The organism is Arthrobacter sp. UCD-GKA, assembly GCF_001863355.1.
Classification (GTDB): domain Bacteria; phylum Actinomycetota; class Actinomycetes; order Actinomycetales; family Micrococcaceae; genus Paeniglutamicibacter.
Genome location: NZ_MOLR01000009.1, coordinates 1 through 110,984, shown reverse-complemented (window position 1 = coordinate 110,984; position 110,984 = coordinate 1). Strand labels below are relative to the sequence as shown.

Annotated in this window: 112 protein-coding genes, 1 rRNA gene and 1 pseudogene (1 of these 114 running past the window's edge); 81 read left to right on the top strand and 33 right to left on the bottom strand. The window is 67.2% G+C overall.

Features of this window, described 5'->3' with window-relative positions; genetic code table 11:
- From moaA to BLJ79_RS16510, 5 genes are all read right to left on the bottom strand, one after another.
- Positions 1 to 41: the beginning of a GTP 3',8-cyclase MoaA gene (gene moaA, locus BLJ79_RS16530; RefSeq protein ID WP_071215868.1), read on the bottom strand. It extends 1,018 nt beyond the left edge of the window; 41 of the gene's 1,059 nt are visible here — the first part of the coding sequence; its start codon is at positions 39 to 41; the stop codon falls past the left edge of the window.
- Positions 42 to 208: 167 nt separating this feature from the next.
- The gene (locus tag BLJ79_RS16525) at positions 209 to 2,761 is read right to left on the bottom strand and encodes a hypothetical protein (RefSeq protein WP_071215867.1); all 2,553 of its coding nucleotides are present in this window, start codon (positions 2,759 to 2,761) and stop codon (positions 209 to 211) included.
- Positions 2,762 to 3,144: 383 nt separating this feature from the next.
- Complete coding sequence (locus BLJ79_RS16520; protein ID WP_071215866.1) at positions 3,145 to 3,375, bottom strand: biotin/lipoyl-containing protein; 231 nt, start codon at positions 3,373 to 3,375, stop codon at positions 3,145 to 3,147.
- On the bottom strand, positions 3,372 to 4,427 hold the full coding sequence (locus BLJ79_RS16515; protein WP_071215865.1) for an alpha-ketoacid dehydrogenase subunit beta: 1,056 nt from the start codon (positions 4,425 to 4,427) through the stop codon (positions 3,372 to 3,374). Before BLJ79_RS16515 ends, BLJ79_RS16520 begins: the two co-directional genes overlap by 4 nt.
- Positions 4,424 to 5,431 carry a thiamine pyrophosphate-dependent dehydrogenase E1 component subunit alpha gene (locus tag BLJ79_RS16510; RefSeq protein ID WP_071215864.1) on the bottom strand — a complete coding sequence of 336 codons (1,008 nt, stop codon included), beginning with the start codon at positions 5,429 to 5,431 and terminating at the stop codon, positions 4,424 to 4,426. Before BLJ79_RS16510 ends, BLJ79_RS16515 begins: the two co-directional genes overlap by 4 nt.
- Positions 5,432 to 5,848: 417 nt before the next feature.
- On the opposite strand from BLJ79_RS16510, the gene BLJ79_RS16500 reads away from it, so the two are divergent.
- From BLJ79_RS16500 to BLJ79_RS22535, 5 genes and pseudogenes are all read left to right on the top strand, one after another.
- Entirely contained in the window at positions 5,849 to 6,322 is a 474-nt protein-coding gene (locus tag BLJ79_RS16500) for a hypothetical protein (RefSeq protein WP_071215862.1), read from the top strand.
- Positions 6,323 to 6,324: 2 nt separating this feature from the next.
- A complete protein-coding gene (locus BLJ79_RS16495) occupies positions 6,325 to 6,537 on the top strand; it encodes a helix-turn-helix transcriptional regulator (RefSeq protein WP_071215861.1) in 213 nt (70 codons plus the stop codon).
- Positions 6,538 to 6,963: 426 nt separating this feature from the next.
- Positions 6,964 to 7,431, top strand: a complete 468-nt coding sequence (locus BLJ79_RS16490) for a hypothetical protein (RefSeq protein WP_071215860.1) — start codon at positions 6,964 to 6,966, stop codon at positions 7,429 to 7,431.
- Between the two features lie 107 nt (positions 7,432 to 7,538).
- Positions 7,539 to 7,844: a transcriptional regulator gene (locus BLJ79_RS16485; RefSeq protein WP_217641927.1), complete on the top strand. Its 306-nt coding sequence runs from the start codon at positions 7,539 to 7,541 to the stop codon at positions 7,842 to 7,844.
- A gap of 80 nt (positions 7,845 to 7,924) precedes the next feature.
- A pseudogene (locus BLJ79_RS22535) lies at positions 7,925 to 8,188 on the top strand (type II toxin-antitoxin system RelE/ParE family toxin); the annotation flags it as partial.
- Positions 8,189 to 8,361: 173 nt separating this feature from the next.
- On the opposite strand, the gene BLJ79_RS16480 reads toward BLJ79_RS22535, so the two are convergent.
- Positions 8,362 to 8,904: a dihydrofolate reductase family protein gene (locus BLJ79_RS16480; RefSeq protein WP_071215858.1), complete on the bottom strand. Its 543-nt coding sequence runs from the start codon at positions 8,902 to 8,904 to the stop codon at positions 8,362 to 8,364.
- Positions 8,905 to 9,009: 105 nt separating this feature from the next.
- On the opposite strand from BLJ79_RS16480, the gene BLJ79_RS16475 reads away from it, so the two are divergent.
- The 15 genes from BLJ79_RS16475 to BLJ79_RS16405 all read left to right on the top strand — a co-directional run bounded on the left by BLJ79_RS16475 (position 9,010) and on the right by BLJ79_RS16405 (position 20,283).
- Positions 9,010 to 9,633 (top strand): TetR/AcrR family transcriptional regulator, encoded by a 624-nt coding sequence (locus BLJ79_RS16475; protein ID WP_071215857.1) that lies wholly within the window; start codon positions 9,010 to 9,012, stop codon positions 9,631 to 9,633.
- Positions 9,634 to 9,762: 129 nt separating this feature from the next.
- Entirely contained in the window at positions 9,763 to 10,356 is a 594-nt protein-coding gene (locus BLJ79_RS16470; protein ID WP_071215856.1) for a dihydrofolate reductase family protein, read from the top strand.
- Between the two features lie 69 nt (positions 10,357 to 10,425).
- Positions 10,426 to 11,682: a molybdopterin molybdotransferase MoeA gene (locus BLJ79_RS16465; RefSeq protein WP_071215855.1), complete on the top strand. Its 1,257-nt coding sequence runs from the start codon at positions 10,426 to 10,428 to the stop codon at positions 11,680 to 11,682.
- The gene (gene moaC / locus BLJ79_RS16460) at positions 11,679 to 12,227 is read left to right on the top strand and encodes a cyclic pyranopterin monophosphate synthase MoaC (protein WP_071215854.1); all 549 of its coding nucleotides are present in this window, start codon (positions 11,679 to 11,681) and stop codon (positions 12,225 to 12,227) included. Before BLJ79_RS16465 ends, moaC begins: the two co-directional genes overlap by 4 nt.
- A complete protein-coding gene (locus BLJ79_RS16455) occupies positions 12,224 to 12,727 on the top strand; it encodes a MogA/MoaB family molybdenum cofactor biosynthesis protein (RefSeq protein WP_071215853.1) in 504 nt (167 codons plus the stop codon). Before moaC ends, BLJ79_RS16455 begins: the two co-directional genes overlap by 4 nt.
- Complete coding sequence (locus BLJ79_RS16450) at positions 12,714 to 13,163, top strand: molybdenum cofactor biosynthesis protein MoaE (RefSeq protein WP_071215852.1); 450 nt, start codon at positions 12,714 to 12,716, stop codon at positions 13,161 to 13,163. The genes BLJ79_RS16455 and BLJ79_RS16450 overlap by 14 nt, the downstream gene beginning before the upstream one ends.
- Positions 13,164 to 13,349: 186 nt before the next feature.
- Entirely contained in the window at positions 13,350 to 13,592 is a 243-nt protein-coding gene (locus BLJ79_RS16445; protein ID WP_071215851.1) for a DUF6953 family protein, read from the top strand.
- 194 nt (positions 13,593 to 13,786) lie between these two features.
- Complete coding sequence (locus BLJ79_RS16440; protein ID WP_071215850.1) at positions 13,787 to 14,383, top strand: helix-turn-helix domain-containing protein; 597 nt, start codon at positions 13,787 to 13,789, stop codon at positions 14,381 to 14,383.
- Positions 14,380 to 14,934 carry a DUF6036 family nucleotidyltransferase gene (locus BLJ79_RS23815; RefSeq protein ID WP_286135467.1) on the top strand — a complete coding sequence of 185 codons (555 nt, stop codon included), beginning with the start codon at positions 14,380 to 14,382 and terminating at the stop codon, positions 14,932 to 14,934. The genes BLJ79_RS16440 and BLJ79_RS23815 overlap by 4 nt, the downstream gene beginning before the upstream one ends.
- 406 nt (positions 14,935 to 15,340) lie before the next feature.
- Positions 15,341 to 16,099 (top strand): 4-hydroxy-tetrahydrodipicolinate reductase, encoded by a 759-nt coding sequence (dapB, locus tag BLJ79_RS16430; protein WP_071215849.1) that lies wholly within the window; start codon positions 15,341 to 15,343, stop codon positions 16,097 to 16,099.
- A gap of 6 nt (positions 16,100 to 16,105) precedes the next feature.
- Complete coding sequence (locus tag BLJ79_RS16425; protein WP_071215848.1) at positions 16,106 to 16,555, top strand: tetratricopeptide repeat protein; 450 nt, start codon at positions 16,106 to 16,108, stop codon at positions 16,553 to 16,555.
- Between the two features lie 516 nt (positions 16,556 to 17,071).
- On the top strand, positions 17,072 to 18,853 hold the full coding sequence (locus tag BLJ79_RS16420) for an ExeM/NucH family extracellular endonuclease (protein WP_286135466.1): 1,782 nt from the start codon (positions 17,072 to 17,074) through the stop codon (positions 18,851 to 18,853).
- Between the two features lie 208 nt (positions 18,854 to 19,061).
- Positions 19,062 to 19,442 carry a DUF952 domain-containing protein gene (locus tag BLJ79_RS16415; RefSeq protein WP_071215846.1) on the top strand — a complete coding sequence of 127 codons (381 nt, stop codon included), beginning with the start codon at positions 19,062 to 19,064 and terminating at the stop codon, positions 19,440 to 19,442.
- Positions 19,439 to 19,720, top strand: coding sequence for a hypothetical protein (locus BLJ79_RS16410; RefSeq protein WP_071215845.1), 282 nt, complete (start codon positions 19,439 to 19,441; stop codon positions 19,718 to 19,720). Before BLJ79_RS16415 ends, BLJ79_RS16410 begins: the two co-directional genes overlap by 4 nt.
- An 89-nt stretch (positions 19,721 to 19,809) precedes the next feature.
- The gene (locus BLJ79_RS16405; RefSeq protein ID WP_286135465.1) at positions 19,810 to 20,283 is read left to right on the top strand and encodes a GNAT family N-acetyltransferase; all 474 of its coding nucleotides are present in this window, start codon (positions 19,810 to 19,812) and stop codon (positions 20,281 to 20,283) included.
- A gap of 132 nt (positions 20,284 to 20,415) precedes the next feature.
- Here BLJ79_RS16405 and BLJ79_RS16400 read toward each other — a convergent pair whose 3' ends face one another.
- Together BLJ79_RS16400 and BLJ79_RS16395 are read right to left on the bottom strand one after the other, a co-directional pair.
- The gene (locus tag BLJ79_RS16400) at positions 20,416 to 21,936 is read right to left on the bottom strand and encodes a GntT/GntP/DsdX family permease (protein WP_083411383.1); all 1,521 of its coding nucleotides are present in this window, start codon (positions 21,934 to 21,936) and stop codon (positions 20,416 to 20,418) included.
- Positions 21,933 to 22,490 (bottom strand): gluconokinase, encoded by a 558-nt coding sequence (locus BLJ79_RS16395; RefSeq protein WP_071215844.1) that lies wholly within the window; start codon positions 22,488 to 22,490, stop codon positions 21,933 to 21,935. Before BLJ79_RS16395 ends, BLJ79_RS16400 begins: the two co-directional genes overlap by 4 nt.
- A 162-nt stretch (positions 22,491 to 22,652) precedes the next feature.
- On the opposite strand from BLJ79_RS16395, the gene BLJ79_RS16390 reads away from it, so the two are divergent.
- On the top strand, positions 22,653 to 23,138 hold the full coding sequence (locus BLJ79_RS16390; RefSeq protein ID WP_139194916.1) for a hypothetical protein: 486 nt from the start codon (positions 22,653 to 22,655) through the stop codon (positions 23,136 to 23,138).
- A gap of 250 nt (positions 23,139 to 23,388) precedes the next feature.
- Here BLJ79_RS16390 and BLJ79_RS16385 read toward each other — a convergent pair whose 3' ends face one another.
- Complete coding sequence (locus tag BLJ79_RS16385) at positions 23,389 to 23,961, bottom strand: GNAT family N-acetyltransferase (protein WP_071215842.1); 573 nt, start codon at positions 23,959 to 23,961, stop codon at positions 23,389 to 23,391.
- A 119-nt stretch (positions 23,962 to 24,080) separates the two neighbouring features.
- Here BLJ79_RS16385 and BLJ79_RS16380 point away from each other — a divergent pair, with 119 nt between their 5' ends.
- A complete protein-coding gene (locus BLJ79_RS16380) occupies positions 24,081 to 24,806 on the top strand; it encodes a tyrosine-protein phosphatase (RefSeq protein ID WP_071215841.1) in 726 nt (241 codons plus the stop codon).
- Positions 24,807 to 24,815: 9 nt separating this feature from the next.
- Here BLJ79_RS16380 and BLJ79_RS16375 read toward each other — a convergent pair whose 3' ends face one another.
- Together BLJ79_RS16375 and BLJ79_RS16370 are read right to left on the bottom strand one after the other, a co-directional pair.
- Positions 24,816 to 25,202 (bottom strand): hypothetical protein, encoded by a 387-nt coding sequence (locus tag BLJ79_RS16375; protein ID WP_139194915.1) that lies wholly within the window; start codon positions 25,200 to 25,202, stop codon positions 24,816 to 24,818.
- A 99-nt stretch (positions 25,203 to 25,301) separates the two neighbouring features.
- The gene (locus BLJ79_RS16370; RefSeq protein WP_071215839.1) at positions 25,302 to 26,546 is read right to left on the bottom strand and encodes a heparan-alpha-glucosaminide N-acetyltransferase domain-containing protein; all 1,245 of its coding nucleotides are present in this window, start codon (positions 26,544 to 26,546) and stop codon (positions 25,302 to 25,304) included.
- 64 nt (positions 26,547 to 26,610) lie between these two features.
- Here BLJ79_RS16370 and dapA point away from each other — a divergent pair, with 64 nt between their 5' ends.
- Both dapA and BLJ79_RS16360 read left to right on the top strand, forming a co-directional pair.
- Positions 26,611 to 27,528 (top strand): 4-hydroxy-tetrahydrodipicolinate synthase, encoded by a 918-nt coding sequence (dapA, locus tag BLJ79_RS16365; RefSeq protein ID WP_071215838.1) that lies wholly within the window; start codon positions 26,611 to 26,613, stop codon positions 27,526 to 27,528.
- Between the two features lie 15 nt (positions 27,529 to 27,543).
- Positions 27,544 to 29,250 carry a ribonuclease J gene (locus BLJ79_RS16360; RefSeq protein WP_071215837.1) on the top strand — a complete coding sequence of 569 codons (1,707 nt, stop codon included), beginning with the start codon at positions 27,544 to 27,546 and terminating at the stop codon, positions 29,248 to 29,250.
- Between the two features lie 224 nt (positions 29,251 to 29,474).
- Here the strand turns inward: BLJ79_RS16360 and BLJ79_RS16355 are convergent, their stop codons facing one another.
- On the bottom strand, positions 29,475 to 30,791 hold the full coding sequence (locus BLJ79_RS16355) for an MFS transporter (RefSeq protein WP_071215836.1): 1,317 nt from the start codon (positions 30,789 to 30,791) through the stop codon (positions 29,475 to 29,477).
- A 42-nt stretch (positions 30,792 to 30,833) separates the two neighbouring features.
- Entirely contained in the window at positions 30,834 to 32,057 is a 1,224-nt protein-coding gene (locus tag BLJ79_RS16350; RefSeq protein ID WP_071215835.1) for an FAD-dependent monooxygenase, read from the bottom strand.
- 161 nt (positions 32,058 to 32,218) lie between these two features.
- Here BLJ79_RS16350 and BLJ79_RS16345 point away from each other — a divergent pair, with 161 nt between their 5' ends.
- From BLJ79_RS16345 to dapF, 13 genes are all read left to right on the top strand, one after another.
- A complete protein-coding gene (locus BLJ79_RS16345) occupies positions 32,219 to 33,397 on the top strand; it encodes a PucR family transcriptional regulator (RefSeq protein WP_071215834.1) in 1,179 nt (392 codons plus the stop codon).
- Between the two features lie 980 nt (positions 33,398 to 34,377).
- Positions 34,378 to 35,601: a YycP family beta-propeller protein gene (locus tag BLJ79_RS16340; protein ID WP_071215833.1), complete on the top strand. Its 1,224-nt coding sequence runs from the start codon at positions 34,378 to 34,380 to the stop codon at positions 35,599 to 35,601.
- 89 nt (positions 35,602 to 35,690) lie between these two features.
- A complete protein-coding gene (locus BLJ79_RS16335) occupies positions 35,691 to 35,927 on the top strand; it encodes a hypothetical protein (protein WP_071215832.1) in 237 nt (78 codons plus the stop codon).
- Between the two features lie 93 nt (positions 35,928 to 36,020).
- On the top strand, positions 36,021 to 38,891 hold the full coding sequence (locus BLJ79_RS16330; RefSeq protein ID WP_071215831.1) for an FtsK/SpoIIIE family DNA translocase: 2,871 nt from the start codon (positions 36,021 to 36,023) through the stop codon (positions 38,889 to 38,891).
- 9 nt (positions 38,892 to 38,900) lie between these two features.
- Complete coding sequence (gene pgsA / locus BLJ79_RS16325; RefSeq protein WP_071215830.1) at positions 38,901 to 39,509, top strand: CDP-diacylglycerol--glycerol-3-phosphate 3-phosphatidyltransferase; 609 nt, start codon at positions 38,901 to 38,903, stop codon at positions 39,507 to 39,509.
- 58 nt (positions 39,510 to 39,567) lie between these two features.
- A complete protein-coding gene (locus BLJ79_RS16320; protein ID WP_071215829.1) occupies positions 39,568 to 40,080 on the top strand; it encodes a CinA family protein in 513 nt (170 codons plus the stop codon).
- Between the two features lie 207 nt (positions 40,081 to 40,287).
- Entirely contained in the window at positions 40,288 to 40,713 is a 426-nt protein-coding gene (locus tag BLJ79_RS16315; RefSeq protein WP_071215828.1) for a helix-turn-helix domain-containing protein, read from the top strand.
- Positions 40,714 to 40,854: 141 nt separating this feature from the next.
- Positions 40,855 to 41,079: a DUF3046 domain-containing protein gene (locus BLJ79_RS16310; protein ID WP_071215827.1), complete on the top strand. Its 225-nt coding sequence runs from the start codon at positions 40,855 to 40,857 to the stop codon at positions 41,077 to 41,079.
- A gap of 200 nt (positions 41,080 to 41,279) precedes the next feature.
- Positions 41,280 to 42,326, top strand: a complete 1,047-nt coding sequence (recA, locus tag BLJ79_RS16305) for a recombinase RecA (RefSeq protein ID WP_071215826.1) — start codon at positions 41,280 to 41,282, stop codon at positions 42,324 to 42,326.
- Positions 42,327 to 42,330: 4 nt separating this feature from the next.
- The gene (locus BLJ79_RS23950; RefSeq protein ID WP_353615487.1) at positions 42,331 to 43,203 is read left to right on the top strand and encodes a regulatory protein RecX; all 873 of its coding nucleotides are present in this window, start codon (positions 42,331 to 42,333) and stop codon (positions 43,201 to 43,203) included.
- A gap of 55 nt (positions 43,204 to 43,258) precedes the next feature.
- Positions 43,259 to 44,785, top strand: coding sequence for a tRNA (N6-isopentenyl adenosine(37)-C2)-methylthiotransferase MiaB (gene miaB / locus BLJ79_RS16295; RefSeq protein WP_071215825.1), 1,527 nt, complete (start codon positions 43,259 to 43,261; stop codon positions 44,783 to 44,785).
- 10 nt (positions 44,786 to 44,795) lie between these two features.
- Positions 44,796 to 45,695: a tRNA (adenosine(37)-N6)-dimethylallyltransferase MiaA gene (miaA, locus tag BLJ79_RS16290; RefSeq protein WP_071215824.1), complete on the top strand. Its 900-nt coding sequence runs from the start codon at positions 44,796 to 44,798 to the stop codon at positions 45,693 to 45,695.
- A gap of 67 nt (positions 45,696 to 45,762) precedes the next feature.
- A complete protein-coding gene (gene dapF, locus BLJ79_RS16285) occupies positions 45,763 to 46,719 on the top strand; it encodes a diaminopimelate epimerase (protein WP_071215823.1) in 957 nt (318 codons plus the stop codon).
- Positions 46,720 to 46,740: 21 nt separating this feature from the next.
- On the opposite strand, the gene BLJ79_RS16280 is transcribed toward dapF, so the two are convergent.
- Positions 46,741 to 47,358 (bottom strand): class I SAM-dependent methyltransferase, encoded by a 618-nt coding sequence (locus BLJ79_RS16280; protein WP_071215822.1) that lies wholly within the window; start codon positions 47,356 to 47,358, stop codon positions 46,741 to 46,743.
- A 559-nt stretch (positions 47,359 to 47,917) separates the two neighbouring features.
- Here BLJ79_RS16280 and hflX point away from each other — a divergent pair.
- On the top strand, positions 47,918 to 49,489 hold the full coding sequence (hflX, locus tag BLJ79_RS16275) for a GTPase HflX (protein ID WP_071215821.1): 1,572 nt from the start codon (positions 47,918 to 47,920) through the stop codon (positions 49,487 to 49,489).
- Positions 49,482 to 51,488, top strand: a complete 2,007-nt coding sequence (locus BLJ79_RS16270; protein WP_071215820.1) for an ATP-dependent DNA helicase — start codon at positions 49,482 to 49,484, stop codon at positions 51,486 to 51,488. The genes hflX and BLJ79_RS16270 overlap by 8 nt, the downstream gene beginning before the upstream one ends.
- A 92-nt stretch (positions 51,489 to 51,580) precedes the next feature.
- On the opposite strand, the gene lexA is transcribed toward BLJ79_RS16270, so the two are convergent.
- Positions 51,581 to 52,300, bottom strand: coding sequence for a transcriptional repressor LexA (gene lexA, locus BLJ79_RS16265; RefSeq protein WP_071215819.1), 720 nt, complete (start codon positions 52,298 to 52,300; stop codon positions 51,581 to 51,583).
- Between the two features lie 284 nt (positions 52,301 to 52,584).
- Between lexA and BLJ79_RS16260 the strand changes: the two genes are divergently transcribed.
- The 9 genes from BLJ79_RS16260 to BLJ79_RS16225 all read left to right on the top strand — a co-directional run bounded on the left by BLJ79_RS16260 (position 52,585) and on the right by BLJ79_RS16225 (position 59,950).
- A complete protein-coding gene (locus tag BLJ79_RS16260) occupies positions 52,585 to 52,986 on the top strand; it encodes a LysM peptidoglycan-binding domain-containing protein (protein WP_083411380.1) in 402 nt (133 codons plus the stop codon).
- 117 nt (positions 52,987 to 53,103) lie between these two features.
- Complete coding sequence (locus BLJ79_RS16255) at positions 53,104 to 54,225, top strand: histidinol-phosphate transaminase (RefSeq protein WP_071215818.1); 1,122 nt, start codon at positions 53,104 to 53,106, stop codon at positions 54,223 to 54,225.
- Positions 54,226 to 54,340: 115 nt separating this feature from the next.
- A complete protein-coding gene (hisB, locus tag BLJ79_RS16250; RefSeq protein ID WP_071215817.1) occupies positions 54,341 to 54,961 on the top strand; it encodes an imidazoleglycerol-phosphate dehydratase HisB in 621 nt (206 codons plus the stop codon).
- Positions 54,962 to 55,597, top strand: a complete 636-nt coding sequence (gene hisH, locus BLJ79_RS16245; RefSeq protein WP_071215816.1) for an imidazole glycerol phosphate synthase subunit HisH — start codon at positions 54,962 to 54,964, stop codon at positions 55,595 to 55,597. It abuts the gene before it with no gap.
- Between the two features lie 3 nt (positions 55,598 to 55,600).
- Positions 55,601 to 55,759 carry a CG2302 family histidine operon protein gene (locus BLJ79_RS23410; protein WP_175475508.1) on the top strand — a complete coding sequence of 53 codons (159 nt, stop codon included), beginning with the start codon at positions 55,601 to 55,603 and terminating at the stop codon, positions 55,757 to 55,759.
- A 69-nt stretch (positions 55,760 to 55,828) separates the two neighbouring features.
- Positions 55,829 to 56,572, top strand: coding sequence for a bifunctional 1-(5-phosphoribosyl)-5-((5-phosphoribosylamino)methylideneamino)imidazole-4-carboxamide isomerase/phosphoribosylanthranilate isomerase PriA (priA, locus tag BLJ79_RS16240; RefSeq protein WP_071215815.1), 744 nt, complete (start codon positions 55,829 to 55,831; stop codon positions 56,570 to 56,572).
- A 147-nt stretch (positions 56,573 to 56,719) separates the two neighbouring features.
- Entirely contained in the window at positions 56,720 to 57,535 is an 816-nt protein-coding gene (locus BLJ79_RS16235) for an aminoglycoside 3'-phosphotransferase (protein WP_071215814.1), read from the top strand.
- A gap of 160 nt (positions 57,536 to 57,695) precedes the next feature.
- Positions 57,696 to 58,610: an SseB family protein gene (locus tag BLJ79_RS16230; protein WP_071215813.1), complete on the top strand. Its 915-nt coding sequence runs from the start codon at positions 57,696 to 57,698 to the stop codon at positions 58,608 to 58,610.
- Positions 58,607 to 59,950 (top strand): MFS transporter, encoded by a 1,344-nt coding sequence (locus BLJ79_RS16225; RefSeq protein WP_071215812.1) that lies wholly within the window; start codon positions 58,607 to 58,609, stop codon positions 59,948 to 59,950. Before BLJ79_RS16230 ends, BLJ79_RS16225 begins: the two co-directional genes overlap by 4 nt.
- Positions 59,951 to 60,119: 169 nt before the next feature.
- Here the strand turns inward: BLJ79_RS16225 and BLJ79_RS16220 are convergent, their stop codons facing one another.
- On the bottom strand, positions 60,120 to 60,485 hold the full coding sequence (locus BLJ79_RS16220; RefSeq protein WP_071215811.1) for a DUF1844 domain-containing protein: 366 nt from the start codon (positions 60,483 to 60,485) through the stop codon (positions 60,120 to 60,122).
- Between the two features lie 328 nt (positions 60,486 to 60,813).
- Between BLJ79_RS16220 and infC the strand changes: the two genes are divergently transcribed.
- The 7 genes from infC to BLJ79_RS16185 all read left to right on the top strand — a co-directional run bounded on the left by infC (position 60,814) and on the right by BLJ79_RS16185 (position 66,023).
- Positions 60,814 to 61,800 carry a translation initiation factor IF-3 gene (gene infC / locus BLJ79_RS16215; RefSeq protein WP_071215810.1) on the top strand — a complete coding sequence of 329 codons (987 nt, stop codon included), beginning with the start codon at positions 60,814 to 60,816 and terminating at the stop codon, positions 61,798 to 61,800.
- 123 nt (positions 61,801 to 61,923) lie between these two features.
- Positions 61,924 to 62,118, top strand: a complete 195-nt coding sequence (gene rpmI / locus BLJ79_RS16210) for a 50S ribosomal protein L35 (RefSeq protein WP_007272446.1) — start codon at positions 61,924 to 61,926, stop codon at positions 62,116 to 62,118.
- Between the two features lie 106 nt (positions 62,119 to 62,224).
- Positions 62,225 to 62,860, top strand: a complete 636-nt coding sequence (rplT, locus tag BLJ79_RS16205; RefSeq protein WP_071215809.1) for a 50S ribosomal protein L20, sunset domain variant — start codon at positions 62,225 to 62,227, stop codon at positions 62,858 to 62,860.
- 85 nt (positions 62,861 to 62,945) lie between these two features.
- Entirely contained in the window at positions 62,946 to 63,854 is a 909-nt protein-coding gene (locus BLJ79_RS16200) for a TrmH family RNA methyltransferase (protein ID WP_071215808.1), read from the top strand.
- 152 nt (positions 63,855 to 64,006) lie between these two features.
- Positions 64,007 to 64,954, top strand: a complete 948-nt coding sequence (locus tag BLJ79_RS16195) for a cation diffusion facilitator family transporter (protein WP_071215807.1) — start codon at positions 64,007 to 64,009, stop codon at positions 64,952 to 64,954.
- Between the two features lie 5 nt (positions 64,955 to 64,959).
- Positions 64,960 to 65,394, top strand: coding sequence for a (deoxy)nucleoside triphosphate pyrophosphohydrolase (locus BLJ79_RS16190; protein WP_071215806.1), 435 nt, complete (start codon positions 64,960 to 64,962; stop codon positions 65,392 to 65,394).
- Positions 65,391 to 66,023, top strand: a complete 633-nt coding sequence (locus BLJ79_RS16185) for a pyroglutamyl-peptidase I (RefSeq protein ID WP_071215805.1) — start codon at positions 65,391 to 65,393, stop codon at positions 66,021 to 66,023. Before BLJ79_RS16190 ends, BLJ79_RS16185 begins: the two co-directional genes overlap by 4 nt.
- Here BLJ79_RS16185 and BLJ79_RS16180 read toward each other — a convergent pair.
- Positions 66,020 to 66,673 carry an SIMPL domain-containing protein gene (locus tag BLJ79_RS16180; protein ID WP_071215804.1) on the bottom strand — a complete coding sequence of 218 codons (654 nt, stop codon included), beginning with the start codon at positions 66,671 to 66,673 and terminating at the stop codon, positions 66,020 to 66,022. The genes BLJ79_RS16185 and BLJ79_RS16180 overlap by 4 nt on opposite strands.
- Positions 66,670 to 67,173 carry an eCIS core domain-containing protein gene (locus tag BLJ79_RS16175; RefSeq protein WP_071215803.1) on the bottom strand — a complete coding sequence of 168 codons (504 nt, stop codon included), beginning with the start codon at positions 67,171 to 67,173 and terminating at the stop codon, positions 66,670 to 66,672. The genes BLJ79_RS16180 and BLJ79_RS16175 overlap by 4 nt, the downstream gene beginning before the upstream one ends.
- A 144-nt stretch (positions 67,174 to 67,317) precedes the next feature.
- On the opposite strand from BLJ79_RS16175, the gene BLJ79_RS16170 reads away from it, so the two are divergent.
- A complete protein-coding gene (locus BLJ79_RS16170) occupies positions 67,318 to 67,974 on the top strand; it encodes an LppM family (lipo)protein (protein WP_071215802.1) in 657 nt (218 codons plus the stop codon).
- 130 nt (positions 67,975 to 68,104) lie between these two features.
- Here the strand turns inward: BLJ79_RS16170 and BLJ79_RS16165 are convergent, their stop codons facing one another.
- Positions 68,105 to 70,003: a penicillin-binding transpeptidase domain-containing protein gene (locus tag BLJ79_RS16165; RefSeq protein ID WP_071215801.1), complete on the bottom strand. Its 1,899-nt coding sequence runs from the start codon at positions 70,001 to 70,003 to the stop codon at positions 68,105 to 68,107.
- A 152-nt stretch (positions 70,004 to 70,155) separates the two neighbouring features.
- Here BLJ79_RS16165 and pheS point away from each other — a divergent pair, with 152 nt between their 5' ends.
- From pheS to BLJ79_RS16150, 4 genes are all read left to right on the top strand, one after another.
- Positions 70,156 to 71,244: a phenylalanine--tRNA ligase subunit alpha gene (gene pheS, locus BLJ79_RS16160; protein WP_071215800.1), complete on the top strand. Its 1,089-nt coding sequence runs from the start codon at positions 70,156 to 70,158 to the stop codon at positions 71,242 to 71,244.
- 3 nt (positions 71,245 to 71,247) lie between these two features.
- Positions 71,248 to 73,788 carry a phenylalanine--tRNA ligase subunit beta gene (gene pheT / locus BLJ79_RS16155; RefSeq protein WP_071215799.1) on the top strand — a complete coding sequence of 847 codons (2,541 nt, stop codon included), beginning with the start codon at positions 71,248 to 71,250 and terminating at the stop codon, positions 73,786 to 73,788.
- A gap of 269 nt (positions 73,789 to 74,057) precedes the next feature.
- Positions 74,058 to 74,378 carry a type II toxin-antitoxin system RelE/ParE family toxin gene (locus BLJ79_RS22525; protein ID WP_083411378.1) on the top strand — a complete coding sequence of 107 codons (321 nt, stop codon included), beginning with the start codon at positions 74,058 to 74,060 and terminating at the stop codon, positions 74,376 to 74,378.
- The gene (locus tag BLJ79_RS16150; RefSeq protein WP_071215798.1) at positions 74,353 to 74,652 is read left to right on the top strand and encodes an addiction module antidote protein; all 300 of its coding nucleotides are present in this window, start codon (positions 74,353 to 74,355) and stop codon (positions 74,650 to 74,652) included. Before BLJ79_RS22525 ends, BLJ79_RS16150 begins: the two co-directional genes overlap by 26 nt.
- A gap of 155 nt (positions 74,653 to 74,807) precedes the next feature.
- On the opposite strand, the gene BLJ79_RS16145 is transcribed toward BLJ79_RS16150, so the two are convergent.
- Both BLJ79_RS16145 and BLJ79_RS16140 read right to left on the bottom strand, forming a co-directional pair.
- On the bottom strand, positions 74,808 to 75,956 hold the full coding sequence (locus BLJ79_RS16145) for a hypothetical protein (protein ID WP_071215797.1): 1,149 nt from the start codon (positions 75,954 to 75,956) through the stop codon (positions 74,808 to 74,810).
- Positions 75,957 to 76,127: 171 nt separating this feature from the next.
- Positions 76,128 to 76,544, bottom strand: coding sequence for a hypothetical protein (locus BLJ79_RS16140; RefSeq protein ID WP_071215796.1), 417 nt, complete (start codon positions 76,542 to 76,544; stop codon positions 76,128 to 76,130).
- Between the two features lie 82 nt (positions 76,545 to 76,626).
- Between BLJ79_RS16140 and BLJ79_RS16135 the strand changes: the two genes are divergently transcribed.
- Positions 76,627 to 77,256, top strand: coding sequence for a MerR family transcriptional regulator (locus BLJ79_RS16135; RefSeq protein ID WP_071215795.1), 630 nt, complete (start codon positions 76,627 to 76,629; stop codon positions 77,254 to 77,256).
- On the opposite strand, the gene BLJ79_RS16130 is transcribed toward BLJ79_RS16135, so the two are convergent.
- Complete coding sequence (locus tag BLJ79_RS16130) at positions 77,253 to 77,771, bottom strand: OsmC family protein (protein WP_071215794.1); 519 nt, start codon at positions 77,769 to 77,771, stop codon at positions 77,253 to 77,255. The two genes, BLJ79_RS16135 and BLJ79_RS16130, sit on opposite strands and share 4 nt — an antisense overlap.
- A 176-nt stretch (positions 77,772 to 77,947) precedes the next feature.
- Positions 77,948 to 78,361 (bottom strand): VOC family protein, encoded by a 414-nt coding sequence (locus tag BLJ79_RS16125; protein ID WP_071215793.1) that lies wholly within the window; start codon positions 78,359 to 78,361, stop codon positions 77,948 to 77,950.
- A 322-nt stretch (positions 78,362 to 78,683) separates the two neighbouring features.
- Here BLJ79_RS16125 and BLJ79_RS16120 point away from each other — a divergent pair, with 322 nt between their 5' ends.
- Positions 78,684 to 78,875 (top strand): hypothetical protein, encoded by a 192-nt coding sequence (locus tag BLJ79_RS16120; RefSeq protein WP_071215792.1) that lies wholly within the window; start codon positions 78,684 to 78,686, stop codon positions 78,873 to 78,875.
- 182 nt (positions 78,876 to 79,057) lie between these two features.
- Positions 79,058 to 80,185 carry a DNA alkylation repair protein gene (locus BLJ79_RS16115; RefSeq protein WP_071215791.1) on the top strand — a complete coding sequence of 376 codons (1,128 nt, stop codon included), beginning with the start codon at positions 79,058 to 79,060 and terminating at the stop codon, positions 80,183 to 80,185.
- 80 nt (positions 80,186 to 80,265) lie between these two features.
- Here BLJ79_RS16115 and ppk2 read toward each other — a convergent pair whose 3' ends face one another.
- The 3 genes from ppk2 to BLJ79_RS16100 all read right to left on the bottom strand — a co-directional run bounded on the left by ppk2 (position 80,266) and on the right by BLJ79_RS16100 (position 86,439).
- Positions 80,266 to 81,150, bottom strand: coding sequence for a polyphosphate kinase 2 (gene ppk2, locus BLJ79_RS16110; RefSeq protein WP_175475510.1), 885 nt, complete (start codon positions 81,148 to 81,150; stop codon positions 80,266 to 80,268).
- Positions 81,151 to 81,241: 91 nt separating this feature from the next.
- Entirely contained in the window at positions 81,242 to 82,639 is a 1,398-nt protein-coding gene (locus BLJ79_RS16105) for a M1 family metallopeptidase (RefSeq protein WP_083411377.1), read from the bottom strand.
- Positions 82,636 to 86,439: a Pls/PosA family non-ribosomal peptide synthetase gene (locus BLJ79_RS16100; protein ID WP_071215892.1), complete on the bottom strand. Its 3,804-nt coding sequence runs from the start codon at positions 86,437 to 86,439 to the stop codon at positions 82,636 to 82,638. The genes BLJ79_RS16105 and BLJ79_RS16100 overlap by 4 nt, the downstream gene beginning before the upstream one ends.
- A 416-nt stretch (positions 86,440 to 86,855) precedes the next feature.
- Between BLJ79_RS16100 and BLJ79_RS16095 the strand changes: the two genes are divergently transcribed.
- Positions 86,856 to 87,605, top strand: coding sequence for a 4'-phosphopantetheinyl transferase family protein (locus BLJ79_RS16095; RefSeq protein ID WP_071215790.1), 750 nt, complete (start codon positions 86,856 to 86,858; stop codon positions 87,603 to 87,605).
- 83 nt (positions 87,606 to 87,688) lie between these two features.
- On the opposite strand, the gene BLJ79_RS16090 is transcribed toward BLJ79_RS16095, so the two are convergent.
- From BLJ79_RS16090 to BLJ79_RS16075, 4 genes are all read right to left on the bottom strand, one after another.
- A complete protein-coding gene (locus tag BLJ79_RS16090) occupies positions 87,689 to 88,576 on the bottom strand; it encodes a carbohydrate ABC transporter permease (RefSeq protein WP_071215789.1) in 888 nt (295 codons plus the stop codon).
- Entirely contained in the window at positions 88,576 to 89,481 is a 906-nt protein-coding gene (locus tag BLJ79_RS16085) for a carbohydrate ABC transporter permease (RefSeq protein WP_071215788.1), read from the bottom strand. Before BLJ79_RS16085 ends, BLJ79_RS16090 begins: the two co-directional genes overlap by 1 nt.
- Before the next feature lie 92 nt (positions 89,482 to 89,573).
- Complete coding sequence (locus BLJ79_RS16080) at positions 89,574 to 90,866, bottom strand: ABC transporter substrate-binding protein (protein ID WP_071215787.1); 1,293 nt, start codon at positions 90,864 to 90,866, stop codon at positions 89,574 to 89,576.
- Between the two features lie 109 nt (positions 90,867 to 90,975).
- The gene (locus BLJ79_RS16075) at positions 90,976 to 92,193 is read right to left on the bottom strand and encodes an ROK family transcriptional regulator (RefSeq protein WP_071215786.1); all 1,218 of its coding nucleotides are present in this window, start codon (positions 92,191 to 92,193) and stop codon (positions 90,976 to 90,978) included.
- Between the two features lie 271 nt (positions 92,194 to 92,464).
- Between BLJ79_RS16075 and BLJ79_RS16070 the strand changes: the two genes are divergently transcribed.
- Positions 92,465 to 92,938 (top strand): DUF1990 domain-containing protein, encoded by a 474-nt coding sequence (locus BLJ79_RS16070; RefSeq protein ID WP_071215785.1) that lies wholly within the window; start codon positions 92,465 to 92,467, stop codon positions 92,936 to 92,938.
- Between the two features lie 245 nt (positions 92,939 to 93,183).
- On the opposite strand, the gene BLJ79_RS16065 is transcribed toward BLJ79_RS16070, so the two are convergent.
- On the bottom strand, positions 93,184 to 94,194 hold the full coding sequence (locus tag BLJ79_RS16065) for a quinone oxidoreductase family protein (RefSeq protein WP_071215784.1): 1,011 nt from the start codon (positions 94,192 to 94,194) through the stop codon (positions 93,184 to 93,186).
- A 111-nt stretch (positions 94,195 to 94,305) separates the two neighbouring features.
- Between BLJ79_RS16065 and argC the strand changes: the two genes are divergently transcribed.
- The 9 genes from argC to BLJ79_RS16025 all read left to right on the top strand — a co-directional run bounded on the left by argC (position 94,306) and on the right by BLJ79_RS16025 (position 101,304).
- Entirely contained in the window at positions 94,306 to 95,337 is a 1,032-nt protein-coding gene (argC, locus tag BLJ79_RS16060) for an N-acetyl-gamma-glutamyl-phosphate reductase (protein ID WP_071215783.1), read from the top strand.
- Between the two features lie 11 nt (positions 95,338 to 95,348).
- Entirely contained in the window at positions 95,349 to 96,512 is a 1,164-nt protein-coding gene (argJ, locus tag BLJ79_RS16055; protein WP_071215891.1) for a bifunctional glutamate N-acetyltransferase/amino-acid acetyltransferase ArgJ, read from the top strand.
- A gap of 103 nt (positions 96,513 to 96,615) precedes the next feature.
- The gene (gene argB, locus BLJ79_RS16050; protein ID WP_071215782.1) at positions 96,616 to 97,536 is read left to right on the top strand and encodes an acetylglutamate kinase; all 921 of its coding nucleotides are present in this window, start codon (positions 96,616 to 96,618) and stop codon (positions 97,534 to 97,536) included.
- Positions 97,533 to 98,777, top strand: a complete 1,245-nt coding sequence (locus BLJ79_RS16045) for an acetylornithine transaminase (RefSeq protein WP_071215781.1) — start codon at positions 97,533 to 97,535, stop codon at positions 98,775 to 98,777. Before argB ends, BLJ79_RS16045 begins: the two co-directional genes overlap by 4 nt.
- Before the next feature lie 11 nt (positions 98,778 to 98,788).
- Complete coding sequence (gene argF / locus BLJ79_RS16040) at positions 98,789 to 99,757, top strand: ornithine carbamoyltransferase (RefSeq protein WP_071215780.1); 969 nt, start codon at positions 98,789 to 98,791, stop codon at positions 99,755 to 99,757.
- Positions 99,754 to 100,269, top strand: a complete 516-nt coding sequence (locus BLJ79_RS16035; RefSeq protein ID WP_071215779.1) for an arginine repressor — start codon at positions 99,754 to 99,756, stop codon at positions 100,267 to 100,269. Before argF ends, BLJ79_RS16035 begins: the two co-directional genes overlap by 4 nt.
- A gap of 35 nt (positions 100,270 to 100,304) precedes the next feature.
- Positions 100,305 to 100,481 (top strand): hypothetical protein, encoded by a 177-nt coding sequence (locus BLJ79_RS23405; protein WP_175475509.1) that lies wholly within the window; start codon positions 100,305 to 100,307, stop codon positions 100,479 to 100,481.
- 71 nt (positions 100,482 to 100,552) lie between these two features.
- Entirely contained in the window at positions 100,553 to 100,993 is a 441-nt protein-coding gene (locus BLJ79_RS16030; RefSeq protein ID WP_071215778.1) for an SRPBCC family protein, read from the top strand.
- The gene (locus BLJ79_RS16025; RefSeq protein ID WP_071215777.1) at positions 100,990 to 101,304 is read left to right on the top strand and encodes an ArsR/SmtB family transcription factor; all 315 of its coding nucleotides are present in this window, start codon (positions 100,990 to 100,992) and stop codon (positions 101,302 to 101,304) included. The genes BLJ79_RS16030 and BLJ79_RS16025 overlap by 4 nt, the downstream gene beginning before the upstream one ends.
- A 137-nt stretch (positions 101,305 to 101,441) precedes the next feature.
- Here BLJ79_RS16025 and BLJ79_RS16020 read toward each other — a convergent pair whose 3' ends face one another.
- Both BLJ79_RS16020 and BLJ79_RS16015 read right to left on the bottom strand, forming a co-directional pair.
- Positions 101,442 to 102,002, bottom strand: a complete 561-nt coding sequence (locus BLJ79_RS16020; protein ID WP_071215776.1) for an O-acetyl-ADP-ribose deacetylase — start codon at positions 102,000 to 102,002, stop codon at positions 101,442 to 101,444.
- Positions 102,003 to 102,272: 270 nt separating this feature from the next.
- Positions 102,273 to 102,683 (bottom strand): ankyrin repeat domain-containing protein, encoded by a 411-nt coding sequence (locus BLJ79_RS16015; RefSeq protein WP_071215775.1) that lies wholly within the window; start codon positions 102,681 to 102,683, stop codon positions 102,273 to 102,275.
- Between the two features lie 193 nt (positions 102,684 to 102,876).
- Here BLJ79_RS16015 and argH point away from each other — a divergent pair, with 193 nt between their 5' ends.
- The 7 genes from argH to BLJ79_RS15980 all read left to right on the top strand — a co-directional run.
- Entirely contained in the window at positions 102,877 to 104,292 is a 1,416-nt protein-coding gene (gene argH, locus BLJ79_RS16010) for an argininosuccinate lyase (protein ID WP_071215774.1), read from the top strand.
- 93 nt (positions 104,293 to 104,385) lie between these two features.
- Positions 104,386 to 105,123, top strand: a complete 738-nt coding sequence (locus BLJ79_RS16005) for a maleylpyruvate isomerase family mycothiol-dependent enzyme (protein ID WP_071215773.1) — start codon at positions 104,386 to 104,388, stop codon at positions 105,121 to 105,123.
- 35 nt (positions 105,124 to 105,158) lie between these two features.
- On the top strand, positions 105,159 to 105,812 hold the full coding sequence (locus BLJ79_RS16000; RefSeq protein ID WP_286135464.1) for a DNA-3-methyladenine glycosylase: 654 nt from the start codon (positions 105,159 to 105,161) through the stop codon (positions 105,810 to 105,812).
- A gap of 9 nt (positions 105,813 to 105,821) precedes the next feature.
- Complete coding sequence (locus BLJ79_RS15995) at positions 105,822 to 106,358, top strand: adenine phosphoribosyltransferase (RefSeq protein ID WP_071215772.1); 537 nt, start codon at positions 105,822 to 105,824, stop codon at positions 106,356 to 106,358.
- A gap of 89 nt (positions 106,359 to 106,447) precedes the next feature.
- Entirely contained in the window at positions 106,448 to 108,736 is a 2,289-nt protein-coding gene (locus tag BLJ79_RS15990) for a HelD family protein (RefSeq protein WP_071215771.1), read from the top strand.
- Between the two features lie 56 nt (positions 108,737 to 108,792).
- Positions 108,793 to 110,082: a tyrosine--tRNA ligase gene (gene tyrS / locus BLJ79_RS15985; protein WP_502686109.1), complete on the top strand. Its 1,290-nt coding sequence runs from the start codon at positions 108,793 to 108,795 to the stop codon at positions 110,080 to 110,082.
- A 604-nt stretch (positions 110,083 to 110,686) separates the two neighbouring features.
- Positions 110,687 to 110,984, top strand: a 16S ribosomal RNA gene (locus tag BLJ79_RS15980); the annotation flags it as partial.

Genomic DNA, 110,984 nt, shown 5'->3' with positions numbered 1-110,984 from the left:
CCGGGGGCATCCGCCGGGGCCGGGGTCAGGATGGTGGGCATGGGCAGGCTGACGGTGGTCCGGGGTGTCTGAGTGTTCGTCGCCATATATCGAGCGTAGTCCACGGGGACGGGCTTTTGGCCCTTTGAGGCTTGGCCCTTGGCGGACACCGACCCATGTCGACAGGCCTGGGGATGCGCCTGCCGGCGGCTATTCGGCATTCCGGCAATCAGGCCCCGCGCATGGCCCCGCGCATGGCTCCGAGCAGGGCCCGTGCGCGCCCCGCAACATCGGCATCGCGCACGGAGAGCACCGAGACCAGGTATTCGAGCCGGTGGACCTGCGCCGTGTAATCCGAACCGAAGCGCTGGGCCAGCGGACGGGCGGCGAGTTCCTCGGCCATGCGCCAGGCCACGGCCAGCGCACTTTCGAAGAGTCTTTGGTCGCTGGCGGCCGCCAGCGGGACCGACCCGCGATCGAACATGAACACCGCGTTGAGCCGCGAATCGTCCAACCCCAGGGTCAGCGCCTCAAGTTCCTGGCGTACGGTGCGCAACCTGGCAGCGCCCTTGCCGAAGCGGCCCAGGCGCATGGACATGCTGCCGCCGTAGCGAAGCACCTGGTAACCGATGACCAGGACAAGCCCATTGGTCGGGAGCAGTAACCAGAACAGGGGATCCAAGTTGGAGTCCAGCTCCCGTCGGTCGTTCAGCGGCAGAACCCTTGCCAGGCTATCCAGGGAGTTGGATACCGTCACCTCGGGTGACATATCGGGGGCGAAACGGTTGGTATTCCAGTCGAATCTGCTCAGCGCGGAGGTTTCTCCGGTTGCGACCGCCGAGGTCAGCCAGGCGGGCGCCGTGGTGGACCCATCATCGAAGAACCACACGGGCAGCACCACCTGTCCGGGGAGCAGTTCCCCGCTGCCCTCGTCAACCAGGTGGGGGTATTGGGCCTTGATCGTCCACATGGATTCCACCAGCAGCTTGGGGTCGAAGCGGGTATGCGCGAAAGGGTCGGAGGGGTCGTAAATCTTCGCTCGGACCTCGGGGTCCAGGGTGAGCTGCAGCTCATCCTCAGCATCCCGGGCAACCACCGTCACCTCGAGGTCTTCGGTGAAATCGACCGGGAGGCCGCGGCGGATTTCTTCCACGTCGAACTTGCTGTCGTCGGGCTCAAAGCTCAATGCCTGCAATGGCCGGTTTCCGGTCGGCACGGCTTCGGCAACGTCTTCGATAGTGATGATGACCATCGAGCTTTGCACGGCCGAGGCCAGCACCAGGGCGATTCCGGCGAGCACCTTGGTGCCCCGGCGGATGCCCGTGCGGAGTGAGGGATGCAACGGGGTCTTGCGGCGTGCCGGTTCCGCTGCGTAATAGAATTCGGGGAGGCTGCCGAACGCTTCGCGGGCCATGGCATTCACCTCGTCCACCGCATTCAGGGATAGCTGCGAACCCTGGGGGGTCAAGCCCAGGCTCGTACGCAACACGCTCAGGTCTTCGGCGGGCCTCGGGGCCGCCGAAGGGCGTCGCGGAAGCATGCGGCGCAACCTCCGCGGGCGGCCCAACTTCCGGGAGAGCCCATGCGCCTGGCGCTTGAGCGCACGCTCCGCCCGGTCCCAGGTGCGCACGGCATGTTCGGACCCGCCCGTCTTGCCGGTGCTTGCCTCAAGCAGGGCGTCCAATGCGGATTCAAGGTCGGTGATGGCCCGCGTTTCGATGGCGCCGGCCGGGGCGGCGCGCAGGCGCGCCAACAATTCCCTGGTGGCGAATGCCAGCGGCGCGGTCAGTCGCTGGAAGGTGTTTTCGCCGCCGCGGAAGCGTCCAATGACGGCACCGGCACCCATCACGGCGTCGGCCGATGCGGCCAATTGCGACACCCGGGATTCGAAACTTTCGAGCTTTCGGGCGGTTTCCGGTGTCATGCCGCTGCCGCGCGCATGCACCGCTGCGACGACCTTTTCCTCGGTGCGCGCCAAGTCCAGCGACGCATTGCGCACCTTGGTCCAAGCGGCAGTGAACCCGCGGGGGCGTTGCTCCGGGTCGGTGGCGAGGTAGGTGACCTCGAGGGCTTCGAGCTCGAGGACCACGCCTGCAAGTTGGCGCTGCGCGGCGGTGAGCCGGCGGAAGCGGGCTCCCCAGCGGGAACGGCGGCGTTGTGCCTTGGAGAGGGCGAACGCCGTCAGCGCCAGGCCCAGTGCGGTGGCCATGATCCAGGGCCAGGGCGAAGGCGGAGACCCGTGGTCGAGGTGCAGGGATGCTTCTTGAGCCGCGGCGATGACCGCCAGTGGCCCGTGGCCGATTCCGACATTGGCCTGGTATGCGTCGTGGATATCCTGGCCGACGGCGAGGTTTTGGGCCGGATCGTCGAAGAAGGGGCGGATTGCCACCTTGTCGCGGGCCTGGGCTCGCCTGATCGAGCCGTCGTAGTTATCGATCTTTGCGGCTTTCGGGAGCTTGGTGCTCAGCAGGATATCGGTGCCCGGGGCGAGGTTTCCCTGCTGTTCTTCGAAGTTCAGCGTCCGGTCGGTGACCGTGAGGGTGAGCGGTTGCCAGGAAGCGACGGGTCTGTCCAGTGCGGCTTCGACCGTTTCCCGGGAGATGTTCCACGGCTGCTGGCCCTCAATGACGATCCGGACCTCGGAATCCGGTTGGGTGGCGATGTTCACGAGCCCGGTGGTGCCGAAAACCACGGTGGCAGCCCCGAGAAGGATGGATATCCAGGGGAGGCCGAAATTCGGTTTGTTGCCGGAACGGGTGGTCGGTGTGGCTTTGCGGCTCATGGACTCAATCAGGCGTATGCGGGCGTGAACCAGCCAATTCTAACGAAAATTGAGTAATTGTCAGGCCATCGACTACCCGGCATGGCGCTGCGTGGAAAAATCAGAACCGCTGCCACCTGCCTACTTCCATGTTTCGCCCCTTCCAAGGGGAACCCGTGAGGTGCGACTTCTTGCCATTGATTCTGTCGCACCCTCCCGCAAGGGGTCTGGCCGGCTCGGAATTCCGGGCCGTAGGGGGCGACCCGCGGTGGAAGAGCGACCGAAATTCTCCCCGGTGGAAATCCCTGGGCCGCCGGGGGTCTCATAGTCCCGTGAGGCCTGCCCGCGGGGCAACCAGCATCGGGTGGCTGCCCCTCGGGCGGGTCCTGCGGACAACGCCAGGGTTATTCGATCCTTCCGATCACCGCGCCCTGCATGACCGCTTCCTCCTCGGGTACCAGCACCCTGAGCACTCCGGCGTCTTCGGCCTTGATTTCCCTGTCCACCTTGTCCATGGCAATCTCCGCGATCAGGTCGCCGACCTCCACCTGCTCGCCGTCCTCGAAGAACCAGGTGACCACGACGCCCTTGGCCTCGGCATCCTCGGTCATCACGGGGAACAGGATCTGGCTCATCCCGCCACCGCCTGGCGCACAGCCGCCTCGATGCGTGCCGGGGTCGGCAGCACCGAGTATTCCAGGTCCCTGGCATAGGGGATCGGGACATCGGGGACCGCGACGCGCGAGACGTGATTGAGTCCGCCGGGCAGCGCCTCGGCGACCGTGGCGATGACCTCTCCGCTGAGCCCGAAGGACTGGTAGTCCTCGTCCACCACGATCAGCCGCCGCGTCTTGGAAACGGAGGCGACGATCGCCGCCCGGTCCAGCGGCACCACGGAGCGCAGGTCGATGACCTCCACGTCGATGCCCTCGCCGGCGAGCTTCTCGGCGACGTCCAAGGAATGGTGGACCGACAGGGAAAGCGTCACGATGCTCACGTCGTTTCCCTCCCGGGCCACCCGGGCCTTGCCGATCGGCACCTCGTAGGCATCGGTGGGCACCGCGCCGATCGACCGCGGGTTCTTCTTCATCCATCCCAGTCCCATGATCCCCTTGTGGAACAGGTAGATGACCGGGTCGTCCGAGCGGATGGCGGCGGTCATCAGTCCCTTGGCGTCGTAGGGATTGGACGGGACGACGACCTTCATGCCGGGCAGGTGGGCGAAGGTCCCCCAGAGGCATTGGGAGTGCTGGGCCCCGTCGGAGTATCCGCCGCCGGCCGCGGACATCAGCACCATCGGCACCCTCACGTTGCCGCCGGACTCGTAGTGGATCTTGGCCATGTGGTTGTAGATCTGGTCCATGCAGACCCCGAAGAAATCGGCGAACATCAACTCGACCACCGGCCGCATCCCCTCGACCGCGGCACCGATGCCCAGGCCGATGAAGGCGGTTTCGGAAATCGGGGTGTCGATCACGCGTTCGGGGCCGAATTCGTCGAGCAGCCCGGTGGTCGAGGAGAAGATGCCGCCGTAGGCGCCGACGTCCTCGCCCATCACGAAGACCTTCTCGTCGATGTGCATTTGCTGGGTGATGGCCTCGACCATGGCCTTTGCGGTGGAGAGCTTGCGGCGGCCCGCTTCGGGCTCGAGCGGCAGCTGAATTTGTGTTGTGGGCGCGGTGCTCATGACCTTGCTCCTTCGGTGAATACGTACTTCAAGGCATCGGCGGGATCGGGCAGGGGAGAGGACTTAGCGAAGGCGATTGCGTCCTCGACCGTGGCGGAGGCCGTTTCCCCCATGTTGGTGAATGCGGCGTCGTCGAGGATCCCGGCGTCGGAGAGGTGCTTTTGGTAGGTGGGGATCGGGTCCCGTCCCGGCACGCCCTCGAGGTCGCCGCGGTAGCCCTGGGCATCGCCCTCGAAGTGGCCCCACAGGCGCAGGGTGTGCACCTCGATCAGGCTGGGGCCCTCGCCGGCCCGGGCCCGGCGGACCGCTTCGCCGGCCGCTGCCCAGACATCCTCGACGGCGTTGTCTTCGATGCGGATTCCAGGCATTGCATAGCCCGCGGCGCGGTCCGCATTGGACAGCACCGAGGTCGAAGTCGAGCGCGGGACCGAGATTCCCCAGTCGTTGTCCTCGATGACGAAGACGACCGGCAACTTCCACAGCGCGGCGAGGTTCAGCGCCTCGTGGAACGCGCCCTGGTTCGCCGCGCCTTCCCCGGCCACGGCGACCGCAACCCGGTCGGTTCCGGCGCGTTGGAAGGCAAAGGCCTGTCCGAGTGCCGGAGGCAGCCCCTCGGCGACGATCCCGGAGCAGGAGAAATGGGCCTCGGGATCAAAGAGGTGCATGTGCCCGCCGCGGCCCCGGCCCAGCCCGGTCTCCCGTCCAAAGATCTCCGCAGCCATCTTGCGCATATCGACCCCGTGCGCGATGGCCAGGTGGTGCGGGCGGTGGGTTGCCGTCATGGCGTCACCTTGGGACAGGTGCGCGCCGATCCCCGCCGCCACCGGTTCCTGGCCGGCGGCCAGGTGCATTTCGCCGGGCACCAGCCCGGCCCCGATGTCGAAGCCCGGGGACTTGTCGGCATGGTATTCGCGCAAGATTGCTTCCTCGAAGGTGCGGATCAGCACCATCATGCGCAATAGATCGAGTTTGTCCGATTCGGACAGGACAGATTGAACCGTCATGGCCCTTCTCCTGCTTTTCAGCGGTGCGCCCGGTTGACGCCAACCGTGATGGCCCCATGGTAGGCACGGGGGCGAGGGCCGGGGAAGGGTTGGTGGCATCGGTTCTGGCGGACGCCGCGGGGAGCGGCTCACCTAGTTCCACGCGGTTCCCCGGGTCCGCCGTCAAGAAGGTCGCCGGTGACCTGTTGACACTGCCCGCGGGTACGTTCATCGGTGCCCGCGGAACGCGGTGGGACCATGCGCTGAGCTGCAGGCTCATGTTGCGGGGCGGCCGTCCATGCGACTGACTGAACGTCGAGTCACGCTCCTTGCTTCCGGCTTCCGGCTTCCTGCTTCGTGGCCGAGGGCTTGCGTAAAACAAGCTTTACATGTCAAGCTTGTTTTACAAGTCAAGCACGCTTTACATGAGGAGTGTCCATGAGCAGTGAAACCAGAACCGACAACCGCACACGTTGGGGCCGCACCCGCTTCGCCGACGGCCGACTTCCCGCCATGGCCGTCGCCATTCCGATCGGGCTGCTGCTGGCCATTGGCGTCGGTGCCATCACCCTCTGGACAGGTGTGGCCAGTGGCGAGCACGCCCTGCCGGTTGCCGGGGTGTTCGCCCTGGTGATGTCCTGGGGGCTCGTGGGCCTGGTCTGGGCGCTCGTCGTCGACCGGACGAGCTTGCGGGGAGCAATCGGCAACCCGGACGAATCGATCGAATCGACATGGCTGGACGCCGCCATGGCCGGCGCTTTCCGCGACACCATTATGCTCACCGGCTTGGTCCTGGCGATCCTCTCCATCACCGGGTTCGAGCTCGACGTGCTCTGGGCGCTCATCGGGGTCATCGTGGTCGGCTTCTTCAGCACCTTCGTGCGCTACCTCATGGCTAAGAAGCGGGGCTAAGGGTGAAAAACTCCCTTCCCGAACGCCGGCAGGAGCGTGGCTGGTCGCAACAGCGCCTCGCCGATGAGCTCGGCGTCTCCCGGCAAACGGTGATCTCCATCGAGCGCGGACGGTTCGACCCGTCCCTGCCGCTGGCCTTCCGCCTGGCCGAGGTTTTTGGGTGTCGGATCGACGATCTCTTCGATCCCCGGGGAGATGTCACGCCGTCGGGCTGAAGGTTGCTCCTTCGCCTCGCGGGTGTGCGGGCCGTCGTCCCGATTGACGACGAGGGTGCATGGACCCCACTCGCGTGCAGGGCCGGCTCTCCTGCGGTTAGGTAGGTCAAGCAACGGAGCTGAAGCTGAGTGGACGTTGAAACGGAACCGGGTGGAATCCAGGTTCTCGTTCCAACGTCTCGTCGACCGCTCCGGTCGGCGATGTGTGGACCGCCGCATTTTTTCGGTCTGGGCGCGCGCTGTCAACAGCGGGCTTCTGTCCGCTGTTTGCCCTCTCCGGGCATCGGTGACCGTTCTGCATCAGGACACCGGTGGCAGATCGGGCTCTTCGAACCAAGGTCCGCGCGGGTTGGCCCGGACTGGGGGCGGCGGCCCAGCGGCCACCCAGGGTTGCTTAACCACCCGTCAAGTGATTTACTCAACCACATGGAAAGTTACTTTGAGGATCAGCGTGGACATGCGTCCGCGCGGGATGCGCTCGATGCCATCGGGAACGATCGCGGGCGTGTCGGGGATCGGATGTCGGCTGAAACCTGGTGGGGCGCTCCAGCGCAAGGGTTTGCTGCGGCGCTGCTGGTTGTGGGTCCCGCTGCCGGTTTCCAGTGGGCGTGGCTGTTCTTCTTGGCAAGCACGTTGGTCTCCGTTGGCGTTGAAGTGTTCTTCCGCAGACGCAGCGGCCTCAGCATTTCCCGTCCTGCCGGACCGCGCGGCCGCGCCTTGCTGATCGGGATCGTCTTCCTGCACGTAGTCTCGCTTTGGGCCAGTGTGATGCTCGCGGTCATGGGCTTGCGCGGTTGGATTCTCGTCGCCGCCGCAATTGCAGGCATTTACACAGCTCTCGGTGTCATGGCTTACGATCGCATCTACGCGGCAGAGGTGCGTCGTGCGAGATGAGGGGGATGCCGTCATGGCAGCGCGAGTATCCGGCTTGTCCTCGACGGGCAGCGTCCCGACGTGCAACATCCGCAGCATTTGCGCGTGGACTATCCATGGGAGCCGCTGTGCGCACTGAACCCTGCTTTGACGAGATGATCCATGCGCCGACTCGGCTACGCCTGTGTGCGATGCTGCGTCCACTCGCTGGAGCCGAGTTCTCGGCGATCGCGGCGACGCTCGAACTCAGCGAGGCGAACCTCTCGAAGACTGTTCGGAACCTCGTCGAGCTAGGCTACCTCAGCAGCAGTAAGCAGTCCTCGCCCGAGCGCTCGGACTCACGCCAGATCACCACCATCAAGCTCACCCCACTGGGTCGCCGTGCCTTCGACGGGCACCTCGCCGCTCTGCGCGCGATGGCCGGGGAGCAGTAGCCCCAGCCGGGCACCCCGCCCATTGCCAGCAAGGTCGCGCTGCGCCACGAACGCGGGCGTAGGGCGTTCTGCGGGCAGTCGTGCTCTACGTATCGAAACTCGTCGCGTGGGCAGATCATTCGGCTAGAAAGGCCACCGAGCGCAGCTGGCATGAGCAGTACGTCAAGCGCATCGACCGAGGGGTGCAGCGGGCGACCCTGCGGAAGCTCGAGCTGATCCATGCAATGAAGGATGTCGAGGACCTGCGGATTTGGCCAGGGAACCGGTTGGAGCGACTGGCCGATGACCGTCGGGGCCAGCATGGCATCCAGGTGAATGTGCAGTGGCGTCTCTGCTACGCGTTCAGCCATGCTTTAGGCGTGGCACGATTCAGGCCACCGCACCAGCTCGTTCCTGCAATAGTGCTGCTGCGTTCTTCGCCGTCGCCTTGGCAGAGCCCGGGTTCTGGCCGGCCACGAGTGCCGGAACACGGTGGAATCCGTTCAACGTGTGACCGACGGCTGAGGTCGTCGCAGCGTTATTTGATTACTCGAAAGCGAAGGTGGGTCTCGCTCGCGTATGCGGAGGTCTCAAGACGCTCCAGCTCGATGCGTTGCCCCAGGCCTGCGAACAGCGAGATGCCGTCGCCCAGCAGCACCGGTGCCACGTCGAGGTGCAGCTCGTCGACGAGCCCGAGGCGCAGGCACTGGCGCGAGATGCTTCCGCCGAGCAGGCTGACCCACCCGTCGCCGGCGGCCTGCGAGGCTCTCTCGACGGCTTCGGCGATGTCGTCGACCACGAAGGTGTACGTGATGCCGTCGCGCTCGATCGGGTCATGAACGCTGTGCGTCATGAGGAAGACCGGCACCTGCAGCATGCCGCCATAGGGGATCTCGCCGTCCTCGATGGTCCGGGTCTTGTTCGCTCCGCCGACGATTGCCTTGATCTTGCCCATGACGTTCTCGACGACGGCATTGTCTTCCGGAGCAGAGGGCCTGCCGAACATCCAGTCCACTCCTCCTCCCTGGTCTGCCAGGAATCCGTCAAGGGTGATGGTTGCGTGGACGATCACTGTGGCCATGGTGTGCTCCTTGTCAGAGAGACGAGTCAGTTGACTCGTACTTATCACGGTAACCACCTCGCAAGAGGCAAGTCAATGGACTCACCTTTATGGAATACTGGTGAGATGACACGCGGACGCTCCTCCTACCATCGTGAGATAGCCGCAACAAATCGCGACGCGATCCTCGTCGCGGCGACGCAGCTGTTCCTGGAGAACGGCTACGATCGCACGCCGCTGGCGCGAGTCGCCGAGCAGGCGGGCGTGTCCCGGGCAACTCTCTTCAAGCAGTTCCCGACCAAGGAAGCACTGTTCGAGGCCGCGGTGCTCGCTGCCGGAGGGTCTCCTGCTTCGGAGCCCCTCGACGTCCCGACCGAAGACTTCGAGGAGGGGCTGGCGGTGCTCGGTCGCGCGTATGCAGAGCTGCTGACGCGGCCTGAGATGGCAGCGCTGATGCGAACCGTGATCGCCGAATCGCCCAAGTTCCCCGAGCTCCGGGAGCGCACCTTCGACTTCGGCACGCTGCCCGTGCTCACGGCGTTGGGGCGCTACCTCCGCGATGCGCAGGCAGCAGGGGTGGCCGAGATCGATGACCCGGAGATGGCCTCCGCGCAGTTCCTCGGGATGATTGCATCCTCGGTCTTCTGGCCCCGCCTCGTGCACGGCACCTGGTCGATCACTGACGATGAGCAGGCGCGGGTCGTCGTGGAAGCCGCCCGAACGATCGCCGCCCGCTACGCCACTCCCTGACGCGATCCTTCGCCTCGTACCAGCAGCTGGCGGACCGTTTCCTGCAATCGGGATGGGGCCTACACTTGCTGCATCAAACGGCCGGCGCATAGGTGGCCGGCGAATCCAACGAGTGGGAAGAAGCGCGTCATGGGTGAGCTGCACGTAAACATGCACATCACGATGGACGGGGTGATCCAGGCCAACGGCGGTCCAAGCGACCAGGACAGGGGATTCGAATACCCGGGATGGGAAAGCCCCTACCGGACGGCAGAGGCCGGCACGCAGATCATTGCCGATGTGCAGGAATCCGATGCCCTGCTGCTGGGAAGGACCACCTATGAGATTTTTGCCGGCTATTGGCCGGGGAAGACCGACGAGATCGGGGTCGCCTTCGATGCGGTGCCTAAGTACCTGGCTTCCCGCGGCACCCCGGAGCTCACGTGGGCGAACACCACCCAACTTGTGGATGCCGCCGCAGCACTGCCGGCCCTGCTGGCTGCCCACCGGCAGATCCACACCTGGGGAAGCGCGGACCTGTTGCAGTCGCTGTTCAAGGCGAGGCTGGTGGACCAGCTGAACCTGTGGGTGTATCCGGTGGTATTGGGCACGGGAAAGAAGCTTTTCCCCAACGGGGTGGAAGCCAGCCGCTTCGAGATGGTGGAAGCACCGCGAAGCTTTGGCACGGGGGTCATAGTGGTGCGATACCGGTGCCTGAAGGAACCTCCGGTGACCGCCAAGTAGCTCCCGCCCGGGCATCTTCGCAGGGAGTCGGCGGGCCCGTGCCTCCGGTTGCGGCCTAGGATGGATGCCATGACCTCACCCTTCCGCCGCAGTGTCGCCGAGCACCGGGCAGGCATCAAGGATCTTGTCGACAAGGCCCTCGGTGACCCGGGCACCGAGACCCTTGGCCTGGACCGTGCCCTGGGCCGGACGTTGGCCACACCGGTCACGGCCCCGCGCTCGCTGCCGCCCTGGGACAACTCGCAGATGGACGGGTACGCGGTGAACACCGCGGACCTTGGGCCCGAGCCGCTGCGCGTGGTGGCACCCATTGCCGCAGGCATTGCGGCACCGGCGCTGGAACCCGGCACCGCGGCGCCGATCATGACCGGTGCCCCCGTCCCAGCCGGAGCCAACACCGTAATCCCCATCGAGGCGGCCGAACCCGACAGGTTCCCCGGCGAGGCCGAGACCGCCTCCGGCTTCCGCGTCCGGTTGCCGGCGATCGCCGAGCCCGGCAGCTACATCCGCACCACCGGCAGCGACATCGCCGCCGGGGACCCGGTGCTCGCCGCCGGCACCCGGCTGGGGCCCACCTCCCTGGGCCTGCTCGCGGGCCTGGGCATCGGCGAGGTTTCGGTGTTCCGGCGCCCGGCGGTGCTGCTACTGTCCACCGGGGACGAACTGGTGGCACCGGGTGGGGAGCTTGCCCCCGGGCAGATCCACGACGCCAACACCACGATGCTGGCCGCCGCGCTGGAATCCGCCGGATGCGCCGTGACCACCGTGGGAGTGCTTGACGATTCCCCCGAAAGCTTCATGGCCTCATTGGGCCAGGCGCTGGAAGCCGGCGAGCGCGCCTACCGGTTGGTACTCAGCAGCGGGGGGATCTCCCAGGGCGCCTTTGACGTGGTCAAGGAAGTGCTCATCAACCACGGCATCGAATTCGGTTCGGTGGCCATGCAACCGGGAGGGCCGCAGGGAGCGGGGATCATGGCGTTGCCCGGGAACGCACCCGTGGCATTCATTGCGTTCCCCGGCAACCCGGTCAGCGCGTATGTCAGCTACGAGATGTTCCTGCGCCCCGCGCTCGCCGAGATCCTGGGGCTGCCCGCACGCCTGCAACTGCTGGCCACGCTCACCGAAGACGTGGCCTCGATGCCCAACAAGGTCCAGGTCCGCCGCGGCAGTTATGCCGGGGGCGTCTTCACCCCGTTGGGCGGGGCCTCCTCGCACCTGCTTGCCGCTTTGGCCGGCAGCAACTCGTTCATCCTCATCGATGAGGACACCACCGTCCTGCCCGCCGGAAGCCCGGTGCAGGTATTGATCATTGGAGATGGCTCATGAGCCCCGACACCACACCGGCACCCGGGTCCGAACCGGCCAAGCTCTCGCACGTGCGCGCAGACGGCAGCGCCCACATGGTCGATGTCAGCGAGAAGGCAGAAACCAGCCGCCAGGCCACCGCCGAGGCCTATGTGCACACCACCGAGGAGGTCATGGCGCTGGTTGCTTCCTCGGGGATGCCCAAGGGCGACGCGCTCGCCGTGGCCCGCATCGCCGGCATCATGGGGGCCAAGAAGACCTCCGAGCTGATCCCGCTGTGCCACCCGCTGCCGATCTCCAAGGTCGTCGTCGACTTCGAGCTCGACGCCGTGGACCGCGTGCGCATCCTGGCCACCGTGAGGACCCGCGGGGTCACCGGGGTGGAAATGGAGGCGCTGACCGCCGTGTCCACCGCCGCCCTGGCCTTGTATGACATGATCAAGGCCGTCGACAAGCACGCAAGCATCACCGACATGCGGGTGCTGTCCAAGTCCGGCGGCAAGTCCGGTTCCTGGGACATCTCCCCGCAACTGCAAGAAAACCCCGAAGGAGAAATACGCGCATGAGCGCCTGTGAACCACTGGGAGCCCCTCGCAAGGCTGCCATCTTGATCTCGTCCACCCGTGCCGCACTGGGCATCTACGAGGATGCCAGCGCCCCGATCATCGCCGACTGGCTGCAGGAACAGAACTTCGACGTCATCCCCGCGGTCATCGTGCCCGACGGCCCGGCCGTGGGTGCAGCGCTGCAGGGCCTGCTGATGGCCAAGCCCAGCGTCATCATCACCTCCGGCGGCACCGGGCTGAGCGCCGACGACGTGACCCCGGAACAGACCGAGCCGCTGCTGGACCGCACCGTGCCCGGAATCATGGAGGCGCTGCGCGCCGCCGGGCTGCAGAAGACCCCGATGGCTTCGCTCAGCCGCGGGCACGCGGGCATCGCGGGGGAGACCTTCATCGTGAACCTGCCCGGATCCCCGTCCGGGGTCATGGACGGGCTCTCCGTGCTCGCCCCGGTCCTGACCCACATCTGCGACCAGCTCGAGGGAAGCCATGCCCACCACTAGCAGCACCCCGGTTCCGGGCGAGGTCGTCTTCGCAGGGATCAGCAACGCCCCGATCGATTCGGCCACCGCCTGGGACGCAGTGGAATCCGCGCACACCGGCGCGGTGGTGAGCTTCGGCGGGATCGTGCGCAACCACGACTCCGGGCGCGAGGTGCTGCGGCTGACCTACAGTGCGCACCCCAGCGCCCCGGCGCGCATGGCCGAACTGGTGGCCGAGGTCGCCGCCCGTCACCCCGGCACCCGGCTCTGGGCAGCGCACCGCGTCGGCGAGCTTCATATCGGCGACTCGGCACTGGTGGCCGCGGCGGCCTCGGCCCACCGCGGCGAAGCATTCGAGGCCTGCCGCGACCTGGTGGAAATCGTCAAGGCCCACGTGCCGGTGTGGAAAGAACAGTTCTTCGCCGACGGCGAGGTCGAATGGGTGGGCAGCGCCTAAGCCTTGCGGGCCGGCAAGCAGCTTGGCCACCGGCAAAAGCGATCCAACATATCGCCCGGCATCGGTACCCGCCTGCCGCCTGCCCCCTGACACGCCCGGAGCGTTCCTGGAATGCGCGGGTGGTGAAGACGATTCCCAGGAAGGGCGCGTTGTGTGGTGCGTCCAGTGCACCCGTATCCTGAGTAGATGACCAATGCACCAGAAATTGCCCAGTGGATCCTTGATGCGATCCACGAAGAGAAGACCGTCCACCAGGAAGCCCTCGTGCCACGCATTGCGGAGGCCTTCGGCGACGAGTGGGTCTACACCCACGAAAACGGGCACCCGGCCATCAACCGCGACGTCCTGAAGTCCTTGCGCAAATTGCGTGATGCCTCGGTGGGCTGGAACCGCGAGGATCGCTGCTGGTACGTCATCGACGCCAGTTAGAACCACCGATGGGCCGCCGGAAGCACTGTATTCCGGCGGCTTTTTGCTGCCCACGTTGTTCCCCTAAATTCGAGGTGGTGGCACGTAGCAGCGCTGTCGCGCACGTGCCAATACAAGGTAATCGTGCCCGGTATTTTCGTCAGCCGAGAGGCCGCCCACTAGATGATGTAACCGATCGGTGTCATAATAGTATTATGAGCATGAATAGTTTTGCGGCAGATGCCCTGGGTGGCAAGATTCGCGATCGACGCAAGTTGCTCGGGTACACGCAGCAGGCACTGGCAGATGCCATTGGTGCGTCCCGTAAATTCATCGTCGAGCTGGAAGCAGGGAAAGACAACGCTTCGCTCGGGCTCACCCTCCGCGCCATGGGGGAGCTTGGCTTCGACGCACCAGGAACCACATCGAAGGATACTCAGGGGGAAGGGTTCGCACAGGAGTTTGAGAAGACGCTTGAAGAGGGAGACCATGAATTCGCTTTACGCCTGATCGGCGAGTACGCCAGCGCTTCGATCAAGGCGCAGCGTGCCCTCATCTTCACAGCTCCATGCATCAAGGACCCGGAGTATCTGACCGCGCTCGGTGCCATCACCCGTTGGCTTTCCCGAAAGACTGGAACCCCATCACCAGGGTGGACGCGTAGTATCCGACCTTCAAGGGACCCCGTTTTCTTGTCCGAAAAGCTGTATCCGGTGGGCGACCGAATGAAGGACCTGATTCGGAGGGAAACGCCACCAGAAATGGAAGCCCTGAACGTCTGGATCCGTGAAAGGGATCTGGTTACCGCATGAGTTCGGGAAGCTTTCGGCGTGAGGATATCGTCAGGCTCCTGGCGGATTTAGAAGTACGATTGAATGCCCGCGGCGTAGCGTTGAACATCCAAATTGTCGGTGGAGCTGCTTTGCTGCTTCATGGGCTGATCGAGCGGGCCACTGGGGATATAGACGCGCGTTACGCGAGCGCGGCTGCAGTTGAGCAAGTGGCTCGGGAGATGGCCGTCGAGTATTCGTTGCCCCCGGATTGGATCAATTCCCGAGCCATGGCCTTTCTCCCGGAGAACGCGACATGGATGGCTGGACCGGAAGGCACCTCCGCGGCCATTCAGCTGGCAGACCTCCCAACGCTAGCCGCAATGAAGGTAGCGGCGGAACGGCCGAAGGACATTGCTGATCTGGGCCACATCATTAATGCGCTGGGCATTCAGGAACCCGATCGGCTAGTTGACTTTGCCTACGAAAAGTTCGGTGAGGAGTCCATGACACTGACGCAGGGCCGCGACAACTATGAGATCGTTGCTGAAGAAGCGTTGAAGGCGGCCGAGGCATTCCGCAAGAAGAAATAGCCTAGTTCTTCTGGCTATATTTCGTTCTCGTTTGCGGTGCAGATTATCCGTGGAATGTCGCCCTGAATGGAAGTGGTGAACCTCTCGGATCTCGGGGAGAGTGAAATGTGATTGGATTATTCCGAACACAAGGCCTCACCGCCGGCGGCACCTTTCCACACTCTGCTGCACACCTCACCGAAATGGTTCAGACGCACGTGCACCCCAATCAAGCTTTGGCCGAACACATCGAGCTTGAGCGAAATCCTTTCAGGGATGAACCCGTAGTCATGTCCAGCGGGGCTGAATCGTGCGCTGCGATGTCCATCCAGCCGCCATCGTGAAAGTAAGGCATCCCACCATGCCGACTGGATAGGAAGCTGTCACCGACGCAGAGCCAACGAAAATTCCCGATAGGCTTGAACCCATGAGTGCACCACTGAAAGTCGCCGTGATTGGCGCAGCGGGACGAATGGGAGCCGAGGCCGTCAAGGCCGTCAATGCGGCCACGGACATGGAATTGGTGGCCGCGCTGGGCCGCGGGGATTCCCTGCAAACCATCCTGGAAGCCGGGGCCACACACGTGGTGGACCTGTCCGTCCCGGCAAGCACCGAGGCCAACGTGCGCTTCGCCGTTGAACACGGTATCCACGCGGTGGTCGGCACCACCGGATGGGACGACGCCAAGCGCGAATCCCTCACCTCGCTGCTGGCCGACCACACCGAAACCGGTGTGCTCATCGCCCCGAACTTCGCCCTGGGCTCGGTGCTGGCTTCGGCCTTCGCCGCCACCGCGGCACGCTACTTCGAATCGGTGGAAATCATCGAACTGCACCACCCCAACAAGGTCGACGCCCCCTCGGGCACCGCCGTGCGCACCGCCGAGTTGATTGCCGCAGAGCGCGCAGCAGCCGGCATGCTGGCGGGCCCGGACGCCACCGAGACCCAGTTAGACGGCGCCCGCGGCGCGGTGGTCGACGGGATCCACGTGCACTCGGTGCGCCTGCGCGGCCTGGTCGCCCACCAGGAAGTCCTGCTCGGCGGGGAAGGCGAGCAGCTCACGCTGCGCCACGACTCCTACGACCGCGCCTCCTTCATGCCCGGCGTGCTGCTGGGCCTGCGCACCGTGGCCTCGCGCCCGGGGCTCACCTACGGCCTTGACGGCTACCTCGAGTTGGGACGCTAAGCGCGCATGAAAACAAAGTTCTGGGTCGGCGCCATCCTGCTGCTCTTCGTRTTCTACCTGGTCGCCGCCTTCGGTTCGGCGGTCCGCTTCATCACCGCCGAGGAGCCGATCGCCAAGGTCATCGGCGTTGCCGCCCTGGTCATCCCGCTGGTCGGGGTGTGGATCCTGATCCGCGAGGTGCTCTTCGGTTCACGCACCCWAAAGATGGCCTCGATCCTGGCCTCCGAGGGCCTGCTGCCCGAGGACAACCTGCCCCGCACGCCCTCGGGTCGCATCGTCAAGGCCGCGGCCGACGAAGACTTCGTGCAGTACAAGGAAGAGGTCGAGGCAAGCCCCGGGTCGTGGAAGTCCTGGCACCGCCTGGCTTTGGCCTACGACGCGGCCGGGGACCGGCGCCGGGCCCGCGAATCCATGCGCAAGGCCATCGAGTTGTACCTGGCCGCCGGCAAGCAATAACAGCCAAGGCCCGAATGATGTCCCCTCGAACGGTTCGCAAGAGCCGCCCGGGGGGACATTTTTCTTTGCCGGGGCTCCACGCCATGCACCCGGCCCGGCATCGGAGGGAAAGCGGCGGAACGCACGGTGCTTGTCGTCCGGGCATGGAATTCCTGGGCACGAGGATGCCTGCCTCCGTTTTCCCCCACTCCGGGGACCAAACACCTAGACGTGAAGCACATCTTGGACTTTGATGGTTCAATGGCCATCCTGCGGAGGGGACGGCGGGGTTCAGGCCCCGTTCATGCCCGGTTCACGCGCGGATGATCAAATCTGTTCGGGCTACACACCGTGCGCCACAGCGCCACGGCGAAAACAACGAGCTAGGGGAAATCCATGAAGAACCGCGCAACAATTGCGTTGGCCACCGCGACCTTGGCGGCCTCGATGGCGATGGGGACCATGGCTCCGGCCACGGCGGCCGATAACCAGCCAACATCCATCGAAGCAATCCAAGGAACGGGTTCCGCAAGTCCAATGGCCGGACAGCAGGTGACGGTTCGCGCCGTGGTCACCGGCGCCTACGCCGAGGGAGGCATCCGCGGCTTCTACGTCCAGACCGCCGGCAGCGGCGCCGAGGTTTCCCCCGAGGGCAGCTCGGGAATCTTCGTCTTCTCCTCAGGCGGCGTGGCCAAGGTTGCCGTGGGCGACCACGTCCAGGTCACCGGCACGGTCGGCGAATACTTCGGGCTGACCCAGATCAGTGCCTCGGCCTCCGGGGTCCAGGTTCTCGCCGAGCCAGCCGATGCAATCAAGCCGCTGGCCATCGACATTCCCTCCGGGGACGCCGAGCGCGAGCGCTTCGAATCGATGCTCGTCGCTCCGCAGGGGCAGTGGACGGTCGCCGACAACTACTCGCTGAACCAGTTCGGCGAAATCACCCTCGCCCAGGGAACCAGCTCGATCCTGCCCGGCGAGCGCACCCTGCGCCAGGCGACCGACGCGTTCGCCCCGGGCAGCGCCCAGGCCCTGGCCCTTGAAGCCGAGAACCAGCAGCGCGCGCTGCTGCTGGATGACGGCGCCACGCTGAACTTCCTCGGTGCAAGCTCCAACAAGTCCGTTCCGCTTCCGTACCTCTCGGCCGAGCACCACGTCAGCGTCGGCGCCGAGGCAACCTTCACCGGGCCGGTCATCATGGACTACCGCTACGACCTGTGGCGGCTGCAGCCCCAGGGCCAGGTCATCGGTGCCGAGGATGCGGACATCCCGGCGGCCTTTGCCAGGGCCAACGAGGCGAAGCCGGCGGATGTCGGCGGAAACGTGAGCGTCGGCAGTTTCAACGTCCTGAACTACTTCACCACCACCGGGGACCAGCTGTCCGGCTGCACCTACTACACCGACCGCACGGGGGCGCCGGTCACCGTGCGCGGCGGGTGCGATGCGCGCGGAGCCGCCAACGATGCAAACCTCGCACGCCAGCAGGCCAAGATCGTCTCGGCGCTGAACAAGTTCGACGCCGACGTCGTGGTCCTCGAGGAGATCGAGAACTCCGCCCGCTTCGGGCTGGACCGCGATCACGCGCTGGCCACTTTGGTGGACGCGCTGAATGAGGCTGCCGGTGAGCAGCAGTGGAAGTACGTGCCGAGCCCCGCCTCGGTCCCGGCCGACGAGGACGTCATCCGCACCGCCATGATCTACAAAAACGACGCCGTGAAGCCCATCGACGAATCGGTCATCCTGGACGACGCGGCCTTCGACAACGCACGCGACCCCCTGGCACAGGCCTTCCAGCGCGTCGGCGGCAATGCCAACACCCGCTTCCTGGCCGTGGCCAACCACTTCAAGTCCAAGGGATCGGACCCGAAGGACGGCTCGGCCAACGCCGACAAGGGCGACGGCGCGGGGGCCTGGAACGCCGCGCGCGTCGAGCAGGCCAAGGCCCTGGTGAAATTTGCCGAGGGACTGAAGAAGGAACGCAACACCGACAAGGTGCTGCTGGCCGGTGACTTCAACTCGTACTCCGCCGAGGAACCGATCCAGGTCCTGGCACAGGCCGGATACGTGGACCTCGGGGCCAGTGCATCCACCCGCAGTTACCTCTTTGACGGCCGCACCGGCTCCCTGGACCATATTTTTGGTTCAAGCGAGGTGGCGCAGCACGTCACCGGGCAGACCATCTGGAACATCAACGCCACCGAGTCCGTGGCGTACGAGTACAGCCGCTACAACTACAACGTGGCCCAGCTGTTCTCCCCGGACCACTTCCGCTCCTCGGACCACGATCCGGTGCTCGTGGGGCTGCAACTGAACAAGAAGTAGCAACCTAAGGACAGGGGCCGGTGGATCAACAAGGATCCACCGGCCCTTTCCATGTGATTCCCAGCCACACCGCCGCACCGTGGCGGATCCCGGCATCACCGCCGCGCAGGCAAGTCGGTCGCTGACCCCGGGCGCGTCCAAAACCGGACACCCTCGATCCGGTGGTTCGGGGCGGGCAGAAGCGGGAGTGATTGCCTAAGCTGGGAAAATGACCAAGATCCTGCACCTGACCGAAACCGCTTCATGGGAAGCCAGTCGGTCGGCCGGCGTCTACCGGCAGTCGACCCGTGGCGCTACGCTCGCCGACGTCGGTTTCATCCACTGTTCGACCGAAGACCAGCTGCCCGTTGTCGCCTCGTTCATCCACGCCGATTACGCCGGCGAACTGGTGGTGCTGGAACTGGATGCAGCCGCGATTGCGGCCGCGGGTATCGCGATCCGCTTCGAGGACGGCGGAAACGGGGAAATGTTTCCGCACCTGTACGGCGAGCTGAAGACCGCGTGGGTCCGGGCCACGCACCGGGCAGCCGTGATGGACGGGGCGCTCTCGGTGCCGGGCCTCGCCGGCGCGAGGGGAACCACGCCGTGAGCGCGCTGCAGCCGGAATCCAGCCGCGGGACCAGGCCGCTGGCCACCTGGATCCTCATGCTTCTTGCCCTGGCCATCACGCTGCTGCTGCCGGACTGGACCGGAACCGGGGCACTGCTGCCAGCATGGTTCATGGTGGTTCCGGTGCTCCTGGGACTGGTGGGCGCCTGGCTCGCCCACCGCGCCGGGCGACTCGGCTGGGCGATCGCCTCGGCCGTCCTGGGACTGGTGCTGGTCCCGGGCCTGCTGCAGACCATCACGCTCGTTTCCGGTCCGTAGGCCGGCGGGTGGGAACGGGCGCACCATGGAAGAGCCCGACCTCAACGGGTAGTGTTTCAGGCATGGCGATGTACGCGGGGGAAACGTCCATGGTTCGTGCCCTGCGGGCCGATGAGCAGGAACTGCTGGCGCGAGCCACCTTGGGGAACATGAACTGGCCGGGCCCACGGTACACACTGGACCAGGTCATGCTGATTCCCTCCATCGCGCACTACTTCACGTGGTGGCCCGGGCCCTTTGACTTCGGCCTCGTTGCGGAGGACGCACAGGGGATTCCCGTGGGAGTCGTTTGGCTGCGCTTCTTCACCGCTGCCGATCCGGGGTTCGGTTTTGTTGATGGGGCGATCCCCGAACTCTGCGTCTGGGTTGCCGAGGGGCAGCGAGGCCTCGGCACGGGTACTCGTCTCATCACCGGAATCCTCGAGCAGGCGCGATCCAGGGCGCTGCCCGCCATCAGCCTCAGCGTCGAAACCGGAAACCCTGCACGTTCCCTCTATGAACGACTCGGATTCGTTCCGGCGGGGACACATTTCGACGTGGGCACCCTCGTGCACGAGCTCTAATTGCCGTTCCCGTCCGTACCGGGTGTCGGGTATCGGGGCGCTGACCACCATTTGAGGCCGACCGATGCGTTCTCAAACGCATCGAGGTCCCCGGGGGAAGCGCCAGGCCCGCCGCCCGTAGCCGGCAACTGGTCAGACAAACACGGAGAGCAGCAGGACTCCGAGCAACCCGACCACGGAAATCAGGGTTTCCATCACCGACCAGGTCTTGATGGTTTCCCAAATGCTCAACCCGAAGTATTCCTTGACCAGCCAGAACCCGGCGTCGTTCACGTGGGAGAAGAACAGCGATCCGGCACCCACGGCCAGGACCACCAGGGCCAGCTGGGCCGGGGGAAGGCCCGCGGCCAGCGGGGCGACGATGCCCGCCGCCGTCACCGTGGCCACGGTTGCCGATCCGGTGGCCACGCGGATCAGCACCGCGACGATCCAGCCCAGCACCAGTGCCGAGAGGCTCAACGCCACCGCGACCTTGCCGATCGCGGTGCTCGTGCCGCCGTCGACCAGCACCTGCTTGAAGCCGCCGCCGGCACCGACGATGAGCATGACGCCCACGATCGGCAGCAGGCTCTCGCCGATCTTCTTGCCCAGCACCTTCGCCGTGAAGCCCACCGAGGTGCCGAAGGTGACCATGGCCAGCAACACCGCGATCAGCAGGGCCACCACCGGGTCGCCAATGATGTTCAGTGCCTTGTACAGCGCGGTGTCCGGGTTGACCCACAAATCGGCCGCGGCACGCAGCAGCATCAGGAACACGGGGGAGAGCACCGTGGTCAGGGTCCAGCCGAAGGACGGGACGCGTGTGGCCTGGGGCGTGGGGGACTCGGGGTGTGCTTCGGGTTCCGCCGCGTCGCCGGAGGCATGCTTGCCCGGATGGAAGTTCGCGGCACCGCCCTGGGCCTGCTCTTCGGCGGCGGGCTCCGGTCCGGCCCCGACGAAGGCCAGGCCCGCACCGGCGGGCCCGMTGGGWWCCCAKCGGGCGGCCAGCCGGCCGAAGAGCGGCCCGCAGATCGCCACCGTGGGGACGGCGATGAGCAGCCCGAATGCCAGGGTGATGCCGATGTCTGCGTTGAGGATGCCGACCGCCGCCACGGGGCCGGGGTGCGGCGGGATGAACCCGTGCAGCACCGAGAGGCCTGCCAGCGCCGGGATCGCCAGCAGCATGGCCGGGCCCTTGGACCGGTGGACGGCCAGCATCACCACCGGAACCAGCAGCACCAGCCCGACCTCGAAGAACATCGGGATGCCGATGATCCCGGCGATCAGCGCCATCTTCCACGGCAGCGACGCCTTGGAGCCGTGCAGCAGCGTGTCGACGATCTTGTCGGCCCCGCCGGAATCGCCCAGCAGCTTGCCCAGCATGGCGCCCAGGGCAATCAGCACGCCCACGTAGCCCAGCACCCCTCCCACGCCGGTTTCGTAGGACTTGGTGACATCGGAGAGCTTGATCCCGGAGAACACCCCGACCAGCAGCGAGGCAATGGTCAGCGCCAGGAATGCATGCATCTTGGCCCAGATGATGAGCACCACGACCAGGGCGATGCCCAGCAGGGCAACGACCAAGACCTGGGTGTCGTGGGCCGCCCAGGGCTCGTGCATCTTGTCGGAAGCGGCGTCGGCAAGGATGGCCACGCCCGTGCTGAAGGTGTTCATGGTTTGTCCAAAGGGGTAGGGGATTCAAGACCCAAGTCATCGACGATAGCCTGGACGATTTGCCGCGGTGCCGGTCCGATGTCGACGCGGATGGCCGGTTCGTCCTCGCCCGGTTCCTCAAGGGCGGCGAACTGGCTCGCCAGCAGGCTGGCGGGCATGAAGTGGCCCTGCCGTGCCGCCAGGCGGGCGCCGATCTGCTCGGGGGTCCCGGCGAGGTAGACGAACACGACCCCGGTGCCCCGCCGGTTGAGCACCTCGCGGTAGGAACGCTTCAACGCCGAGCAGGTGATGACCCCGTGCTTGCCCGCATCGAGCTCGGCCTCGATCCAGTCCGCGACCTTGGCCAGCCACGGCCAGCGGTCCTCGTCGGTCAGCGGGTGCCCGGCATGCATCTTCTCGACGTTCGACCGCGGGTGGAGCGAGTCGCCCTCCTCGAACTCCCAGCCGAAACGGCCTGCCAGCAATGCGGCAACCGTGGTCTTCCCGCAACCCGAGACACCCATGAGAACCAGTACCCGTGGATCGAGCCCACTTGCCGCATCAATGCCGCCCATATGGCCATGATGGCACCGCAAACATCCAAAGTCAGTAGTAGCGCCGGGAATGTGTTTCCGGACCGGCGCAGCGTACGATCCGTGCGACCAATGTCGATGGGAAAGGGATCCTTCGAATGCTACCTTGGTGGCATGCGGACGTGGCGTGGGGCCGGGCTAGGCGTGATCATCATGGTGGTTGTGGCACTTGCGGGGTGTTCGACACCGGCCGTGGAGAGCCGGCTCGTGCAGTACGAGGACCGTGCCGAGGAGATCCACGCGGGGATGCTCGAGCACGTGCCCCGGAGCGGCGCTTTCGAGGCCCGCATGACCTCCGGGCCGCAGTACGGCGAGTCCGAATGGCTGCGCGGCCGGGAGCGCGACAGCGCCTTCTGGACGACCTGGTCGACCGTCGAGGTGGCCAGCGGGACGACGCCGGCCGAGGCGGCCGACGCGGTCGGCGCCTCCCTCCTGGACCAGCGCTGGACGGCGGAGCCGACGGTCGACCAGGGCGGATCGATGCCATTTGCCACGGTCTACCGCCTCGCCGATCCGGACGGCGAGTGGATCGTGCAGATCCTGCGGCCGGCCGCCCACGACGATCGCCGGATTTCCCTGTCGGTCCAGAGCCCGCTCACCGTTCGCGGCGCCACGTCGGCGCCCGGGTGACGGCCCGCCCCGGCCGCGCAGACCACGGGCTCCCGAATCGCACCACTGCCCTCGACCGGAGGTCCGGCGCTGCGCCGCAACATGCGTCAGCGGGGCCTCCGGGAGAAACCGGTCACGCGTTTTTTCGGGGGAGGGTGCCCGGTGGACGGCGTCGCGGTGCCGACCAGGACACCGGCATGTCTCCGGGCACGGCCCCGCTGGCGTCGGGGGCCCGCCCGCCATCAGCTTCTGGCGCGGTTTCCTCGCATCGTCAGCGCAGGTCCAGGCGCATCAGCACGCGCGGAAACCCGCCCACAACCGAGTCGGTGTCGGCGGCCTTCATGAATCCCGCCCGCTCGAAGAGGGATCGGGTGCCGACGTACGCGGCGGTGCGGTCGGCCTTGGCACCCCCGTTGTCCAGGGGATATCCCTCGATTGCCGGGGCGGCGTATCCCCGGGCAAAGTCCACCGCCCCGGTCAGCAATGCGTGGGAAATGCCCTGGCCGCGGTGCCCGGCCCGCACCCGGATGCACCACACCGACCAGACGTGGAGGTCATCGACATGGGGGATCGTTCGGCTGCGTGCCAGTGCCGTGTCTGCCCGCGGGTGCACACCCGCCCAGCCCACCACGTCCGGGCCGTCGTAGGCGAGCACCCCGGGCGGCGGGTCCTGCGCGCAGAGCCCGCGCACGATCTCCGCACCGTTGCGCGCGAAGCCAGGTCCGGCAGATCCGCCCAGCCGGTGGCCCAGGCACCAGCACGCCCGCGCATCCGGATCCCGCTTCGGACCCAGCATCGTCCTGACGTCGTTGAAATCCGTTGCGGCACGCACCGAAATCACCATCCCACCACGGTGCCACCGGACCGGGTGATCGGCAAGGCCCGCACCCTGCCTCGCTGGCCGGACACGGGGATGCGCGCGTGGTTCCGGATCGCTAACGCTGTACGTCGTAAGGTGGCTGGATGATCGAACTTGCGTGGGGCGGGTACCCCAATGCCAGGGACCTGGGCGGGTTGCCGACAGCGCTTGCCGGTGGCGGCGCGACAATCCCGGGCAGGCTGGCACGCGGGCCGCGCCGTGAACGCCTGGACGCCACGGGCTGGAACGCGGCTCGGCACTGGGGGCTGGCCTCGATCGTGGACCTGCGCTGTGCCTACGAGACCGGAGGCCAAACGACGGACCCGGCGGTTCCGGCCGAGGCGCTCGCCGGGATCACGATCCGGCATGCACCGACCGAGGACCACGACGACCTCGCGTTCCGGGAGACGTGTTTCCCGATTCTGGATTCCCCCGAATACTGGAGCCACAACTGGCGCCTGCAACCGCATCTGGTGCGGGCGGCACTCGAAGCCATTGCCGCATCCACCCCGGGTGTGCTGGTCCACTGCAGTGCGGGTCGGGACCGTACCGGGATGATCTGCGCACTGCTGCTGGGCAACGCCGGCGTGGACCCCGTCCTCGTCGCCGCGGACTACGCCGCATCCGTCCGTGCCATGGCCGGGGTCGCGAACCATTCACCCACGATCGACCAGCAGGCCGAATGGACGTCGAGCACGGTCGAATCCTGGTTGGCGGACAAGCTCCCGATGGTTAGGGGAGTTGCCGGGGGAACCCGGGAGATCCTCGATGCGTTGAAGGTGGGCCCGGCGACGCGGGAGTCCTTGCGCTCGCTGCTGCTTGACCCGTAACGGCCCTGTTCAGCCCTTGAAGGGTCCGTCGCCGAGAAGCTCCACGGCGGGGAGCTTCTCATCCGGGGCGTCGAACGTCATGTAGTCCACCGAATGCAGGCGTCCGCCCACCGCCCAGAGGTTCAGGTGGCCCAGGGCGGTTTCTCCATCGAGGACCTCCACGGTCGCAAACGGCCCGCCCGAGCGCTTGGGAATCCGTGGAAGATCCAGGTCCTCGGGCACCTCGACCAGGAAGCATTCGCAATCATCGAATTCCAGTCCGCCCCAGCGGGCATGGGCCAGCTGCCGGCGCGCCTCGCTGGTTCCGCGCCACGTGCCCGAGCACAGGCGCTCCAGCAGGGCACGCTCATGGGGGCTCAGCGGATCACCGGGCATCCGGCGGGAATCGTGGTTCATTGCACCTGGTGCCTCTGTCGTGGATCTCATCAGTCATGATCTTGCCAGAAGGCCTTGCCCTCTGCCGCGGGGTCACTCGTCAACGATGGCAGGGCGGTGCTACGCGGCGCGTCCCAATGTCCGCGACACCGAATGCACCAGGGCCTCGAGAGGGCCGCGCCGGCCCAGGAACTTGAAGACCAGCCCGGCCAACAGGCATGCGACCGCGTAGATGATGAACAGGCTGGCGCGCGGCAGCGGGGCCGAGACATCGCTGAACAGGTCCAGGCCCGCAAGGTGCGCCGAGTACAGCGTGAGCGTTGCCGCCCCGGCCCCGGTCAGCGGCCACAGCAGCATCTCGCCGACCGAGCCAAGCAGCGCGCTGAAGGCCAGGCACACCAATTGCACCGCGCCCAGCACCGCCAGGGCGCAGCCGGCCACATGCAAAACGTCCAACGGTGCGCCGGTGTGCGGCGCGGACACGGCCAGGAACCAGGGCGTGTCCATGGCCCCACCCAGCCGCTGGCCCGTGACCATCGCCACCGACAGCTCATGTCGTCCCAGGTCCGTGGCCTTGGCCAGCGAAGCCATGGCCCCGGGGGAGGCCAGCAGCCACGCGGAAAGCGCCTTGGCACCCACCGCCAGCACGGCCCCGGCCGCCCCGATGGCCAGCGCCACCGGCGGGCGGGCCAATCCCAGGCGCCCCACGCACAGCCCGGCCAGGATGAAGCCAAACCACACGACCACCGGGTAGTAGCCGGTGACCAGCACATCGGCGGCGAACACCGCGGGGGTGAACAGGTCCTCGGGCAGCGGGGAGGCGCCGAGCCGGAAGGGATCAAGCACCCCGGAAAGCCAGGGGCGCAGCAGGTACAGCGCGAAGGGGGAAAGAAGCAGCCAGCCGGCGGCCCAGAATCCCAGGGTCCTGGCGCGCATGTTCAAGAACGGGATCGCGCAGGCAAAGAGCACCCCGTAGTGCACCAGGATCACCGCCACGTTGGTGTCCAGGATCCCCAGGCCCAGGCCGATCACGAAGATCAGCACGGCCCGCACGGCCACGCTCCTCCTGACCCCGGCCAGCTTCGGCGCACCGATCTTCGCCGACCCGCCGCTCAGCAGCGCGAGCCCGACCCCGGCCAGCACCACAAAGAGCGCCGAGGCCCGCCCGGAAAACAGCGTGGCGGCCCACGAGGGCGCCGCGGCACCCTCGGCCGTGATGATCCGCAGCGGCATGATGTGCACCGCAACCATCCCCAGCAGCGCCAGGCCGCGCGCCGCGTCGACACCCGCAATCCGGGTGCGGGCACCACGCCCGGAGCCGGCGGCGGTGCGTGCGGAGGCGCCCGGGGTGGAGAATTGCGTCATGTTTACAGCCTAAACGCATGTGCCGAATCAAGCCTTGCCACGCGCAAAGGGTAACCTAGTAATCATGGCTGAAACTGCGTTGCATACCCCGGGCAAGAACTACACCTTCGGAACGGTGCTCACCGCCATGGTGACTCCCTTCAAGGACAACGGGGAGGTCGACTACGAGTCGGCAGCGAAGCTGGCCACCAAGCTTGTCGACGACGGCTGTGACGGACTGGTCGTCACCGGCACCACCGGGGAAACCTCCACGCTTCGCGACGAGGAAAACGTCGCCTTGTTCGCCGCCGTGGTCAAGGCGGTGGRGCACCGGGCCAAGGTCCTGGCCGGGTCCACCACCAATGACACCGCGCACTCGATCACGCTCTCGCTGGCAGCGAAGGACGCCGGGGTGCACGGCATCCTGGTGACCGCACCGTACTACAACAAGCCTTCCCAGGCCGGCGTCATCGCCCACGTCGAGGCCATCGTCGCGGCGACGCAGCTGCCGGTGATGCTCTATGACATCCCGGGACGCGCCGGCATCGCCATGGCACCGGAAACCATCATCACCCTGGCGAAGAACCCCTTGGTCGTGGCATTGAAGGACGCGAAGGCCGACTACCAGTCCACCACCACCGTCCTGGCGAACACCGACCTGGACGTGTACTCGGGCGACGACGGGCTGACGCTGCCGCTGATGGCCGCGGGCGCAGTCGGCGTCGTCTCGGTCACGGCCCACGTCGCCGCGGCCCAGTACCGCACCCTGGTTGACGCAATGCACGCCGGGGACCTGGCCACCGCACGCGCCGCGCACTTTGCGCTGGACCCGATCCAGCGTGCCGTGATGAGCCACGTCCAGGGCGCCGTCGCGGCAAAACAGATTCTTAACTGGCAGGGAGTCCTGCCCAACGCCGTGGTCCGGCTGCCGCTTGTGGCACCGTCGGAAACGGAACTCGAAACCATCCGCACCGATTTGCGCGAGGGCGGATGGGAGATCTAGAAAGGTAATTCATTCATGACCGATTCCACTTCAGTGGTCACCGATACGGTGCTCCACAACCTTCCGCCCAAGCTCAAGCCGGGCACCTTGCGCATCGTGCCGCTCGGTGGCCTGGGCGAGATCGGGCGGAACATGGCCGTCTTCGAAATCGACGGCAAACTGCTGATCGTCGACTGCGGACTGCTCTTCCCCGAGGAGCACCAGCCGGGCGTGGACGTCATCCTGCCCGATTTCAGCTACATCAAGGACCGCCTCGACGACGTGGTCGGCCTCGTGCTCACCCACGGGCACGAGGACCACATCGGTGCCGTGCCGTACCTGCTGCGCCTGCGCGGGGACATCCCGCTGATCGGCTCGCGCCTGACCCTCGCGCTGATCTCGGCCAAGCTGGAGGAGCACCGCATCAAGCCGGTGCTGCGCCAGGTGGTCGAGGGCGACGTGGAGACCTTCGGCCCGTTCGAGACCGAATTCATCGCCGTCAACCACTCGATCCCGGACGCGCTTGCCGTGTTCATCCGCACGGATGCAGGCAACGTGCTGCACACCGGCGACTTCAAGATGGACCAGCTGCCGCTGGACGGCCGCATCACCGACCTGCGCCACTTCGCCCGCCTGGCAGACGAGGGCGTTGACCTGTTCATGCCCGACTCCACCAACGCGGACGTCCCCGGCTTCACCACCGCCGAGAAGGAAATCGGCCCGGTGCTCGAGGCCCTCTTCGGCCGGGCGCGCAAGCGCATCATCGTCGCCTCGTTCTCCTCGCACATGCACCGCGTGCAGCAGGTCATCGACGCCGCCCAGGTGCACGGCCGCAAGGTCGCCTTCATCGGCCGCTCCATGGTGCGCAACATGACCATCGCCGAGAAGCTTGGCTACCTGCACATCCCTGCCGGGATCCTGGTGGACATGAAGAACGTGGACAAGCTGCCGGACAACAAGGTCGTGCTGATGTCCACCGGTTCGCAGGGCGAGCCGATGGCCGCGCTCTCGCGCATGGCCACCGGCGACCACCGCATCCAGGTGGGCCCGGGCGACACCGTCATCCTGGCCTCCTCGCTGATCCCGGGCAACGAAAACTCGGTGTTCCGCGTGATCAACGGCCTGATGCGCCTGGGTGCGGACGTGATCCACAAGGGCATGGCCAAGATCCACGTCTCGGGTCACGCCTCGGCCGGAGAGTTGCTGTACTGCTACAACATCCTGCAGCCGCTGAACGTGATGCCGGTGCACGGCGAGACCCGCCACCTGATCGCCAACGCCCGCCTGGCCGCCCAGTCCGGCGTGCCGGCGGAGAATGTCCTGCTCACCGAGGACGGCTCGGTCGTGGACCTGCGGGACGGCGTGGCCAAGCTCGTGGGCCAGGTCGATTGCGGATTCGTGTACGTGGACGGCTCCAAGGTCGGAACCATCACCGACGAGGACCTCAAGGACCGCGTCACGCTGGCCGAAGAGGGCTTCATCTCGATCATCTCGGTGATCAACCGCCAGACCGGCAAGCTGATCTCCGGCCCGGAGATCCACGCCCGCGGCGTGGCCGAGGACGACAAGGTCTTTGAAGAGATCAAGCCGAAGATCGCCGAAGCCATCGAGGACGCGGTGCGCAACAACCCGACGCACACCACGGCCCAGCTGCAGCAGATCGTCCGCCGGGTCATCGGCTCGTGGGTGTCGCGCAAGCTGCGCCGCAAGCCCATGATCGTCCCGGTCGTGCTCGAAGCCTAGGTTTCAGACACGTGTACCCCGCATCGGCCTTGCCGGTGCGGGGTACACGTGTCTTGGCGGGTCATCCCATGCTCCGAGGCGACCCGAACCGTTGGCCGCGTGACGTCGGGCGCCGTCGTGCGAGGCGGAAGACGGAAGTTCCGCCCGGCACGGCAGCCGCGGTCTCCGGGCCCGGCCGGGCCCGGACACCGGGCGGTTGCATCACTGCGGCGGACGCCTCGGTGTCAGGTTGCCGAGACGCCGACCTCGCCATTCCCAACGGGAACATCCCGCCGCGCCCGGGGGATCAGCAACACCGCGACCAGGCCCAGCGCCGCGGCCAGCAGGAACGAATAGAAGTTCCATTCGAAGCCCAAATTGGAATCCAGGATGAGCCCCACCATGAGGGGTGCCCCCACGGCACCGAGCCGTCCCACGCCGAGGGTGATGCCCACGGCGGTCCCTCGGGCCCAGGCCGGGAAATATTCCGCGGCGTAGCCGTTGACCAGGATCTGCGTGCCGATCGAGCCCAGCCCGGCCAGGGCCACGAAGGCATAGAGCAGCCACGCGGTTGGCTGCAGGCTCAGGCCCACCAGGGTGATAACCGCGGCGGCGAACGCCATCGTCACCGCGATCCGCGAGCCCAACTTGTCGGCCACGAACGCCGTGGCCACGCTGCCGACAACGGCACCCAGATTGAGCACGAGCAGGAAGCTGATCGCGGAACCCAGCGGATAGCCCGCCGAGCGCATGATCTGCGGCAGCCAGGTGTTCAGGCCGTACACCAGCAGCAGCCCGGCGAACGAAGCGATCGAGAAAAGTGCCAGTGGCCGCAGCCGGCCCTGGCCAACCAGGTAGCGCAGCACGGCGGTGCGCTGCGATCCTCCCGCCGGCGGGGTGGCCGCAGGGGCAAGTCCGTAGGTGCCGGCAAGGTGCTCCGCGCGCCGGGTTTCGCCGCGCCTGAGCAGGTAGGTCATGGATTCGGGCAGGTGCCTGGCGAGCACCGGCACCAGGATGAGGGCGGGCACGGCGCCGAAGGCGATCAACCACCTGAAGCCCAACGGCTCCAGGAACGCGAGGGCCAGGAGTGCCGCAATCACCCCGCCGACCGAGTAGCCGACGAACATCAAGGCGTTGTAGAGCTGTTTCCTCCCATTCGGCGCGTATTCGACGGTCAGGGCGATGGCGGTCGGCATGACGCCTCCCAGGCCGAGTCCGGCCAGCAGCCGGGACAGGCCGAATATTTCCGGGCTCGGGGCCACGGCGCTCACCAGGGTCAGGGCGCTGAACCAGATCGTGCTGGCCAGCATGACCCGGCGCCGGCCGAAGGCGTCCGAGAGCATGCCGACCAGCAGGGCGCCGACCAGCATGCCGAGGGTGGTGAGGCTGCCGATAATGCCCAGCTCGCTGGCTTCGAGTCCCCACGGCGCATACTCGAGGAGCACGGGGACGATGGCGCCGAAGACCATCAGGTCATAGCCATCCAGGACGATGACTGCGAAGCACAGGGCGACGACCAGCAGCGGTGAGCGCAAGCGGACGGCGGGCGGGGTTGGATTCATGGGGTTCCTTGGCGATGGGGGAGGGGCTGGTGCGGGGACGCGTTAGGCCGAGGCGGGCTGAAGGCTTCGGGCTGCCTGGTACTCGTGGATCCAGGCCAGGTGGCGTTCCCACGCGTCCGGCGCGGCAAGGCGGGCGTTCCTGGCGTCGGCGCGTGGGCCGTCGGGCAGGTGCAGGACGTCGCCGGTCGTGGCCGAGGCGATCTGGACCCTGCGGGTTCGATCGATCCGCACGTCCTGGTAGCGCTGGCGTGCGTTGTCCCAGCCGGAACCGTCTTCCAGGCCCTGGATCAGGCAATCGGCCAGGACGATGGCGTCTTCGATGGACTGGTTCGCGCCCTGCCCGTGGTGCGGAACCAGGGCATGGGCGGCGTCGCCCATCAGGGTCACCCGCCCGCGGCTCCATTGGTGCAGCGGCGGACGCTGGAACAGCGCCCAGCGGTCCCCGGTCGGTGCGGCGCCGATCATCTGCTGCACGGCCGGATGCCAGCCCTCGAATGCCTTGAGGTGGGCTCCTTCCTCGTCGGACGTGGCCCAGGCCGGGCCCTCCCACGGTCCGCCATGGCGGCGGACCAGCAGGTAGTTCTGCTCTCCGCTGCCGATCGGGTAGTGCAGCAGGTGGCCGCCGGGTCCCATCCAGAACTGGATGGCCTCCGGATCGGGAAGGTCCGCCAGGGCCTCGGGGGAGACGATCCCGCGCCATCCGGAGGAGCCGGAGAACTGGGCATCGTCGTATCCCACGACGTGGCGGCGCAACGTCGACCGGGCACCGTCCGCGCCGATGACCAGATCGGCCTCGACGATGTCGCCGTCGTTGAAATGCAGGCGCACGGCATCGGCGGTTTCCTCGATCCGCACGCATTCCTTGGACAGGTGCAGGCCCTGGCCGCCGAGGCGGTCCACCAGCAGCTTCTGCAGGTCCGCCCGGTGGATCCCGTAGTACGGCGCACCGCAGGCGGCCTGGTATTCCTCGCGCGAGGAGATCCGGCCGATCACCCGGCCGTCGCGGCCGTCGCGGAACACCAGCCCGTCCACGCTGGCGGATGCGGCGGCCAGGCCGGCCCCGATGCCGGTGCGCTCATCGAGGTAGCGGGTCGCGTTGGCCGAGAGCGCGACGGCCGCGCCGACCTCCCGAAGTTCGGACACCCGGTCGAAGACCAGCGGATCCAGGCCGCGGCGGCGCAATTCGATGGCAAGCGTCAGTCCGCTGATGCCGGCGCCGATGATGGCAATGCGGCGGCCGCGCGGCTGGTTGATGGTGGTGTGCATGGAAAACCCTTCCGGGGGAGTTGGTGCTGGTGCGTTCCCTCAACCCTAGGCAGCGGTGATCTGGAGCACAGCGGCGTGCGGTAGGACTTCCCGCACACCTTTTCCGACACCGTGTCGCAATGGATGCGAGGCGGGCGTCGGCGCCGACCTAGAATGGGCGGATGAATCGCATGCCCGAGCTCCACGACGCACTCCAGGACCTGTCCGAAGCCCTGGACCGGCGCCTGGTGCTGCTGGACCGCAGCATGCGGGTGGTCGCCTATTCAATCCACGAGTCCCCGGAGGACCGGCTGCGGCTCTCCCGCATCCTGGCCCACAGCGACGCGTGGGACATCCCCGCCACCGGGGGCAAGGACGGCGCCCTGCGGGAGGTGGACGGCGTCGGACCGGTGGTGATGCATCGGCTGCTGCGGGCCGACCGGCACATCGTCGGCCACCTGATGCTGGCCCCGCTGGATGGCGCGGATCCGGTGGGCGTCGTCGCCGGGGACCAGCTCGCCCGCATCGGCGGGCTCATGGAGGCACGCGACTCGAGCGCCAGGGCACGGCTGGCCCGCTCGGGTTCCCTGGCCGTGGACCTCGTTTCCGAGGATGGCGAACGGCGCCGGGAAGCGGCGGCCAAGCTGCTCGGCGAGGACATCCTCGGGGTCTCCGCGCACTACTGCGCGGTGGCGATCGGTCCCGGGAACCGGGAGTCCACGCCGGCGGCCCTCGGGCGGGTGGAACAGGCGGTCGCCGAGACGATCCGGTTCGTCAACGACACCTCGACGGCCAGCGTGATCGGCGGCGTGACCGACGAAGGCGGCGGCGTGCTGATTTTTCCCCGTCCCGTGGTTGCCCCTCGCCTGGCCCGAATTCTCACCCGTCCCCGGCTGGCCCCGGCACGGGCCGGCATCGGTCCGCTGGCACCCCTGGACGGCCTGCGTGATTCCTACCGGCGCGCGGGCTGGGCACTGCGCGCCGGCAGCCTGGCGCCGGCCGACCACCCCGTGGCGGTCCACTTCTCCGACACGGGAACCGACGGCATTCTGGCCGCCTTGCCGGTGGACGGCCTGGGGCCGCAGGATTTGCCGGCCCCGGTGCGGAACATCCTGCAGGACGGGAAGACCCGTTCCTGGGCGCCCACGCTGGAGACCTTCCTCGACAGCGCCGGGGACATCCAGCGCACCGCGCAGGTGCTCAAAGTGCACCGGTCCACCATCTACTACCGGCTGGATCGGCTCGGCGAAGTGGCGGGCGTTGACCTGCGGCTGGGCGCGGTGCAGCGCGATCTGCACGTGGGACTGCGGCTTGCCAGGCTGTCCGGGTTCCTGGACATACCCGCCGCATCGCGGTCGTGACGTTCGCGGATCCCGCCTCCGCAGCTCGTCCGCCGGGCCATCGGCGCGTGGGTGTCGCGCAAGCCGGGCCGCAGGGCCATGATCGTTCCGGTCGTGCTCGAAGCCTCAGCACTCCCATGCTGTTCGCGCGTCGTAGTGACGATGGCGCAGGATGCCTTGTCTCCGGCCCCGGGCGCATTTGAGGGCTTCGCTTCCCGATCGAGGGCCATTCCCGTTCCGCGGGCACCGCTTTCCGGCCACCGCAGCTGCGCCCGGACGTTCCGGGGCCGCGCCAGCCAAGGGCGGGGAACGAAGCCATTCCGGGGAAGGACGAAAGGGCACCCAGGCAACATGGGGGATGGTTTCGGCCCATTGGCTCGTGGTCCGACCGTACCTGGACGAGCCGTCGGCAGGCCTGCGGGTGGCACGCGACGGTGGTACACAGACGACAGCCGCCACACCGTCGGAAGGCTCGTCACCTGCGTTTCTCGGCGAATCCAGATCACATCCTGGGTTAGGGTGGGCGCATGGGCGCATCAGAAAGATCCCGCACGCYGTATCAGCCAGCCGAGCTGGGCCGCGGGTCCGCCGAAGTCACTTGTCGTGGCGGTGAATCCCTGGTTCCGATGCCAGCAAGCGCCGACCGGGCGCGCACCGCACTCCCGGAACTCGCCGTCCAGCTCGTTGCCGTATCGACGGACCCGGAGGGGACGCCTGTCGGCCGCAAGGCTGTCCGCTACCCGTGCATGCCCGCCCTGGGTCCCGCCGGCCAGGACACCCGCGCCCGCGATGTCTTGACGGCCGCACGTGCATCGCGGGTCACGAACGAATCTCATCGGCCCGTTGCAGAGCCCACGTCCCGGCATGAAGCCGCCAGTGCCTCTGCGGCCGGCCTGGGCAAGGCTCGTGTCGAATGGCTTGAAGACGCTGAAACAATTGGGCGTCCCTGAACGGGACCACCCTTCAACCACATGTCGGTGCCCCGAACGAAACGAGACCGGATGCTCGCCCGCAATACCACCTGGATGGTCCTCCCGCTGGTTCTGGGGCTGGGACTGGCCACGGCCGGGTGCGGCCAGCTTGGTGCCCAGCCGCTGAAGAAAAACGTTGTAGTTGGCAGCGAATTAAGCCTTGACGGCAGCATCGCCGCCATTTACCTCAGCCGTCAAGCCCGTGAATTCCGTGAGTCTGGACCCAACGGCTACCTCGTCCTGGTCGACGGGCAGGGTGAGATCAAGGCCCTGGAGACCTCGGGCATGGACAATGCCCAGACCGACTGGTCGGAACACGGGCTGGTGTTCGCCGACACCGCCAACGACTACCACCTGCAAGACGGGCTCCACACCACGCCCAGCGTCAAGACCGACTACCAGCAAGCCATGTCGGGCTCCGGCGCCGGAAGCTCGCTCGGACTCTACAACGACGGCTTCAACGAGACGGGATACACCGAGCAGGCCGTCGGAACCTCTCCGGACGGGGCCGTCCTCCACGACGTCGAGGGCTACTACCAAGTCACCGGGTTTTGCGACGGGACGCTCTTTGGGTTGGCGGAGCCATCCGGTGCGTACGCCAGGGAGGCCGGGCTATCCGGCCACGAATCGGTCGGAACCTACGCCTTTCGCAGCCTGATGCTCAGCAGGCTCAGCGGCACCCCCTCCGGTGCCGAGCGCGTCATCGGCATTCGCACGGTCGACGAAAGCTCACAGGATGCGACGGATGCGCCATGCGTCGAGGGGAGACTGCACCATTTGGCATCCACCTACGACGCCGGGGGAACCGCCACCCCGGTCATCCGCTCTTGGGACGTTGAAACAGCCACCTTCACGCAGCATGAGATTGTCCTTTCCCCGGAAGCGCAGGCCCTCGAGAACGGGGACTACGGTTTCGAAATGCATGGCTATTCCCGGGATTCGGTGCGGGAAAGCAACCTGGACTGGGTCGCTGTTGACGGGCGGGTGATGTCCACCAACCTTGAAACGGGCCGCACCAAGGTCCTCTTCGCCGTTGCCGCGGACGACTATGACGTCGCTTCGTCGCAACGTTCAGTCGAATTCACTCCCACTTCGCTTGCCGTTGTCACTTCGAGCCAAGACGGGAAGGCCGTTTCATTCGTCCAGTACGACAGGTACACGGGAGAGGAATTGCGCCGCTTCGATCTGCCGGATGTCGCCAAGGCGCTCAACACCGGACTGGTGCTCACGGACCTTGCGGTGCGCCCCGACTGACCGGTTGCCAATCACGGGAGCACACCGGGAACGCAATACGGTACCTGCGACCCATTGCTTGGAGTCCGAAGCCACCGAAGACCCGGGGCATGGACAGGATTTCGAACGAGTTTCTGCGCTTCACCCTCTCCGTGGCCGGGCTTGACCTGTTGCTGGGCCAATTCCTGCTTCCGGTCATCGCCTCGGAAACGGGCAGTCGGTTCCCCGAGGTCGGACACCTGGTGCTGCTGAGGGTGGTGATGCGCGGGCTGCTCACCGATGCCATCGCCATCCGCCAGGAGCCCGACGCCCCCATCGGCGCCCGGGCTGCTGCGGGACCCGCCTGAAAACCCGGCCTGTGACGATTCTCCACCGCCCCGGTTCCCCGTCGAACCGTGTAAATTCAGGGTTCGGACACCCGTGGGCGATACCCTAGAGCCATGGCCCCACGTACCTCCTCGCAAGGCGAGAAGAAAACGACCACGCGCAAACCGCGCGCGTCGAACTCTTCCGCCAAGACGACCAGAAACTCCAAGAGCACCCCCGCAGCGATCGAACACGACTTCCCGCTGCCGGTGCGCATGGTGCGTTCTGCCTGGATGGGCATCGCGCGGGTCACCGGCGGGGCCTTCCGCAAGATCGGCCGCGACGTGCACCCGGACTACGCTGTGCGCCGCGACGGCACCGGGCTCTTCCTGGTCATCATCGCCATCGTCATGGCCTCCGTGGAATGGTGGGGGCTGCGCGGGGTCGGCTGGTACGGCGGCTTCGTGCACGCCGTGGCCGGGGGGACCTTCGGGTTCATGGCCGCGCTGATGCCTCCGATCCTGCTCATCGGCGCCATCCGGCTCTTCCGCTGGCCCGAGGAACACCGCGCCAACAACCGCGTGGGCATCGGCCTGGCCCTCGGTTCGGTGGCCGGATCCGGGATCTCCCACGTGGTCGGCGGGCTTCCCCCCGTCTCCGCGCCCTTCGACGTCCTCTGGGGCGCCGGGGGAGTGCTCGGGGCGCTGGCCACCGTCCCGCTGGCCGGGCTGATATCGGCCCCCGGCGCGATGGCCGTGATGATCGCGCTGGCCCTGCTGAGCCTGATGATCCTCACCGCCACCCCCTTCCGGCACATCCCCGCACGCTTCCGCGAGGGCTACGAGAAGCTCATGGGCCAGAGTCCCGAGGCCGGCTCCGCCAAGGGCGTGGACCTGGGCGCCGAGGACCACGACCAGTCCTACCTCTACGAGGAACAGGCGGCGAAGAAGCCGCGCAAGAGGATGCGGCTCTTCGGCAAGGACCGCGACGAGGAGGCCATCGCCGCCGAGGACCTGTTGGGCAACACCGGCGAGGGCGCCTACGACACCGCGGTCATCACCGACAGCCACGGCGCAGCCGTGGACCCGGCCGACTTCTACGCCGACGAGGCCGACGCGGAACCGGCCATCCGCCCCGGGGTGCGCCGCCCCACCAAGGACGAGCGCGAACGCGCAGCCATCATGGAATCCGTGGGCCTGGGCACCGAGCCCGAGGCCGACACCCAGGCCATGAGCGCCATCGACCTGACCAGCTACGACAACGATGCCACCGGCGCCATGGACCAGGTCCCCTCGCGCCCCGCCGCGGCCCCGCTGCCGCCGATCCCGGCGCGTACCGAACAGCTCCAGCTCTCCGGGGACGTGACCTACACGCTGCCGGCCTCCGACTTCCTTCCCGCCGGCCCGCCGTCCAAGGAACGCTCCGAGGCCAACGACGCCGTGGTCGCGGCGCTGACCGACACCCTGGACCAGTTCAAGGTCGACGCGAAGGTCACCGGGTTCTCCCGCGGCCCGACGGTCACCCGCTACGAGATCGAACTGGCCCCCGGCACCAAGGTCGAGCGCGTCACCGCCCTGTCCAAGAACATCTCCTACGCCGTGGCCTCCTCGGACGTGCGCATCCTCTCCCCGATCCCCGGCAAGTCCGCGATCGGCATCGAGATCCCCAACGCCGACAAGGAAATCGTGGTGCTGGGCGATGTGCTGCGCAGCCACAACGCCCGCAAGACCGACCACCCGATGGTCATGGGCGTGGGCAAGGACGTCGAGGGCGGCTTCGTGGTGGCCAACCTCGCCAAGATGCCGCACCTGTTGGTGGCCGGCGCCACCGGCGCGGGCAAGTCCTCGTTCGTGAACTCGATGATCACCTCGATCCTGATGCGTGCCACCCCCGACGAGGTCCGCATGGTCATGGTCGACCCCAAGCGCGTGGAGCTCACCGCCTATGAGGGCGTCCCGCACCTGATCACCCCGATCATCACCAACCCGAAGAAGGCCGCCGAGGCCCTGCAGTGGGTGGTCAAGGAAATGGACACCCGCTACGACGATTTGGCGAACTTCGGGTACAAGCACATCGACGACTTCAACAAGGCCGTGCGCAACGGCAAGGCCGTCCCGCCCGAGGGCTCCAAGCGGATCATGAAGCCCTACCCGTACCTGTTGGTCATCGTCGATGAGCTCGCCGACTTGATGATGGTCGCCCCGCGCGACGTCGAGGACTCGATCGTGCGCATCACCCAGCTGGCCCGCGCCGCCGGCATCCACCTGGTGCTGGCCACCCAGCGCCCGTCCGTGGACGTGGTCACCGGCCTGATCAAGGCCAACGTGCCCTCGCGCATGGCCTTTGCCACCTCCTCGGTTACCGACTCCCGCGTGGTCCTTGACCAGCCGGGCGCCGAAAAGCTGCTGGGCCAGGGCGACGCGCTCTTCCTGCCCATGGGCACCTCCAAGCCCATGCGTGTGCAGGGCGCCTGGGTCACCGAATCCGAGATCCAATCCGTGGTCGAGCACGTCAAGGGGCAGCTGAAGGCCGAATACCGCCACGACGTGGCCCCCGAGGTGCAAAAGAAGCAGATCGACGACGACATCGGGGACGACCTGGAGCTGCTGCTGCAGGCCACCGAGCTGGTGGTCACCACGCAGTTCGGCTCCACCTCGATGCTGCAGCGCAAGCTGCGCGTGGGCTTCGCCAAGGCCGGCCGGCTCATGGACCTGCTCGAATCACGCGGCGTGGTCGGCCCCTCCGAGGGCTCCAAGGCCCGCGACGTGCTGGTCAAGCCCGACGACCTGCCCGAGGTGCTCGCCGCGATGCGCGGGGACGAGACCGGTGCCGGCGACGTGGTCCCGACCGCGACCGAGGCCGCGCTGGCCGATAACGCCAACGCCAACCACTACGGCACCGACCTGGTCGCCGAGGACCTCGACGGCTTCGAACAGGCGGTTGACTACCACGACGGTGCGGACGACGAGGGGTCGGAAGACGCCTGGAACCTTACCGGAAGGTAGCCTTGTTCCGTGACTGAATCCCCAGCGAACCCGACACCGGCCCACGTGCCGACCCTGAACATCGCCAACGTGCTCACCACCCTGCGCATCATCATGGTCCCGTTCTTCATCTGGGCCCTGGTGGCCGACGAGAAGGACTACGGACTCATGCGCTGGGTGGCCCTGGCGATCTTCGCCGTGGCCATGTACACCGACAAGCTGGACGGGGACCTGGCCCGCAGCCGCGGGCTGATCACCAACTTCGGCAAGATCGCCGACCCGATCGCCGACAAGCTGCTCACCGGCTCCGCGCTGGTGATGTTCTCCATCCTGGGGGAGCTGGCCTGGTGGATCACCATCGTGATCCTGGTGCGCGAATGGGGCATCACGGCTGTGCGCTTCGTGGTCATCCGCTACGGCGTGATGGCCGCCTCGCGCGGCGGCAAGCTCAAGACCGTGCTGCAGGCCGCGGCGATCCTGCTCTACCTGCTGCCCTGGGCCCACACCGTCGGCTGGCTGGGCGTGGTGGCGTTCATCGTGATGCTGCTGGCCCTGGCCGTCACCGTGGTCACCGGCCTGGACTACCTGTTCAAGGCCTGGCAGCTGCGTGCGGCCTCCGTCGGCGGCACCCGGAAGTAGGCACGCTTCATACCCCCCCACCGATTCACCGCTTCCACTTGGCGCAAAGGAGCTTGACATGACACCCCCACCGGACCCGCTGGAACTGCAAGCCCTGGCCGGCACCGTGGTTGCCGCGGCCAAGGCCAGTGGACTGACCCTGGCCACCGCCGAGTCGCTGACCGCCGGCATGATTGCCGCCACCCTCGCCGAGGTGCCCGGGGCCTCCGCCGCACTGACCGGCGGGATCGTCAGCTACTCCAGTGCGGTGAAGGCCAGCGTCCTGGGCGTGGAACCGAAGCTGCTCGAAGAAGCGGGCTCGGTGGACGGGGAGGTGGCCCGGCAAATGGCCCTGGGCGCACGCCGGGTATGCGGTTCGGACATGGCGGTCTCGGCCACCGGGGTCGCTGGTCCCGACGCCCACGACGGCAAGCCCGTGGGCACTGTGTTCCTGGGCTGGGCATCGGCAAGCGGCAGCGGTTTCACCGAGCACCACTTCACCGGGGACAGGGCGCAGATCCGCGTCCTGAGCACGGTCTGCGCGCTGGAACTGCTTTCTTCCCACCTTGCGCCCAGCGGCCACACAGCTTGATGGGGGATGGTTGCACTGATTAGTTTTGTGACTCGATTACGGAACGATTCACGGTTGTTGTGGAAAAACACCCGCAGCAATGGCTAAGGTGGGGGCGTGGGAACAAAAAACGACCCCCGGCAGTTGTAACCCATGACGGGCACAAAAAAGTGGCCCGCACCGATCGCCCCACAAGGCATTAGGACCGGAGAACAAAAGGCAATGCACATGGTCAAGCAACCAGTATCGGTAAACGGTGTGGTCCGTTGGCGTGATGTGGGCCTACAGAGCGAGGTCCGCCGAGACAAAGAGGAGCGCAAGATGGTAGTCCTTAGACACGAAATCGGTGACGTTCTTCGTGACGTTCGTCAGCGCCAGGGTCGCACCTTGCGCGAAGTCTCCCACAGCGCCCGCGTTTCCCTTGGATACCTTTCCGAGGTCGAGCGTGGACAAAAGGAAGCCTCATCCGAGCTTCTCTCCTCGATCTGTGGCGCCCTCGAGGTGCCGCTTTCACTGATGCTTCGCGAGGTCAGTGACCGCGTGGCCATCGCCGAAGGCATCACCATTCCGGATACGGTCCCCGTGGACCTGACCAGCGAGTTTGCTGGCGACTATCCGGTTGAACTCGGCAAGCGCCTGGCACCGAGCCACTAACCAACGACATCCGGATCCAGTGTTTCACCTGGCATCCGCAACATCGGCCCCCGCGCCGGTCTTCCAAGGCCAATTGGCCCGCGAAGCCGGGCGGGGGCTTTTTGCTTAAACCCCCCAGAAACCCGTGGCACAATTGCGAGGGTGCGATTGAGTGATTTCTGGCGTCTGATGGACGACGAGTTCGGTGCGGGCTATTCCCGCACATTGGCGACTTCCCTGGTGCTGGCCGAGGTCGGAGGCGTCACCGCCGCCGAGGCGCTGGGCAAGGGCGTCGCCCCCAAGAAGGTCTGGCAGGCCATGTGCAAGATGCAGGATGTGCCGCCCGAGCGCTGGCTGGGACGCGACATCGCCCCCAAGGAATCCTAGGGAAATTTCGCCACACGCACCGAATCCGTTCGAATATCTGTTCGGAAGAGTGTATTGTTCATAATGAAGATTCGTTCGGCGTCTGTCGTGGGTTATGCACAGTGCGAACGCCCGAAATCCAAAGTGTCGGCCCCGGGTCGTACGCTCAGGAACAGACATAGAGCAACGGTCCCGCGGGGCCCCAACAACCGAGGTGGACAATGGCCATTGGTAAAGATCGCGAGAAGGCACTCGAAGCCGCGCTCGCACAGATCGACAAGCAGTACGGCAAGGGCTCGGTCATGCGACTGGGCGACAAGACCGTAGCGCCCATTGCCGCCATCCCCACCGGGTCCGTGGCACTTGACATCGCGCTGGGCATTGGCGGGCTTCCGCGTGGCCGCGTGGTGGAGATCTACGGTCCGGAATCCTCCGGCAAGACCACCGTTGCCCTGCACGCGGTGGCCAGCGCCCAGCGACTGGGCGGCATCGCCGCCTTCATCGATGCCGAGCACGCACTGGATCCGGAATACGCGAAGAAGCTGGGCGTCGACACCGACGCTTTGCTGGTCTCGCAGCCGGACACCGGCGAGCAGGCACTCGAAATCATGGACATGCTCGTGGGCTCCGGCTCCGTCGACATCGTCGTGATCGACTCCGTGGCAGCACTGGTGCCGCGCGCCGAAATCGAAGGCGAAATGGGCGACAGCCACGTCGGCCTGCAGGCCCGCCTGATGAGCCAGGCGCTGCGCAAGATCACCGGACGCCTGTCCCAGACACAGACGACCGCGATCTTCATCAACCAGCTGCGCGAAAAGATCGGCGTGATGTTCGGCAGCCCGGAAACCACCACCGGTGGCAAGGCGCTGAAGTTCTACGCCTCGATCCGCATCGACGTACGCCGCATCGAAACCTTGAAGGAAGGCACCGTCCCGGTCGGCAACCGCACGCGCGCCAAGATCGTGAAGAACAAGATGGCCCCGCCGTTCAAGCAGGCCGAGTTCGACATCATCTACGGCCTGGGCATCTCCCGCGAAGGCAGCCTCATCGACATCGGCGTGGACCAGGGCTTCGTCAAGAAGTCCGGCGCCTGGTTCACCTACGACGGGGACCAGCTGGGCCAGGGCAAGGAAAACGCGCGGAAGTTCCTGCGCGACAACCCGGATCTCGCCAACGAACTCGAACGCCAGATCCTCGAGAAGCTCGGCATTGGCCAGGCACCCGAGGACAAGGGCGAGGATACGTTGCGCGTGGTCAAGGGGTCCTAACTCCGTGGGCACCACCAAAAACCATGGCGGTTCGTCCGGCTCCCGGAAGGGAGCCGAACGGCCGCTTTGGTCGTTGCCGGCAGACGGCAATTCCGACTGGGGAGACCCGACCCAGATTCCGGCCTGGGCGCACAGCGAAGCCGCCGCGGCGGCCCCGCCACCCGAACAGGTCCCCGGACCACCCGAACCCAAGCAAGCCTTCGGCGAACGGGCCGGATATGCCGGACGCAGCTCCTCGCGCACCTCGCCGCGCGGTGCCGGAGGCACGGGGTCGTGGGGCAGCGGCGGCCGCTCAGCCCGGGCCGGCGCCAAGCGCAGCACACCGAAGGTACCGCGGACCCGCGAGCGGACGCCACGGGAAGCCAAGGAGCCGGTCGAACTCACCGACGAGCAATATGCGTCCAAGGGACGCTCCATCCTGCTGCGCCAGCTCACCGCCTCGGCCAAGAGCCGCGCCCAGCTGAAGACCAAGCTCCTGGAAAAGGAGATCCCCGAGCACATCGCCGAGGAACTGCTGGAAAGGTTCGAGGAGATCGAGCTCGTCGACGACGAGGCCTTCGCCGAGGGCTGGGTCCGTTCCCGCGCCCGCAGCCGCGGCCTGGCACGCTCGGCGATCAAGCGCGAGCTGCGGGAAAAGGGCATCGAGGGCGAGTTGGCCGAAAGCGCCCTGGAACAGATCGACGACGAGACCGAGGAAGAAACCGCCCGCGACCTTGTGGAACGCAAGCTGCGGGCCCCCTCGATGGGGATGGACCGGGAGAAAAGCGTGCGCCGGCTCGTGGGTATGCTGGCCCGGAAGGGCTACTCGCCCTCCGTGGCCTTCCGCATCGTCAACGCCGCCTGGGACGAGCGCTTCGGGCCCGACGCGGAGCAATAGCACCGGGCTCCGACTTGTTCGGTCCCCGGCGGGGCCGATTGGGTACCCTTGAAGGGTGACTGCGAGCATTTCAATTTCCCATGAGCAAGAATCAGCCGTATCGACACGCACCTACGAGGTGCGGACCTACGGATGCCAGATGAATGTCCACGATTCCGAGCGGCTGGCGGGCCTGCTGGAGGCCAGCGGCCTGTCCCGGCAGGAAGCAGGCGACGAGATCGCCGATGTCGTGGTCTTCAATACCTGCGCGGTCCGGGAAAACGCCGACAACAAGCTCTACGGAAACCTCGGCATGCTCGCCCAGGTCAAGGAAAAGCGCCCCGAGATGCAAATTGCCGTTGGCGGCTGCCTGGCCCAGAAGGACCGCGAAACGATCCTGAAGAAGGCCCCCTGGGTCGACGTGGTCTTTGGAACCCACAACGTCGGCTCCCTGCCGGCCCTGCTGGAACGCGCCCGCCACAACAACGAAGCCCAGCTGGAAATCCTCGAATCCCTGGAGGTCTTCCCCTCCACGCTGCCCACCAAGCGCGACTCGGTGCACTCGGGCTGGGTGTCGATCTCCGTGGGCTGCAACAACACCTGCACCTTCTGCATCGTCCCGGCCCTGCGCGGCAAGGAACGAGACCGCCGCCCCGGGGAAATCCTGGCCGAAATCGAGGCGCTGGTCGCCGACGGCGTCATCGAGGTGACCCTGCTGGGCCAGAACGTCAACTCCTACGGCGTGGAATTCGGGGACCGCCTGGCCTTCGGCAAGCTGCTGCGCGCCTGCGGGCAGATCGAGGGCCTGGAACGCGTGCGCTTCACCAGCCCGCACCCCGCCGCCTTCACCGACGACGTCATCGAGGCCATGGCCGAAACCCCCAACGTCATGCCGCAGCTGCACATGCCGCTGCAGTCCGGTTCGGACAAAGTCCTCAAGGACATGCGACGCTCCTACCGCTCAAAGAAGTTCCTGGGCATCCTGGAGAAGGTGCGCGAATTGATCCCGCACGCCGCCATCACCACCGACATCATCGTGGGCTTCCCGGGGGAAACCGAGGAAGACTTCCAGGGAACCCTGGACGTGGTCGAGGCCTCGCGCTTCTCCAGCGCATTCACCTTCCAATACTCCAAGCGCCCCGGCACCCCCGCGGCCGAGCTGCCCGACCAGCTGCCCAAGGCCGTGGTGCAGGAACGCTACGAGCGACTCACGGCCCTGCAAGACCGGATCTGTGCCGAGGAAAACGCCAAGCAGGTCGGGCGCACCGTCGAGGTGCTGGTCACCGAGCACGCCGGGCGCAAGTCCACCGAAACCCACCGGCTCACCGGACGGTCCACCGACCAGCGCCTCGTGCACTTCTCCATCCCCGACGGCGGCCAGACCCCGCGCCCCGGGGACCTGGTCACCGTTCCGGTGACCGGATCGGCTGCCTTCCACCTGGTCTCCGACCCCGCCACCCTGGCCGAGTACTCGGTGCGCCGCTCCCGGGCGGGGGACGCCTGGGACCGCTCGCAGGCCGAATCCTGCGGCACCGGCACCACCGGGGCCAAGAACACCAACGGCGTCTCGCTGGGCATGCCCGCCCTGCCGGCACGCAAGTAGGCCGCCGACCATGACATTGCCGGTCATTGCCGTCCTGGGACCAACCGGAACGGGCAAGTCCGACCTGTCGATCGCCCTGGCCCAGGAACTGGGCGGGGAAATCGTCAATGCCGACGCCCTGCAGTTCTACCGCGGCATGGATATCGGCACGGCCAAGCTCCCCGAGGACGAACGCGGGGGCATCGCCCACCACCTGCTCGACATCATGGATGTGCGCCAGGAAGCCAGCGTGGCACGCTTCCAGGCCGAGGCCCGGGGGGTCTTCGCCCAGATCCGTGCCCGCGGCTCGGTGCCCATCCTGGTCGGCGGGTCCGGCCTGTATGTGCGCGCCGCCCTGGACGAGATCGATTTCCCGCCCACCGACCCGGTGGTGCGCCAACGCCTGGAAGCCGAGGCCGCGGCAAGCGGCATCGGCCCGCTGGCCGAGCGGCTGGCCGCCGTCGACCCGGAATCGGCCGCCCGGAACCTGGATGACCGCCGGCTGATCCGCGCCCTGGAAGTCCATGAAATCAGCGGCAAGCCCTTCAGCTCGTTCATGCCGCAACGGCAATACCACGCCCCGGCCATCCAGATCGGGCTCAACATCGACCGCTCGTTGCTGCATGCGCGGCTGGAAACCCGGGTGGCGAAGATGGTCGAGCAGGGCCTGCTCGACGAGGTCCGCCGGCTGGATTCCCAGGGGTTGCGGGAGGGCAAGACCGCCTCGCGGGCCATCGGCTACGCCCAGTTCCTTGCGGTGCTCGACGGAACGATGTCCCTGAAGGACGCTGCGGAAAAGACCGTCATCGCCACGCGCCAATTCGCCCGGCGCCAAGTCACCTGGTTCGGCGCCGACGACCGGGTCGCCTGGTTCGACCCGCTGGCCGACTCCCTGGTTCCCCGGGTCCTGGCCCGCATCCGCTCCTCCTGATCCGAGGCACGGACCCGGAAGCAACGAAAATAGGCGGCGGGGTTTTGCTGCACGTATTCTTGAAACCATGAGATCGACCGAACCCGCCACCAGCACCGGCCCCACCCTGCAAGACATGGTGGGCAGGCTTCCCTATGCCAAGGGACATGGCACCGGAAACGACTTCATCCTCGTTGCCGACCCGCTGGATGTGCACAGCATCGAGCCCGGGCAGGTTGCCCGGATGTGCGACAGGCACCGGGGGATCGGCGGGGACGGGCTGATCCGCGCGGTTCCGTCCAGCACCCTTGCCGAGGGCCGGACGATCCTTGAAACCAGCCCCGACGCCTATTGGTTCATGGACTACCGCAACGCCGACGGGTCGCTGTCGGAAATGTGCGGCAACGGGGTGCGGGTGTTCGTGCACTTCCTGGTCTGCGAAAACCTCGTGGAGATGCCGGTGGGCGCGACGCTTCCCATTGGCACGCGCGGGGGCCTGAAGATCGTCACCCGCCTGGAAGACGGCTACGCCGTGGACATGGGCGCCTGGGAGTTCATCCATGCGCAGGCGGCAGCGACCAACGGCTTGGATTCCCGCGTGGAAACCACCGGGCTGGCCAAGGTCCGCGGGGCCTTGAGCGTGTCCATGGGCAACCCCCACACGGTCGTGGCGATCGCCGACACCGGCGAGCTGGAGGGCATCGAACTGACCTCGACCCCTGCGGTCGAGCCGCTGCCACCGCACGGAACGAACGTCGAATACGTGCTGGCCGCCGACCCGCTGGTGAGCGGGGGCCGCGGCTCGGTGCGGATGCGCGTGCACGAACGCGGGGTCGGAGAGACGCTCTCCTGCGGCACCGGCGCCTGCGCGGCGGCCATCGCCACCCGGCACTGGGCCCAGGCCCACGACATCCGGCAGTGGTCGGTCCAGGTTCCCGGAGGGGAACTGGGCGTCGGCTTCGTCGACGGCCCCGACGGGCTCGAGCACGTCGTGCTCAGCGGCCCCGCGGTCCTGGTGTCCCGGGGAGAGATCTCGGCCAGCTAGGGCCGTTGCCCCGCCGGAATCCTAGGATTCCTCGGGACGTACGACCTTCAGGATCCTAAATGCCTTGTCCGTCGAGACCCGGTCGATGCTCCAGCCTTCGGGCAGGACCGTGCCCAGCCATTTCTGCAGCGAGTCCGCGCCCAGGTTCTTTTGCACCACCAGCCAGGCTTCGCCACCCGGGGACAAGCGCGGCAGCCACAGCAGCAGCAGCTCGTGCAGCGCCTCCTTGCCGATCCGGATCGGCGGGTTGGACCAGATGGTGTTGTAGGTCCGGGCCGGGTCGACGTCATCCGGAAGGGCCACCACCACGTTCTTCAGGCCCAGCGCTGCGGCGTTGTCGCGGGTCAGGGCGAGGCTTCGCTCATTGACGTCGACCGCGTGGATGGTTGCCTCCGGCGAGGCCAAGGCCATGGAGAGCGCGATCGGTCCCCAGCCGCAGCCGATGTCCAGGAGGTTTCCCTCGGCCGACGGTGCCGGAACTCCGCGCAAAAGCACCGCGGTTCCCTTGTCGATCCGGTCGGGGCTGAACACGCCGCCGGAAGACTGCAGCTTGCGCGTGGCACCGCCCAATTCGACGCTGATTGTGCGCCGCTTCTCTGGAGTGGAAGGCTGGGCGCTGAAATAGTGTTCCGGGCTCATGTTTGCAGGTTAACCGGCCACGGGTGACAAACCCAAACCCAAGGCACCAAACGCGTCCCGGAATGGGTGTGAGATGCCTCAAGGTGCATCCGGCCACAAAGTGATAGAGTTTTCCCTATGACTTACTTGTAAGACGCGACCGAACACAATTCAGTCCCCGCATCCTTCCCCGGGCCCAGGCTCGATCATGGGAAGTCGATCAGCCCGGACCGTTCGGCGGAGCGCCCGAAAGTCATTTCACGACATCCAGCCCAAGAAAACACGCCTCGTTTTCGTCGCGGCCCCGGGAACCCACCCAAGTCGCACCGGATGAACCATGGCCGCAGGTGCCCCGCAGCAACACCGGAACCACCACCCCCCACCACAGCAACCCGGGAACCGCGCCTCGCGCAGCGGCCCGGTCCCAGCATCCAAGGCAAACCGTTGGCACACGGTGCCCGTCCAAGGAGCCACCATGCATACGTCAAACAATCGCCACACCCAAGAGAACCAATCCACGCACGAAGGCGCTTCTGTCGGTGCGGGGCACTATTCTGGAATACAGCAAGCAAAGGGGAACATGACCAATCCACAGCCTTCCGGCCCGCAGGACAGCGACATGGACGAGGCCCAGCTCCAAGCCGCCATCGAACGCATCCTTGCCAGCGACGCCGCCACAGCCAGCAAGAGCACGCACTTCGGTGCCCCGGAGGACGAGAACATCCTCGCCGGACGCGCCCAGGCACTGAGCAAGCACACCGGCGAGCACACTTCGTTCGACGGCGACCAGGAAGAACTCGACGCACGCCGCGGCCTGCGCCGGGCGGCAAGCCTGTCCACCGAGCTCGAGGACGTCACCGAGGTCGAAAACCGGCAGCTGCGCCTTGAACGCGTGGTCCTGGCCGGCATCTGGAACGAAGGCACCGCGGAGGACGCGGAGAATTCCCTGCGGGAGCTGGCCGCCCTGGCCGAGACCGCGGGCTCCGAGGTGCTCGACGGCATGGTCCAGCGCCGCGCAAAACCCGACGCCGCCACCTACCTCGGTTCGGGCAAGGCCGTGGAGCTGCGTGAAATCGTCGCGGCAACCGGGGCGGACACCGTCATCATCGACTCCGAACTCGCGCCCTCCCAGCGACGCGCCCTCGAGGACGTCGTCAAGGTCAAGGTCATCGACCGCACCGCGCTGATCCTGGACATCTTCGCGCAGCACGCCAAGAGCCACGAGGGCCGCGCCCAGGTGGAACTGGCCCAGCTCGAATACCTGCTGCCGCGCCTGCGCGGCTGGGGCGAATCGATGTCCCGCCAGGCCGGTGGCCGGGTCGGCACCGCCGGCGGCGGCATCGGCTCCCGCGGCCCCGGCGAAACCAAGATCGAATTGGACCGCCGCCGCATTCGCGACCGCATGGCCAAGCTCCGCAAGGAAATCAAGGGGATGCTCCCGGCCCGCGAGGCCAAGCGCGCCAACCGCAAGCGCAACGCCGTGCCCTCGGTGGCCATCGCCGGCTACACCAACGCCGGGAAGTCCTCGCTACTCAACCGGCTCACCCATGCCGGCGTGCTGGTCGAAAACGCACTGTTCGCGACGCTGGATCCCACGGTCCGCCAGGCCGAAACCAGCGACGGACTGACCTACACGCTGGTGGACACCGTCGGCTTCGTGAAGTCGCTGCCCACCCAGCTGGTCGAGGCCTTCCGCTCCACGCTGGAGGAAGTGGCCGACGCCAACCTGATCCTGCACGTGGTTGACGCCGCGCACCCGGATCCCGAAGGGCAGATCCAGGCGGTGCGCGAGGTGTTCAACGATGTGGACGCGCGCGGCATCCCGGAGATCATCGTGCTGAACAAGGCGGATGTGGCAGACCCGTTCGTGGTCGAACGCCTGCGCCAGCGCGAACCGAACCACGTCATCGTCTCGGCACGCACCGGCGAGGGCATCGATGAACTGCTCGCAAAAATCAGCGCGGCAATTCCCCGCCCCGATGTCCAACTAGAATTGATGATTCCCTATGATCGAGGCGACGTGGTCAACAAGCTCCACGGCGCCGAGGCCGAGATCCTGGCCGTCGAACACACCGAAACGGGAACCCGCATGATGGTCAAGGTCCGCGAAAGCATGGCCGCAGAAGTGGAGCAATTTAGTATTCATGGCTGAGGAATCAGATGTCATCGCCCTATTGGACGCTGCGGTGTCCACGATGGGCGGACAAAACCGGCCGGGCCAACATGAAATGACCCGCCAGGTCGTGCGGGCCATGGAAACCGGCGAGCACCTGCTGGTGCAGGCGGGAACCGGCACCGGCAAATCCATGGCCTACCTGGTCCCCGCGCTGGCCCATGCACTGGATTCGGAAAAGCCGGTGGTGATTTCCACCGCAACCCTGGCGCTCCAGGCCCAGATCGTCGGCCGGGACGTCCCGCGCCTGCTGTCCTCGCTGAAGGACAAGCTGCCGCGCGAGATGGACGTGGCGCTGGTCAAGGGACGCTCCAACTACGTGTGCCAGTACAAGCTCGGCGGCGGCTACCCGGATGACGACGAGGGCGCCCTGTTCTCGATGGATTCCGGCACCCCCGCACTGGGCGGTTCCGCGGACGGGCCCGGCTCCGTGCTGGGCAAGGAAGTGGTGCGGCTGCGGCAGTGGGCCGAGCAGACCGACACCGGGGACCGCGACGACCTGGCCCCGGGCGTCAGCGACAAGGCCTGGCGACAGGTCTCGGTCAGCGCGATGGACTGCCTGGGATCCCAAAAATGCCCCATGGCCTCCGAATGCTTCAGCGAACTGGCCCGCGCCCGCGCGGCCACCGCGGATGTCGTGATCACCAACCACGCGATGCTGGCCGTCTCGGCGTTCGAGGGACTGGCCGTGCTGCCGGACTTCGACACCGTCATCATCGACGAGGCCCACGAGCTGCAGGACCGCGTGACCTCCTCGGTGACCCGGCCCCTGTCGGTGGCCATGGTCCAGACCGCTGCCTCGGCGGCGCGCAAGCACTGCTCGGTGAGCGTGGATTCGCTGAACCAGGGGGCCAAGGCGCTGCAGCGCGCCCTGGAGGGCGTCCCCACCGGGCTGATGGCCCGCGGATTGAACGAGGACCAGCAGGCGGCGATCAACCAGATCGCCGAGGCCGCACGCGTGGTCCTGTCCGATTCAAAGCCCGAGGCCAACGCCCCCGCCGACGGCGGGCGCCAGATGGCCCGCTCGCAGGTCATGTACCTGGTGGAGCAGTGCAGCAAGATGCTTGAAATGACTGAGGAGCGCGAGGTCATCTGGGCCTCGCGTCCCGGGCACTTCAGCCCGGGGGAGGGCTACGTCCAACCCGACGAGTCAAGCCAGCCGACCCTGAACGTCGCCCCGCTCTCGGTCGCGGGCAAGCTGCGCGAGGGGCTCTTCGACGGGCGCACGGTGATCCTCACCAGTGCAACCCTGGCCATCGGGGCGGCCTTCGAGCCCGTGGCGGGCACCCTGGGCCTCGTGGGCGAGGGGGCGCCGACCTGGAACGGCGTGGACGTGGGAAGCCCCTTCGACTATCCCAAGCAAGGCATCCTGTACGTCGCCAAGCACCTGCCCAAGCCCGGGCGCCAGATGTCCCAGGAAACCCTGTCCGAGATCGAGGACCTGATCAAGGCCTCCGGCGGTGGGGCGCTGGCGCTGTTCACCTCGCGCCGTGCCGCGGAAGAAGCGGCGGAGATCCTGCGGGCACGCCTGGACATCCCGATCCTGTGTCAGGGCGAGTCCAGCATGAAGGCCCTGGTGGACCAGTTTTCCGCCGAACCCGACACCTGCCTCTTTGGCACGATGACGCTCTGGCAGGGCGTGGATGTGCCGGGCAACGCCTGCCGGCTGGTCATCATCGACAAGATCCCGTTCCCGCGGCCCGACGACCCGCTGTCCTCGGCCCGCAGCCGCGACGTGGCCAAGCACGGCGGCAACGGCTTCATGGCCGTGGCCGCGAGCCACGCCGCGGTGCGGCTCGCGCAGGGCGCCGGTCGACTGATCCGTTCGGTCAACGACAAGGGCGTGGTGGCCGTGCTGGATTCGCGCCTGGCCACCGAGCGCTACGGCACGTTCCTGCGTGCCTCGCTGCCGCCCCTGTGGGCCACGCCCGACAAGGCGACGGTGATTTCCGCACTCGAGCGCCTGAGCGAAGGCTAGGACGTCCTGTCCCGTGGGTTCACGGGAAACACGTGAGGACCGGTCATTTGACCGGTCCTCACGTGTTTGCGGGGGATGAATGTTGGTGCGGCCTAGACCGAACGCATGACCGATACGACCTTGCCCATGACGGTTGCGGCGTCACCGAGGATGGGTTCGTAGCGGGAGTTCTGCGGCAGCAGCCAGGTGTGCCCGTCACGCTGCCGGAAGGTCTTCACCGTGGCTTCGTCCTCGAGCAGTGCCGCGACGATGTCGCCGTTGTTTGCGGTCTGCTGGCGTCGCACGACCACCCAGTCGCCGTCGCAAATGGCGGCGTCGATCATCGAGTCTCCGCTGACCTTCAGCATGAAGAGCTCGCCGTGTCCCACCAGTTGGCGCGGCAGGGCGAAGACGTCCTCGACCGCCTGGTCGGCCAGGATAGGTCCGCCGGCGGCAATGCGCCCCACCAGGGGAACCATGGCGGTGTCCGCGGAGGTGGTCAGCTCCGAGACGCTCATCCCGTTGGCTGCCCTCAGATCCGACTGGCCCTCCACCACTTCGAGCTTGCTCTCGCTCTTGAGCTGCAGGGGAAGCAGGATCTCCATGGCCCGCGGACGGCGCGGGTCGCGGCGGATGTAGCCGAGCTTCTCGAGCTGGCTCAGCTGGTGGGTCACGCTTGAGAGGCTGGCCAATCCCACGGCGTCCCCGATTTCCCGCATCGATGGCGGGTAGCCATTGGTGCTCACGGAGCGCTGGATGGTCTCAAGAACCTTCTTCTGACGGATGGTCAGGCTCTTCGCGTCGCGTCGAGGGGTTCGTTGTTCGGTCGTCATTGTCAATGCCTCATCCCGATCGTCGCCGGTTGCCCGCGCGTGCCGCAAATTGTCGGTGGGAACTGATGTAGTCAATACATCGCTCCACTACCCCCATCTTAGTAGACAAAGACACTACTTTCAAAGATTTGTTCGAACAGATCTGGACACGTGTCGTCCAAAGGTGCTAGAAATAAGATGCGCACTACGAACACACGTTCGAAAGATGCGTTCGAATAACCGTCATCTGTTCGAATGGGCCACCGGGTCCGTACGGCAAATGAATACAGAGGAAAGGCAACGACATGGCAAACACTGCTTTCTCGGCCCCGCTCCACCTTGTAACGTCCGACTACACCCCGGCACCGCAATCCGCACTGGCCTCGCGGCCCGAGCTGGCGCCACTGCGGCTCACTCGCCGCGGAAAATTCGTGCTGATTGCACTGCCCATCTTCCTGGTCAGCGCGGCGGTGCTCATGCTCCTGGGCCTGTTCCAGTCCCCGGCCAATGCCTCGGTCGACACCCCGCTGGGCGTCGAAGCGGTCACCGTCACCGTCATCGAGGGCGACACGTTGTGGGGGATCGCCAGGGAGTTCGCCCCGCAGCTCGAGCCCCGCGAAGCCGTTCGGCAGATCGGCGACCTGAACAACCTCAACAGCTCCGTGCTGCATCCCGGGGCGGAAATTTTCGTCCCCACCGGAAGCTAGGGCCAGAGCCCTCCGGGCGCGCCGCTCGATGCCGCGCCCCACCATTGCTAACCGTTTATTACCCCTGGCACCGGTGAAGATTCCAAGGTCACCGCGCCGCCGCCGTAGACTTGAGCCGTGAATGAACGGCTAAATCGCCTGGCAAATCTGCCCCTGCGAGAGAATCTTCAAGGTCTTGAACCTTACGGCGCACCCCAAATCGACGTACCCATCCAGTTGAACGTCAACGAAAACACCCATCCGCTTCCCCCGGAAGTGCATCGCGCCATCGTCGAAGAAGTCTCAGCAGCAGCCATGGGACTGAACCGCTACCCGGACCGCGAGTTCACCGAATTGCGCGAACGTCTCGCCGCCTACCTGGGCCACGGCCTGGAAGCCGACAACGTTTGGGCAGCCAACGGCTCCAACGAGGTTCTCCAACAGGTCATGCAGGCCTTCGGCGGACCCGGGCGCACGGTGATGGGTTTCCCTCCCACCTACTCGATGTACCCGTTGCTGGCCTCCGGGACCGACACCGCCTACCTGGCCGGTGTCCGCTCGGCGGACTACGGGCTCTCGGCCATCGACGCCGCGGCACAGGTCCGTGAGGCGGCGCCGAACATTATCTTGCTCTGCTCGCCGAACAACCCGACCGGCACCGCGCTGGGCCTGGATGTCGTCGAAGCGGTCTACGAAGCCGGCGCGGCAAGCAACGCCATCGTGATCGTTGACGAGGCGTACGCGGAATTCGCCCACAACGGAACCCCGTCGGCGCTGTCCCTGCTGCCGGGACGCGAGCGGCTCATCGTTTCACGGACCATGTCCAAGGCGTTCGCCCTGGCCGGCGCCCGCCTGGGCTACCTGGCCGCGGCTCCGGAAGTCACCGACGCGATCCGCCTGGTCCGCCTGCCGTACCACCTTTCGGCAGTCACCCAGGCCACCGCCAATGCCGCGCTGAAGCACGTCGATGCCCTGCTGGCCAACGTTGAGGACATCAAGATCCAGCGTGACAGGATCGTCAACGAGCTCACCCGCATGGGCCTGCACCCTGCCTCCAGCGACTCCAACTTCGTGTTCTTCGGCGGGATCAAGGACACCAAGGCCATCTGGAACGGGCTGCTTGAGGCCGGGGTCATCATCCGCGACGTCGGGATTCCGGGCCACCTGCGGGTCACCGCGGGCACCGAAGCGGAAACCACCGCGTTCCTTGTCCGCCTCGAGGAACTGCTCGATCAGGGTCCTCACACGCTCTCACGCTAAACTTGGGGCAGGCGGCAATGGTGCCGGAGGACGGGCCTTGGCCCTTCCTCCGATCATGCATCGATGTCCCGCCGCCCCACATCCTCGTCTCACCGCCTGATCTAAAGGAATGTGCATGTCTGCCGAAAAACTCACGGGTCGTCGCGCTCGCCTCGAACGCATCACCAGCGAGTCCTCCGTCTTTGTCGAACTCGATCTGGACGGCACCGGCCGCTCCGAAATCAGCACCGGGGTACCGTTCTACGACCACATGCTGACGGCACTGTCGAAGCATTCGCTCATCGACCTGACCGTGCGGGCCACCGGAGACATCGAGATCGACGTGCACCACACCGTCGAGGACACCGCGATCACCATCGGCGAGGTGCTGCGCACCGCGCTGGGCAACAAGGCAGGCATCCGCCGCTTCGGCACCGCCTACGCCCCGCTGGACGAGGCCCTGGCCCGCGCCGTGGTCGACATCTCCGGGCGCCCCTACCTGGTCCACGGCGGCGAGCCGGCCGGCCAGGAATACCACCTGATCGGCGGGCACTTCACCGGGTCGATGACCCGCCACGTGTTCGAATCGCTGACCTTCCACGCACAGATCTGCGCCCACATCGAGGTGCTCTCGGGCCGCGACCCGCACCACATCGTCGAGGCCCAGTTCAAGGCCTTGGCCCGCGCCCTGCGCGAAGCCGTGGAAATCGACCCCCGCATCGGCGACGCCATCCCCTCCACCAAGGGCGCGCTGTAGATGGCGGCCAAGACCGTCACCGTCCTGGACTACGGATCGGGCAACGTCCGCTCCGCCGTCCGGGCACTTGAGGCTGCCGGCGCGCAGGTCAAGCTCTCGGCCAAGCCCGAGGACATCCTCGAGGCCGACGGGCTGTTCGTTCCCGGCGTGGGCGCGTTTGCCGCGGTCATGCAGGCACTCAAGGACGTCGGAGCGATCCGCTGGATCGGACGCCGGATCGCCGGCGGACGGCCGGTGCTCGGCGTCTGCGTCGGACACCAGGTCTTCTTCGACGAGGGCGTGGAACACGGGACCCGCACCCCGGGGCTGGGCGAATGGCCCGGCACCGTGGAGCTGCTCAAGGCCCCGGTCATCCCGCACATGGGCTGGAACACCGTCACCCCTCCGGCCGGCAGCAAGCTGTTCGCCGGGATCGAAAACGAGCGCTTCTACTTCGTGCACTCCTACGCGGTGCAGGAATGGAACTTCGAGGTCGCCCAGCCCAAGATGACCCCTCCGCAGGTCACCTGGGCCGAACACGGGGTCCCCTTCATCGCCGGCATCGAAAACGGGCCGCTGTGCGCCCTGCAGTTCCACCCGGAGAAATCCGGGGACGCCGGGGCAAGGTTGCTGCGCAACTGGTTGGAGACCCTGTAGTCCATGCTCATCTGGTCAATCGTGCTCATGGGCGTCGCCGGCATCCTCGCCGGCGGAGCGCTCTCCCTGCGCCAGCAACGCGCCCACATCTCCTGGATCATCGCCGTCTGGGCACTGGCCGGGGTTTCGCTCTTCGCCGCCTACCGCCTCACCCTGCTTTAACCCACGGCCCACCCGCCGGCACCGCACCCCTGCCCCGGCACCGGCCGACACCCAACCTAAGGATCGATCATGTCCGAGAACCCAAACAACATCCTTGAGCTGCTGCCCGCCGTCGACGTGGTGAACGGCCAGGCCGTGCGCCTGGTCCAGGGCGAGGCCGGCTCCGAGACCAGCTACGGCGACCCGCTCGAAAACGCCCTGGCCTGGCAGGAAGCCGGCGCCGAATGGGTGCACCTGGTGGACCTGGATGCGGCCTTCGACCGCGGCGCCAACACCGAGCTGCTGGGCCGCATTGCCAGGGAGCTGACCATCAAGGTCGAGCTCTCCGGCGGAATCCGCGACGACGAATCCCTCGAGCGCGCCCTCGAATTCGGTGCCACTCGCGTGAACCTGGGCACTGCGGCCCTGGAAAACCCGGAATGGACCGCCCGGGCCATCGCTCGCCACGGCGAGGCGATCGCCGTTGGCCTGGACGTGCGCGGCACCGTGCTGTCGGGCCGCGGCTGGACCAAGGAAGGCGGCGACATCTGGGAGGTGCTCGCCCGCCTCGAAGACGCCGGCTGCGCCCGCTACGTGGTCACCGACGTCACCAAGGACGGAACGCTGCGCGGACCGAACGTGGAACTGCTGGCCGAGATGTGCAAGCGCACTTCCAAGCCGGTCATCGCCTCCGGCGGCATCTCCAGCCTCGAGGACCTGCGCGTGCTGCGCGAACTGGTCCCGGCCGGCGTCGAGGGCGCCATCGTGGGCAAGGCCCTGTACGCTGGCAAGTTCACCATGGCCGAGGCCCTGGACGTGGCGGGCCGCCGCTAGGTCCCTGGCTCGGGCCCGATGGCCCGGCATACGGCGTCGACAAAGGAAAAGGGTGCAGTCCGTCGGACTTCACCCTTTTCCCGTCCCCGCCGGTGCGCCGCCGGACTCGGGTCGCGAAACAGGGCAGGGAACGGGCATGCTGGGAGGATGAATCCGCGACCTCCCCTTGCCTTCGTCCCCGCCGAGACCGGGACCGTGCCCGCCGCCGTCTCCCGGATGGCCGGGGGCCAAGACATCGAGGCGGTCTGGATCAACCAGGCCGGTGGAACGACCTTCAGGATCGGGACGGGAACCCCCACCGACCGCTACCTCAAGTACGCACCGAAGGGCACCGGGGATACTGACTTCGCCACGGAAGCCGCGAGGCTGGAATGGGCCGCCCGTCACGCGCGGGTGCCGGAAGTGCTCGCGGTCGGCAGCGACGAGTCGGGAAGCTGGCTGCTCACCGCCGCACTGCCGGGCGAATCGGCAGTGTCCGCGCAGTGGATGCGCCGCCCCGAGCTTGCCGCCCGCGCCCTGGGTGCCGGGCTGCGTGCGCTCCACGACGCCCTGCCCGTCCGGGACTGCCCCTTCGAATGGTCGGTGGCCGACCGCCTGCAGGCCTTCGAGCAGCGCATTGCGGCGGGCCAGGGACCGGAAAACTGGAGCCCCGAATACTCGCACCTGTCCATCCCCGGGGCCCGGGAGCTGCTGTCCGCTCCTCCGCTGCCCCTGGACCTGGTGGTGTGCCACGGGGATGCCTGCGCACCGAACACGCTGCTGGATGGGCATGGAAACTTCGCCGCCCACGTGGATCTGGGCGAGCTGGGTGTGGCCGACCGCTGGGCCGACCTTGCCGTCGCGGCGTGGAGCACCGTCTGGAACTACGGACCCGGGTACGAGGTGCACGTGTATTCCGGCTACGGGATCGAACCGGATGCGACACGCATCGAGTACTACAAAATGCTCTGGGACCTGGGCTAGGCCAGGCCCCGCAGCCGCCCTCCGGCCGTGCGTGGGCGAGCTTCGCCACATGGCCGCCACCATCCACCGTCGGGGATTTGCCGCGGCACGTGGGCAGCAGGGCGGTGGGCCGCGAATCGGCGGATCGGCCCCTGACGTGGGTGCAAGATAGCATGTGCATATGAGCGCGAATTCTCCTTCTTCCCCTTCCGGCCAGGGTGCCGAACGACACCTGCCCGGGCACATCGCCGCGGCCCTGTTGCGTGCCGGCGGCGCCGTCGATTCGGCGGGGCAAAGCTGGGAAGGCCGGGACCTGACCGGCGCGGGCAACCCGCTGCACAACTTCGACAACGACAACGGCCTGGTCGACCCGAAACTCGAGGCCGCCTTGGCCGCCCTGGTCGCGGGAACCGGCAGCGAGCAGCAGGTCCACGCAGCCCTGGCCGAGGCCCGGATCTACATCGCCGTGGTGGCCCAGCTGGCCGAGGGAGGCCTGGGGGAGCACGGCTTCACCGAGGACAAGGAAGCGGACATGGCGCTGGTCACGCTCACCGCCCCCGACGGACGCAAGGCCCTGCCCGTTTTCAGCAGCGTCGACAACCTCCAGGCCTGGCATGCCGAGGCACGCCCCGTTGCCGTCTACGCCCCGCGGGCCGCGCTCTCGGCGGTTTCCGAGGATGCCCAGATGCTGGTCCTGGATCCCGGCGCGGAGTTCACCTTCGTGCTGCGCCGCCCGGGCATGTGGGCACTGGCCCAGCAACGGGCGTGGATCCCCAGCTACCTCAACGAAGACCTTGCCGCGGTCGTTTCCGAGCAGGCAACCAGCGAGGATTCGCTGGCCTCGATCCACATGGCACCGGGCCAGGGCGTGGGCACGCGCACGGCCTCGGGCAGCTCGGTTCCCGGCGGGGGACCGGGCCCGGAATTGCGCCTAGAATTCACCTTCCACCCGGGCATCGACGAGGCCGGGGCACGCGAATGCGTCTCACGGATCCACGCGCGGCTGGCCGCAAACCAGGAATTCGCCGAAGGCGTCGACTCGCTCGAGGTGGCCCTCAAGGCGGCGCCGGCAACGGCACCGGACCCCGGCGCATGAAATTCGGTCGCTACGGCCAACTGCTGAAGCAACCCGGGGTCGGTGCCCTGCTGCTGATCGGCATGGTCGCACGGCTCCCGCACGCCGCGGTGGGCATGCTCCTGCTGCTGCACCTGGTCAACGAACTGGAGCAGGACTGGGGATCGGCCGGACTGGTCGTCGCGCTGATGACCATCGGCATCGCCCTGGGTGCGCCCTGGCGCGGGCACGTCGTTGACATGTACGGGCTGCGCCGGGCCCTGATCCCCTCGGTCATCGCCGAGGTCGTGATCTGGAGCATCGTCCCTCAGGTTTCCTTCATGTGGGTGCTGCCGCTGGTGTTCATCGGCGGACTCTTCTCGCTGCCGGTCTTCTCCGTGGTGCGCACCGCGCTGGGCGTGATGACCACCGGGGAGACCCGGCGCTCGGCATTCGCGCTGGACGCCATGGCCACCGAGCTGGTTTTCATCGTCGGCCCTGCGGGGGCCGGCATCGTGGCAACCTCGCTGGACACCACCGTCGGGATGATCGGCATCGGGATCGCTTCCTCCGCCTCCGGGCTCGCACTGATGCTGCTGAACCCGCCCACGCGCTCCGGCCAGCCCGGCGCCGTCGCGCTCAAGGCCAACCCGCACGAGGAACGCCTCGGGGCCGAGGCCTCGCTGATCGCCGCCGGGCCCGGCGGCCTGGCCGACGTCGAGGGGGAGCTGATCCTGGCCGGCGCGAAGTCGGCCAAGGCCCGGATTGCCGCGCGCGGACGTGGTTTCCGGAACAGGTTCGGCTGGGTCAGCGCCTCGGTCGTCGCGGTGTTCATCGCGGCCTCCGGAGCCGGACTGGTGCTCTCGGGCACCGAAGTCGGCATCCTGTCGCTCTTGGACGAGAACGGCAGCGAGGGCCAGCTGGGCATCGTGTTCCTGTTCTGGTGCGGCGCCTCGCTGGTGGGCGGCTTGGTGTACGGCAGCCTGAACCGGCGCATCTCCCCGATCGTGCTGCTGCTGGCCATGGCCGTGCTGACCGTTCCCATGGCCTTTGCCACCGACACCTGGACCCTGGCACTGCTGTCCATCGCCCCCGGCATGCTCTGCGCCCCGGTGCTGTCGGCGGCCTCGGAATGGCTGACCGACCTGGTGGCGGAAAAACGCCGCGGCGAGGCCATGGGCTGGTACGGCTCGGCGCTGACCGGCGGCACCGCGCTGGGTTCCCCGATCACCGGGGCGACGGTGGACGGCTTCGGCGCCAACGCCGGATTCATCATGGTCGGTTTCCTCGGGGCGGTCATCTGCGCCGTGGCACTCGTGGCCCAGCAGGTCCGGCGCGCCCGCGCCCGTGGCCGGGCAAGGGTGCTGGTGCCGGAGAGCTAGGGCCAAGCCAGGACCACAAAAAATCCCCCGCCGGACAACCGGTGGGGGATTTTGTGCCTTGTGGCCGAGCCGGGGCAGGAAGATCGAAGTTGCTCGAAGCCCCGGTGTGGTAAATCTCTCGGCCGCTAACGGTCCGTGGGTCGAAGTGTTACCTGGATTTCGGGGGGTGTTAGTTCACCGGGCCGGTGAGCTTTTCGCCCGGGCCCTTGCCCGGCTCGTCGGGGAACGCGGAGGCCTCGCGGAAGGCCAGCTGCAGCGAACGCAGGCCGTCGCGCAACGGTCCGGCGTGCTGGGAACCGATTTCCGGGGCTGCGGAAGTGACCAGGCCGGCCAGTGCGGTGATGAGCTTGCGGGCCTCGTCGAGGTCCTTGAGCTCTTCGGCGTCGTGGCCCTCGGCCAGGCCGCATTTAACCGCGGCGGCGCTCATGAGGTGCACGGCGGCGGTGGTGATGATTTCAACGGCTGCCACCTCGGCAATGTCGCGAATCTCGTTGGTGGCGTTGTTGGAGTCCGGATTGGTTTCAGGAGTACTCATACTGCTAAGCTTTCCATAGACCGACTGAATCCGTGCATTTGGGTGCGTCCTCCACTTCGGTGGATGCGACCGAAAGCGCCTGGGTTCAGTATGCAAGTGGAGGCCACTCCCACCCGCAGCAGCCGAATCAGGCGGCCGGGTAAGTTCGGTACCGATTGATCCCGCGGGATTCGTCGGTTGGATGATTTTTCATCGATCGAATTCGAGGCCTTCGCCTGCACCTGCAGCCGAAGGCCTTTCCTTTTGTTGCGGTGGCCTGAAACTACGAACTACTCAGGAGCAACACATTAGCGATCCACGCATTAATGATCGAATCCGCGTCCCAGAGGTGCGGCTTGTCGGGCCTGCCGGTGAACAGGTTGGCATTGTCCGTATTGAGGATGCTCTTCGTCTTGCCATCGAGTCCGACCTTGATCTCGTGGAGGTGGCACCCACTGCCAAGCCTCCCGTGTGCAAGCTGATGGACTTCGGGAAGTACAAGTACGAGGCCGCCGTCAAGGCACGCGAAACGCGCAAGAACCAGACGAACACCGTGCTGAAGGAAGTCCGCTTCCGACTGAAGATCGACACGCACGACTACGAAACCAAGGTCGGGCACGCACTGCGCTTCCTCGGCGCCGGTGACAAGGTCAAGGCCATGATCCAGTTCCGCGGCCGTGAACAGCAGCGTCCGGAAATGGGCATCCGCCTGTTGAACAAGTTTGCCGAGGCCGTTGCCGAAGTCGGCGCGGTCGAGTCGAGCCCCCGCATCGATGGCCGCAACATGGTCATGGTTGTTGGACCGCTGAAGAACAAGGCCGAAGCCAAGGCCGAAGCCCGTCGCCTGGAACAGCGTGACGCGGACAAGGCCAAGGCAGCGAACCCCAAGGCGAAGATGGACACCTCGGAGCCCCAGGGCGACATCGGCGGTTCGGTTGCCGATGTCATCGAGTCGGACATCATGGAAAAGCTTGCCAAGGTACGTGCGGAAGCAGCAGCCGAAGAGGCCGCCGCCAAGCTCGCACCCAAGGCCGCCCCGGTCAAGGCAGCCCCGGCAGTGGCCAAGGCCCCTGTCAAGGCGGCCCCGGTGCGCGATGCGTCCAGCCGTCCGGCAGCCAGCAAGGCTCCGGTTCGTCCGGCAGCCAGCAGGCCGACCACCGCACCGGCACCGGCCACCGCTCCGGCACCGGCCGCCAAGCCGGTCGTTGCAGCCAAGCCGGTTGCAGCACCGAAGCCGATGGCCGTTCCCAAGCCAATGGCCATGGCTCCAAAGCCTGCGGGCAAGCCGGGTCCCAAGCCCGCAACCCGCGCCGCCAAGCCCGGGACGACCAAGTAAGGTCGTCCCGAGCAGGGCACGCTCGCAAGAGCAACACCAGAACCACGGATTCCCCCAAACGCGGGAGTTCGCAAGATCCCCGGCCCGACAGGTCCCCGGGAGCAAGTAAGGAGAACGGCGGATATGCCGAAGTTCAAGACCCATAGTGGCGCCAAGAAGCGCTTCAAGCTCACCGGTAGCGGCAAGATCATGCGCCAGCAGGCCAACCGCCGTCACTACCTGGAGCACAAGTCCTCCCGCATCACCCGTCGCCTGGCATCTGACCAGCTGGTCGCCAAGGCGGACGTCAAGACCATCAAGCGGATGCTCGGTATCTAACTCCCGTCCGTCTTGGGATTCCGATCCTGGATTCCCGACCACATAAAGATTTTTCGCCAGACCGCCACGATGCGGCTGGGCGAGACAGAAACAAAGGAGTACACACGTGGCACGTGTGAAGCGGGCAGTAAACGCCCATAAGAAGCGTCGCGTTATTCTTGAGCGCGCCAAGGGCTACCGCGGTCAGCGTTCGCGCCTGTACCGCAAGGCCAAGGAGCAGCTGCTCCACTCGTTCGTCTACAGCTTCGGCCACCGCCGCAAGCGCAAGGGTGACTTCCGTCGCCTGTGGATCCAGCGCATCAACGCTGCATCCCGCGCCAACGGCCTGACCTACAACCGCCTGATCCAGGGCCTGAAGGCCGCTGAGGTCGAGGTTGACCGCCGCATGCTCGCCGAGCTGGCCGTGTCGGATGCCAACGCATTCGCCACCCTGGTTGCCGTTGCCAAGAACGCCCTCCCGGCCGATGTCAACGCCCCGAAGGTCGCCGCCGCAGCCGTTGCTGCTCCGGTTGCCAAGAAGGCCGCTGCCAAGAAGGCTGCCGCTCCGGCCGCCGAAGCTGCAGAGGCTCCGGCCGGCTTCGTCATCAAGGGCAACGCCCAGTCGAACAAGTACCACGTTCCGGGCTCGACCTGGTACGACCAGACCGTTGCCGAAGTTTGGTTCGAGACCATCGAATCCGCCAAGGCAGCCGGCTTCGAGCCAGCAGGCGGCGAATCCCGCCAGCAGATCAAGGACGCCTAGTCCTTGAGCTTCTAAGCTCTTGTCCAAAGGGACGGAATCGCTAGCGATTCCGTCCCTTTGGCGTATCCCCGGTAAAGTCGTTCTCATGAATCTTGCCGGAGACAACGAACTGACAATGACCAACGTCCGTGCCGAAAAGGTTCGCGAGGTGGCCCGACTGGCCACCCGCACCGGACGCGCCCGCAGCGGAGAGTTCCTGGCCGAGGGCCCGCAGGCCGTCCGGGAGGCCCTGCGCCTGCATCTTGAGAACGCCGAACATGGCCGGGCCGAGGTGGTCCGCGCGGTCTACGCAACCGAGGACTGCCTGGACAAGCACCCCGAACTCGAGGTCATGTCTAACAAGGCCGAGCGCGTGCACACCCGCTTGGTCAACCAGGAAGTCCTCGCGGCGATGGCCGACACCGTGACCCCGCAGGGCATCGTGGCCGTGTGCGTCATCCCCGAAACCAGCCTGCAGGACGTGGCTGCCACCAAGCCGCGCCTGGTGGCGGTGCTGACCCGCGTGCAGGACCCGGGCAACGCCGGAACCATCATCCGTGCAGCCGACGCCGCGGGCGCCGATGCCGTGGTGCTCACCAGCGGCAGCGTGGACATATACAACCCCAAGGCCGTGCGCTCCACCGTCGGCTCCATCTTCCACCTGCCCATCATCACCAACGCCGATTTCGGTGCGACCATGGCCGCATTCAAGGGCCAGGGCTCCACCATCCTGGCCGCCGACGGCTACGGGGCGGCGGACCTGGATGCCCTCCAGGACGCCAGCGCCGCACGTCGGGGAGGCAGCACCGAACCTGCCCCGGAGGGCCAGCCGGTGCTGGAGGATCCCACCGTGTGGGTCTTCGGCAACGAGGGCCAGGGCCTGGACGAGACCGAGCTGGCCGGAGCGGACCACCGGGTGGCGGTGCCGCTGTACGGGATCGCCGAATCGCTGAACGTGGGAACGGCCGCCACCATGTGCCTGTACGCCTCCGCGCGCGCCCAGCGCCGCGGCTGAGCCCACCCCGCCACGGGCAAAGCCGTGGCATAGGATGGGGCACGAATGTCGAAACACCATGTCAAGGCCTCCTGCCTGCCGACGGCCGGAGCTGCCGGACGGAACCTCATGCGGGAACATGGAACATACGAACCATAGAGAGTAGGGACGCCATGGCAGCATCGGGCGGATCCAAAGCGGTGGTCGCCGCACTGGCGGCCAACCTGACCATTGCGCTGTTCAAGTTTGTGGCGTGGGCCGTGACGGCCTCATCCTCAATGCTCGCCGAAGCCATCCACTCGGTGGCCGACTCGGGCAACCAGATCCTCCTGCTCGTCGGCGGGAAGAAGGCCCGGAAGGAAGCGGACCAGGAACACCCCTTCGGCTACGGCCGGGAACGCTACGTCTACTCCTTCATCGTCTCCATCGTGCTGTTCAGTGTCGGCGGCCTGTTCGCCCTCTATGAGGCGTGGCAGAAATTCAAGGACCCGCATGGCATCGAAGGAAAGTGGTGGTGGGTGCCACTGGCGGTGCTGATCGGCGCGATCATTGCCGAGGGATTCTCCTTCCGCACCGCGATCAAGGAATCCAACCTGGTGCGCGGCAAGCAGTCCTGGGCCAAGTTCGTGCGGACCGCCAAGGCGCCGGAATTGCCGGTGATCCTGCTCGAGGACTTCGGGGCGCTCATCGGCCTGGTCCTGGCGCTGTGCGGCGTCAGCCTCACCCTGGTGACCGGAAACGGCGTCTTCGACGCCGCGGGCACCGCCTGCATCGGCCTGCTCCTGGTCGCCATCGCCATCGTGCTGGCGGTGGAAACCAAGTCCCTGCTGCTGGGCGAGTCGGCAACCGCCGAGCACGTGAAACTGATCGCCTCGGCCATCACCGCCGAGGGCGCGCGCCTGATCCACCTCAAGACCCTGCACCTGGGGCCCGAGGAAATCCTGGTCGCGGCGAAGGTCTCCGTGCCCGCCAACGCCACCGGGGCACAGATTGCCGCCGCGATCGACGGGGCCGAATCACGGATCCGCGCCGCGGTGGAACACAAGTGCGTGATCTACATCGAGCCGGACATCCTGATCTCCACCGATACCGTGCCCGAGACGGCTGCGGGGAAGGGCTAGATTCCATGGCTTACAAGCAAATAGTCGCAGCCGCGATCCTGGATTCGCTCAGTGCCCCGAGCAAACTGCTTGCCGCCCGGCGCACCTCCCCGCCGATGCTGGCCGGGTTGTGGGAATTTCCCGGCGGCAAGCTTGAACCGGGGGAGAGCTGCGAAGCCGGGGTCCGGCGCGAACTGGCCGAGGAACTCGGTGTCCGGGTGGTTCTGGGCAGCGAGGTGTTCGGGCCCGTTCCCGAGGGCTGGGTGCTGAACGAGACCGCGGCGATGCGCGTGTGGTTCGCCGAGATCTCCGACGGAACCCCGGACACCCTCGAGGACCACGACCAACTGGCCTGGGTCGACCTGGACGTGGACGCCCTGGAGGCCCTGGACTGGATCCCGGCGGACCTGCCAATCGTGCACGCGGTGCTCGCCGACACGCTGGCCGGAGCCACGCGGTGATCCTGCTGACCGGATTCGAGCCGTTCGGGGGAGAGGACTTCAACCCATCCTTCGCCGTTGCCCGGCAAGCCGCGCACATCCTGGGCGCACAGGGACTCCAGGTGCACGCCGCGGAACTTCCCTGCGCCTTCGCCACCGCGCCGGCCGTGCTCGACCACCTGCTCGAGTCGCACCGGCCGAGCGTGGTGATCAGCCTGGGGCTGGCTGCCGGGAGAACCACCATGGGCCTGGAAAAGGTCGCCATCAACCACATCGACGCCCGGATCGCGGACAACGCCGGGGACCAGCCCATCGACCGGCCGGTGGTGGCGGGGGCTCCGGCTGCCTACTTTGCCACCCTTCCGCTGAAGGCCGCCCTGCAGGCATTGCGGGAACCGGGCCCCGGACGGGACGCCATCGAGGTGAACATCTCGTATTCCGCCGGGAGCTTTGTCTGCAACCAGGTGTTCTACGCGCTGATGCACCGCACCATCGGGGTGCCGGGCATCCACGCAGGCTTCATCCACGTCCCATGGATGGAAGCCACCCACCCCGGCCTCCAAGAGATGGCCACGGCGGTGGCCGCCGTGGCCCGATTGGCACTGGACAACGCGGCAGAGCCGCTGCTCAGCGCGGGCACCGAGTACTAGGCCCCGGTCCCGGGTCTTCCGGCCGACAGCAACTCCCAGGTCACCTCGAGTGCCACCGAAAGATCCCGCCGTCCGGCCATCACCGGCATCGAGGACGCCGTCATGGCGACGGACTTGGCCCGCTGCAGTGGCAGTGCCGGCTCGTGGGCCGATTCGCGCACCTGCAGCGCGGCCCCGAGCCGGGCCCCGGCCAGTCCGGACAGCTGTTCGGCCTTGGCGCGGGCATCGGCGAAGGCCAGCTCGCGAGCCGTTTCCAGGGCGCTTGCCGGATCGGAGACCTCCGCACGCAGGGAGTGGATCCGCAGCGCGTCCCCTCCGGCACCGACAGCGGCGGAGAGCACCGTGGCCACCGCATCCACTGCCAGGTTCGTGGCCTCGATGGTGGTTTCGGCATCGTAGCCCAGAAGCACGGCTTCCTCGTTGCGCCAGGTGGTGCGCGCCGTCAGCGTGATCCCCGTGGTCGAGAGCTCCGCCGCCGGGTCCGCGGACGCCACCGCGGCAATGACCGCGCCGGCGGCGGCCGAGGCCAGCGCGAAGGCCTCGGCAGCCTGTGCATGGTGCGAGGTGACGGACAGGGAGATGGCCATGATGTCGGGCACGGCCGGGGCGGATGCGGTTCCCGTGACGGTAATCGAGGGTGCGGTTTTCATGCGGGGGTTCCTCCTGTGGATCCGCCCGAGGCCGTGTCCGGGCCCGTTCCCCGGATCCTGCGCAGCTTTGCGGCGAGCACGGGGGCCAGCTTGCGCACCGGGGCCTCGCGGTACCCGCCCGCCCGCAGGCCCGCGGCGCGTTCGAAGATGTTCCGTGAGGCCGGATCCGAGGTGCGCAACCAGGAGTATCCGGCCGCCGCGAAGTACAGCGGAAGGAACGGCAGCCCCAGGCACAGGGCGTATTGGGTGCTGTGCGTTTCCTCATGCGCCAGCAACCGGGGGTCCGGGTCCGGTCCGGATCGCGGGGTGCGGAAGAAGACCACGTTGCCCACCGTGAACGCCCCGGCCCGGGGCCATGCGGGTGTGTATTGCCTGGCATGGAGGATTCCGCGTTCACCGCGTGCGACGGGGCAGCGGGAAGCCAATGCCAGCGCCAATCCGCTGATCGTGCTGAGGTTCAGCCAGTTGGCCACCTCGCGTGTGCGTTCCCAGGTGTTCATGCTGCCCAAGTCTAGCCATCGGCATCGGGCCAGTGGCCCGAAGCCTCCGGGGCAATTCTTGGCCCAAGCGCCCCAGCCATTAGAGTTGATTGTTGAACCGGGAGCATCATTGCCGAACAGTGCCCCGAACGTTGAGGAGATTTGATGAAGAAGATCGTATCCGTCATTGGTGTGATGGTGGCACTGGTGTTGAGCCTGACCGGTTGCATGAAGATGGATGTGGATCTGGTGGTTTCCAGCCCGGAGAAGGCTTCGCTGAGCATGGTGATGGCCTTCGACAAGAAGGTTGTCGGCGATGCCAGCGTCGGGGAGGTCCTGGGCCAGATGGGGACCACCGAGGAAGAGCTCTTCAAGAACTTCCCCGAGGAAGCCACGAAGACCCCCTACGACCAGGACGGGTTCAAGGGCTACCTCTTCACGGTCAATGACAAGTCGCTGACCGAGATGGGCGACCTTTCCGGCGAACTCGGCCCGAAGGTCGACATCGAATTCCGCGGCGGCCAGTACTACTTCTCCGCCCAGGGCCTGGCAGGCGGCGACACCTCGACGCTGACCGAATCCACGATGACCGTGACCTTCCCGGGCGAGATCGTCAGTGCCAGCAGCGGCGCACAGATCGACGGCAACACCGTCAGCTTCGACATGCGCACCGCTGCCGGCGAAATGACCGCGGTGGCCAAGGAGAAGGACAACACCCCGCTGTACCTGTCGCTGGGCTTCGGCGTCCTGGCGCTGCTGGGTGCCGTGGTCGCCGTGGCCATGATGCGTCGCCGCGAGGAAACCGCGCACGAGCACGCCTAACCACGCACGAGGCCGAGCCGAGCGGTTCGGCCGCCGAACGCCCGAGGGACCAACACTTGCGGAAGAAACTCCGGAAGTGTTGGTCCCTCGGGGTTTAAGGGCCTTCCTGGGGTGCTGCCGGCGGGAGGGCCTATTGGCTCGCTGAAAGGAAATTGGCAAGGATCGGGCCGGCCGTTTGCGCGCCTCCGCTGCCGTCGCCCACGAAGACCGCGACCGCCAGGTCGCCCCGCGCGGCGATGACCCAGGCGTGGGCGTTGCGCTCGGCATCGTATTCGGCGGTGCCGCTCTTGCCAATGGTCTTGGAACCGAGCTTGAGGTCCTTCAGCGTTCCGTGGTCCACGACCTGGGCCATCATGCCGGCCAGTTCCTTGGCCTCGGCCGATGTCAACGGGTTCTTCGGCTTGGGCGCGGCCTCGGGCTCGGGGCCGGTGACCAGACGGGGGAAGACGGTGGCGGCGTTCTGCACCGAGGCGGCAACGGTTGCCATGCCCAGCGCCGAGGCCTCGACGATGCCCTGGCCAATGCCGTTGGCCGCCAGCTCCGTACCGGTCGAATCGTCGGGCACCGAGCCCAGGAAGGACGCGGCCCCGGTCGAGGGGCTCAGGTTCAGACCCAGGGAGGCTGCGGCGTCGGCCAGCGCCGGGGCCTTGGCCTTCGAGGCGCCTTCAAGGAAGACGGTGTTGCAGGATTGCGCCAGGGCCTCGGACAGCGGGATGCTGCCCAGTGCGCTGGAGGGGTAGCCGTCGTAGTTCTTGAACGCCTTGCCGTCCACGGTCATGGTGGCGGGGCACTGGACGGTGGTCTTGGGGGTGTCGCCGGAGCGCAGCATGGCCAGCGCGGTGATGACCTTGAACGTGGAACCGGGGGCGTACTTGCCCAGCAGCGCGGTGTTCTGGGCGTTGGACGCGGGACCGGAGGCCGCGGCCAGGATGGCCCCGTCGGAGGGCCGCACGGCGACCAGTGCGCTGTCGGAAGCCGAATCGGCCAGCAGCGACTCGGCGGATTCCTGCAGGCCGCGATCGAGCGTGGTTTTCAGGTCCTTGCCGTCCACCGCCTCGCGGGACACCAGGGTGGAGACCTCGCGCTTGTCCTTGTCGTAGATGTTGATGCTGTAGCCCTTGGTTCCGGCCAGCGTGTCCTGGTAGGCCTTTTGCAAGCCGGAGAGCCCGACCTGTTCCCCGGCGCCGATGGCGCCCTTGGAATCGGCCACGATTTCCGCCGTGGCCTCGCCCACCGAGCCCAGGATGGCCCGGGCAAAGTTCCTGCTGGGTGCCAGCGGCAGGGAATCGGGTTGCGCCAGGACCCCGGGGATGGCCTCGAGCTGTGCATCGGTGACGGTGCGGTCCGCATCGTCGCGCAGCGTGATGGCCACGACAAAGGCCCGCGGACCGGCGGCGGCCACGCGCTGCGCATAGGGGTCGGCGTCGAGTTCCAGCAACTTCGCGAGCTTCTTGGCCGAGCCCTCCCATTGCGCCTCGTCGATGGACTCCTTGTTGATCCCGATGCGCAGCACCGGGCGGTCGGTGACCAGCGTCTGGTCCTTGTTGCCCAGGATCTCCCCGCGCGCCGCCGGGGTGGAGGCCCTGGCCACGTATTGGCCGGCCTCGAGCCCGGGCACGGCGATGGACGGGTCGTAGCGCACCAGCCAGGTCTTGGTGTCCGTGTCGAATTCGAGGGTGGCGGTGCTCTGGTAGGTCCAGTCGGTGTCGGAGGAATCGACGTCCCACACGGTGTTGTAGGTGGCGGTGGCGGTCTTCGGGTCAGCGGATCCCTCGTCCTCGGTGACCGATTCGAGGGTGACCTTGTGCTCGATGGATCCCAGCGGCTTCAGGGCCTCGGCAAGGTCCGCGGTCGCCGTGGCCGCGTCGGTCCCGGCCAGCGGGACGGATCCCAGGTCCAGGGACTGCAGGGAGGCGGCCAGCGACTCGGCGGCGGCGTTCGGCAAGGGAGGGGCGGAGCAGGCGCCCAGCGAGCCGATCATCAACAGGGCGGCGGCAGGCAGGGCAAAGGTTCGAAGAACTCGCGACATGGGTTCAACTATTGCCTAAGCACTGGCGGGTGTCCACACGTGAGAAGCCCAAAGACGGCGCGCGCCGTGATTCAAGGGTGGTGCGGCCAAGCACCTAGAATAGGGGGAAGAACCAGATACACAATCAACAGTGAAAAGGGCCGTAGAACCCCATGTCTGAACCCACGAATCCGGAAAAGGACGTCACGGACGCCCACAGCCCGGACGTCCCGCACCCCACCGACGAGGCCGGCATCAATCTTGTGGTGCAGGCGGCGCTGGCCGCCTTCGCCGCGGCAAGCAACCTGGACGAGCTCAAGGCCGCACGCCTGGCCCACACCGGGGAAAAGTCCCCGCTGTCGCTGGCCAACCGCGAAATCGGCCGCCTCGACAAGTCCGAGAAGGCCGCCGCCGGCAAGCTCATGGGTGCCTCCCGCGGGCGGGTCAACAAGGCCCTGGCCGAGCGCACCGTGGTGCTCGAGGCCGAGGACGCCGCCCGCATCCTGGTGGAGGAAACCGTTGACGTCACCGCGGCGCCGCGCCGCCGCCGCGCCGGGGCCCGCCACCCGCTGTCCACGCTGCAGGACCGCGTCTCGGACATCTTCGTGGGCATGGGCTGGGAAATCGCCGAGGGCCCCGAGGTCGAGTCCGAGTGGTTCAACTTCGACGCCCTGAACTTCGCCCCGGACCACCCGGCCCGCGAAATGCAGGACACCTTCTTCATCGACCCCGTCGATTCGCACCTTTTGCTGCGCACCCACACCTCGCCGGTGCAGGTCCGTTCGATGCTCGAGCGCGAGGTGCCGATCTACGTGCTGTGCCCGGGGCGGGTCTACCGCACCGACGAGCTGGATGCCACGCACACCCCGGTGTTCCACCAGTTCGAGGGCCTGGCCATCGACAAGAACCTGACCATGGCCGATTTGCGCGGCACCCTGGAGCACTTCGCCCGGCAGATGTTCGGCGAGGACGCCTCCATCCGCCTGCGCCCGAACTTCTTCCCGTTCACCGAGCCCTCCGCCGAGCTGGACATCTGGCACCCGGGTGCCAAGGGCGGGGCGCAATGGATCGAGTGGGGCGGCTGCGGCATGGTCAACCCCAACGTGCTGCGTGCCGCGGGCATCGACCCGGAGGAATACTCCGGGTTCGCCTTCGGCATGGGCGTGGAGCGGACCCTGATGTTCCGCAACGAGGTCCCCGACATGCACGACATGATCGAGGGCGATATCCGCTTCAGCGAGCACTTCGGGATGGAGATCTAAGACATGCGTATTCCCCTTTCATGGCTGCGCGAATACGCGCAGGTACCGGCCGATGCCTCGGCCGAAGACGTCATGGCCGAACTGGTCAAGGTCGGCCTCGAGGAAGAGGACGTGCACCGTCCCACCGACGAGATCTCCGGCCCGATCGTGGTCGGCCAGGTGCTCTCCATCGTCAAGGAGGAGCAGACCAACGGCAAGACCATCAACTGGTGTCAGGTCCGCGTCGTCCCCGAGGGCACCGAGCAGGCCCTGGTGAACGAGGGCATCGATCCCTCGGGCGTGCAGGGCATCATCTGCGGCGCGCACAACTTCGTGGAGGGCGACAAGGTCGTCGTCACGCTTCCCGGCGCCGTGCTGCCCGGAAACTTCGCCATCAGCGCCCGGAAGACCTACGGCCACCTCTCGGCCGGCATGATCGCCTCCTCCCGCGAGCTGGGCATCGGGGACGACCATGACGGCATCATCGTGCTCTCCCGCCTGGGCCTTGACCCGGAGATCGGCACCGACGCGATGGAGCTGCTGGGCCTCTACGACCAGGCCGCCGAAATCAACGTCACCCCGGACCGCTCCTACGCGTTCTCGATCCGCGGCGTGGCCCGCGAATTCGCGCACGCCACCAACACTCCCTTCACGGATCCGGCCTCGCTGGTGACCGTGGATGCTGCCACCGGACCCGGCCACCCGGTCAAGCTCAAGGACGCCGCGGGCATCTACGGCAAGGACGGCTGCGACAGGTTTGTCACCCGAACCGTCACCAACGTGAACCCGGCACTGCCGACCCCGCCGTGGATGGCCAGCCGGCTGAGCCTGGCGGGCATGCGCTCGATCTCCCTGGTCGTGGACATCTCCAACTACGTGATGCTCGAACTCGGCCAGCCGCTGCATTTCTACGATGCGGACAAGCTCACCGGGTCCATCACGGTGCGCCGCGCCAACGCCGGTGAGACCCTGGTGACGCTGGACGCCAAGGAACGCAAGCTGCACGTCGAGGACCTGTTGATCACCGACGAGTCCGGCGCCATCGGCATTGCCGGGGTCATGGGCGGGGCCTCCACCGAGGTCTCCGCCGCGACCAGCACGGTGCTGATCGAGGCCGCGCACTTCGAGCCGATCACCATCGCCCGCTCGCGCCGCCGCCACAAGCTGCCTTCCGAGGCCTCGAAGCGCTTCGAACGCGGAGTGGACTGGAAGATCGCCGACGTGGCGGCCCAGCGCGCCGTGGACCTGCTGGTCCAGCTGGCCGGCGGCACCGCCACCACGCTGGTCACCGACGAGGGCACCGCACCGGAACCCGTCGTGATCGAGCTGCCGGACGGGTTCGCCTCGGCACTGATCGGCATCGACTACACCGAGGACCAGGTCACCTGGTCCCTGGGCGAGATCGGGGCGCAGATCGAGACCGTCCAGGGCGGATACCGCGTCACCGCGCCGACCTGGCGCCCGGACCTGGCCACCAAGCAGGACCTGGTCGAGGAAATCGCCCGCCTGGTCGGCTACGACCTGATCCCGGCGACGCTGCCCACGGCCCCTCCGGGCCGCGGCTACTCCCGCGTGCAGTCCCAGCGCCGCCGCGTGGTGCAGTCCCTGGCCGACGCCGGGCTGACCGAGGTGCTGTCCTACCCGTTCGTCACCAAGGCGCAGAACAACACCTTCGGTGCCGCGGAGGCCGGCGAGGTTCCGGCGGTGAAGCTGAACAACCCGATGTCCAGCGAATTCGGCTTCATGCGCACCTCGATCCTGCCGGGGCTGCTGGGCATTGCCCGGCGCAACCACGGCCGCGGCTTCCGCGACCTGGCCCTGTACGAGGCCGGCCAGGTGTTCCTGCCGGGCGAGACCCTGGGCACCGCCACCATTCCTCCGCTGGGGGCCAGGCCCTCGGACGAGGAACTGGACGCGCTGTACAACGGGCTGCCGCACCAGCCGACGCACCTTGCCGCAGTGCTGACCGGGCACGATTCGCCGGTGGCCGCCGCGCACGTGCCGCGTGCCTACGACTGGGCCGATGCCCTGGACGTGGCCAAGCTGGTCGGCGACGTGCTGGGCGTGGAGGTCGTCGTGTCGCAGGGCGCGCACCAGGCGTTCCACCCGGGCCGCACCGCGGCCCTGGCACTGCGCAACGGAACGCACGTCGGCTTCGCCGGCGAGCTGCACCCGAAGCTGCTGGCCGAGCTTGATTTGCCCGAGCGGACCGTGGCCATGGAAATCAACGCGGACGAGCTCTTCGAGGCGGCCGCCGACGTGATCGTGGCCAAGCACATCTCCACCTTCCCGATCTCCACCCAGGATGTCGCGCTGGTCGTTGACTCGGCCGTGGTGGCCTCGGACGTGCTGGAGACCCTGCGCGAGGGTGCCGGCGAACTGCTCGAGGACATAGCGCTGTTCGACGTGTACTCCGGCACCGGCATCGAGGAGGGCAAGAAGTCGCTGGCCTTCGGCCTGCGCTTCCGCGCCAACGACCGCACGCTGACCGCAGACGAGGCCTCCGAAGCGCGTGCCGCCGCGGTGGCCCTGGCGGCCGAGCGTTTCGGTGCCGTGCAGCGCTAAGCCACGCAACATCTGATCCGGTAGGGGGTCGGCAACCATTCACCGCTTTTGTGGTGGGGTTGCCGGCCCCCTGACCTGTTAAGTTCCAGGTTCCGGATTGATCCAGGATGTTCCTGCTGGTTTCTCCGGCGAAGGACCGCAGTGCCGGCAGGGAACCCGACAGGACTGTCTTTGGCAGCCGCCGAACAAAAATACCTACCTGCCAGGAACTGAAATTCCGCAGTGGAGCTGGCGTTGCCGACCATTGAATTGTGAACTGCAGTTGACATGTGATCGAGACTCTCAAGAGTGAGACCATCGACCGCTGGCGATCCGGTTTGAGGGATCGTCGAGCCGCTGCGCGCGTCACGGCGGGGATCGATCGCCTGGCCGCGGGAAATCCGGGTGACGTGAAACCTGTCGGGCCGGGGATATCGGAATTGCGGATTGATGTTGGCCCGGGATACCGGGTGTATTTCCTTCGTGATGGAGATCGATTGGTCCTGTTGCTTTGCGGGGGCAACAAATCGGGCCAGGGGAGCGATAGCAGCGACGCTTACGGAATCGCCGATGAATGGAAGAACGATGGGCAAAGCAAGCGAAGTCTTTAGCCCCTATGACGGTGCGGACTACCTCAACGATCTAGAGGACGCTGCTGCTTATCTTGAAGCAGTATTGGAAGAGGGCGACGACCCCGCCATGGTCGCCCAGGCGCTGGGCACAATTGCGCGTTCCGGCAATCTCAGCGAACTCGCACGCCGCGTCGGGATGAGCCGCGAGGGTCTGTACAAGGCGCTTTCGGCCGACGGTAATCCGGGCTTCGCCACCATCGTCAAGGTGGTCAAGGCCCTTGGGCTCAGGCTCCGCTTCGAAGCCGTTGCGTGAAATTGGGTTCCCCGGTCATGGTTCGGATTACGACCCCCGATGAGTGCGGAAGCGAAGGTCGAAGCAGCCCGAGGATGCCAGGGAACTCGTGACAGGATTCGGGATCCCTTGGTGTTTCAGGTCCTGGAGGTGTCCGGGGCGCGGGCCAACGCAGGTCACCCCGCATATTCATCGCGCAGGTCCTTGATGGCCTCACGCACAACGGCCTGGGCAACGAGAATGCCGTCGACGTATTCCAGGACTCCGGCTTCCAGGCACGAGAGGATGGATGCGGAGATTTCCCCGAAACGGTCCGCCGGCCGGTCCCGGATGTCCTCACCGAGACTCAGCAAGCTGGTTTCCCCATGGGCCTTGGCGGTCGATGGTTCGGCGGCCGCGTCGCCGAGGACGGAGATAAACCTTTCGGCCCGCCGCAGCCCTGCCACCCCGGACGCGGGTGTGGCATGCGCCAAGGCCAGGATTTGCAGGTAGGCCGTCAGCAGGCTGCGGATGGCATCGTGGTTTCGAGGATGATCGTCCTGCAGCAGGGCCATCCCCGCGTGGGTGGGATACGGTTCACCGTCGTTCTCCCCGGCCTCCTCGACGCATTCCTCCTCGTCCCAGGTGCTTTCGCCTTCATCGGTTTCGAAGAGATCTGCTTCGTCCATGGCAGTGAAAAGGTCCATGAATATCGAAAGCGGCAGCGGGTAGAGACCCGGCGCCAGCAGAATGGGGCCGGCAGGGTCCGCGACCGGAAAGGCAAGCGATTCGGTGACGTCCGGGATGAACCTCCCGTCGAGCATCTCGTCCAGGAGATAGGCGGCCCACTGCACGAGCGCTATGCCGTGGCCGTGTCTCTCAGGGATGTCGATCGGGCATTCACGGGGTGCGCGTCGAAGGGTGGGGCCGGGAACACGCACCAGGACCAGCATATGCAGCAGGTCGAAGACCTCGCTTCCGCGATGCCACCGGCCGTTGTCATTCAGGAAGTGCAGGTAGCCATCCAAGCGATTCAGGGTTTGGTGGGCCGCTTCGCCGGAAATTCGGCGGATGGCGTTCAGCATCGAGGCGAAGGATTTCGGGTCGAATGCGTCGGGAGCATTGAACGGACCGATTTTGGCGTAGGCCTCCAGCAAGACAAGCAATCCGGCCCAGTCGTCGTGGGCCTGGTCGGGCAGCACGGCGCGGGATCTCCAAGCAATGTAGGCAGGTTCCAGGGCGTAGAGCCGTTCCAACCCCGAGGCGCGCGACGGATGGGGGCCCTGCCGCCGTGGCTTCGGGGACTTGCGGTGCTTGCGGCGCAATTGCTTGCTGGTCGTGGTCATGGCCGTCCTTGGGTATTCGGTGGGGGAATCCCAGCATGGACCGATCCGTGGGCCAGCGGGCCGACCGTCCGCAGGACTGTGGACAAGTCATCGAGCCTGGTGGATCGACCTGGCCACGAACCTGCCGCACCCGTAGCAGGATTGAGGGTGCGGCCGACCTTCCGCGTTTCCTCAGGCGGAACCGGCCCCGGTGGTGATCGCCCCGATCCCGGCGGCCAGCAGACCGGCGGTGAGGGAAGCCGCGCCGAGACCGATCAGCAGCGACAGCCGGTTGGGCTTCTCCGGGTCTTTCCCGAGCACCGAGAGGAAGAACCCGGCGGGCATCAGGATCGCGGCGACCGGGACACCCGAGCGGGCGATCCAGCCGACCCAGCCCGGCACGTCGAGCTGGTCCGCGAAGGCCAGGATCGCCAGGGACAGGACCAGCAGGACCGCGGCGTGGGCGTGCCCGGCGCGATACCAGGATTTCTGCAGGGCGTTGGCGGGTACCCCGCCGGCGGCGACGCGTACGAGGAAAGCGCCGCCCGATTCGACGGTGATGAGGGCCAGAAGCAGGATTCCGGCAAGGATCAGCGTGCTCGGTTCCATGGGAGTGGTTCCTTTCGAACCCGATTGGATAGTTGTACTATCCAAAGTAGATACCTGAACTATCCAATGCAAGGGGTTTCACATGAAGATGTCCGAGCTTCTCCAGCGCTCGGGGGTGCCGCTGGCGACGGTGAAGTACTACCTGCGCGAAGGGCTGCTGGCACCGGGGGAGTCGACCGGGGCGACCACGGCAATTTACGGCGAGGAGCACGTGCGCCGGCTGGCGCTGATCCGCGCACTCACCGAGGTCGTGGGCCTGCCACTGGCGTCGGTGCGCACCATCCTGGGGCTCATCGACGAACCGGAGCCCGATCGCTTCCGCACGTTGGGCCGCGCGATCGAGGTACTTCCCCCGGCCGTGGAAGCGGACCCCGGCGCCGACTATCCACGGGCCCGGGCCGCGCTCGCGGAGATCGGCCAGCTCTACGACCCCGGCTACGCGGCGGTGGCCCAGCTGGAGCGCGGGCTCGCCGCAGCCGAAGCCGTGGGAATGCCCATGGGGACCGAACGCCTGCACGGCTACGCCCGGCACGTGATGGCGATCGCCGAAATCGACCTGGCCCAGCTGCCCGGTGACGACACGTCCCGTGCCGTGGAGTACTCGGTGCTCGGCACCGCGGTCTACGAACCGATCTTGGCCGCGATGCGCAGGCTGGCACACCAGGACCTGGCGCACCGGATGCTCGGCCCGGCAGCGGGGGAGCGGGACTAGGAACCGGCTGCCGAGCGCTCGAGGACGGTCTCGACATGCAGCGCGGAGCGCAGTGTCTGGAGCACCACGCAGTACTTTTCCGTGGTGGCGATCAGTCCTTCAACCGCTTGGGGGTCTGCGTCCGTGTCCAGCTCGAAGGCCAACCTGATGGACCGGAATCCCACCGGGACCTCAGGATCCAGACCCAGGGTGCCGCGCACGTCCAGTTCCCCCTCGGCCCGGATGGTCCCGGCCACCGCAAGCCCGCGGTTGGTTGCGACGGCGGCCAGGGTGACCCCGGCGCAGGCCACCAGTGCCTGCAGCAACAGGTCGCCGGAGCATGCCAGGGTTCCGTCCCCGCCGGTCGCCGGATGGAGGCCGGCTGCCACCAGTGCCTGGCCGGTCTGCACGGAGCAGGAGACCCCGTCGCCGCCCACGGCCCCGCTGGCGCGCAGCGTGATGGTTCCGGCCCCGGGCTGTTCGCGGTACAGCTGCTTGAGTGGGCGCTGCCTGCCGCGCAACGTTTCCCTGTCCATTTCCCCTTGTCCCTCCCTGGCGGCGGCCCGGTGAAGCCCGGCGTCTGGGACAAGTGTGCACCCATCGGGGCGGAACGTGCTACGCCACGATTCCGCGGACCGGACGCAAGGCACTCGGCACCGGGATCTCGAACAGCGGGGTATCGGTATCAGGATCCGCTCGCGCGACGGAGGCATCAGCGGGGGACTTGGGACTCCGGTTCGTAGCCGATGAGCCAGTGCAGGCCATGGCGATCCACGACCTGGCCATCGGAGGCTCCCCAAGGTTTGGGGGAAAGCGGATCCAGCACGGTGCCGTCCACCGCGAGCTTGTCGAACCACTCGTGGAGGGTGGCCGGGGCGGCGGTTCCCAGCAGCGACAGCATGATGCCTTCGAACTTGACGCTTTTGCCTCCCTGGGGCGTATCCGATCCGGCCACGGCAACGATTCCTTCCAGCTGTCCATGGGCAATGGCATCCGGGGGACCGTCGGTGCGGCCAAACTCCTTGTACGTGTACAAGGAGAGTTTTCCGCCGAAGATTTCCGCGTAGAAACCGAGGGCTTCACGCGCGGTGCCAGGAAAATTGACGTAGATCCGGGGAGCAGCCATGGGAACATCATACAAAGCCCGATGTCGCCGCGAGCTCCCGGACAGGTGGGGAATGTACCTTCTAAACATCCATTCACGTGCTCGCCTCGCCATGTCGTGTTCACCGGCACCCGTTGCTGCGGAGTCCGGCAATGCATGGCCGCCACCCGGCTCGTGCGACGTGCTTCCAAGAGGGGAAGGTCGCCCTGGGCGGGGATCCAGAGTGCGAAGGTGCTTGACCAACGGTGGACGTCAACATCATTTTCACGTTGAGCTATTCAGCAAGGAAACTGGAAACGTGAGCCAACGGTGTAGTTGCAGGGGAAGCCAAAAGGACTTTGCTTTGGCGCCGCTGGCACTGGACAAAGACGGCCGCGGCGGCTGGTTCGTCGCCGGCGCCAGGTTTCCCGTAGTCTTTTTCATCCGCGAACTTCCGAAACAACTGGAGATGCGACCCTCGATCTGCCGCTACGTCCAAAGCCCGGAGCTGCCGATGGCCTTTCCACGGCGAGCCAGGATGATCCATGATGGATAGGTGCCGGATGCTCCGGATTCCACCAACAGGCAAGTCATGACCGAGCTGCCCCGAAGCGCCCGGAATCCTCCGGTGCCGAAACCACCAATCTGGCAAGGGACCATGTCGGCATCAGCCAGCGGATGCGCAACATCGATCCTCGTTCCGGGACACCGCCGAACAACCCGCGGAAAGAGCAACACATGCCATTTGCCGACCAATTGATCAACGAGTCGACAGCCCGGGACCTCATCGGGGCCGTGGGGGCCGTGGTCCCTGACGCGGGCCTGCCCGCGCTGCGCCTTGCCGTGCCCTTGATCGAAACACTGGGTTTGCGCGAGCGGGCCGATACGCTGTGCGACGCCCTGCTCAGCGACCTGCAGGGGGACTACGCCGCGCTGGCCGGCACGATACGCGCGGCGAGCGAAGACGCGTCCTTCCGCGGCTGGCTGATCTGGCCGGTCACCTCGGCCATCGCTGCCAAGGCCGTCACGGAAGACACACCAGAGGCCTTTGACGACGCGATGGCATTGCTGGCCGAGCTCACCGGGCGGCTCAGCGCCGAATTCGCCATCCGCACCCTGCTGCGCCACAACCTGGACCGTGCGCTCGAGCTCGTCCAGGGCTGGACAGCCTCGGAGGACGTGGATGTGCGACGTCTCGCCTCGGAGGGGACCCGCCCCTATCTGCCTTGGTCAACGAGGGTTCCGGAGATCACCGCACGGACGGGAGCGACGATCCCCGTGCTCGATGCGCTCTATCGCGACGACGCGGAGTACGTGCGCCGGTCCGTGGCAAACCACCTCAACGACCTCAGCCGCGATGCCCCGGACCTGGTGGTTGAAACCGCGCGGCGCTGGCTGGCCGAGCCCGATGCGAACACGGCGCGCCTGGTGCGCCACGCCCTGCGGACACTGGTCAAGAAGGGGGATGTGCATGCCCTGGAACTGCTCGGTTTCGGGCCGGTGTCCATCGACATCGCGGGCCCGGTGCTCGGCAGCACAAGCATCGGGTTCGGCCACAGCATCGACTTCAGCGCGGTGCTGCACAACCGCGGCGACGAGCCCGCGCGCGTGGCGATCGACTACACGGTCTACCACCGCAAGGCCAACGGCGGGCAGACAGGCAAGACCTTCAAGCTGGCCACCCGAACCCTCGAGCCGGACGAAAGATTCGAGGTCGGACGCGAACATTCCTTCCGGGCGATCACCACCAGGCGCTATCATCCGGGCATGCACGCGATCAGCCTGCAAGTCAACGGCGTGGAATCGGCACGGGCGGAGTTCGAGCTGCTGCCCGAGGCCGAGGTTCGGGCTGCGGAACGCCGGTGAGGTGAAGGCGGCATCCGCAGAGGCGGGTCCCGCCTGTATTGTGGCCGGCACCGGAGGGTGCGCCCAGGCTTTGTGGGGGCCTAGAATTCCTCGCCGGCGGCGATGACGGCGGCTGCCGGGCCGACGATCAGCGGATCCGGGGTCCCGACCAGCTCGTGGTCCTTGCCCTCGTAGTCGAACAGGCTCAGGACGTGGCGCATCGCCCCGAGCCGTGCGCGCTTCTTGTCGTTGGACTTCACCACGGTCCACGGCGCCCACTCGGTGTCGGTGGACCGGAAGGTCTCTTCCTTGGCCTCGGTGTAGGAATCCCACTTGTCCAGCGATGCCAGGTCGGTGGGGGAGAGCTTCCACTGCCGCACCGGGTCGATCTGCCGAATGGTGAAGCGGGTGAGCTGCTCGCTGCGGGTGACCGAGAACCAGAACTTCACCAGCGTGATCCCGTCGTCGACCAGCTGCTTTTCGAAGGCCGGGGCCTGGTGCATGAAGCGGTCGAACTCCTCGCGGGTGCAGAAGCGCATGACCCGCTCCACGCCCGAGCGGTTGTACCAGGAGCGGTCGAAGAGGACCATCTCGCCGGCGGCCGGCAGGTGGGAGATGTAGCGCTGGAAGAACCATTGGGTGGATTCGCGCTTGCTGGGCTTCTCCAGCGCCACGACGCGGGCGCCGCGGGGGTTCAGGTGCTCGGTGAAGCGCTTGATGGTCCCGCCCTTGCCGGCGGCGTCGCGGCCCTCGAAGAGCACCACGAGGCGGCGGCCGGTGGCCTTGATCCAGACCTGCAGCTTGAGCAGCTCGATCTGCAGCAGCCGCTTCTCCAGGTCGTACTGGGCGCGGTCCAAGCGCGTGGAATAGGGGTAGCCCTCGCGCCAGGTGTCCACGACTTCCCCGGTGGCGGTCAACAGCACCGGATCGTCATCGTCGTCGTCGCGGATGGAGTAGCCGTGGGCGGCCAAATCAAGCAATTGCATGGCATGACCGTATGCGGGCCCGGTGAACGGAAGATGAACATCGGGGGGCCGGGAGGGGGAATGTGACCAGCTCCTTCGGCCCCCCGGGGGGTCAGGCCGCAGCGGGAGCGGGGAGCGCGGGCAGTGCCTTCCCGAAGAGCCAGGGTTCCAGGAACGCCTCGGCCGAGGGGAGGAGGGGCAGGTGTGTGTCCACGTGGTCGCGGAACAGCGCGTAGCTGACGGTCCCGTGGCGCCGGGCCCCGGTCCAGGCCCGCAGCATCGCGAAGAAGGCGCGGTCCCCGGCGGCCAGCCGCAGGGCGTGCAGGGTCAGGGCGCCGCGCTTGTAGACCCGGTCGTCGAACATGTCCGCCGGTCCGGGGTCCCCGATGGCGATGTCCTGCTCCAGGGAAGCGAGCATCGCCCAGGCCTCGCGTGCGCGGGCATCGGCGCCGGGGCCGCCGGAGGCCTCGGACCAGATCCATTCGGCATAGCAGGCGAAGCCCTCGTGCAGCCAGATGTCCTCCCACGACCCGACGGTCAGCGAGTTGCCGAACCACTGGTGGGACAGCTCGTGGGCGATCAGCCGCTGCTGTTCCCAGCCCGGGGCCAGGTGGTTGTCGCCCAGGATGGAGATCCCGTGGGCCTCCAGCGGGATCTCCAGCTCGTCCTCGGTGACCACGACGGTGTAGTCCGCAAACGGGTAGGGGCCGAAGGCCTCGATGAAGGTTTCCATCATCCGCGGCTGGTCGGCCAGCGCCGCCGCCACCCGGTGCAGTGCCGCGGCGTTGGCTGCCACCCGTTGGGGCACCGGCTCCGGGGCGCCGGCGTGCAGCCCGCCTGACGCGGCGGCGGTCCCGGCCAGGGAACGCAGCTCGTAGCGGCCGATCTGCAGGGTGGCCAGGTAGGTGGCCATCGGCTCGTTGACCTCGTAGGTCCAGCGCTCGCGGCTGGAGCGCCGCTGGCGGTCCACCAGCTGCCCGTTGCAGACCGGGCGGTAGCCGGCATCGGTGTTGACGCTGATGCGGTAGGTCGCCTTTTGGCTGGGGTGGTCGTTGCAGGGGAACCAGGTGGGGGCCCCGTTGGGTTGGCCGGCCACGAGCACCCCGTCCTGGAGCTCTTCCCAGCCGACCTCGCCCCAGGTTCCCTGGCGGACGCCCGGGACCCCGCCGTAGCGGATCCCCACGGTGAATTCCTCCCCGGCGGGCACCGGGGTGGGCAGGTGCAGTTCCAGCTTTCCGGCCTTCTGCGTGGACCGGGCGATCTTGGCGCCGTTGACCTGGCAGCGGGAGGCGCGCAGCCCGGACAGGTCCAGGCCGATGCGCCGCAGCTCGGTGAGGGCCACCGCGGTGATGGTGGCCCGCCCGTCGAGCCGGTTGCCCCCGAGCTTGCAGTCAAGGTCCAAGTCGTAGTGCGTGACGCGGTAGTCGGCGCTGCCGGCCCGCGGCACGTAGGCATCCGGGATGAAGGATGCCGCAGCGGTGGTGGGGTCGTTGGGTGGGGTGTGGCTCATGCGCGCGGCTGGCTCCAGGGCTGGACGGGGTTTCCCATCCAGTAGCTCGACGGGGGAACGGACTCCCCGCGCATCACCAGCGAGCCCGGGCCCACCGTGGCACCCGCGGCCAGGGAGGCGGCGGGCAGGATGACCCCGTGCGGGCCCATCGTCGATCCCGCGGAGAGTTCCACCGTATCAATTGCCATGACCCGGTCGTGGAAGAGGTGGGTCTGGACCACCGTGCCGCGGTTGACGGTCGCCGAATCCCCGAGGGTGACCAGGTCGGCCTCGGGCAGCCAGTAGCTTTCGCACCAGACGCCGTGGCCGATCTTCGCGCCCAGGGCGCGAAGCCACCAGACCAGGGCCGGGGAGCCGGCGGCGGAGTGGGCGAACCACGGGGCGCAGACCATTTCTATGAACGTGTCAACGACCTCGTTGCGCCAGATGAACGAGCTCCACAGGGCGTGCTCGCCCGGGCGGATGGGGCCGACCAGCACCCACTTGGCAACCACCGCGGAGGTGGCGGCGACGGCTCCGGCCGCCAGCATCACCGCTCCGCTGAGCACTGCGGCAACCAGGTAGCCGTATTGCGCGGCTAGCAGGTCAAGCAGCGCCAGGACGAAGGCGGCGACCCCCACGGTGACCACGACCGGCACGAAGCGGCAGATTTCCCACAGCGCGCGGGCGACCTTCAAGCGTGTCGGTGGGGCGTAGGTGAGCGAGTCGTCGGAGGCCACCGCGGTGCGGCGCAGGCGCACCGGCGGGCTGCCCAGCCAGGAGGTCCCGGACTTGGCCTTGGCGGGGGTGGCCGAGAGCACCGCGACCAGGCCGTTGCGCGGCACGCGGCGCCCGGCCCCGGCGATGCCGGAGTTCCCCAGGAAGGCGCGCTTGCCGATCTTGGTGCGGCCGACCTTCATCCAGCCGCCGCCGAGCTCGTAGGTGGCGACCATGGTGTCGTCGGCCAGGAAGGCGCCGGAGGCGATGGTGGTCATCCTGGGGATCAGCAGCACCGTGGAGGCCTCCACGTTGCGACCGACCTTGGCGCCGAGCAGGCGCAGCCAGACGGGGGTGAACAGCGAGGCGTAGAGCGGGAAGAGCAGGTCGCGGGCCATGTCCAGCAAGCGTTCGGTGGCCCAGACCTGCCAGCCGATGCGGCTGTCGACCCGGTGCCAGCCCTCGCGCAGGCCAAGGCCCAGCAGCCGGGTGGCGATGAGCACCAGCAGTATGTTCAGCCCGAACCACACCAGTGCGGCCACGGGGACCACCAGCGCGAGCCGGAGAGCGGATTCGTGCAGCGAGGCCTGGCCGCGCAGCAACAGGGCCGCCACGATGATGGCTCCCAGGATGGAGAGCAGGGGGAGGGCACCCAGGGCCGAGGACGCCACGGCGAACAATGCGTTGCGCACCCGGCGGGTGCGGATGGGGGCCTGCGGCCAAGACGGCTTGGACTTGCCGCTGCGCTGAGCAGGGGATCCGGAGTAGGCGGAGAAGGCGCGGGTGGTTCCGGCCAGGGCGGAGCCGGCGGCCAGCTCCACGCCGTCGGCTACCACGGCGCCGGGCATCAGCGTGCTGCGTGCCCCGACGCTGGCCTCGGCGCCGATCTCGATGGCGCCGACGCGGACGCGGTCCCCGTCGATCCAGTAGCCGGTGAGGTCGACCTCGGGTTCGATGCTGGCGCCGCGGCCCACGGTGAGCAGGCCGGTGACCGGCGGGATCGAGTGCAGCTGCACATCGTTGCCGATCTTCGCGCCCWGGGCGCGGGCGTAGAACTGGATCCAGTGGGCGCTGCCCAGCGAGACCGGGTCAACCAGGTCGGCGATCTGCTGGGCCATCCACAGACGCAGGTGCACCTTGCCCGAGCGCGGGTAGTTTCCGGGCTTCAGGCCGCGCAGCAGCGTGCGGGCCGCAATGACCGACAGGGCCATGCGCCCGGGTGCAGAGACAAAGACGAGCCAGAGGGCGGCAACCACCCACCAGGACAGCCGCGGGGCGTCGGCGAACACGCCCAGGGCCCCGAGCACGTTGTTGCCGGCGGCCAGGTACACCAGCCAGCGCATGCCCACCAGGATGAACGTGGGGATGCCCATCAGGGTCTGGAAGACCTGGGCGCGCCGGGTGGTGCGTTCGACGGTGCGGGTCTCGGGGGCCTCGCCGCTCCGGGCACCGAGGGCCTCGAGCAGGGAACCGATGCGCGGGTGGGAGTAGATCTCGGCCACCGTCACGGTGCGGTAGCGCACGCGCAGGGCGGAGACCAGTTGCGCGGCGGAGAGCGAGCCGCCGCCGGAGGCGAAGAAGTCGGCATCCAGGGATCCGACCTCGGTTCCCAGCACCCGGGTCCACTGCTCAACGACCCAGGCCGCGTCGCCGTCCAGCTCCGGAAGGACCCCGGCGGGGCCGGTTCCGGTGGCGCCGGGCAACGGCCAGGGCAGCGCGTTGCGGTCGACCTTGCCGCTGGTCTTGGTGGGCAGGGTTTGCACCACGGCCAGCAGCGGGATCAGCGGTGCCGGGAGGGTGCCGGCGAGCCGTTCGCGGGCCGCGGCGGTGTCGTAGCCCGGGTCCGCGGCCAGGTAGCCGACGAGGATCTGGTTCCCGGCGGCGGTGGTCTTCACCGCTGCGGCGGCCCCGGAAACCCCGGGCAGGGACTGCAGCGCCGCGTCGATTTCGCCCAGCTCGATGCGCCGGCCGCCGAGCTTGACCTGCTCGTCCATCCGGCCCAGGAAGACCAGGCCCTCGGGGTCGGCCTGCACCAGGTCCCCGGAACGGTAGGCACGCTCCCAGCCCAGGGTCTCGAAGGGCGCGTATTTTTCCTTGTCCTTGGCCGGGTCCAGGTAGCGGCCCAGCCCGACCCCGCCGATGATCAGTTCCCCGCTCTGCCCGGGGGCCACGGGCAGGCCGGCGGCGTCGACGACGGCCAGGTCCCAGCCGTCCAGCGGCAGCCCGATGCGCACCGGATCGCTGCCGTCCATCTGCGCGGCACAGGCCACCACGGTGGCCTCGGTGGGCCCGTAGGTGTTCCAGACCTCGCGCCCCGGAACCGCAAGGCGGGCGGCAAGCTCGGGCGGGCAGGCCTCGCCGCCGAAGATCAGCAGGCGCACGTTTTCCAGGGCCTCGGCCGGCCAGAGGGCGGCCAGCGTGGGGACGGTGGAGACGACGGTGACCCCGCGGGTCACCAGCCAGGGACCCAGGTCCATGCCCGAGCGCACCAGCGCGCGCGGGGCGGGCACGAGGCAGGAGGCGTGGCGCCAGGCCAGCCACATTTCCTCGCAGGAGGCGTCGAAGGCCACCGACAGGCCGGCCAGCACGCGGTCCTCGGGGCCCAGGGGATCGGCCTGCAGGAAGATCCGGGCTTCGGCGTCGACGAAGGCGGCCGCCGAGCGCTGGGTGATGGCCACGCCCTTGGGGGTTCCGGTGGATCCGGAGGTGAAGATGATCCAGGCGTCATCCTCCAGTCCCGCCTCGCGGGCGGGCTCCGGGTTGGGGGCTGCGCGCAAGGAGTCGATCTTGCCCTTGGCTCCGAGGACGGCGGCGACCCGGGCCTCGGCAAAGACCAGCCGGGCGCGTTCCTCGGGGTCGTCGGCGTCGACCGGGACGTAGGCGGCGCCGATCTTCATCGTGGCCAGGATGCCGATGTACAGCTCGCGGGTGCCGGAGGGGATGCGGATGCCGATCCGGTCCCCGGCGCCGAGTCCGGCGGCCCGCAGGCGTCCGGCCGCCTCGTCGATGGCCACCCGCAACTCCGCATAGCTCAGCGAGTGCTCGCCGTCATCCAGGGCGGGGGCCTCGGGGTGGGCGGCCGCGCTGGCCGCGAGGATGTCCATGAGGGTGCGGGGCGCCGGGGCCAGGTCGCTGCCGGGGTATTGCGGCGGGAAGGCGGCGGTGGCGGTTGCCAGGTCGGGAGTGCTGGGTGTCGTATCCACTGTGGCTTTCTTGAAAAGTGGTGCCCGGACTTCCCCTGCGGGGAGACCCAAGACGCTGGGGCCCTGCCGGGATCCGCAGCGCCGCCGGGGCGCCCGCCACCGCTCGGCCGGCACGTACGCGGCAAACCTATGCAGGCAAGGTTAACGCCGGGCATACACAAGGTGGACGGCATGGGGGATTCGCCGCAATGTGCCGCGGATCATGTGCCGGGCCACACCGCCGCGAGCCAGGACACGATTCCGGAATCCCCTGCCCGGTGCGACATACTCGAGGCAGCCGAAACAAGCCGCCGATCCAGCACACCAGGGGGACCCGCATGGACCTGCAAGCAGCACCCGGAGGAGGCCACGGCCCCGCTGCCCCGTGGTGGGCCGTTGCCCCGTTGTCCGCCGCGGCGGCGCACCCCGGGGTCCGGCTGCTGGCGGCCGAGCTCGACCGCGCCCGAGGCTACGCGGCCGGGCGCCCGCGCGAGTACTTCGTGGCCGGGCGGATCCTGGCCCGGGTGCTCGCGGCCGAACTGCTGGGCCTCGCGGGGGTGCAGGGCCGCGAGGTCCTGCCCGGCGAGCTCGAGATCGCCCAGTGGTGTCCGCAATGCGCCTCCACCGCGCACGGGACCCCGCGGCTGCGCCTGCCTGATCGCGGGGACGGCTATGCGCTGTCCTACGCCCGCACCGCGGGTTGGCTGCTGCTGGGCCTGGCCCCCGGCCGCGGGCGGCTGGGCGTGGACCTGGCCGATTCGGCCGATGCCGCATTCGGCCCGGGCGACGGGAACCTGCTCGAGGACTACGCCTACGCACCGGGGGAGCGCGCCCGGCTTCGGGCGCTGCCGGGAGAGGAACGGCAGCAATTGCGGGCCCGGTGGTGGGCGCTGAAGGAAGCGGTGGCCAAGGCCTCCGGGGAGGGCCTGGCGGGGAAGGGCGGGATCCCGGTGGTTGCCGGCGAGCAGCGGCACCCGCTGCTGCGCGCCGCCGGCACGCGCGTGCTCGAGCCGTTGCCGGGGACCCCCGACTCCCTGGGGCGCGTGCTTCCCGGCACCCTGCGGGGAAGCATCGTCTGGGCGCCCTGAGCATTGCGCCGGGCACAAAGAACGTGGGTGCGCCCGCCGCAACGGCAAACGCACCCACGCATGTTATCGGCTTGCGGAGGGCCTCAGCCCTTGACCGAACCGCTCATCAGCCCGCCGACAAAGTACTTGCCCAGCAGGATGTAGACCAGAAGCGTCGGCACCGAGGCGATCAGCGCGCCGGCCATGGAGGCCCCGTAGTCGGTGAGCTGGCCGCCGGCCAGGAAGCTCAGCGCGATGGTCACCGGCCCGTTGCGTCCGGAGGAGAAGAACGCGGCGAACAGGTAGTCGTTCCAGGCCGAGGTGAACTGCCAGATCAGCACGACCACGAAGCCGGGCGCGGAGACCGGGAAGATCACCGAGGCATAGGTGCGCAGGATCCCGGCGCCGTCCATGCGGGCGGCCTCGATGAGTTCGGACGGCACCGACTCGTAGTAGTTGCGGAAGATCAGCGTGCAGATCGGCAGCCCGTAGACGATGTGCAGCAGCATCAGCGACGGAACGCCCTGGGGCACCCCGAGGTTGCTCATCAGCTGGGTCAGCGGGATCATGACCGCCTGGTAGGGGATGAACATGCCAAAGAGGATCAGCGTGAACACCACGTTGGCGCCGGGAAAGCGCCACTTGGACAGCACGTAGCCGTTGATCGAGCCCAGGGTGGCGGAAATGACGGCGGCCGGGACCACCAGGGCGAAGGTGCGTCCCAGCGCCGGGGCCAGCGTGGTCCAGGCCTTGGACCAGCCGCCGGTTTCCCAGGTGGTGGGCAGGAACCAGGCCCGCGACGGGTCGGCGTCGGCGCTGCCCTTGAAGCTGGTGATCAGCAGGACGTAGGCGGGGATCAGCACGATCACCACGAAGAGCATCAGCAATGCGTACTTCAGGGTGCGGTTGATCCGGCGGCGGCCCGGGTTCGGGGCGCCCAAGGCCGTGTTGGCGGCCGGGGCCGCGGTGCGGTCAAGGATCGAGGTGGCCATTAGCGCTTCTCCGCTCGCGAGGTGTACATGAGGTAGGGGACCACCACGAGGGCAACGAGCACCAGCAGGATCATGCCGATTGCTGCGGCGTCGGCGTAGTCGCTGCCGATGTACTTGACCCACATCATGGTCGCCGGGACCTGGACGTCGTAGGTGTTGGCATCGGGGACGATCGCGCGGATGAGGTCGAAGAGCTTCAGCGACATGTGGCCGATGATGATCACCGCCGAGAGCATGACGGGGTTCAGCTGCGGGAAGATCACGTGGCGGTAGAGCTTCCATTCGCTGCAGCCGTCGATGCGGGCGGCCTCGCGCAGTTCCTCGGGGATGCCGCGGAAGCCTGCCAGGAACAGGGCCATGACGTAGCCGGAGAGCTGCCAGATGGCCGGGACGGCGATGGCGGCGATGCCCCAGGTCGGGTTGGACCACCAGTCGTTCTGCATGAAGCCCAGGCCCACCGAATCCAGCAGCCGGTTCAGGCCGGTGGTGCGTTCGCCGCCGGGCTGGTCGGTCTGCAGGGAGGAGAGCAGCCAGCGCCAGACCACGCCGGAGGCGATGAAGGAGACCGACATCGGGAAGAGGTAGACGGCGCGGAAGAAGCCCTCGCCCTTGGCGGGCTTGTCCAGCATCCAGGCCCAGAGGAAGCCGAAGATCAGGGTGCCGCCCAAAAAGACGATGGTGAGGATCAGCAGGTTCCACAGCGAGTGCTGGAAGTTCGGATCGGCCAGCAGGTTGGTGTAGTTATCGAAGCCGACGTACTTGTCGCTGGGCCTGGCCGTGTGCTGGTTGGTCAGGCTGACCCGGAAGTTTTCGATGATCAGCCAGTAGACGAACACGCCAACCAGGATGATGGTGGGAGCCAGGAGCAAGAGTCCCGGTCCCCAATGTTTTACGCGCCTAAGCATGGGTTCCTCCCTGGGGAAATGGGCGCCGCATGAAGGCGGGGGCGGTTGCTGCCGGATCGGCTGCGACCGCCCCCACGTCCATGGTGGTGTTGTTACTTGGCGAACTTGTCGGCAGTGGCTGCCGCCGCGTCCTGGAGGGCCGAGACGTTGCCGTCGCCGCCGAACTTGCTGACCGCGGTGCTCAGCTCGTTGAGCCAGGCCACCGGAACCGCTGCGCCGTGGGCAAGGGAGGAAACGATCTTGTCCTGGGAGAAGTCCTTGATGGCGCTCTTCTGGTACTCGGAGAAGTCATCGGTCTTGGCGGTGGTGTTCGCCGGGATCGATCCCTTGACCTTGTTGAATGCCGTCTGGCCCTCGGCGGAGCCGATGGTGCTCAGCCAGGCCTTGGCCCCGGCCGGGTTGGGGGCGCCCACCGGCAGGGTGAAGGAGTCGGCGAGGAAGTTGAAGACCCCTGCGGTTCCCGGCATCGGGAAGTAGGAGTAGTCGGTGCCGGCCTTCTTGCCGTCCTGTGCGAACTTGGCCTCGGCCCAGTCGCCCATGAGGTTGTAGGCGGCCGCCCCGTCCTCGACCAGCTGCGTGGCCGGGGCCCAGTCGCTGAGGGAGTCGCGGTCGGAGTTGGTGTAGCTCAGCGTCWTCTTGTAGGCCTCGATGGCCTTGGTGACCTCTGCACCCTTCCAGTCGGTCTGCCCGTTCCAAAGCCCGTTGTAGCCGTCGACGCCCAGGGAGGAGAGCAGCACGTTTTCGAACAGCTGGGTCTGGGTCCAGGTRCCGGCGACCGCCAGCGGGGTCTTGCCGCTGGCCTTGATCTTGTCCATGTCGGCGAACCAGGCCTCGAGGCTGTCTGCCGGCTTGGCCGGGTCGACCCCTGCCTTCTCCAGCACCTTGACGTTGGCCCACACCACGTTGGAGCGGTGGATGTTGGAGGGGACCGAGTAGATCTTGCCGTCAACGGTGAGCCGGTCGATCAGGTCCTTGGGGAACTGGTCGGTGAGCTTGTTCTCGGTGTAGAAGCCGGTGAGGTCCTCGAGCTGGTCGGCGTCGATGTAGTCCTGCAGTTCGGCACCGGCGTGTGCCTGGAACGAGTCCGGCGGGGTTCCTGCCTTGAGCTGCGCGGCAAGCACGCTCTTGGCCTGGGAGCCGGCGCCGCCGGCAACCGCGAGGTTGTCGAAGGTCAGGTTGGGGTAGTCGGTCTTGAAGACGTCAACCAGGGCGTCAAGGCCGGCCTTCTCCGAGCCGTCTGCCCACCACGTGAACACGCCTACCTCGCCGGTGGCCTCGCTGGCCGGTGCCGCCGATTCGGCGGGGGCCTGTCCGGAGCCGCCACACCCGGCGAGGGTGAGTCCCAATGTCGCGGCCGCTGCAATCAATGTAAGACTACGGCGCATGTCTGCCTCCAAGAGTTGTTTGAAAATGTGAGAAATTGTCTAAAAGTGTCTCAGTGCCACCTAATGGTTACCCGCGTCACACCTTGCCGTCAACTACTGAACGCAATCTTCATCGACTTGTTGCCTTCCGCCGGTCCGGGGAATGCCCGGAAGCGTCCTGGCGAAGCACCAGCGCGACCGCGCCGAGTGCCTCGGCGCGGTCGCCGAGCATGGACATGTGCAGGGACGTGTTTTCGCCGACCACCGGAATTGCGTGGCGGTTCAGGCCGCGTCGGATGGGATCCAGGAGCAGCTCGCCCAGCGGCGCCAGCGGTCCGCCGATGACCATGGCCTCGGGGTTGATCAGGTTGGCGACGTTCGCCAGCGCATGCCCGACGGCAACCCCGGCGTCGTCGATGACGCGCAGCGTTGCCGAGTCGCCGCCCAGGGCGCGATCAATGATCTCCTCCACGGTGATGCTCCGGCCCTCGGCGTGGCCAAGCATCTGGGTCATGGTGAAGGTCGAAGCCACGGTTTCCAGGCAGCCCCGGTTGCCGCAGCGGCAGATCAGTCCCTGGTTGAAAATGGTCGAATGCCCGATCTCTCCGGTGATCCCCAGGTGCCCGTAGTACAGCGAGCCGTTCAGGATCAGGCCAGAGCCGATCCCGCTGCCGATCTTCAGGAAGCACAGGTTGGCGCAGGTCTGGTGCTCGCCCCAGGTGACCTGGGCCAGCGCCCCGAGGTTCGAGTCGTTGTCAATGATGACGGGGATCCCCAGTGCGCTGCGCAGCTGTTCGGCAATGTCGATGCCCACCCAGTCGGGCAGGATCGCCCCGTGGATGACCCTGTTGGTCCGGTGGTCTATGGGCCCGGGGACCCCGATCCCGGCGCCCAGCAGTTGCCGGGGGTTGGTGCCGGTGCGCTCGCAGGCCTCGGTGAGCATCCGGGCGGCGATGGCGATGCTGTCCTCGACCCGGTGCCCGATGGGCAGCGCGGCGGAGGCCTCGTCAAGCAGGCGGAATCCCGGGCGGGCCAGGACAACGCGTACGTGGCTGCGCCCGAAGTCGATGCCGGCGGCCACATCGGACACGTCCAGGAGGCTCACGCCAAGCGCCCGCCGGCCGGAGCTGGTGACCGAGGTGGTTTCCACGCGGTTCTCCGCGGCCAGGGTCTTGACGATATTGGAGACCGTTGCCGTGGACAGCCCGGTGACGCGCGCCAAGCCTGCCTGGGTCAGTGTTCCGTGCGAGGCCAGGGTGTCCAGGATGCGCTGCTCGTTGAGCTTGCGCAGGGCTGATTGGGAACCCGGGTTTTCTCTTCCGGGTTTGGCACGTGGTGCGTCGGTCATGCATTGAAGCCTGCGTCACACATGCTTTGCAGTCAAGAGGTTAACGCAAAGAAGTCAATTCATTCTTATCTATTGAATGCAAGTTCCGGGCTCCCCACGACCGTGGCCCGCGGGTGTGCGGCAGGTGAGTGGTGCCGGCGTGGCGGGCATCGCGTGGCCGCGGGGAGCCGGCCTGCGGGCGGCCAAGAATCCGCCCGGCGGTGGAATGTAGGCAAGGATGTCCCTAGGGCATCAGCTGGATGGCCTGCGGACACCACGAGGAGCATGGAACATGACGAATCCGGACCTTGACCATTGGCCGCCCGGCGACGGAAAGTATCGCCGCTCGGAGGCTCGGTCGGTCATTGGAACCGGGGATGCGGTCTGGGAACGCACCAGCGCGGAAGTGCTGCGCTGGGGAGTCAAGACCGCAAGCGGCTTCGCGGTGAGCTCGGACGCTCCCGTCGGGCCGGGCGACCGGGTGGAGGTCACTGCGCGCCTCTTCGGGGTCCGCATCATCGAGCCGGTGGAAGTGGTGGCCGTCGTGGATGAGCCGGACCGGGTCGGATTTTCCTACCGCACCCTCCCCGGGCGCCCGGTCAGTGGCGAGGAGGCCTTCGTGCTCAGCCGCCACGGCGACGAAGTGCGCCTCACCGTACGATCCCTCACGCGTGCTGCACCGCAGCAGCCCTGGCGGGCGCTGTTCCCCTTGCTCCTGATCGTGCAGCGAATTGTTCGCCGGAGGTATCTTCGCGCATTGTGTTAGCCGCCATCGACTCCGGCCCACCCCTGGTCGTTGAGCGGGCTTGGCCAGGACCCCGCTCGGGCTGGAGTGCCCGGAGGCACGCGGTGGCAGTGAAGACGGCGTGTGCGACGCGGCTGACCCGGCGTCCTCGATCGTGCCTGCCCCACCGGGAGTCTGGCATCTCGGCCGGGCGCGGCGCGGGCCGCCCCTCGGAAGCAAGGCTCCGGAGGGGCAGCCCGCGACGTGCGCCAAGGACCTGGTCGCGGCTACGGAAGCAAGATGACCTTGCCTGTGGTCGCGCGGGATTCGAGGGCCGCGTGCGCGGCCCCGGCCTCGGCCAGCGGGAAGCGGGCGCCGATCCTGACATCGAGCTTGCCATCCGCCACCAGGCCAAAGATCTCTCTCGAGCGCCAGCGGCGCTCCTCGGCATCCAGCAGGAAGTCGGCGATCTTGGGCCGGGTCACGGTGAGCGAGCCGTGCGCATTCAGGCGTTGCAGGTCGAAGGGCGGGACCTGGCCCGAGGCGCCGCCGAAGAGCACCAGGGTGCCGCGGACCTTCAGGGATTCGAGGGATCCGTCGAAGGTGTCCTTGCCGATGCCGTCATACACGACATCCACGCCGCGGCCACCGGTGATTTCGCGGACGCGCGCCGGGACCTCGTCGTAGCCCAGGACGTGGTCGGCGCCGGCGCCGCGCGCCAGTTCCGCCTTTTCCGGGGTCGAGGTGGTGGTGATGACGGTGGCCCCGCGCAGCTTGAGCAGCTGGATCAGCAGCAGGCCCACCCCGCCGGCCCCGGCGTAGGTCAGCACGGTGTCGCCGGGCTGCACGTTGTAGCTGGAATTGACGAGGTAGTGGGCGGTGATGCCCTGCAGCGGCAGTGCGCCGGCAACATCCAGCGCGACGCTCGCGGGAACCGGCAATGCCTTCTCGGCGTCCAGCAGCGTGTAGTTTGCGTACGCCTTGGAACCCTCCGTGGTGGCCACCCGGTCGCCAACGGCAAAGCCGGTGACCCCGTCCCCGATGGCCTCGACGGTGCCGGCGTATTCGCTGCCCGGGGTGAAGGGGTAGCTGACCTTGTAGACGCCCGAGCGCTGGTAGGTTTCGATGAAGTTGACCCCGACGGCGGCGACCTTCACCAGCACCTGCCCGGCACGCGGCGAGGGGGGTTCCGAGGAAACATAGTCGAAAACTTCGGGCCCGCCGGCCTCGCGGGCGATAATTGCATGGGGACTCACGTGCGCAACTCCTTGGTTTGCTCTTGGATTTGTGACAACCATAGCGTTTGACCTCGATTCATCCGGGCCCGGTGGAGGGGATGTTGCGTGATGAGACACCCCAGTGTGAATATTTATTAGTAATCGTGCATAAATGCGTAGTAGGGTTGGTTCATGACGATTTCAGTAGCTGTATCCGGAGCCAGTGGGTATGCCGGCGGCGAGGTCTTGCGCTTGCTGTCCAATCACCCGGACGTGACCATCGGGGCCATCACCGCCCACTCGAACGCCGGACAGCGACTGGGCGAACTCGCCCCGCACCTGCATTCCCTGGCGGACCGCATCCTGGTGGAAACCACCGTCGAGCAGCTGAGCGGACACGACGTCGTATTCCTGGCCCTGCCGCACGGTCACAGCGCCGAAATCGCCTCCCGGCTCCCGGCCGAGACCCTGGTCATCGATGCCGGCGCGGACCACCGCCTCGAATCGCCCGAGGCCTGGGAAAAGTTCTACGGTTCGGCACACGCCGGAACCTGGCCCTACGGACTGCCCGAGCTGCCCGGCGCCCGGGAGCTGCTTGTCGGTGCCAAGCGCATCGCGGTGCCCGGCTGCTACCCGACCTCGGTCCAGCTGGCCCTGGTGCCAGGCTTCGCCGCGAACCTGCTCGAGCCCGACGACGTCGTGGTGGTCTCCGCCTCCGGAACCTCCGGTGCCGGCAAGAGCGCCAAGGTCAACCTCATCGGCTCCGAGGTCATGGGATCGATGAACCCCTATGGCGTGGGCGGGTCCCACCGCCACACCCCGGAAATGGAACAGGGCCTGTCCAACGCGGCAGGGGTCCCGGTGACGGTCTCCTTCACCCCGACACTCGCCCCGATGCCCCGCGGCATCCTCACCACCGCCACCGCCAAGGTCAAGCCCGGCGTGGACGAGGCAACGCTGCGCGCCGCCTGGACCGCGGCCTACGCCGACGAGCCTTTCGTGCACGTGCTGCCCGAGGGCCAATGGCCCGCGACCTCCTCGGTCATGGGCTCGAACCACGCCCAGATCCAGCTGGCGTTCGACCCGCACGCGGGCCGTGTCATCGTCTCGGCCGTCATCGACAACCTGACCAAGGGCACCGCCGGCGGCGCCGTCCAATCCATGAACATCGCCCTGGGCCTGAACGAAACCGCCGGCCTGGCACTTGAAGGAGTAGCACCGTGAGCACCGCACCCATGGGAATCACCACCCCGGTAGGCTTCGACGCCTCGGGCATCACCGCCGGACTCAAGGCCTCCGGAAACCCGGACCTGGCCCTGGTGCGCAACAACGGCCCGCGCTTCGACGCCGCGGCAGTGTTCACCTCCAACCGCGTGGCCGCCGCCCCGGTGCACTGGTCACGCCAGGTCATCACCGATGGACGCGCGGACGCCGTGGTGCTGAACTCCGGCGGCGCCAACGCCTGCACCGGCCCCGAGGGCTTCGCCAACACCCACGCCACCGCCGAGCACGTCGCCGCGGTGCTGGGCGTTTCCAGCGGGGACGTTTTGGTGTGCTCCACCGGGCTGATCGGCGAGCAGCTGCCGATGGACAAGATCATCCCCGGCGTCGACGCCGCGGCCGCCGCCCTGGGCACCGGCAACGAGTTCGACGGGGGAGCGGCGGCCGCCACCGCCATCATGACCACCGACACCGTGTCCAAGCAGGCCGGGTTCGCCGGCACCGGCTACTCGATCGGCGCCATGGCCAAGGGCGCGGGCATGCTCGCCCCCGGACTGGCCACCATGCTCGTGGTCATCACCACCGACGCCGTGCTGGAGGCGGCCCAGCTGGATGCCGCACTGCGCCAGGCCACCCGCGTGAGCTTCGACCGGGCCGACTCGGATGGCTGCATGTCCACCAACGACACCGTCATCTTGATGTCTTCCGGTGCCTCGGGCACCGTCCCGGACCTTGCGGAGTTCTCCGCCGGGCTTGCCGCAACCTGCGTGGAGCTGGCCAAGGCGCTGATCTCCGACGCCGAGGGCGCGGCCCACGAGATCACCATCCGCACCTTCAACGCGGCCACCGAGGACGAAGCCGTTGAGGTCTCGCGCACCGTGGCCCGCTCCAACCTCTTCAAGACCGCGATCTTCGGCCAGGACCCCAACTGGGGACGGGTGCTCTCCGCGGTGGGAACCACCCAGGCGGCCTTCGAAGCCGACGAACTGAACGTGTCCATCAATGGCGTGCAGGTCTGCCGCAACGGCGGGGTGGGCGACGACAGGAACCTGGTGGACCTCACCGGTCGCCAGGTGCTGGTGGAAATCGACCTGAACGCCGGCGCGGCCGAGGCCAGCCTGTGGACCAACGACCTGACCCACGACTACGTCCACGAGAACTCCGCCTACAGCAGCTAGACGGCGCATTTCGCCCCTTGGCGGGTAACGGGGAAAGAACCCGTTGCCCGCCAAGGGGCACCACCATTCGACCCAAACGTCCCAGTGAGGATCACCCCAGAGCATGTCCGAGAAAACACCCACGTCCATGGATGTGGCACAGCGCAAGGCCGAGGCCCTGATCGAGGCGCTTCCCTGGATCCAGCGTTTCGCCGGCACCACCATGGTGATCAAGTACGGCGGCAACGCCATGGTCAACGAGGAATTGCGCCGCGCCTTCGCCGAGGACATCGTCTTCCTGCGCCACGTGGGCATCAACCCCGTGGTCGTGCACGGGGGAGGCCCGCAGATCAATTCCATGCTCAGCCGCCTGGGCATCACCTCCGAATTCAAGGGCGGGCTGCGCGTCACCACCCCCGAAGCCATGGACGTGGTCCGCATGGTGCTCACCGGGCAGGTGCAGCGCGAACTGATCGGATTGATCAACTCGCACGGCCCCTACGCGGTGGGACTCTCCGGCGAGGACGGTGCCCTGTTGCGCGCCGTGCGCACGGGGACCTACATCGCCGGGCAGCACGTGGACCTCGGGCTCGTCGGCGAGGTCACGGGCGTCAAACCCGACCAGATCCTGGACCTGCTGGCCGCCGGCAAGATCCCGGTCGTCTCCACCGTGGCCCCGGAGGTCGACGAAAAGGACAACCCCACCGGGCAGGTGCTCAACGTCAACGCCGACACCGCCGCCGCGGCGCTGGCCAGCGCGCTGGGCGCCTCCAAGCTGGTGATCCTCACCGACGTCGAGGGGCTCTACGCCGCCTGGCCGGACAGGTCGTCGCTGATCTCCTCGCTGGACACCGAGGCGCTGCGCGACCTGATGCCCTCGCTGGAATCGGGCATGATCCCCAAGATGGCAGCCTGCCTCAAGGCCGTGGACGAGGGCGTGGGCCAGGCCCACATCGTCGATGGCCGCCAACCGCACTCCATGCTGCTGGAGGTCTTCACCTCCGCCGGCGTCGGAACCCAAGTCATTCCCAAGGACAAGGCATGAACGAGATCATTGAACAGGAAACCGGCGCCCTGAACGCCCTGGCCGGCAGCGAATTGCTGGCCCGCTACAACCACTCGCTGCTCGGTGTCTTCGGCACCCCGCAACGTGTGCTGGTCCGCGGGGCCGGCTGCCACGTGTGGGACGCGGACGGCAAGGAATACCTTGACCTGCTCTCCGGGATCGCGGTGAACGCCCTGGGCCACGCACACCCGCTGGTCACCTCGGTGATTTCCTCCCAGCTGGCCACGCTGGGACACATCTCCAATTTCTTCACCAGCCCCACCCAGATCGCCCTGGCCGAAAAACTGCTGGAAATCAGCCAGGCACCGGAAGGTTCCAAGGTCTTCTTCACCAACTCCGGCACCGAGGCCAACGAGGCCGCCTTCAAGCTGGCCCGCCGCAACGCCGGCACCCCGCAGGCTCCTCGGACCAAGATCATTGCCCTGGAACAGGCCTTCCACGGCCGGACCATGGGCGCGCTCGCACTGACCTGGAAGCAGGCCTACCGCGAACCGTTCGAACCGCTGCCCGGCGGCGTGGAATGGATCCCGGCCGGCGACATCGAGGCGCTGCGCGCCGCGGTGGACGAGAACACCGCCGCGGTGTTCATCGAGCCCATCCAGGGCGAAGCCGGTGTCATCGAATTCGCCCCCGGCTACCTGCAAGCGGCACGGACGATCACCGCGGAGGCCGGCGCGCTGCTGGTCTTCGACGAGGTCCAGACCGGCATCGGCCGCACCGGTGAATGGTTCGCCTCCGCCGGGGTCACCCCCGATGCGATGACCCTGGCCAAGGGCCTGGGCGGCGGATTCCCCATCGGTGCCATGATCGTCTTCGGCACGCAGGCCACCGGCCTGCTGACCCCCGGACAGCACGGCACCACCTTCGGCGGAAACCCCGTGGCCACCGCCGCGGCCCTGGCGACCCTGCACGTCATCGAAACCCAGGGCCTGCTGGCCCAGGTGACGTCCGTGGGGGAGCAGCTGCGGACCAAGTTTGCGGCCCTCGACTTCGTCACCGCCGTCCGCGGCCGGGGCCTGCTCATCGGGCTGGACCTGGACGCGGCGGTCGCACCGGCCGTGGTGTCCGCGGCACTGGATGCCGGGTTCATCGTCAACGCCCCGGGCCCCCACACGCTGCGCCTGGCACCCCCGCTGATCATCACCACCGAGCAACTCGACACGTTCGTTGCGGCACTGCCGGCGCTTTACGCCGCCGCCGTTGCCGCCACCAAGGAATAGGACCCGCGACCATGACCAACACCGTTCGCCATTTCCTGACCGACCTGGATCTGACCCAGGCCGAACAGGGCGAGGTCCTTGACCTTGCCGTGGCCATGAAAAAAGACAAATACGGATACAAGCCCTACGCCGGCCCGCAGACGGTGGCGGTCTTCTTCGACAAGACCTCCACCCGCACCCGAGTCTCCTTCGCCGCCGGCATCGCCGAGCTCGGCGGCTCCCCGCTGATCATCAACTCCGCCGAGTCCCAGCTGGGCCACAAGGAATCAATCTCCGATTCGGCCAAGGTCCTCGAGCGCATGGTCTCCACCATCGTGTGGCGCACCTACGCCCAGGCCGGCCTGGAGGAAATGGCGCAGAACTCTTCGGTCCCGGTCATCAACGCACTCTCCGACGACTACCACCCCTGCCAGCTTTTGGCCGACCTGCTCACAGTGCGCGAGCACAAGGGCACGCTGGCCGGGCTGTCCATGGCCTACCTGGGGGACTCGGCCAACAACATGGCCAACTCCTACCTGCTGGCCGGGGTCACCGCCGGCATGCACGTGCGCATTGCCGGTCCCGAGGGTTACCTGCCGGCCGCGGAGATCGTTGCCGCGGCCGAGGCCCGCGCCGCCGAAACCGGCGGCTCGGTGCTGGTGACCACCGACGCCGCCGCTGCCCTGGCCGGCGCCGACGTGGTGGCCACCGACACCTGGGTCTCCATGGGCCAGGAAGACGAGAAGGCCCAGCGCATGGAGCTGTTCCGCGACTATGCCGTGGATTCGGCGGCCATGGCCCACGCGGACAAGGACGCCGTGGTGCTGCACTGCCTGCCTGCCTACCGCGGCTACGAGATCTCCGCGGACGTCATTGACGGCCCGCAGTCGGTCGTCTTTGACGAGGCCGAGAACCGCGTACACGCACAGAAGGCCATCATGGCCTGGCTGCTGGCCAAGTCGGGCCTGGCAGAGGTTGCCGGAGTGGAAACCGGCCGATGAGCACCCCCGCATCGTTCCAGCCAACAACGAAGATCGCCCGCCAGGCGCGGGTGAGCTCGATCCTGTCCACCCAAACCGTCCGTTCGCAGGCCGAACTGGTGGCCCTGTTGGCCGAGGACGGAATGGCCGTCACCCAGGCCACGCTGTCCAGGGACCTGGTGGAACTTGGTGCGGTGCGGGTGCGCGGGGTCGACGGCGGGCTGGTCTATGCGGTGCGCCAGGAGGGCGGGGACCGCAGCCCGCAGGCAGGGGTCAGCCAGGAAATCCATGACGCCAAGCTCGCCAAGCAATGCGCCGAACTGCTGATCACCGCCGAGGCCTCGGGGAACATCGTGGTGCTGCGCACCCCGCCGGGGGCCGCAAACTTCCTGGCCCTGTCCATCGACCACTCCACCATGCCGCAGATCCTGGGGTGCATTGCCGGGGACGACACCGTCATGCTGGTGACCCGCGAGGTCGACGGCGGCGCCGAGGTTGCCGCCCGGTTCCTGGCACTGGCCGACCCGCAGTAGCAGGCACACCGGATTCCGGGCCCCGGGAGGCAAACATGGAACCACGCAAGAGAGCCGCGGTGCTCGGATCGATCCTGCTTGCCCTGGTGCTGCTGGTGATCCTGGCCGGCATCGTCATCGGGACCACGGGCATCCTGGCTTCAGGGGCCGTCGGCCCGGATCCTTCCGGTGCAGTGCGGGCCGTCGAACCCATGGCGGCTACCGGCGCGTAGGCCCTTGTGCAACGAAAGCCCTTGTGCAACCATGTTGTTGCACAAGGGCTTTGCGTCTCGAGGGGAAACACATGGACACCGAACGACAGGATGCCATCGAGGCAACCATCGACATCACCGCCACCGCGGAAGCCGTCTGGAAGCTGGTCAGCGAGCCTGGCTGGTTCATCAATGGCGGGGCCATCACGCCACACCGCATTGAAACCAACGGCGCCTTCTCCACCGTCCATGACGCCATCTACGGCCAGTTCGAATTCGAGACGATCGCCCTCGAGGCACCGGGCTACGCGGCCTTCCGTTCGCTGGGAGGCGACGCATGGGACGATCCGGTTCCCAATACGCTCATTGAGTTCTGGGTCGAAACCACCAACTCCGGTGCGGTCAGGCTGCGGGTCATGGAAAGTGGCTTCGCCGCCTTCGACCAGGACGAACATGCCCGCGTCATCAGCGCCAACACCCGGGGGTGGACTGCCGAGATGCTCGCGGCGCAGCGTTATTTGAGCGACAAATGACGGGGCGGCCGGGCACCGAAGCGACTCAGCTGATCTTTGCGGCGTTGTCGGACGAGACCCGGCGGCAGGTGCTTGCGCTACTAGGAGATAAGGCGGCCAGTGCGTCTCGATTGAGTGCGCCGTTGGGGATCAGCAGGCAGGCCGTGGCCAAGCACCTGAGGATCCTCGTGGAGGCCGGCCTGTCCCGCAGGCGCAGGGAAGGCCGGGAGATTGTCTTCGAGCTGGTCGTGGACGGGCTCGGGCCGGCGATCGGCTACATCAAGGCCCTGGGTGCCGGGGGAGCGGACGCAAACAGCAGCGATTCCCGGTAGGGCCCGGTTTCGGAATGGGTGCAGGCGCGCAAATGGGGAAGGCGTGCGACACCCGGGAAATGCCCGGGGGCTGCCCGCGCGATGCGCGGGCAGCCCCCGGGGAGCCTTGCTTTGCCGGTGGGTCGGCCGGGCGTGCACTACGGACCGTGGACGAGCTGGCTCTCGGTGCGCGGAGTGTCAAAGGCCTTGCGGAAGGCGGCTTCGACCTCGTCGTTGTAGGCAACCAGCACGACCCGGTGGATCGAAGTGGAGTGCACGTACAGCTCGAACCACTCGTGGATGGCGTGGGCGGCGATCGACGCGACGTCCTCCGGGGCCCAGCCGTAGGCCCCGGCGCCGATGGCCGGAAAAGCAATGCTGGTGGCTCCCAGCCGCGAGGCGACGTACAAGGAGTTGGTGAAGCACTTGTCCAGAGTCTTGGGGTTCGTCTGTCCCACGTGGCGGTTGGGGCCCGGGGTGTGGATGACCCAGCGCGCGGGAAGGTCCCCGGCACCCGTGGCCAGGGCGAGCCCGGAGGCCAGTCCGTCCGGGTGGGTCGTGGCCCTCAGCTTCCGGCATTCGGCCAGCAGGGACGGGCCGGCCGCCGCGTGGATGGCATCGTCAACGCCGCCGCCACCAAGCAGGGAGGGATTTGCAGCATTGACGATCGCATCGACCTTTTGTTCGGTGATGTCCCCTCGCACGATGTCGATATGCATTTGTTCGCTCCTGTCAGTGATCCAGTACACCTGATAAGCACCACGATACGCGCCGGTCCTGCCCTTGTGCAGGGTCACACAGGGGATTCTCAGGTGTGACTAGCGCAAAGCCGAAAAGGGTGCCAAAAGCCGGGCCTCGGGGGGCTTGTGTGACAGGGATCTGGCCGGGGGCTGGCGGGGGACTGTCACGGTTGCGTACCGATGTGCACCGGCCCCCTGTCCAGCTGCAACCCGCGGCCGTATAGTGCCCGCGGTGCGGGCCGCGGAGGCCTACAGGTACTCCGCGATCACTGCCTCGAACTCGGGCAGCTCGAACATCTTGGCCACGGCGATGGCGTTCTGCGCCCCCAGGCGCGGGTCGGCGCCCTTGGACAGCAGGAGCCGGACGAGTGGTTCGTTCTTGCGGAACACCGCGCAGGTCAGCGCGCCCTGCCCCTTGTCGTTGAGCCGGTTGATGTCCGCGCCGCGCTCGAGCAGGGCGGCAACGATGTCGTTGTGGCCGTTGTAGGCGGCCAGGATCATCAGGGTGTCGCCCTTGGGGTCTGTCAGGTCGGCGGGAATCCCCTGGTCCAGAAGCAGCATCAGCTTCTCGGTGCTGCCCTCGCGGGCCAGGTCGAAAATGGAGTGCAGGAACGCGATCTCTTCGTCGTTCAGGGAATCGGGGGCGCTCGAATCAGTCATACCCAAATCGTACCGGTTGGCCCGGGAGGGACTGCCCGTGGGCACGAGTTGTGAATATTTATGTAGACTTGTGAATAAATATTAGACCAGGGGTGTTTCATCCGGGGCCGGCGCACGGCCCTGCATTAGGATGGGCAATGGATTTGGACACCTCGCGACCCGGCGCCGGAACAAGGCGCACGGAAGGATGAACATGGGATCGGCAACAAACGAAGGTGCACTCTGGGGCGGACGCTTTGCCGGCGGCCCGGCCGACGCGCTGGCGGCACTGAGCAAGTCCACGCACTTCGACTGGCGCCTGGCCCGCTATGACATCGCCGGCTCCCGTGCCCACGCCCGCGTGCTGCACACCGCCGGGCTGCTTGACGACGCCGAACTCGCCGGCATGATCGCGGCCCTGGACGAGCTGGAAGCCGATGTCGTCTCCGGAGCCTACGTTGCCTCCGACTCCGACGAGGACGTCCACGGTTCCCTCGAGCGGGGCCTGATCGAACGCGCCGGGACCGCGCTGGGCGGCAAGCTGCGCGCCGGCCGCTCGCGCAACGACCAGATCGCGACCCTCGGCCGCATGTTCCTGCGCGACCATGCCCGCATCATCGCCCGCGGAGTGCTGGCCACCATCGACGCGCTCATCGAGCAGGCCGAGGCGCACCCCAACGCCGCCATGCCCGGGCGCACCCACCTGCAGCACGCCCAGCCGATCCTGCTCTCCCACCACCTGCTGGCCCACGCCTGGGCCATGCTGCGCGACGTCCAGCGCCTGGCCGACTGGGACAAGCGCGCAGCGGTTTCCCCCTACGGCTCCGGCGCCCTGGCAGGCTCCTCGCTGGGCCTGGACCCCAACGCCGTGGCAACCGAGCTCGGTTTCGACTCCGCGGCCTGGAACTCGATCGACGGCACCGCCGCCCGCGACGTGTTCGCCGAATACGCCTGGGTCGCGGCCATGATCGGGGTGGACCTCTCGCGCATCTCGGAGGAAGTCATCCTCTGGGCCACCAAGGAATTCTCCTTCGTCACCCTCGATGATGCCTTCTCCACCGGCTCCTCGATCATGCCGCAGAAGAAGAACCCGGACGTCGCCGAGCTGGCCCGCGGCAAGGCCGGCCGGTTGATCGGCAACCTGACCGGGCTGATGGCCACGCTCAAGGCGCTGCCGCTGGCCTACAACCGCGACCTGCAGGAAGACAAGGAACCGGTCTTCGACGCGACCGACACCCTCGAGCTGCTGCTCCCTGCGGTCTCCGGCATGATCGCGACCCTGAAGTTCAACACCGAGCGCATGGCCGAGCTGGCACCGCTGGGCTTTGCCCTGGCCACCGACATCGCCGAGTGGCTGGTCCGCCAGGGCGTGCCCTTCCGCGAGGCCCACGAGCTTTCCGGCGCCGCGGTGAAGCTGGCCGAGTCCAAGGGCGTCGAGCTCTGGGACCTGTCCGACGCCGAGTACGCGGGCATCTCCGGGCACCTGACCCCCGAGGTCCGCAGCGTGCTGTCCACCGAGGGCTCGCTGAACTCGCGCAGCGCCCAGGGCGGCACAGCGCCCTCGGCCGTCGCCTCCCAGCTGGCGGCGTTGAAGGATGCACTGGTTCCGGTGCGCGCCTACGCCGGCTGACCCACCCCGATCCACGATCCCTGGGAGGGGCCCACCGGCGGGTGGGCCCCTCCTTCGTGATTTCCTGCCCGGAGTGCGGATAGGGTGAGGTGTATGAGTGAGCTCACACCACAGGACCTGACAACCCGGATCCTCGCCGCCCTGTCCACCGGCCGCCAGGTCATCGCCACCGTGGACGAGGCCGCCGCGACCGGACCCAGCGCGCTGCCCGGCTGGGACCGCGCGCACGTCGTGGCCCACATCGACGGCTTTTCCCGCGCAGCGGCCCGCCAACTGGACACCGCCGGCGCCGAGGAGCCCTTCGAGATGTACGACGGGGGAATGGACGCGCGCCACGATGCCATCGAGATCACCGCGTTGATGCGCCCCGAGGCGCTGGTGGCCCGCGCCACCGAATCCCTCGACGGACTGGAAAGCAGCATCCGCGGGATCAGCGCGGGGGAGTGGAACCTGGCCACCGGGTTCCGCAACGGCACCGTTCAGGACCTCTTCTACGCGATCTGGCGCGAGCTGGTCATCCACACCTCGGATTTGGCCCTGTCGAATTCGGTGGCCGACTGGGAGCCGGAATTCTGCGCGCACCTCTTCGACGCGCTCGAGGCCCGGGTGCCCGAATCCCGCCGCTACATCCTCCAGCCGCACGGCGCCCAGCGCATCACCCTGGGCCACGGGGACGATGCCACGGTGCTCAGCGGCACGGTCTTCGACCTGGCCGCATGGCTGGCCGGCCGCACGCCGCTGGGGCCCGTGCAGGCCACCGCCGACGCGGACGGCGCCGACCTTCCCGAGCTCGGCCCCTGGCTCGTGAAGCTGAAGGCCAAGAACCAGTAAGCAGGCAACAGGAACATCCAGGGAGGCGGAACGCCGTGGGGACAGGCACGAGGGACCAGCTGCTGGCACTGCCATCGATGCACTTGGCCCCGCACCTGCTCGGCGCACGCGTCTCGAGCTACATCGGCGGGCAGCTCGTGGTGGTGCGGCTGACGGAGGTCGAGGCCTACGACGGGTCCGGGGACCCCGGATCCCACGCCTACCGCGGACGGACCGCCCGGAACGCCGGGCTCTTCGGCCCGCCGGGCACCGCCTACGTCTACTTCACCTACGGGATGCACCATTGCGCCAACGTGGTCTGCGGGGCCGAAGGCACCGCCTCGGCGGTGCTGATGCGTGCCGGCGAGGTCGTCACGGGCCTCGAAACGGTCCTGGCCCGGCGCGGGCACCCCAAGGGCCCCGAAACCAGGCTGCTCAGCGGCCCGGCGCGACTGGCCCAGGGGCTGGGCCTGACCCTGGCCAACAACACCGCCGGCTTCCGCGACGGCACCGCCGGGCCCCCGGGGCCGGAGCTGGGCCTGGAGAACCTGTCCGGTGCCCCGCACCCCTTCCTGGCCGGCCCGCGCACCGGGGTTGCCGGGGCCGGGGGCACCGAGGAGTACCCGTGGCGCTTCTGGCTGCCGGGCGAACCCAGCGTCTCGCCCTACCGCCGGGCGGCCGCGCCAGGAACCCGGGCCCGCAGGGTCTAGACTTGATGGGTGATTCCAGAGCCTGAAAGCATTAGCGACCTCCTTGACCGCCTGAGCGCCATCGTCCCGGACTACCCCGCGGCGGGTATCTCGTTCAAGGACCTGACCCCGGTGTTTGCCGACCCCGCCGGGCTGCGCCGGATCGTCGACGAGGTCATTGCGCCCTTCGCCGGCCAATTCGACGTCATTGCCGGGCTCGAGGCCCGCGGATTCGTGATGGCAGCGGCCGCCGCCTACGCCACCGGCACCGGAATGATCACCATCCGCAAGGCCGGCAAGCTGCCGCGGCCGGTGCACCGCGACGAGTACACGCTCGAATACGGCACCGGAACCCTGGAACTGCACCGCGACGACGTCGCCCCGGGCACCCGGGTGCTGATCCTCGACGACGTGCTGGCCACCGGCGGCACCGTCGGATCCGCGGCCAGGCTGCTGGAAAAGGTCGGGGCCAAGGTTGTCGGTGTCGGGGTGGTCCTGGAGCTTCAGGGCCTGGGCGGGCGCGGGAAGCTCGCCGGCCTGAAGGTCCATTCCCTCCAGCTCGTCTAACCCGCCGCTTGCCCGGCCCGGTCAATTGGCCGGCGCCGCAGAGCGTAAACTGGTCTGTCCACGATTTCGTTACCTCATCGGAGTGCTGAATGCCAGAGTCCACGACCGTTCAACCGGAGCTCGAAGCCGAACGCAACTACGTTTCGATGCTCTATAGCCGCCTTGACGAGCTGCGCGCCGAGAAGGTCGAGCAGCTGACCCGCACCCGCCGCACCGGCCCGCAGGGCTCCATCCAGAACGTGTCCGAACGCGACTCCTTCGCCGCACTCTACGAGGACCGCCTGGCACAGCTCAACGCCGTGGAGGACCGCCTGGTCTTCGGCCGGCTGGACCTGGACGACGACGCCAACCGGGCCGGGGAGGAAGCCGGATCCCCGCGCTACATCGGGCGCATCGGGATGACCGACGAGGACCTCACCCGGCTGATGGTGGACTGGCGGGCCCCCGAGGCCGCGGCCTTCTACCAGGCCACCGCCTTGCACCGCCAGGGCGTGCGCCGCCGCCGCCACCTGATGCTGCGCGGGCGCACCGTGCTGGGCATCGACGACGAGGTCCTGGACACCGAACTCTTCAGCGAAAACGGCAGCCTGCAGGGCGAGGGCGCGCTGATGGCCGCCCTGACGCAGAAGCGCACCGGGCGCATGGGCGACATCGTGGGCACCATCCAGGCCGAACAGGACCGGATCATCCGCTCCCCGCTGGCCGGGGTGCTGGTGGTCCAGGGCGGGCCGGGCACCGGCAAGACCGCCGTGGCGCTGCACCGCGCGGCCTTCCTGCTCTACGAACACCGCGAACGGCTCAAGACCGCCGGCGTGCTGCTGGTCGGACCCTCGAACTCCTTCATGCGCTACATCGAGCGCGTCCTGCCCTCGCTGGGCGAGACCGGCGTGGTCATGTCCTCGGTGGGGGAGCTGTATCCAGGGATCCACGCGGTGCCCGAGCACAGCCGCGAGGCCGCCCGCATCAAGGGCAAGGCCTTCATGGCCAAGGTCGTGGCCAAGGCGGTGTCCAACCGCCAGCGGCTGCTGGCCGAGGACCGCCGCGTCGTGGTCGAGGGCACCCGGCTGGTGCTCACCCGCGGTGCGGTGCGCCATGCGCGCGAGAAGGCCCGGGCCTCCCGCAAGCCGCACAACGAGGCCCGTGAAATCTTCACCAAGACCCTGGTGCGCGAGCTTGCCGACCAGCTGCAGCAGGTCCTCGAGGATTCCTCGGGCACCGGCAACGCCGTGGACCGCAGCTACCTTCTCCAGGAAGTGCGCGAATCGCGCGACGTCCGCATCGCGCTGAACCTCTGCTGGATGCCGCTGACCCCGCAGTCGCTGCTCGAGGAACTCTTCGCCAAGGAGCACCTGCTCGCGGCCGCCGCCCCGCAGCTGAACGCCAGGGAACTGGCGGCGCTGCACCGGGAGGCCGGGTCGCCGTGGACCGAGTCCGACGTGCCGCTGCTGGACGAGGCCGCGGACCTGCTGGGCGATTTCAAGGCCGTGGGCAACAAGGACGCGGGGGTCGAGGCGCAACTCAAGCGCGACGTGGAAAACGCCGAGGCGACCCTGCGCAACGTCAACGAGATGCTCTTCAACGCCGGTATCGACGGACTGGTCGATGCCGAGGACCTGGCCGCCATGAACCAGGAGACCGAGGCACGCCAAACCGCCGCCGAGCGTGCGGTGGCCGACAGGAACTGGGCCTACGGGCACGTGGTGGTGGACGAGGCCCAGGAGCTTTCCCCGATGCAGYGGCGCCTGCTGATGCGCCGCTGCCCGCTGAAGTCCTTCACCGTGGTCGGGGACATCGCCCAGACCTCCTCGGCCTCGGGCGCCAACAGCTGGGCCCAGGCCATGAAGCCGTTCGTGGCCGAGCGGTTCACGCTGGAGGAACTGACGGTCAACTACCGCACCCCCATGCAGATCGCCGAAGCCGCAACCCGGGTTGCCCACGCCGCGGGGCTGAAGATCTCCACGCCCAAGGCCGTGCGCGAGGGCCAATGGCCGCCGCTGGTCGACCGGCTGGCTCCCGGCCAGCTGCTGGCCAAGCTGCACGAGGTGCTGCCCGGCGAGGTGGCCATCGCCGACGGCGGCCTGCTGGCGATCATCGTGCCCGAAACGCGCCTGGCACATGTGCGCGCAGCGGTTGTGGCGCAGTTCGGCCGCCGCGTGGGGACCGGCTCCGGTGGACTGAGCCAGGACATCGTGGTGCTTGGCGCACGAGAGGCCAAGGGCCTGGAGTTCGACGTGGTGCTCGTGATCGAACCGCAGGAATTGGTCGACGAAGTGGAGGGAAGCGTCGGTGACCTGTACGTCGCCATGACCCGAACCACCCAGCGCCTGCGGCTCCTGGCCGAGGGCGCGATCCCGGCGGGCATTGACACGGAAGCGTAATCCGGCGCGGAGACTGCTAATTTAGTAGGGTGTCTGAAATTGAGCAGAATCCCGCACTGGTGGGACAAAGTAATGATCCGTCGTTTGCCAACATCTGGCAGGAGCTGAAGTGGCGTGGCCTGGTCCACGTGTCCACCGATGAGGCCGAGCTGGAAAAGGTGCTCTCCGAGGAGTCCATTACCTATTACTGCGGTTTCGACCCCACCGCGCCGTCGCTGCACCTGGGCAACCTGGTCCAGCTGCTGAACATGCGCCGCCTGCAGCTGGCCGGCCACAAGCCCCTGGGCCTGGTCGGCGGCTCCACCGGCTTGATCGGCGATCCGCGCCAGACGGCCGAGCGGGTGTTGAACACCAAGGAAACCGTGGCCGAGTGGGTCGGCAAGCTGCAGGCGCAGGTCGCCCGCTTCCTGTCCTTCGAGGGCGAGAACGCCGCGCGCATGGTCAACAACCTGGACTGGACCGCGCAGCTGAGCGCCATCGACTTCCTGCGCGAGGTCGGCAAGTACTTCCGCGTGGGCACCATGATCAAGAAGGAAACCGTTGCCGCGCGCCTGAACTCCGACGAGGGCATCAGCTACACCGAGTTCAGCTACCAGGTGCTGCAGGGCTATGACTACCTGAAGCTGCACCAGCTGTACGGATGCGCCCTGCAGACCGGCGGCTCGGACCAGTGGGGCAACCTCACCAGCGGCACGGACCTGATCCGCAAGGTCGAGGGCAAGAGCGCCTACGCGTACGGCACGCCGTTGATCACCAATTCCGACGGCACCAAGTTCGGCAAGTCCGAAGGCAACGCCATCTGGTTGGATGCGGAGATGTGCAGCCCGTACACCTTCTACCAGTTCTGGCTCAACACCGCCGACGCCGATGTTGCTGCGCGCTTGAAGATCTTCACGTTCCTGACACGTGCGGAGATCGAAGCACTGGAACAGGAAGTCGCCGATCGTCCCTTTGCCCGCAAGGGACAGAAGGAACTTGCATACCTCGTGACCTCCTTGGTCCACGGTGTTGAAGCCACCGAAAAGGTCATTGCCGCTTCGGCTGCGCTCTTCGGGCAGGGCGAGTTGCGCGACATGGACGAAGCCACGTTGCGTGCGGCGACCCAGGAGCTGAACAGCACCACCGTTGATGGTGAAGAACTGGACATCATCTCCGTCTTGATGGCGTCGGGACTTTCGGAATCCAAGTCGGCTGCTCGCCGAACTGTGAGCGAGGGCGGTGCCTACGTCAACAACGTGAAGTACTCCGACATTGATTCGGTGGTGAGCCGCGAGGATCTCCTGCACGGTCGGTACCTCCTGGTTCGCCGCGGCAAGAAGAACTTGGCCGTTGTTGAAGTCGCGTAATTAGGCGACGTATTACCGGGTTTTTTCGAAGGCAATAAACCGGGGCGAGGGGAGTGCTGTGGATCACGGCAACGACCTCGCCCCGGTTTTTCGTTAATTGGCTGCGGAATCGTTCATAATCCTCTTGATCACGGGGGATTTAACGGTTGTTGGGTGCAGGAACCTACGATTTGCCGTGCCCGGGAAACCTGTGTATTGTTTTCTAAGTCGCCGCGGCCAAGGCAAGCGAAAAGCTTCCAGCCGCGAATGACAAACATTCTTCTAACAACGTTGATTCGTTGAAAGAAAATATGTGTTTATCGCAAATATAAATTAGCGAAAAGCCGATTTGACACCGCGAAGAACATGTATTAAATTATTACACATCACCCCGGAAGAAACACCGACTGATCTTTGATCGCACGGATGCCGAACCGGGAGCTGTCTGTTGTTTGAGAACTCAATAGTGTGCCAAGTTTGTTGATACCAATTTATTTATTTTATTGGTGAATGGTTTCAGGGTCCGCACCCCCGTGTGGGCGCCTGGGGCAATTTGCCGGGATTTTTTTACTTGGTGCAACCCGCAACCCTTTTTCCAGGGTCGTGTTGGTTGTGTCTGTATTTTTTTACGGAGAGTTTGATCCTGGCTCAGGATGAACGCTGGCGGCGTGCTTAACACATGCAAGTCGAACGATGAGTCTTGTGCTTGCACAAGATGATTAGTGGCGAACGGGTGAGTAACACGTGAGTAACCTGCCCCTGACTTCGGGATAAGCCTGGGAAACTGGGTCTAATACCGGATATGCACCGTGGACCGCATGGTCCTTGGTGGAAAGACTTGTTGGTCAGGGATGGACTCGCGGCCTATCAGCTTGTTGGTGAGGTAATGGCTCACCAAGGCGACGACGGGTAGCCGGCCTGAG

What these genes read in the sequence shown, in the direction of transcription:
- argF (WP_071215780.1), top strand. Translation starts at nt 98,789, where the DNA reads ATGACCAACACCGTTCGCCATTTCCTGACCGACCTGGATCTGACCCAG.
- BLJ79_RS16175 (WP_071215803.1), bottom strand. Translation starts at nt 67,173, where the DNA reads ATGAACACCTGGGAACGCACACGCGAGGTGGCCAACTGGCTGAACCTC.
- pheS (WP_071215800.1), top strand. Translation starts at nt 70,156, where the DNA reads ATGTCTGAACCCACGAATCCGGAAAAGGACGTCACGGACGCCCACAGC.
- BLJ79_RS16190 (WP_071215806.1), top strand. Translation starts at nt 64,960, where the DNA reads ATGGCTTACAAGCAAATAGTCGCAGCCGCGATCCTGGATTCGCTCAGT.
- BLJ79_RS16090 (WP_071215789.1), bottom strand. Translation starts at nt 88,576, where the DNA reads ATGGCCACCTCGATCCTTGACCGCACCGCGGCCCCGGCCGCCAACACG.
- BLJ79_RS16420 (WP_286135466.1), top strand. Translation starts at nt 17,072, where the DNA reads ATGGCCGGACAGCAGGTGACGGTTCGCGCCGTGGTCACCGGCGCCTAC.
- BLJ79_RS16335 (WP_071215832.1), top strand. Translation starts at nt 35,691, where the DNA reads ATGGACAGGATTTCGAACGAGTTTCTGCGCTTCACCCTCTCCGTGGCC.
- BLJ79_RS16045 (WP_071215781.1), top strand. Translation starts at nt 97,533, where the DNA reads ATGAACGAGATCATTGAACAGGAAACCGGCGCCCTGAACGCCCTGGCC.
- BLJ79_RS16200 (WP_071215808.1), top strand. Translation starts at nt 62,946, where the DNA reads ATGAATCTTGCCGGAGACAACGAACTGACAATGACCAACGTCCGTGCC.
- BLJ79_RS16005 (WP_071215773.1), top strand. Translation starts at nt 104,386, where the DNA reads ATGAGTGAGCTCACACCACAGGACCTGACAACCCGGATCCTCGCCGCC.
- BLJ79_RS16280 (WP_071215822.1), bottom strand. Translation starts at nt 47,358, where the DNA reads ATGAGCCCGGAACACTATTTCAGCGCCCAGCCTTCCACTCCAGAGAAG.
- BLJ79_RS16095 (WP_071215790.1), top strand. Translation starts at nt 86,856, where the DNA reads ATGGACCTGCAAGCAGCACCCGGAGGAGGCCACGGCCCCGCTGCCCCG.
- BLJ79_RS16145 (WP_071215797.1), bottom strand. Translation starts at nt 75,956, where the DNA reads ATGACCACGACCAGCAAGCAATTGCGCCGCAAGCACCGCAAGTCCCCG.
- recA (WP_071215826.1), top strand. Translation starts at nt 41,280, where the DNA reads ATGGCCATTGGTAAAGATCGCGAGAAGGCACTCGAAGCCGCGCTCGCA.
- moaC (WP_071215854.1), top strand. Translation starts at nt 11,679, where the DNA reads ATGAGCCCCGACACCACACCGGCACCCGGGTCCGAACCGGCCAAGCTC.
- BLJ79_RS23405 (WP_175475509.1), top strand. Translation starts at nt 100,305, where the DNA reads ATGGAACCACGCAAGAGAGCCGCGGTGCTCGGATCGATCCTGCTTGCC.
- BLJ79_RS16030 (WP_071215778.1), top strand. Translation starts at nt 100,553, where the DNA reads ATGGACACCGAACGACAGGATGCCATCGAGGCAACCATCGACATCACC.
- BLJ79_RS16500 (WP_071215862.1), top strand. Translation starts at nt 5,849, where the DNA reads ATGAGCAGTGAAACCAGAACCGACAACCGCACACGTTGGGGCCGCACC.
- argJ (WP_071215891.1), top strand. Translation starts at nt 95,349, where the DNA reads ATGGGAATCACCACCCCGGTAGGCTTCGACGCCTCGGGCATCACCGCC.
- ppk2 (WP_175475510.1), bottom strand. Translation starts at nt 81,150, where the DNA reads ATGCAATTGCTTGATTTGGCCGCCCACGGCTACTCCATCCGCGACGAC.
- argC (WP_071215783.1), top strand. Translation starts at nt 94,306, where the DNA reads ATGACGATTTCAGTAGCTGTATCCGGAGCCAGTGGGTATGCCGGCGGC.
- BLJ79_RS16320 (WP_071215829.1), top strand. Translation starts at nt 39,568, where the DNA reads ATGACACCCCCACCGGACCCGCTGGAACTGCAAGCCCTGGCCGGCACC.
- BLJ79_RS16150 (WP_071215798.1), top strand. Translation starts at nt 74,353, where the DNA reads ATGGGCAAAGCAAGCGAAGTCTTTAGCCCCTATGACGGTGCGGACTAC.
- argB (WP_071215782.1), top strand. Translation starts at nt 96,616, where the DNA reads ATGTCCGAGAAAACACCCACGTCCATGGATGTGGCACAGCGCAAGGCC.
- BLJ79_RS16525 (WP_071215867.1), bottom strand. Translation starts at nt 2,761, where the DNA reads ATGAGCCGCAAAGCCACACCGACCACCCGTTCCGGCAACAAACCGAAT.
- BLJ79_RS16465 (WP_071215855.1), top strand. Translation starts at nt 10,426, where the DNA reads ATGACCTCACCCTTCCGCCGCAGTGTCGCCGAGCACCGGGCAGGCATC.
- BLJ79_RS16130 (WP_071215794.1), bottom strand. Translation starts at nt 77,771, where the DNA reads ATGGACAGGGAAACGTTGCGCGGCAGGCAGCGCCCACTCAAGCAGCTG.
- BLJ79_RS16370 (WP_071215839.1), bottom strand. Translation starts at nt 26,546, where the DNA reads ATGACGCAATTCTCCACCCCGGGCGCCTCCGCACGCACCGCCGCCGGC.
- BLJ79_RS16475 (WP_071215857.1), top strand. Translation starts at nt 9,010, where the DNA reads ATGACACGCGGACGCTCCTCCTACCATCGTGAGATAGCCGCAACAAAT.
- BLJ79_RS16480 (WP_071215858.1), bottom strand. Translation starts at nt 8,904, where the DNA reads ATGGCCACAGTGATCGTCCACGCAACCATCACCCTTGACGGATTCCTG.
- BLJ79_RS16195 (WP_071215807.1), top strand. Translation starts at nt 64,007, where the DNA reads ATGGCAGCATCGGGCGGATCCAAAGCGGTGGTCGCCGCACTGGCGGCC.
- BLJ79_RS16355 (WP_071215836.1), bottom strand. Translation starts at nt 30,791, where the DNA reads ATGAATCCAACCCCGCCCGCCGTCCGCTTGCGCTCACCGCTGCTGGTC.
- priA (WP_071215815.1), top strand. Translation starts at nt 55,829, where the DNA reads ATGTCCGAGAACCCAAACAACATCCTTGAGCTGCTGCCCGCCGTCGAC.
- BLJ79_RS16375 (WP_139194915.1), bottom strand. Translation starts at nt 25,202, where the DNA reads ATGAACCACGATTCCCGCCGGATGCCCGGTGATCCGCTGAGCCCCCAT.
- BLJ79_RS16330 (WP_071215831.1), top strand. Translation starts at nt 36,021, where the DNA reads ATGGCCCCACGTACCTCCTCGCAAGGCGAGAAGAAAACGACCACGCGC.
- BLJ79_RS16490 (WP_071215860.1), top strand. Translation starts at nt 6,964, where the DNA reads ATGGAAAGTTACTTTGAGGATCAGCGTGGACATGCGTCCGCGCGGGAT.
- BLJ79_RS16230 (WP_071215813.1), top strand. Translation starts at nt 57,696, where the DNA reads ATGAGCGCGAATTCTCCTTCTTCCCCTTCCGGCCAGGGTGCCGAACGA.
- BLJ79_RS16520 (WP_071215866.1), bottom strand. Translation starts at nt 3,375, where the DNA reads ATGAGCCAGATCCTGTTCCCCGTGATGACCGAGGATGCCGAGGCCAAG.
- BLJ79_RS16260 (WP_083411380.1), top strand. Translation starts at nt 52,585, where the DNA reads ATGGCAAACACTGCTTTCTCGGCCCCGCTCCACCTTGTAACGTCCGAC.
- BLJ79_RS16020 (WP_071215776.1), bottom strand. Translation starts at nt 102,002, where the DNA reads ATGCATATCGACATCGTGCGAGGGGACATCACCGAACAAAAGGTCGAT.
- BLJ79_RS16340 (WP_071215833.1), top strand. Translation starts at nt 34,378, where the DNA reads ATGCTCGCCCGCAATACCACCTGGATGGTCCTCCCGCTGGTTCTGGGG.
- BLJ79_RS16385 (WP_071215842.1), bottom strand. Translation starts at nt 23,961, where the DNA reads ATGGTGATTTCGGTGCGTGCCGCAACGGATTTCAACGACGTCAGGACG.
- BLJ79_RS16455 (WP_071215853.1), top strand. Translation starts at nt 12,224, where the DNA reads ATGAGCGCCTGTGAACCACTGGGAGCCCCTCGCAAGGCTGCCATCTTG.
- BLJ79_RS16515 (WP_071215865.1), bottom strand. Translation starts at nt 4,427, where the DNA reads ATGAGCACCGCGCCCACAACACAAATTCAGCTGCCGCTCGAGCCCGAA.
- BLJ79_RS16360 (WP_071215837.1), top strand. Translation starts at nt 27,544, where the DNA reads ATGACCGATTCCACTTCAGTGGTCACCGATACGGTGCTCCACAACCTT.
- BLJ79_RS16170 (WP_071215802.1), top strand. Translation starts at nt 67,318, where the DNA reads ATGAAGAAGATCGTATCCGTCATTGGTGTGATGGTGGCACTGGTGTTG.
- BLJ79_RS23410 (WP_175475508.1), top strand. Translation starts at nt 55,601, where the DNA reads ATGCTCATCTGGTCAATCGTGCTCATGGGCGTCGCCGGCATCCTCGCC.
- BLJ79_RS16105 (WP_083411377.1), bottom strand. Translation starts at nt 82,639, where the DNA reads ATGAGCCACACCCCACCCAACGACCCCACCACCGCTGCGGCATCCTTC.
- BLJ79_RS16075 (WP_071215786.1), bottom strand. Translation starts at nt 92,193, where the DNA reads ATGACCGACGCACCACGTGCCAAACCCGGAAGAGAAAACCCGGGTTCC.
- BLJ79_RS16025 (WP_071215777.1), top strand. Translation starts at nt 100,990, where the DNA reads ATGACGGGGCGGCCGGGCACCGAAGCGACTCAGCTGATCTTTGCGGCG.
- BLJ79_RS16415 (WP_071215846.1), top strand. Translation starts at nt 19,062, where the DNA reads ATGACCAAGATCCTGCACCTGACCGAAACCGCTTCATGGGAAGCCAGT.
- argH (WP_071215774.1), top strand. Translation starts at nt 102,877, where the DNA reads ATGGGATCGGCAACAAACGAAGGTGCACTCTGGGGCGGACGCTTTGCC.
- hisH (WP_071215816.1), top strand. Translation starts at nt 54,962, where the DNA reads ATGGCGGCCAAGACCGTCACCGTCCTGGACTACGGATCGGGCAACGTC.
- dapF (WP_071215823.1), top strand. Translation starts at nt 45,763, where the DNA reads ATGAGATCGACCGAACCCGCCACCAGCACCGGCCCCACCCTGCAAGAC.
- BLJ79_RS16115 (WP_071215791.1), top strand. Translation starts at nt 79,058, where the DNA reads ATGCCATTTGCCGACCAATTGATCAACGAGTCGACAGCCCGGGACCTC.
- BLJ79_RS16345 (WP_071215834.1), top strand. Translation starts at nt 32,219, where the DNA reads ATGAATCGCATGCCCGAGCTCCACGACGCACTCCAGGACCTGTCCGAA.
- lexA (WP_071215819.1), bottom strand. Translation starts at nt 52,300, where the DNA reads ATGACGACCGAACAACGAACCCCTCGACGCGACGCGAAGAGCCTGACC.
- BLJ79_RS16235 (WP_071215814.1), top strand. Translation starts at nt 56,720, where the DNA reads ATGAATCCGCGACCTCCCCTTGCCTTCGTCCCCGCCGAGACCGGGACC.
- BLJ79_RS16445 (WP_071215851.1), top strand. Translation starts at nt 13,350, where the DNA reads ATGACCAATGCACCAGAAATTGCCCAGTGGATCCTTGATGCGATCCAC.
- BLJ79_RS16035 (WP_071215779.1), top strand. Translation starts at nt 99,754, where the DNA reads ATGAGCACCCCCGCATCGTTCCAGCCAACAACGAAGATCGCCCGCCAG.
- BLJ79_RS16085 (WP_071215788.1), bottom strand. Translation starts at nt 89,481, where the DNA reads ATGCTTAGGCGCGTAAAACATTGGGGACCGGGACTCTTGCTCCTGGCT.
- BLJ79_RS16225 (WP_071215812.1), top strand. Translation starts at nt 58,607, where the DNA reads ATGAAATTCGGTCGCTACGGCCAACTGCTGAAGCAACCCGGGGTCGGT.
- BLJ79_RS16395 (WP_071215844.1), bottom strand. Translation starts at nt 22,490, where the DNA reads ATGGGCGGCATTGATGCGGCAAGTGGGCTCGATCCACGGGTACTGGTT.
- BLJ79_RS16135 (WP_071215795.1), top strand. Translation starts at nt 76,627, where the DNA reads ATGAAGATGTCCGAGCTTCTCCAGCGCTCGGGGGTGCCGCTGGCGACG.
- pheT (WP_071215799.1), top strand. Translation starts at nt 71,248, where the DNA reads ATGCGTATTCCCCTTTCATGGCTGCGCGAATACGCGCAGGTACCGGCC.
- BLJ79_RS16070 (WP_071215785.1), top strand. Translation starts at nt 92,465, where the DNA reads ATGACGAATCCGGACCTTGACCATTGGCCGCCCGGCGACGGAAAGTAT.
- rpmI (WP_007272446.1), top strand. Translation starts at nt 61,924, where the DNA reads ATGCCGAAGTTCAAGACCCATAGTGGCGCCAAGAAGCGCTTCAAGCTC.
- BLJ79_RS16315 (WP_071215828.1), top strand. Translation starts at nt 40,288, where the DNA reads ATGGTCAAGCAACCAGTATCGGTAAACGGTGTGGTCCGTTGGCGTGAT.
- hflX (WP_071215821.1), top strand. Translation starts at nt 47,918, where the DNA reads ATGACCAATCCACAGCCTTCCGGCCCGCAGGACAGCGACATGGACGAG.
- BLJ79_RS16405 (WP_286135465.1), top strand. Translation starts at nt 19,810, where the DNA reads ATGGTTCGTGCCCTGCGGGCCGATGAGCAGGAACTGCTGGCGCGAGCC.
- BLJ79_RS23815 (WP_286135467.1), top strand. Translation starts at nt 14,380, where the DNA reads ATGAGTTCGGGAAGCTTTCGGCGTGAGGATATCGTCAGGCTCCTGGCG.
- BLJ79_RS16350 (WP_071215835.1), bottom strand. Translation starts at nt 32,057, where the DNA reads ATGCACACCACCATCAACCAGCCGCGCGGCCGCCGCATTGCCATCATC.
- BLJ79_RS16450 (WP_071215852.1), top strand. Translation starts at nt 12,714, where the DNA reads ATGCCCACCACTAGCAGCACCCCGGTTCCGGGCGAGGTCGTCTTCGCA.
- BLJ79_RS16015 (WP_071215775.1), bottom strand. Translation starts at nt 102,683, where the DNA reads ATGACTGATTCGAGCGCCCCCGATTCCCTGAACGACGAAGAGATCGCG.
- dapB (WP_071215849.1), top strand. Translation starts at nt 15,341, where the DNA reads ATGAGTGCACCACTGAAAGTCGCCGTGATTGGCGCAGCGGGACGAATG.
- BLJ79_RS16180 (WP_071215804.1), bottom strand. Translation starts at nt 66,673, where the DNA reads ATGAAAACCGCACCCTCGATTACCGTCACGGGAACCGCATCCGCCCCG.
- BLJ79_RS16140 (WP_071215796.1), bottom strand. Translation starts at nt 76,544, where the DNA reads ATGGAACCGAGCACGCTGATCCTTGCCGGAATCCTGCTTCTGGCCCTC.
- hisB (WP_071215817.1), top strand. Translation starts at nt 54,341, where the DNA reads ATGTCTGCCGAAAAACTCACGGGTCGTCGCGCTCGCCTCGAACGCATC.
- miaA (WP_071215824.1), top strand. Translation starts at nt 44,796, where the DNA reads ATGACATTGCCGGTCATTGCCGTCCTGGGACCAACCGGAACGGGCAAG.
- BLJ79_RS16125 (WP_071215793.1), bottom strand. Translation starts at nt 78,361, where the DNA reads ATGGCTGCTCCCCGGATCTACGTCAATTTTCCTGGCACCGCGCGTGAA.
- BLJ79_RS16165 (WP_071215801.1), bottom strand. Translation starts at nt 70,003, where the DNA reads ATGTCGCGAGTTCTTCGAACCTTTGCCCTGCCTGCCGCCGCCCTGTTG.
- BLJ79_RS16510 (WP_071215864.1), bottom strand. Translation starts at nt 5,431, where the DNA reads ATGACGGTTCAATCTGTCCTGTCCGAATCGGACAAACTCGATCTATTG.
- BLJ79_RS16380 (WP_071215841.1), top strand. Translation starts at nt 24,081, where the DNA reads ATGATCGAACTTGCGTGGGGCGGGTACCCCAATGCCAGGGACCTGGGC.
- BLJ79_RS16470 (WP_071215856.1), top strand. Translation starts at nt 9,763, where the DNA reads ATGGGTGAGCTGCACGTAAACATGCACATCACGATGGACGGGGTGATC.
- BLJ79_RS16440 (WP_071215850.1), top strand. Translation starts at nt 13,787, where the DNA reads ATGAGCATGAATAGTTTTGCGGCAGATGCCCTGGGTGGCAAGATTCGC.
- BLJ79_RS16270 (WP_071215820.1), top strand. Translation starts at nt 49,482, where the DNA reads ATGGCTGAGGAATCAGATGTCATCGCCCTATTGGACGCTGCGGTGTCC.
- BLJ79_RS16065 (WP_071215784.1), bottom strand. Translation starts at nt 94,194, where the DNA reads ATGGTTGTCACAAATCCAAGAGCAAACCAAGGAGTTGCGCACGTGAGT.
- BLJ79_RS16220 (WP_071215811.1), bottom strand. Translation starts at nt 60,485, where the DNA reads ATGAGTACTCCTGAAACCAATCCGGACTCCAACAACGCCACCAACGAG.